Consider the following 94,541-nt stretch of genomic DNA (forward strand, 5'->3'; position numbering starts at 1 on the left):
TGTGCCGTCCTGTGCCGTCCTGTGCCGTCCTGTGCCGTCCTGTGCCGTCCTGTGCCGTCCTGTTCTTCTCTCAGCGCTCTAGAAACGGCACAAAAAAGGGTGGGGCCCCTATCCGAGAGGATAGGGGCCCCACCCTTTGAGTCAGGTAAGACTCTTAGTGGGCGTGGTCGCCGCGGTTGTATTCGTAAACCCAACCCAGAACAGCTGCTGCTGCGAAGGGGATGGCAACGAGTACGATCCACCAGTCGATAGCCAGACCTACAACAACGATGGTGCAAGCAACACCGATGAAGAGGGGCCACCATGACCAGGGTGAGTAGAAGCCGTAGTCGCCAGCTCCATCAGCGATTTCACCTTCGAGGTTCTCGTAAGGCATGTCGGGGTGCTTCTTGTCGGTGAAGTTCAGGAAGTACCAGAGGAAGAGACACATCACGGCGGTAGCCAGAATCGCGGGGAAACCGGCCCACTCGGTGAAGTCAGTCATCAGACCGTAGACGATGCCAACGGGAATCAGGAAGACGCCGATGAAACCGAAAATCTTAGCAAGAATTTTCACAGTGGCCTCCTAGCCTGCAGTTGCCTGGCGGGCTGCTGCAGCGACGTCGTTGTTGGTGGACAGTTCAGGGTGGTGCAGGTCAAGTGCAGGACGCTCTGAACGGATACGGGGCAGGGCGGTGAAGTTGTGGCGCGGGGGCGGGCAAGAAGTTGCCCATTCCAGTGAGCCACCGAAGCCCCAGGGGTCATCAACCTCAACACGCTTGCCGTTGCGGGCGGTGGTGTAGACGTTCCAGAACCAGGGAATCATGGAGATTGCCAGAATCATGGAGCCTACGGTTGAGAGCTGGTTCATCCAGGTGAAGCCATCTTCAGGCATGTAGTCTGCGTAGCGGCGGGGCATGCCGTCGACACCGAGCCAGTGCTGGATGAGGAAGGTCATGTGGAAGCCGATGAACAGCAGCCAGAAGTGAATCTTGCCCAGGCGCTCGTTCAGCATCTTGCCGGTGAACTTGGGCCACCAGAAGTAGAGTGCTGCGAACATACCGAAGACGAGGGTACCGAAGATGACGTAGTGGAAGTGAGCGACCACGAAGTAGGAGTCAGATAGGTGGAAGTCCAGCGGCGGGGTTGCCAGGATAATACCGGTGATACCACCGAAGAGGAAGGTAATCAGGAAGCCGATAACCCAGAGCATGGGGGTCTCAAAGGTGATGGAGCCCTGCCACATGGTGCCGATCCAGTTGAAGAACTTCACACCGGTAGGAATACCGATCAACATGGTCATGAAGGAGAAGAAGGGCAGCATGACCGCGCCGGTGACGTACATGTGGTGTGCCCATACGGTAACTGACAGAGCCGCAATAGCGATGGTTGCAAAAATCAGACCCTTGTAACCGAAAATCGGCTTACGTGAGAAGACGGGGATGATTTCTGAAACGATGCCGAAGAAGGGCAGAGCCAGAACGTAAACCTCGGGGTGACCGAAGAACCAGAAGAGGTGCTGCCAGAGGACGGCGCCACCGTTTTCGGGGTCGAAGATGTGGCCACCGAGACGGCGATCCATACCGAGGGCGAACAGGGCGGACGCCAGCGGCGGGAAGATCATGATGATCAGGATTGCGGTGATCAGGGTGGTCCAGGTGAAGACCGACATACGCCACATGGTCATGCCGGGGGCACGCATGCAGAGGATAGTGGTCAGGAAGTTGACGCCACCCATGATGGTGCCGAAGCCCTGAAGAGCCAGACCGAAGATCCAGAGGTCACCACCGACAGAGGGGCTGTAGGTGGTGCTGTTCAGCGGAGCGTAAGCGAACCAGCCGAAGGAAGCTGCACCCTGGGGGGTAAGGAAGCCAGCGATGGCTACCAGTGAGCCGAACAGGAAGAACCAGAAGGCCAGGGAGTTCAGACGGGGGAAGGCAACGTCGGGTGCACCAATCTGCAGGGGTACCAGGACGTTAGCGAAACCGGTGAACAGCGGGGTACCAAACATGAGCAGCATCAGGGTGCCGTGCATGGTGAAGAGCTGGTTGAACTGTTCCTTGGTTTCGAGGAACTGCATACCGGGGGTGAAGAGCTCCAGGCGCATAAGCAGAGCCATGACACCGGCAAAGCAGAAGAAAATAAACGCGGCGATCAGGTACATGTACCCGATGGTCTTGTGGTCGGTGGAAGTCAGCCAGTTGACGATGATTCGTCCCTTGGACTTAGGAACCACCCGCGGGACAACGCTACCGGTTGTCTCAGCTGAATACTCAAGAGTAGTCACGGGTTACCTCTTAGTTGTTGGTGTTCATGTTGGGGTTACGGTTGTACTCGTCACCCAGACGGCCAATGTTGCCTTCATCTTCCAGTGACTGGATGTAGGCATCGTAGTCTTCCTGGCTGACAACTTCAACGTTGAAGAGCATCTCTGAGTGGTACTCACCGCAGAGCTCGGCGCACTTACCCTGGTAGCGAGCGGGCTCGGAACCGGTGGTGAAGTACATGTGGTTGGTCATGCCGGGAATGGTGTCGCGCTTCTCGAGGAAGGCGGGAACCCAGAAGGAGTGGATGACGTCACGGGATTTGAGCTGCAGGTCTACGGTTGAGTTGACCGGCAGGTAAAGGGTGGGGAGGGTTTCCTCAACGCCTTCCTTGCCTTCCTTGTCGAGGCGAGCCTGGACGCCGGCGAAGTAGACGTTTTCGTCGAGGTAGTTGAAGTCCCATGCCCACTGCTTACCGTAAACCTCGATGGTGACATCGGCGGTTTCAGACTTGGGAGCGGTGATTTCGCGCTCGGCACGGTCTGAGAAGGTGAAGAAGCTGACGATCAGGATGATCGGGATAGCGGTGTAGAAAATTTCCAGCGGAGCGTGGTAGCTCACCTGGCGGGGGTAGCCGGTTTCGTACTTGCGACGGCGGTAGGCGATGATGCACCAAAGCATGAGGCCCCAGGTCACAAGACCTACAGCCAACGCAGCGATCCATGTACCAATCCAGAGGTCCATGATGGTATCGGCGTTATCGGTTACACCACGCTGAGTGGGCAGCCAGCCCACTGATGCCTGTTCTGAACAACCGGTCAAGAGCAGCGCTGAAACGGCTGTGGCAGCGGCTACTGCCTTGCCCTTAAGCCCCTTGCTGCTGGTTCGATGCTGCGAACTCACAGACGGCCCTTCCTGTAGCGATGTGCGTGTCACCTGGTGCTGTGTGTGGACAGCATTAACCCAGGTGTTAATTCTTTCAATACGAGCTTACCCTCAAACGGGCGTTTCTGGTGACAACCTGTCAATGAACTGACGTGTCATTACATAAGTATTTCATGTTTGGGCGGGCTGAAACAGAAAAGTGGGGGTATGCCGGAGCATACCCCCACCTGTGAAGCGGGCTGGGCGAACGCTTAGTGGAAGGAATCTCCACAGGCGCAGGAGCCCTGGGCGTTGGGGTTATCGATGGAGAACCCCTGCTTCTGAATGGTGTCTTCGAAGTCGATGGTTGAACCTTCGAGATAAGGAACACTCATACGATCAACGATGACTTCTACACCGTCGAAGTCGCGGACGGCGTCACCGTCGAGCACGCGCTCGTCGAAGTAGAGCTGGTAAATCAGGCCTGAACAACCGCCGGGCTGCACGGCGATGCGCAGGCGCAGGTCGGTGCGTCCTTCCTGCTCAAGCAGGGAACGAACCTTACCGGCTGCAACCTCGGTGAGGTTAACGCCGTGGGTGGGGAGATCTTCGAGTACTGCCTCAGACATAAGCAATCCTTTCGTGGGGTGTTTTGATGTCAATCTTACGCCTCTTGGGTACGGGGCGCGAGATGTTCGCAGTCAAGTGAATTCCTAGTTGGCGGTGTGAGCTGCCGCCAGCATGAGGGCTTCAGCAAGGATTGCCTTCTGGAAGTCGGGGATGAAGAGGGACTCGTTGGCGCTGTGGGCGCGGGTATCGGGGTCTTCGATGCCGGTAATCAGAATGTGGGCCTCGGGGTAGACCTCGGTGAGGGTCGCAATGAAGGGGATGGACCCGCCCATGCCGGTGGTGACAGGCTCAACTCCCCAGGCCTCCCCCAGCGCTGCCAGGGCTAGCTGGGCGCCACTGCCAGAAAGGTCGGCCTGGTAGGGCTGACCGGAGTCTTCGGCATGGTAGGTCACCTCTGCCCCGTGATGGTTGTGGCGGGCGAAGTGCTCGGCAAGTGCCTGGTGGGCTGCGGCGGGATTCTGGCCGGGAGCCAGGCGGAGGCTGATGCGCGCCTTGGCTGTGGCAGCAATGGTGTTTGAGGACTCGGCAACCGAGGTGATGTCCATGCCGATGACGGAGATAGCGGGCTGGGACCAGAGGCGGGAGGAGATAGAACCCTGACCTGCCAGCTTCATGCTGTCGAGAATGCCAGAATCGGTGCGGAAATCGACCTCAGGGTATTCAACGTCAGGTTCAGGTGCAGTAACCAAACCTTCAACTGCAACTGAACCTTGAGTATCGTGCAGGGTGGCGAGTAGCTGGATAAGGACGGTGTTGGCGTCCAGCAGGGGGCCGCCAAACATGCCGGAGTGAACTGAGTGGCTGCTCACGCGTACAGAAATATCACCGCTTGCTACACCACGCAGGCCCGCGGTAAGAGCAGGTACGCCGGTTTTCCAGTTAGCTGAGTCTGCTACAACGATGTAGTCGCCAGCAAGCTTGTCGCGGTAGGTATGCAGGAAGCTATCAAAGCTGGGTGAACCAGCCTCTTCCTCGCCCTCGATAAAGATGGTGACGCCAACCTTAAAGTCGTCGCCCAATACTTCACGCGCAGCCTTAAAAGCGGCCAGATGGGCAATGACACCAGCTTTGTCGTCCGCAGCTCCGCGGCCATAGAGGCGATCACCCTTGCGAGTGGCGACAAAAGGCTCGGTCTCCCAGAGGGAGCGGTCGCCAGCTGGCTGCACATCGTGGTGGGCATAGAGCAAGAAGGTGGGGAAGCCAGGTGCTGCCGGTGAGTGAGCTACGACCGCAGGCATACCCTGCTGGCCTTCCCCGTAGGACGCTGAGAGAATCTCAACGCTTTCAAAACCGGCTTCCTCAGCCAGGCTCTTCACCTTTTCAGCGCTACGCTGCACTTCGGTGAGGTCAAAAGACTCCCAGGCAACAGAAGGGATAGCCATGAGCTCAGCTAGATGTTCAAGCTGAGTCTCAAAGTTCTCTTCGATGTAGGTTGCTAGAGCCGGGCGGGTAGAAAAATCAAAATCGTGTGTTGTCATACATCTCAGAATACGCTCTGACTGTATATCTACGCACGAACTTGGTTATTCTTAAGGGGTGTTTGGTCGTAATAAGAAATCATCAGAAAATGCTGGTTCTGTGGTTGCCGACGCTACCCCGGTAGCAAACGAAACCCCTGAAACCACTCAGCCGGGGTACACCGCGCCCAAGGGGCGTCCTACCCCTTCCCGTAAAGAACGTGAAGCTGCCCGCCGTACTCCCCTGGTTCCCGCAGACCGCAAGGCTGCAAAGGACGCCCAGCGTGAAGCTGACCGCGAGTTCCGGGCAAAGCAACAGCAGGCCCTGCAAACCGGCGATGAGCGCTACCTGCCCGCCAACGATCGTGGCCCCCAGCGCCGCTACATCCGTGACTACGTTGATGCTCGTTTCAACGTAGGCGACATCATGCTTATCGTTATTCTGGCTGTCTTCATTGTCGGCCTTTTCACCCCCAGCATGCGGGAGTACACCACCTTGTTGATGTGGGGCATGATTCTACTCTGGGTTATCGACTACATGATTATGTGGCGCGGGCTCAAGAAGAAGTTGACCGAAAAGTTTGGCTCCATTGAGCCCCGCTCCGGCTTCTACGCCTTCAACCGCGTCATGATGATTCGCCGTTTCCGCTTGCCCAAGCCTCAGGTTAAGCGCGGCGAATACCCCAAGTAAGGCCACGACGGAGTAAATCCGCTAGCTTTCAACCTTAAATTCAAAGGGGCGCTACCTCTTTAGAGAGGTAGCGCCCCTTTGTGTCATGATCTCACGTGCCTAGTCTAGCGGGTTTTCCGCAATTTCAACAGTCCCCGATTGATATGAGTTGCCCAGAGTGGGCCTTCGTAGATAAATGCAGAATAACCCTGCACTAGATTGGCGCCCGCATCCAGACGGTCGGCGACGTCCTGAGCAGTGGTAACGCCACCTACCGAGATAAGAGCCAGTTGGTCGCCCACCTCAGCTTTCAGCAGACGGAGAACCTCAAGTGAACGCTTCTTGAGGGGCTCGCCTGAGAGTCCACCTGCGCCAATTTCCTCAACCTTAGCTCGAGGGCTAACCAGGCCCAGCCCTTCACGAGCAATCGTGGTGTTCGTGGCAATAATGCCATCTAACCCCAGACGCAGAGCCATCGCGGCAACGTCCTTAATATCTTCATCGGCCAGATCAGGAGCAATCTTCACGACCAGGGGCACGCGGCGCCCCTGCACGACGCGGTCGGCTTCAGCACGTACAGCCTCAAGTAGAGGTTCAAGAGTTTCAATCGCCTGAAGGTCACGCAGACCCGGAGTATTCGGCGAGCTGACATTCACAGCGAGATAGTCAGCCTGGGGTGCAAGAACCCGAGTGCTCACCAGGTAGTCCTCGATGGCGTCCTCAAGGGCTACCACCTTGGTTTTACCGATATTGACACCAATAACGGGGCGTACCTTACCCCGATATTCGGCTTCAAGGTCCGCGCGGGCGGCAGCGACACGGGGCCCAGCTGCTGCCGCCCCATCGTTATTGAAGCCCATGCGGTTAATAATGGCCTTATCATCTACCAGGCGGAAAAGGCGGGGCTGGGGGTTGCCCGGCTGAGCCTGACCGGTAATAGTGCCGATTTCAATGTGTCCAAAACCCAGGTTACCCAGCGCCGGAATTGCCTTACCGCCCTTATCAAAACCAGCAGCAACGCCGAAAGGCGAGGGGAAAGTAAGGCCCATGACCTCGGTAGCCAGTGACGGGTGTGGCGCAAAGTAGCGGCCCCCCAGGCGAGAAATACCGGTGCGGCGAAGGGTCTGCACCCCCCACATGCCCACATGGTGCGCTTTCTCGGCGTCCATGGGTTTGAAGAAGAGTTTGAACAGGGTTGGGTAGATCCGCATATCGGACCCCTTTCAGCCGCGGCTTTCGCCTAGTATGGGAGGAAACTTAGGGTTGGGTCACCTTATCAACGGCCCCTCCGTAGCGGCGGTCGCGGAGGGCATATTCTTCTACCGCCTGCCACAGTACCGTACGGTCAACATCGGGCCAGAGCACGTTCATAAAGACCATCTCGGCATAGGCACTCTGCCAGAGAAGGAAGTTAGAGAAACGCTGTTCACCCGAGGTTCGGAGGAAAAGATCAACGTCGGGCAGGTCAGGCTCGTCGAGATAGTTCTGAAAGATTTTTTCGTTGATGTGCTTGGGCTTGAGGCGCCCGGCTGCGACGTCCTCGGCAATCAGGGCGGCGGCGTCCGCAATTTCTGCCCTACCCCCGTAGTTGACGCACATGGTCAGGGTACACAGGGTGTTGTACTTGGTTTCTTCTTCGCACTTTTCGAGCAGCTTGATAACCGACTTCCAGAGCTTGGGCCGACGGCCGGCCCAGCGGATGCGCACCCCCCAGCTCTTGAGGGTCTCTAGCTGACGTTCTAGAACCTCAGAGGAGAACCGCATGAGGAAGGCGACCTCGTCGGGACTGCGACGCCAGTTCTCGGTTGAAAACGCGTAGGCAGAAACATAGGGAATACCCATTTCGATAGCACCAGCCACCACATCGAGCAGGGCTGCTTCACCGGCTCGGTGGCCCTCATTGCGGGGTAGGCCGCGTTCATTCGCCCAGCGCCCATTGCCGTCCATCACCACGGCCACATGCTGGGGCACGAACTTGCTCGGAATCGCAGGAGCTACGGCGCCGCTGGGGTGGCTGTAGGGCTTCACCGGTGTCATCTACTAGATTTCCTTCTCTAGGGTGGTTAGAGTTTTGAGCGGCCGCTCAAGCTGCCACTGCACATAGTCCATGATATGCCGTTCTGCCCTCTGCCGGAGCGCGGGCGGGTGCTCGCTCAAAATGCCGGGCCAGTCGCCAGTAGCGAGGGCCGCTAAATAGGCAGGTTCTTCAGGAGCCAGTGGGCTGAGCTGAGGGAAATCACCGGTGCGCGCACACCCGGTGCACAGCACCCCCAGGGAGGGGGAAAAATAGGTGAGGTCATCCAGGCTATCGCAGGCGGCACAGGCACCAATGGCCATGCTCCAGCCCGCCCTGTGCAGGGCTCGCAGCAGGTAGGAGTCAAGGACGCGGTGGGGCGGGTAGGTACCCCGCGCTAGGGCTGAGAGGGCCCCGGCCAACAGCGTGAACTGCTCCTCTAAGCGCTCTTGTTCGTGGTTGAGAAGTTGCTCTGCCACTTCGGCTAAGACAGCCGCGACCGTGTAACGGGTGTAGTCGTTGATAATCGGCCCCAAATAGGCGCGGCGGGTAACCACCTGCGAAATCGTAGCGAGTTTTTTACCGGGGGCAGCCGAAATATCGACCAGCATGAAGGGCTCGAGCCGGGCACCAATCTTTGAGCTACTCTTGCGCACTCCCCTGGCTACTGCATGCACAATCCCCCGCTGCCGGGTAGCAAGGATGATAATGCGATCGTGCTCCCCCAAATCTTGGGTGCGTAAAACAATAGCGCTATCACGAATGGTCTTAGTCGTAGATAGCGCTGAAGTCACGTCTTTATTCTCCCACATCCAGTGTGCCAGGTCTCTACCCTGACCTGTTATACGGGGCACTGTCAGAAGATGGGCCGTACCGGAAGTCCCGGTACGGCCCACGCTTATGCTCTACTCAGCAGAGTCACGCAGTGCGCGGTTCACCGCTGAAATCATAGCCTTGAGTGAGGCACGAGTGGTCGAGCTGTCGATACCGACACCCCACAGCACCCGGCTCCCCACCGCTGCCTCAATGTATGAGGCCGCCTGGGCGCTCGCCGCAGAAGCCAGGGTGTGCTCCGAGTAGTCGAGCACGCGGACGTCCACGCCCTCCTTGGCCAAAATCGACTGTAGCGCCTCGATAGGGCCGCTACCCTGACCCACTCGGTTGTAGGTATGACCAGCAATATTCAGGCCAACCCGCATAGTGGTCTCGCCGTGCTCCTCAGAGTCAATAGAGAGCGATTCAATGCGGTACTTACCCCAGCGGGCTTCCGCCTCCCTGCTCGGCAGGTACTCATCGGCAAAAATATCCCACAGGGCCTTGCTCTCAACCTCGCCACCCTGGGCATCGGTCTGAGCCTGCACAATAGCAGAGAACTCCTGCTGAGCGCGCTTGGGTAAATCGAGCCCAAAGTCCTTCTTGAGCAGGTAAGCCACCCCGCCCTTGCCCGACTGGGAGTTCACACGAATCACAGCCTCGTAGGTACGGCCCAGATCCTTGGGATCAATGGGCAGGTAAGGAACAGCCCATACTAAATCATCGACGCTCTTACCCTGCTCAGCAGCGTCCTTCTCCATACGCTCGAAGCCCTTCTTGATGGCGTCCTGGTGTGAGCCTGAGAAGGCGGTGAAGACCAGGTCGCCACCGTAGGGGTAACGCTCATGAACGGATAGCTGGTTGCAGTACTCAACGGTTCTGCGAATCTCGTCGATGTCGGAGAAATCAATTTCGGGGTCGATACCCTGGGTGTACATGTTCAGGCCCAGGGTAATCAGGTCAACGTTACCGGTGCGCTCGCCATTGCCAAAGAGACAGCCCTCGATACGGTCTGCACCGGCCAGGTAGCCCAGCTCAGCTGCAGCCACACCGGTGCCCCGGTCGTTGTGGGGATGCAGGGAGAGGATGACGTGCTCCCGGTTGGTCAGGTTGCGGCTGACCCACTCTACAGAGTCGGCATACACGTTCGGGGTAGCCATTTCGACAGTGGCCGGGAGGTTGATAATAACCTCGTTGCCCTCGCCAATACCCAGCTCATCGGTCACAGCATTGCAGACCCGCACCGCGTATTCCAGCTCGGTACCGGTGAAGGACTCCGGTGAGTACTCGTAGGTAATCTTGGTGTCGCCAGCCAGCTGTTCTTCGTACTTCTTACAGAGACGGGCTCCGGTGAGGGCGATATCCAAGATACCGTCCTGGTCCTGGTTGAAAACCACACGACGCTGCAGCACAGAGGTGGAGTTGTAGAAGTGGACGATAGCCTTGGGAGCCCCGTCGATAGCCTCAAAAGTCTTCTGAATCAGGTGCTCACGGCACTGCACCAGCACCTGAATGGTGACGTCATTGGGAATATGACCCTCTTCGATGAGGGTGCGCACGAAGTTAAAATCGGTGGCTGAAGCTGAGGGGAAGCCGACCTCAATTTCCTTGTAGCCCATCTTGACCAAGAGCTTGAACATGGCGAGCTTGCGCTCGGTATCCATGGGGTCAATCAGGGCCTGATTGCCGTCACGCAGGTCAACAGCGCACCAGCGGGGGGCCTTTGTCATGGTCTTGTTAGGCCAGGTGCGGTCGGGCAAAGAAACCTGAATCTGCTGGTCAAATGGCACGTACTTGTGCACGGGCATGGGTGAGGGCTTCTGAAAGTTTTTCATCGTAATGACCTTAGATGTTGAGATCGGTGAGGAAGGGGTATCGTCCCGGGTAGCACTGACCCGTATCGAAGCTACACCCGGGGCGCTTCGATACGGCAGATAAGGAGTACCAGTGTCATCTCACTCATACTGTCACGGTACCACGCAGAGACGGGCGGCGGCAGAACCTGCCACCGCCCGTCCACTATTTGGAACCGCTGTGGGTGCTTAGTAGCTGAAAGACTGCTGGCAGGTCACCTGATCGGCGGTCTGGCCGGTAGCACCCGCTGCAATCTCAGATTGGGGGGCTTCAATGGTGTCGCTCTCAGCCAGGTCTGATCCCAGAACAACGGCAATTCCCACGTACTGGTCCGAGGGAGTCAGGGAGGTTATACCGAAGAGATCGGCAATAGCCTGAGCTTCGGCCTCATAACCGTAGGGGTAGTAAATTGCCGACTCGGTGTAGACCGCATCGGTGGTGGTGGTTGTCACCGAGGTGAAGCCAGCCTGCTCAATCTTGGGAGTCAGTTCTTCAGCACGGTCCTCAACACCGGTGGCATCGGTAACGCTCACACCCAGCGAATAGGTCAGTTCAGCAGCCGGGGCGGACGATTCACTCGCGCTAGCAGAGGCAGTGGCAGCAGGCTCGACGAGGGATTCATCATTTTGAAGCTTCGTAAAGAAAGCTTCTGAATCGGCGGATAGCTGGAGCTTGTTTGCATCGTAGGTGTAGGGCTCGTTGGGGACAGTCGCAAAGACCACCTTGCTCAGATCGACCTTGGCAAAGATAGTTCCGATGCTCACCAGGTTACCCAGGTTAGTCAATTCCTTATCGATGGTGACGTTCTGGGTAATAGCCTCAGCGATGTTGAGCAGCATAGCGGGATTGGTCAGAGTGCCCTCAGCCTGGACCTTCCGCAGCAGGGAGGCGAGGAAGCTCTGCTGGGCCTGGATACGGGCGGTGTCGCTACCGTCGCCAAAGCCGTGACGAGAACGTAGGAAGGCCAGGGCCTGTTCGCCCTCAACGCTTGAGGTACCGGCAGGAAGCTTGAGCCCGCTGTAGGTGTCGTCAATCGGCTCGGTTACACAGACCTCAACGCCACCCACGACACTCGATAGAGCCTTAACGGCGTTGAAATCTACCAGCATAAAGTGGTCAATAGCTATGCCGGTGAGGTTGCTAATCGTGGCTACGGTACAGCCGGGGCCACCGCGTTCGAGGGATTCATTAATCTGGGTTTCTGTGGTGGCCGGGTAGACCTCACCGGTTTCGGCGTCCGTACACTTGGGGATATCCACCATCAGGTCGCGGGGGAAGGATATGACGTTGACGTTTGAACGGTCTTCGCTCACCTGAACCAGCATCATCACATCGGAGCGTGCCCCGGATGCGGCGTCCTCAGCAGTACCGTAGGCCCCGTTGTTACCGGCACGGGTATCGGAACCAATCACGAGAATATCGAGAGGGCCACTGGCAAGGTTCGACGAGAGCTCACCAATGTTCATCTCGGCGGTCTGCACGTTGCTGCGCAAACGCACCAGGGCAAAGCCGCTAAAAGCAACCACCATAGCGAGAAGGGCAACGCACGAGAGCGCTATCCACTTAATCCGCTGAGACTTAAGAGGCTGGTTGCTCATATGACGCCCCAGGGGCGTAACAACTCGCTGCGGGGGCTGACCCTGTGGCGTCATAAAAGGTATCTCCGATTCGTCTACGGTACGGGGGTGACCGATTTTCTTCAGCCCAGCTTAGGGGGTAAGACTGGGAGGAAACTCCTGATAAGTGGGGAAAATTTAGAAGCCCAGCTTGCCCAGGGCACGGGGGTCACGCTGCCAGTCCTTGGCTACCTTCACGTGAATGGAGAGGAAGACCTTGGTGCCGAGCAGGGCCTCGATGTTCTTACGGGCAGTTTGCCCGATTTCTTTCAGGCGTGCTCCCCGTTTGCCAATGATAATTCCTTTTTGGGAGTCTCGCTCCACAAAGAGGTTTACGTGAATATCGAGCAGGGGGTTATCCTCGCTGCGGCCCTCGCGCAGTTCCATTTCTTCAACGGTGACGGCTACTGAGTGGGGCAGTTCGTCCTGCACGCCTTCCAGAGCCGCTTCCCGCACCAGCTCAGCTACCAGGGTGGCCTCAGGCTCGTCGGTCAGCTCGCCGGTGGGGTACAGCGGGGGTGAGTCAGGCAGGTAGGAGGAAAGGAGCTTCGCAACCTCTTCTACCTGGTAGTCCTTGACCGCAGAAACCGGGATGATATCTGCCCAGCCGCCACGGCCGTCATTAACAGGAGCAGGCACAGCCTGGCCCTTATCGCGGGTAGCTGCCGGGCCGCTGCCCTTACGGAAGGGAAGCTCCTCCCCCTTCTTCTTGCGCTCCTGACGTTCGCGGCGCTGCTGGCGGGCTGCCCGCTCAGCGCTCATAATCTCATCGCCCAGCGCCGAAACGGCAAGGAGCTGCTCGGTCAGCTGCTCGTGCCCCACCTTATCGGCCTTGGTGACGATAGCGACGATGGGCTTGTTGCCCGAGGCAGCCAGCTGCTGCGCAATATAGCGGTCACCGGGGCCGATTTTTTCGTCAGCAGGAATGCAGAAACCAATGACGTCGACCTCAGAGAGAGTCTGCGCCACCATGTCGTTCAGACGCTCACCCAGCAGGGTACGGGGACGGTGCAGACCGGGAGTATCAACCAGCACCAGCTGGAAGTCCTCACGGTGCACAATACCGCGGATGGTGTGGCGGGTAGTCTGCGGGCGGTTGGAGGTAATAGCGACCTTCTGCCCGACCAGCGCATTGGTGAGGGTTGACTTACCGGCGTTGGGGCGGCCTACCAGAACGGCAAAGCCCGCAGTGTAGTCGTCGGGGAAGGAAGCAAACTCCATGCAGATACTCCAATGATGGGATTAAGTAATGTCTTGGCTTTACTTTACAGGGTGTTGCGACGCAGGGTCCGCCCAAACAGAGAGCGTGCCAATCTTATTGCGGCGCCCACGAGAACCAATAGCCTTAATGTGAATACCCTCAACAACAACTTCGCTGCCGATAATCGGTACCCGACCCAGGTGTTTAGCTAGCAGACCGCCGACCGTATCGACGTCCTCATCATCAAGTTCTAGGCCGAAGAGCTCGCCCAGCTCCCAGATGCTCAGGCGGGAACTAATCTTGAAGGTGCCGTCCTCTTGCAGAGTAATTTCAGGCTTCTCGTTGTCGTACTCGTCAGAGATATCGCCGACCAGTTCTTCAATGAGATCTTCTAGGGTTACAAGACCGGCGGTTCCGCCGTACTCATCAACGACCACAGCGACGTGGGTAGATTCACGCTGCATTTCTTTGAGCAGATCCATCACGCGCTTGGATTCTGGCTCATAGCGGACCGGGCGCATCAAAGAGGTAATACCCAGGCTTGTAAGGTCTGCCCCTGCCTCGCGTGAGGCGGCCAGGGCGTCCTTGAGGTAGAGCATGCCACGCACATCGTCAAAGGACTCCCCCAGTACCGGCACGCGGGAGTAGCCCGACCGCAGGAAGAGGGAGATAGCGTCGTCCAGGCTTTCGGTCACGTCAACCGTCACCATATCGGCACGCGGCACCATAATTGAGCGGATGCGGGTCTCATCGAGTTCAAAGATGGACTGAACCATCTCTGCCTCGTCGTCTTCGATAGCCTCAGAAGAACTTGCGCGGTCAACGAACTCAAGAATCTCATCTTCAGTGAAAATGCCGGTCACCTGCTCGGAGTCCTTAGGGCTGACCTTGCGGGACAGGGCGGTGAGAGCGGACGAGAAGGGACGGGTGAGCACGCCCAGCCCGTAGACTACCCCGGCCATCGCCGAGAAGACCTGAGTATGCTTGGTGCGCCCCACCAGGCGGGGGGCAACCCCGAAGAAGGCAAAGACCACAACGGTCATGACAAGTAGGGTGACCAGGACGCTCACCCAGGTGCGGCTAAAAAGATCGTGGACGAGCAGGAAGAAACAGACGACCGAAGACACCTCAGCCAGAACCCGCCAGATTCGCAGGGAGCGGAAGTAGGGCTCGGGGTCAGCGAGAATAGCCCGAATACTCTTGTTCTCGGGCTCCTCCCCCAGGCGCTGGGCCTCAGAACGGGGCAGATAGGTGTAGGACGACTCAACGGCGGTGAGCAGGTAGCCCACTAGAACTAAGAGCAGGACGGCACAGGCCAGCAAAGCAGAATAAAGCACCGGTTAGTGCCTCGTCTCTACAGGTGCCGGGCGCCCCAGAAATTCTTCAAGAATGGTGCGCTGAATACCGAACATTTCAGCCTCTTCTTCCGCCGTGGCATGGTCAAAGCCCAGGCAGTGCAGGATGCCGTGGGTGGTGAGCAGGCAGAGCTCATCGAGGGTGCTGTGGCCTGCGTCCACCCCCTGACGGGCAGCAACGGGCGGGCACAAGACAATATCACCGAGGACGCCGGTGGCAGGCTGATCGTCGGTGCCGGGGGTGAGCTCGTCCATGGGGAAGCTCATCACGTCGGTGGAGCCGGGCAAATCCATCCAATCGATGTGGATGCGCTCCATTTCGCTTTCGCCCACAATAGCGATAGACAGCTCGGTCTCAGGTGAGACCTTCATATGGGCAAAGGCGTGGGCTACCAGCTTCTCCAACACACCGGTATCGACAGCCTCAAAAGACTCACGCACAAAGTCGCTCGCCTCTGCGCCGGGCTCTTCAATATCAAACTCAATATTCACGGGGCTAGGCCTTCTCTTCGGGGGTTACATCGATACCTGACTGCTGCAGCAGCTTTTCGGCCGCAGCTTCAATGGTCTGGCGCTTGACCTTGCGGTTACGGCGGCGCTCCATCGAGGTCTTGGCATCGTCCCACTTATCGTAGGCACTCACAATATCCGAAACCAGGGAGTGGCGCACCACGTCCTCGGCCTGCAGAACCGCGAAATAGATATCGTCAATGCCCTCAAGAATCTGGCGAATCTGCTTCAGACCTGAGGCCTGACCACCGGGCAGGTCCACCTGGGTGACGTCACCGGTAATCACCATCTTGGAGCCAAAGCCCAAACGGGTCAGGAACATCTTCATCTGCTCCACCGTAGTGTTCTGCGCCTCGTCCAAAATAATGAAAGCGTCGTTCAGGGTACGACCGCGCATATAGGCCAGGGGCGCCACTTCAATGGTCCCGGCCTCCATCAGGCGGGGAATGGTCTCGGGATCCATCATGTCGTGCAGCGCGTCGTAGAGCGGGCGCAGATAGGGGTCAATCTTCTCGTTCAGCGACCCAGGCAGGAAGCCCAGGCGCTCGCCAGCTTCGACAGCTGGGCGGGTCAGAATGATGCGGTTGACTTCCTTTGACTGGAGGGCCTGTACCGCCTTGGCCATGGCCAGGTAGGTCTTACCGGTACCTGCCGGGCCGATGCCAAAGACCACGGTGTTGGCATCGATAGCATCGACATAGGACTTCTGGTTAATGGTCTTCGGGCGAATATTCTTGCCCCGGGAGCTCAGAATATTCTGGCTGATCGCGGTTGCTGGGTGTGAAAGGCTGGCAGTCATCATGCCCATGATGCGCTTGACCACCTCGCCGGTGACCTGGGTGTCGTTCTCTACCAAAATGGTGAGTTCAGCCAGCAGACGGACGGTGGTGGCTACGGTTTCTGAGGGGCCGGTAACGATGACGTCTAGCCCCTTGGGGCGGATAGTGAGACCGGGGAAAGCCTGCTCAATCAGGGTGATATTTCCGTCGTGGGGGCCAAGTACCGCGACCATCTCTTCGGTTGACCGGAAGGAGAAGGTGCGGGCAACAGAGAGGGGGCGGCTGCTAGCCGTAGATGAGGTAGTCATAGATGCCCGTGCGGGCTGTCAGAGCTCCTTGAAATACAAAGCGTACGCGGTAGTTCTTACTTTACCTGTAGCAGAACGGGGTTTACCAGCGTCCTAACGCAACGTTGAGGGCAGAAATAGCGGCTGCACCGGCGGTAGAACTGCGGAGGATTTCTGGGCCAAGCAGCACCGTGTGGGCCCCGGCTTCTGCGAGCAGGTCGAGTTCTCGGGGGCTGATACCACCTTCGGGGCCAACGATGAAGTAGACCTCTTTTACCCGATCGGTCAGGTGCCGCTCAAGAGCTTGGGTGAGACGGTAGTCTGCCTGTTCGTGGAGAACCAGGAAGAGGCCGTCCTCCCCCAGCTCGTGGGCAAGGTCGGCTAAATCTGCGGTTGAGTGCTGCTCGTAGACCGGGGGCAGCAGGGCCCGGCGGGACTGCTTAGCTGCTGCCCGCACCGTATTCTGCCACTTAGCCCGTGCTTTGACGGCCCGCTCCATCTTCCAGCGCACAATCGACCGGTCGGCGCTCCAAGGCACAATACCGTGGGCACCCAGCTCGGTGGCCATCTCAATGGCCTGGATATCCCTATCCCCCTTAGCCAGGGCCTGCACAAGGTATATCTCTACCCCCACCGTATCTTCGGTGAGTTCGAGGACCTCAAGCACGGGTCCGTCCTGACCCAGCTCAGTAACCCGGGTGATAGCGCGGTTACCCTCACCGTCTACTACGTCGAGCCCTTCCCCAAGCTCCGGACGTTTGACGAGGGCATGGTGCCCCTCGTCGCCGGTCAGGTGCAGGGTGGCACCTGGCGTCAGGGCAGCTAGCTCGTCAGGTTCGATGTAGTAGACAGCGTTGCTCATGGAATCGTCCTATTTGAGGTGGTCTTTGAGGCGGGAGAAGAAGCCGCCCTGCTTATGGGTGACGGTTTCGCTGACCTGCAGGTCCTCGCCGCGAAGCTCGGAGAACTGCTTGAGCAGGTTCTTCTGTTCCTCGGTGAGGTCGGTGGGGGTGCGCACCTCAATCTGTACACGGATGTCGCCGCGGCCGCCGCCGCGCAGGTGGGTGACGCCCAGGTCCTTGAGGGTGACCACGTCACCTGACTGGGTTCCGGTGGGAATCTGTACCTGCTGGGGGCCGTCGAAGGTGTCGAGGGTGATGGTGGTGCCCAGGGCCGCTGCGGTCATGGACACACCGACGGTAGCTACCAGGTCATCGCCGTCCCGGCTGAAGGTGGGGTCGGGGTTGACGCGCAGCTCAACGTAGAGGTCGCCGTTGGGGCCGCCTGCGGTACCGGCTTCACCCTGGCCTGCCAGGCGGATGCGGGCGCCATTGGTGACGCCGGCGGGAATTTTGATGGTGAGGGGCTTGCGTTCCCGCACGCGGCCTTCGCCGTAGCATTCAGCGCAGGGGTGCTTGATGACGGTGCCGAACCCGCGGCAGGTGGGGCACTCAACGGGCTGCACGACGGTGCCCAGAATTGACTGGACCTGGCGCTGCATGTAGCCCTGGCCGTGGCAGGTGTCGCAGGTTTCGGGGTGGGTGCCCTCGGCGGTTCCTTCGCCCTTGCAGAGGTCACAGGTAACGGCGGTATCAACGGTGATGGGCTTGTTGGTGCCGAAGACGGCATCTTTGAGGTCGATCTTGACGTTGATGAGGGCGTCCTGGCCCTGGCGGACGCGGCTCTGGGGGCCGCGCGGGGCAGAGTTGAAGAAGGTATCGAAGATATCTTGGAAGCCGCCAAAGCCCCCGCCGAAGCCGCCTGCTCCTGCACCGAAGCCACCGGCGGTGCCGTTTTCGTTGCCGGTCTGGTCGTAGATGCGGCGCTTTTCGGGGTCAGAGAGCACATCGTGGGCGAGGGAGACGCGCTTGAACTCCTCGGCAGCTTCTTCCGAAGGGTTGATGTCGGGGTGCAACTGGCGGGCCTTCTTACGGTAGGCCTTCTTGATTTCTTCGGGGCTGGCATCGCGTGAGACGCCGAGGGTTTCGTAGTGACTGCTCACTGGTTCTCTCTTTCGATGGGCTGGTTTAAAGGGGGTAGGCGCAGGGCTAGGCCTGGCCCAAAATCTTGGATAGGTAGCGGGCTACGGCGTTGACCTTGGAGACGGTGCTGGTGTAGTCCATGCGGGTGGGGCCAACGACTCCCACGTGGGCAGCTCCCCCGGGCCCGTAGCTACTGGCGACGACCGAGGTTTCGGCTAGGGATTCGCTGCGGTTCTCAGAGCCGATACTCACGGCAAATCCGCGTTCATCGTGGTCTAGGTCGGTGAGTAATTTGAGTAGCACAACCTGCTCTTCTAGGGCATCGAGCACCGGGGCGATGCTGCCTCTAAAATCTACGGTCGAGGCGGCAAGGTAGGAGGTACCCGCAATCAGCACCTGAGAAGAGGCACCCTGGGCGGCGAGCAGGTGCAGGGCCTCGGTGAGGGTGCCGAGCAGGTTATTGCCGGGGGCGGACGCCGGTGCTGCGGCTATGCTGTCGAGCGTACGGTTGGCGTAGAGGTCAAGGAGCTGTTGGCGGGCTACTGCAAGCTCTTCGGGGCTGTGGGCAAGGGTGAGGGTGCGCTGGTTGACCTGGCCGGAGTCGGTAATAAGAATCAGCAGCACCGTGGTGCTGGAGAGGGAGACCAGCTCGATATGGCGCACGCTGGTAGCCGGGCCGGTGGGGTACTGCACCATAGCTACCTGGTGGGTGAGCGATGAGAGCAGACGCACGCTGGTCTTCATCATCTCATCAACGCTTTCGGCGCTATCGAGCAGGGTGTGAATTGCCCGTTTTTCAGCGTCAGAGAGGGGCTGTAGGGACGATATCTGGTCAACGAAAAGTCGGTAGCCCCGGTCGGTGGGCACTCGCCCGGCACTGGCATGAGGAGCCTGGATCAGGCCCTGCTCTTCGAGGGCTGCCATGTCGTTGCGCACGGTGGCGCTTGAGACCCCCAGCTGGTGCCGCTCGAGCAGGGTTTTAGACCCTACGGGCTCACGGGTGTGCACGTATTCTTCGACGATGGCTTGCAGAACTTGCAAGCGTCTCGGGTGGTTCACGGCACCTCCTGGGCTCATAGGTCTTCGCCTGGTGGGCGAAGAGGTCTGCGGGGCTAGATTAGCACTTGATGACCTTGAGTGCTAAGTTACCCGTTAACTCTAATACCACTGAACTAGAATCAGAACTCGGTACGCTGATGGCTAATGCGCTGGATGAGAGAGTGAGAGACACACCGATGGACTACCGCGATACCTGGGGTCAGGCTGACCTTACCTCCCACCATTCTGCCCTGCCCAAGGTACCTCTTGTCCCCGGCATGGTGCTAGAGGACGCCGCCACCGGCTTTGTGGGGGCGGCAGTGACCCTGCGGGCTACGGCGTCCGGCCCCCAGGTGGGCCTCGAAGACCGGCGGGGCCGTATCAAGTTCTTCCCCCTGGGCCCGGGGTTTTTGCTTGAGGGCCGCAGCATTGATCTGACCAAGCCTCAGCAGAAGCCTAAGACCGCTACACGGCAGGTTTCTCGGTCGGGGTCGGTTGCGGTGGAGAACGCTCCGGCACGGACGGCCAGGGCCAGCCGTATCTGGGTGGAGGGCGTGCACGATGCTGAGCTTATTGAGAAGGTCTGGGGCCACGACCTACGGGTTGAGGGTATCGTGGTGGAACCCCTGCACGGGGTCGACGATCTCGCCGCAGCCGTTGCAGGTTTTGGCCCGGCCTCCCACCGCAAACTCGGAATTCTGGTAGACCACCTGGTGGCAGGAAGTAAGGAAGAGCGAATCGCTCAAGAGGCCATGGCCGTGGCAGGTGCCCGCGATAACGTGCTGATTGTGGGCCACCCCTTTGTGGATATTTGGCAGGCCGTCAAGCCCCAGGTGCTGGGCGTGCAGGCCTGGCCCGAGGTCCCCCGCGGGGAAGACTGGAAGACCGGCATACTGCGGCGTTTCGGCCGGGCGGCAGAGACCCCCGAGGACGTCCGCGCCGGCTGGGATTCCATTCTCAAGAGGGTCAACTCCTACACCGACCTTGAACCAAGTCTCTTGGGGCCGGTAGAACACCTCATTGACTTCGTCACCCTTGACGGGCCAGCAGGCTAGAGCGGTTACAGCCGGTGTGACAAATATCGTCCTGCTCCCCCATAAATTCGTAGGCTTCACATATACCGCCCTCCCCTAGCTTTGACTAAAATTGTGTTTGATGGGATCACAGCCCGCACATCACTCATTCGCCCTTTCAACCTCAAAGAGAAGAATTCTTGAAGACCGCAACTGCACCTTCCTCGACCGCCTACAAGGGGTCATCTGCAACCGCTGCACACCTGTCTGTTAGCGCAGACCGAAATATCGCAACCGCTGCACACTTTGGGGGCGTGCTAGGTTGTATTCCCGCGGCCGTCATCTACTACCTCTACCGAGGCCGCGGCCCCTTCACCGAGCAGGAATCCCGTGAAGCTCTCGACTTCACCCTGCTGCCCACCCTGGTTCTGGCCGTCTCTATTATGCTCAGCAACATTCCGGCTATCGGCTGGCTCTTTGGCCTGATTGCTGCCCTGGCCTGGACCTACCTGGCTATCTCAGCTCTGATCGCCGGTGTAAAGGTAACCCGCGGCAACCCCTACCAGTACAAGGGCAATACCCGTCTTTTTAGCAAGCTCACTCGCCGCGGTAAGTAGGCACCCGGGTTGCTAAAACATGAAGGGGGCGGTCTGACTCAGCTGAGTCAGACCGCCCCCTTTCGTTTCCCCTGGTGGGGAAAAGCAGTTAGCTGTCAATATCGGGGAGGAGCTCCCTGGTCACCGCATCGCCCAGTAGGCGCCCCTGGAGGGTGAGCTGCACGCGTCCGCCCGCTCTTGCCTCGGGGTCAATCAAACCCTGCCCCTCAAGCCAGTTCAGGGACGCCTCAATTCGGGCAGCATCGCCACCCTCCAACAGGCGGGAAATGTCTAAGCCGTCAATAACCCTGACCTGTAGCATGATGTCCTCAAACCTGCGGGTCTGCTCCCCCAAAACCTCGCGGGCAGCAGCCGGGCTCTGGCCAGCCCGGACTCGGTTGGCATAGGGTACCGGGTGTTTGAGATTCCACCAGCGGGTGCCGTTCACATGAGAGTGGGCGCCGGGACCAATTCCCCACCAATCCTGGTTACGCCAGTAGGCATAGTTATGACGGGAACGATACTCCGGTGACTTGGCGTAGTTCGACACCTCATACCAGTGGTAGCCGGCCTCATTGAAAATCTGCTCAGCCAGCAGGTACATATCCGCCATGAGGTCCTCGTCGGGCATGGTGTAATCGCCCCGCCGAATCTGGGCAGCCAGCTTGGTACCCTCTTCAACGATGAGCGAATAGGCAGAAATATGGTCAGGGGCATACGATACCGCAGCCCGCACTGACTGCTCCCACTGGGCCAGGCTCTCCCCCGGCGACCCGTAAATCAGATCAACCGACACCTGAAGCCCAACCTCTTTAGCCCAGGCGAGCACCTTGGGAACATTCGCCGGAGTGTGGGTACGATCAAGCACCTCAAGCACCTCAGGTACCACCGACTGCATACCGAAGGACACCCGGGTAAAGCCACCGGCCTTCAGCGTCTCAAGATCCTCGCGGGTCACCGAGTCGGGGTTGGCCTCGGTCGTTACCTCAGCACCCTCTTCTACACCAAACAGCTCAACCGCTTCGCGCAGAATCTTCACAAGGTCAGTTGCAGGCAGCTTGGTGGGGGTGCCCCCGCCAAAAAAGACAGAGTAGAGCGGACGGTCAGCGACACCCGACTCGCGCAAAACCTGCCGGGCAAAGCGCAACTCGGCGATGGCGTCCTCGGCATAGGTACCCAAACCCACCCCGTTGCCGAAATCCTCGGTGGCGTAGGTATTGAAGTCGCAGTAGCCGCACCGTACCGAGCAAAAGGGCACGTGCACGTAGAGAGAAAAATCGCGCTCAACGCCGTGGACGGCAGAATCAACGGGGATTCTGCCGTCCAAAGGGGCTGGAGCGCCCAGGGGCTGGGCTGGCATTACTTCTTGCCCTTGTCCTTACCTTCTTCACCGGAAGACAGGGCAGCGATGAAGGCTTCCTGGGGAACCTCAACACGGCCCACCATCTTCATACGCTTCTTACCTTCCTTCTGCTTCTCCAGCAGCTTACGCTTACGCGAAATATCGCCACCGTAGCACTTAGAGAGAACGTCCTTACGCATAGCGCGAATATTCTCACGGGCAATAATGCGAGAGCCAATAGCAGCCTGAATCGGCACCTCGAACTGCTGACGAGGAATCAGTTCACGCAGCTTGCCGGTCATCATCACGCCGTAAGAGTAGGCCTTATCGCGGTGGGTAATAGCTGAGAAAGCGTCAACCTTCTCACCCTGCAGCAGAATATCGACCTTGACCAGATCGGCTTCTTCCTCACCGTCAAACTTCCAGTCCAGAGAAGCATAACCGCGGGTCTTGGACTTGAGCTGGTCGAAGAAGTCAAAGACAATTTCGGCCAGGGGCAGGCGGTAGCGCAGTTCCACGCGATCCTGGGAAAGGTAGTCCATGCCGCCCATGGTGCCGCGGCGGGACTGGCACAGCTCCATAATCGCGCCCACAAACTCGTTCGGGGCAATGATGGTGCAAGCTACCATCGGTTCGCGAATGGTAGCGACCTTACCCTCGGGGAACTCGGAGGGGTTAGTCACGCGCTGGGCGGTGCCGTCCTCAGCCACCACATCGTAGATAACGTTGGGGGCAGTAGAAATCAGGTCGAGGTTGAACTCGCGTTCCAGACGCTCACGCACAATTTCAAGGTGAAGCAGGCCCAGGAAGCCACAGCGGAAACCAAAGCCTAGAGCCGCAGAGGTCTCAGGCTCGAAAATCAGGGCGGCGTCGTTGAGCTGCAGCTTATCGAGGGCGTCACGCAGGGCCGGGTAGTCAGAGCCGTCAATCGGGAAGAGACCAGAGAAAACCATGGGCTTGGGGTCCTCGTAGCCACCCAGCTCTTCTGCGGCAGGCTTGTGGGCACCGGTAACGGTATCACCCACGCGGGACAGGCGGACGTCCTTCACACCGGTAATCAGGTAGCCCACCTCGCCCACGCCCAGGCCGTCGGTCGGCTTGGGCTCGGGAGAAATCACACCGATTTCCAGCAGGTCATGCTCGGCGCCGGTAGACATCATCTTAATCTTCTGGCGGGGTTCCAGCTTGCCGTCCACCACACGAACGTAGGTAACCACACCGCGGTAGGAGTCGTAGACAGAGTCAAAAATCATGGCGCGAGCGGGGGCATCAGCCTGGCCCTCGGGCGCGGGCAGCAGCTCAACGATGCGGTCCAGCAGCTCGGGTACGCCCTCACCGGTCTTACCCGAAACCCGCAGCACATCCTCAGGCTCAACGCCAATCAGGTTAGCCAGCTCCTCGGCATACTTATCGGGCTGGGCAGCCGGCAGGTCAATCTTGTTGAGCACCGGAATAATGGTCAGGTCATTTTCCATAGCCAGGTAGAGGTTAGCCAGGGTCTGAGCCTCAATACCCTGAGCAGCATCCACCAGCAGCAGGGCACCCTCACACGCAGCCAGAGAACGGGAGACCTCGTAGGTGAAGTCCACGTGACCGGGGGTATCAATCATGTTCAGGGCATAGTTGACGCCGTCCACCTCCCAGGGCATACGAACAGCCTGGGACTTAATAGTGATACCGCGCTCACGCTCGATATCCATGCGGTCAAGGTACTGGGCCTTCATCTCGCGCGGAGTAACCACACCGGTGGCCTGCAGCATGCGGTCAGCCAGGGTGGACTTACCGTGGTCAATATGCGCAATGATGCAGAAGTTACGGATAACGGAAGGGTCAGTGGCCGCCGGTTTGGGCGGGTTGGTCGCCAAGGGTGACACGTGTGTTGGGTCCTTTCACGACTCTCAGAAAGCTCATGGGAGCCTACCGGGTCTCTGACGGTAGAAATCAGTTAACCAGTTTCTCACATTTAGCCGGTGCGTGTCTGCTCGCGCGCCGATGAGCAGCGATTATTGTAGTGACCATGAAGATCAACATGCGAACCATCCAGCAGGCACTGAACATCGGCCAGCGCATCTACCGGGAATGGAACAAATACCAGAACCAGAAGAATAAGCAGCAGGGCACCGGTACCCGCCCCTCTGATGGCAGGAGCCAGGCAGGCACGCGCACCCGGCAGCATCCGGACGCCGGCAACGGCAATTTTGGTACTTTCGGCTCCGGCAGTAACCAGCAGGCCCCTGCCGGTCAGCCCACCGGAAGCTGGGAACAGGGCGGCTACCCCGGCGACTACTTCGGCTCGGTAGCCTTTGACTACTCCCCCGCTCTCGACGGCGACGCCGACCCCGGCGAGGTCGTCTGGGCCTGGGTCCCCTTCGAAGAGGACTACAGCCAGGGCAAGGACCGCCCTGTCCTGGTCATCGGACGTTCCGGTTCCTACCTTCTGGGACTGATGCTCACCAGCAAGGACCATTCCAACTCCCGCACCGCCGACCCCAACTACCTGGACATTGGTACAGGCGTATGGGACAAGGAAGGGCGCGACTCCGAAGTCAAACTCAACCGTGTCATCCAGCTCAACCCGAACGGTATCCGCCGTGAAGGAGCCATCATGGACCGGGCAACCTTCGACTTCATCGCCGAGGCCTACCGCCGTCGCTAAGAAACTTGCTCACAAGGGGTTACACAGGCTCGCGCTCGCTGCCGACCCTCTCGCTGGTTCGCTAGCTGGCTCGCAAGCTCGCCAGATTCGCGCCGAGATTTGTTTTCCTCGCGCGCTCGGAATCTCGGTGCTCATCACCAGCGATTCACGCCAGCCCCGAAGCCAGCAGCTTCGCTGCGAGCCTGCTCCACTCAACCTGACGTAGACTAAGAAAAATTGTTGCTTATATCTCTGCCCTAAGCTGGGGCGGAGCTGATAAAGTTAACCCTTGTGTGTCCGATGGTCATCGGGCACTGCTGACTGGTTGCCATAGGCATCCCCACGCCGCTCAGTCGATGACCGGTCAGCGCAGCCCTCACCGACCAATTAGACAAAAACAGAAAGTTTTTAATCGTGGCTAACATCAAGTCCCAGAAGAAGCGCATCCTCACCAACGAGAAGGCTCGTCTGCGCAACAACGCAATCAAGTCAGATCTCAAGACCTCCATCCGTAAGGTCAACGAGGCAGTTGAAGCTCAGAACGTTGAAGCAGCAACTGAAGCTCTTCGTGTTGCGAACCGCAAGCTGGACAAGGCTGTTTCTAAGGGTGTTCTGCACAAGAAGAACGCAGCTAACAAGAAGTCCGGTCTGACCGTTCTCGTCAACAAGCTTTCCTAAGTTCTATATTCCGGCCCCTCTAGCCGGCGTCTAAGAGCGAAGTGACACAAGGCCCCGCTCCCTTTCCTGGGAGCGGGGCCTTGTGCTTTCTTGCCCTGTCGCTAGTGGGTACGGGAGGCCTGGGAAATAGCCAGAACGGCTTTTTCTAGGGGGTAGAAAGAGTCAAGATTCTCGCCCTTGAGCTGGGCATCGGTATCGGCCAGCAGGGCCAGGACGCGGGCCAGGTCGGCAGGCGCATACCTGCGGGAATCCCGCTGGGCAGCTTCTACCTGCCAGGGAGCCATCTTAAGGTCGCCCGCCAGCTGGTTTGAGTTGCCACGCACCCCGTGCACTTTGGCAATGTTACGCATACGGGCGGCCAGAGCACCCAGGATGGGGATGGGGTCGCTTCCGGTATCGATTGTCTGGCGGAGCAGTTTAATGGCTTCCCTGCTGTTGCCCGCTACCGCAGCATCGCCTACTTTAAAGGCGGTGACCTCGGTGCGGCCGCCAAAGTAACGGTCGATGGTATCTACAGTGATGGTACCCGGCTCATCTGCAATAAGCTGGCGGGCAGCCGAGGCTAGTTCTGAGATATCACTGGTTGCTGCCGTGAGGGCTGCCGCTGCGGGCGGGTCAATAGAGCGCTGGGCTGAGCGGAACTCGTAAATGACGAAGTCCAGCCGGTCGCGTTCATTCTTAAGAGCCTTACACTCGACCACCGGGTAGGACTTATTAGCTTTGATGGTATCAATGAGCTTTTTACCCCTGTTACCGCCTGCGTGGTGCAGTATCATCAGGGTGGAGTCGTGGGGCGCAGCGGCATAGGCAAGGGCGTCCTGCAGGAAGGCATCGCTCATTGAGGCCACCTGGGTGACCTCAATAATTTTGGGTTCATCAAAAAGGGAGGGGCTGGCAAGGACGTCTAGCTGCCCGGCCCGGCAATCTTTGGCCGAAAGGCTGGTGAGTTCGTAGCTGCCGTGGGCCTCTTCAAAGAGCTGGCGGAGCCGCTGGGTGGCCCGGGAAGCAAAGTATTCTTCGGGGCCGTAGAGCAAAACGAGCGGAGCAAGCGGAACCGATCGCCAGCCGTTATCTGGACCAGCTGAGCGGGTGCGGGGTGTGCGTGCCATGTATCCTCCTTGGGTGCCTTTCTATCTTGTCAGATAAAGCGCTTTTGTGCAGGTTTAGCCCGAGGCGGTCACCTCAATCCCCCGGTCACTGGTGGTCAGCGCCAGATGCCCCGAAAGGTCAGTGCGGGCAGCGGGGATAGAACGTCGGTTCAGGAAGCTGAGAATACTCTCATGCGGGTGCCCATAACTGTTGCCTGCTCCCACAGGGATGAGGGCTAGGGAGGGGCTGGCTGCGATGATCAGGTCGGTTCCGCTGCCCGCCGAGCCGTGGTGGGCTATTTTAAGGACGTCGGCAGGCACCTGCCCCGCCGATTCGGCAAGAAGTCGGTGGGCGGCGTCCGCTTCAAGATCCCCCGTGGTGAGCACGGTCAGCGGCCTCTGGCCGGTCTCCCTGGCAGGCAGGGACCAGTGGATGACGAGGGAGGTGTTGTTAATCCAGCTAGAGGAGCCGGTTGCGCCGGGGATCCTCTGGGCCTGGGCCGGGGGCCAGAGCACCCGGCCCAGGGGTTGACCGGCTGCCTCGTGCTGCCCTGCGGTAACAGACTCTGAGGGGAAAGCCGAGCCCGTAGAAAGCCGATAGGCAGCTGTTCCTTGCGTGACCGGGGTCTGCTGCCCCTGTCTGCTGTAATGGGGTGACGTCACCAGCGTCGGCTGGGCGAAGTCATTTTGAACCTGTTGTAGTGCCCCATCGTGGTCGCTATGGGCGTGGGTTATGAGCACAGCTTCCAGCTGGTCTACCCCGGCCCAGTCGAGGCAGGACTTGAGGGCCGAGTAATCGTCGCCGGTATCAAGAAGGTAGGCCGATCGCTGGCCGGTACGGATCAGATGAGCATCTCCTTGGCCTACATCGCAGGTAATCCACTGCCAGTGGGCAGGGGCCTGGTGTGCAGCCGGCCAACGGTCGTGCAGCAGGAATACCGCTAGACCTATCACGAGCACTATGAGGGCAAGATCGACCAGGCTTTTGTTTCTCCTGCGGTTCACGGTCTGCCCCCTAGCAGTCGAGGCAAGCGAGCTGCGGGCAGGGTGTTGAGTGACCTGTCCGCTAAGAGAACCATCCAGCTGATACCTACAACGGCCAGCAGGGTCAACCCTAGAGTAAGAGGTGAAAGCGCAAGAGGTAGCTGGCTTGCAGGTAGCTTGTAGCACCAGGCAGCAACCGCTAGCAGCCCCTGGGTAAGAAAGCCACCGAGGTTCATGAGGGCATCGAGCAGGGGTTGGGCTAGCCCCAGGGCGTAGCCGATGAGGGCAAGTAACCCCAGCACGGTAATGGGCGCTACCAAAGGGGCGGCCAGAAGGTTAGCTAGGACCGTATAGGGGTAGATGGACTCAGAAAGTATCAGGATAACCGGCGCGCACCAGAGGCTAGCTGCACAGGGTAGGGCTACCAGATCAGCAAACAGAAGGGGCAGCGCTCTACTGATGAGACGCGAGATAGCCGGTGCCAGTATCAGGAGGGAAGCTGTAGCCACGACCGAGAGAATAAAGCCATAGTGGGTGGCAAGGGGTGGCGCTGCCAGAAGAAGAGCCATCACGCAGGTCGAGAGGAAAGCCAGACGATAGGCTCCGTGGCCAAGAATCAGACCTAGAGCTCCCAGCAGCCCCATTACCCAGGCTCTGAGTACAGAACCGTCAAGCCCTACCAGCACGACGTAGGTCGATGACGCGGCTACTCCGACTGCTATAAGGGCAGGACGATGGGGCCACAGCGGGTAGAGCAGACGGTAGGCGACGACAAAAATCAGAGTAATGTTGGCCCCCGAAACAGCTGTCAGGTGCGTTAGACCGGCCACCCGCAAAGATGAAAGAGCCGGTGCAGGCAGTGAAGAATCATCGCCGTAGGCCATACCCAGGAGCAGGCCAGCCCGTTCGGCGCCCAGGTGGTCCACTACCCTATCGCGCAACCCGCTCTTAAGTTCGAAGAGAGGGGCTACAGAAGCCGGTTGCTCCAGCAGGCTCACAGCTCCCTGCAACCGGTAGTAGGTTCCGCTGACCTTCAACTCCCCCACCGCGCTGACAGTGCTCCCCGGAATAAAAAGTTTATCTGTATAGACGCTGAGCGGTACCCGCTGGGCCCAGGCCCTTGAAGCCTGCCTTATCTCCACGGTTTCTACCTGCAACCTATACCCACCCGTTGGAGCAGGCCGGGCCTCAGTTACTTCAGCCGTCACTCGTATTCCCTGCCCGTTCAGAGCCTGCATCAGCTCCCACTGCTGAGGGTAGCCTCGGGCCTGAAGGGCAACAGTCTGTAAGGCAGCGAGTAGGCAGATGAGAGCCAGGGTATGCGACACAAAGACCGGTGCATGGGCCAGTGAACCTTTCACTTTCGCAATACTTTTCCGAACTAAAAGCTGGGCGCCGCACCAGGAGCCCAGAGCAAGGCAAGCGAGCAGGGCCCCAGCCCAGAGCGCCCACCGGGATCCGGCAAGAATCCACAGGGCGGTAAAACACCAGAGCCCCACAGCAGGTGCCACAAGACGGGCATCGGTCAGACGCGGTTGCACCCGCCGATGTTCGGCCCGTTCAGCCTGTGCCTGCTGCCAGCTCCGACCAACAGCCAGAACCCTTTTCATACCGTCACCAGCGGGCGGAGAGCTTCAAGAGTGGCTGGCCCAATGCCCGAAACCTGGTCCAGCTCATCCACCGAGCTGAAACCCCCGTACTGCTCCCGCCAGCTAATAATCGATGCAGCCAGCACCGGGCCGACCTTCGGCAGGGTCTGAAGTTCCTCAGCGCTTGCCGTATTGATATTCACTAGCCCGGCGGCGTCCGCACCCCGGTCTGTACCGAGACCCGTACCCGCTAAACTATGAGCGGCCTCAGCGCCACCCACCGAACTAGGTGGTGCCTCGCCCTGCACCGGAATATAGACCTGGCTCCCGTCACTAGCAGGGGCTGCCAGGTTAATCGCCGATGTATCAGCATCGCCCCTGAGCCCACCGGCAGCTGTAACCGCATCGTTCACCCGGCTTCCAGAATCCAGCTCGTAGACTCCCGGAGTCTGCACCGCGCCGGCAACATGAACCACCACAGGCGCACCTCCCCCATGAGCGGCAACTGAAGTAGCGGCCGCCCCGGTGCTCAGCCCCTGACCAGCCTCATCACCTGGCACCGGGCTACCCCCATCAGCAGGTACCACAGCACCCCCAGAAGGAGCCACAGGAACCGCCGACACAGACGAGCCGCCACCAGAAAACACCACAGGCCACAGAGCAACAAGACCCAAGACAAGAGCAAGAATCACCAAAGCACCCGTAGGCACCCGCCATCGGGTCACCGAAGCCTGCGGACCAAGACCGGGAGCCTCCGAACCGGAAGACGCCAAAGCACGCTCAAGAAGCGCCCGATGGCGGGGGCTCCGGGAGGCGCTCGCAGGAGCAGGGCCGTGGCGCCTGCTGCGCAGGAGATAATCAGTCTGACCCGGCTGACCTGCATGGGCATCGGCAGGTTCAACCGAAACAGACGGTAGGGTATCAGCGGGGTACCTAGAGTTCTGAGACATGGCCCCAGGCTAAGAGCTTCCGAGCGGCTAGGCCAAGGCCGACGGCACCTGTGGATAAACCCCCTCCCACCAGTCTGCGGAAATTAGCCCCAGAAACCTCGCAGGTGGTGCACCCGAGTCACAAGATGACGCGAGCCAGGCCCCTATCCACAGGGTCTCTGCACCGTCTTGAACATAACTCTAGAAAATAACGGCTGCCAGAGCCCCTAAGCCCGCATGGGCAGAGAGCACCGGGGGCAGGGGCGTCAGCACCGCCCCCGAAGCGATAGGCCCCAGGGCCTTCTGAAACTCCCGTGCCTGCTCCTCATTACCGCTGTAATGGATGGCAACTACCTGCCCCTGGCGCCTGAGCAGGTTGGCTGCTTCCCTATCCTTCAGCGGCACATCTAGTGGTAATTCACCGGCCCGCTCGGAGCTGGCCTGTTCGGTCAAAGCTGCAAGCCGTTCAATCGCCTTAGCTGTAGTGCGGGGGCGCTCAACGTAGTGCAGTTTGCCATCGAGCACGGTAGCTACAGGCCGAATCTGAAACATCTGGCCCACCATAGCTAAAGCGGGGCTGACGCGTCCGCCCCGTTTAAGAGCGTCCAGGGTAGGAATAAAGAAAAAGAGCTCGGTAGAAGCACAGAGCTCCTCGGCTACAGCGGTGGCCTGCTCTAAGTCCTGCTCTCGGGCAAGGAGGCGGTGCAGGCGGAGTACCGGCTCCCCCAGTCCCATCGCTAGATTGAGCGAGTCAACCACCGCCACCGGCACATCGACCAGCTGCGCCGCTAAACGGGCCGCATCGCAGGTACCCGACAGCTCCCCCGATAAATGAACCGAAATAATCGCAGAGTAGCCCTGGGCAGCCAGATGCTCATAGGCGTCCGCCAGGGCCCCCGGAGCCACCCCGGACGTAAGCACCTGCTCCCCCTGAACATGGGCTAAAGCGATAGCGGCATCAACCTGATCGGCCGGTAGGTCATTTAAAGCACGGTCGCCCACAGTTACAGGCAACTCAACCAGACTAAACCCGCCCTCGGCCTTGAGCAGTTCAAGGGTGTGGGCGGGCAGAGCGGACGATGAATCGGTGACCAGGGCTATAGAACGCACCTAACCACTCTACCGCCTTGCCTGCTACTCGGGGTGATACAGCCCATAACGAGTCTTCAGAACATAGAAAAATCGGGTGCCCCTTCCCTCGAAGGAGCACCCGATTTTACCGTGAGCCTACTAGATAACGATGTTGACCAGCTTGGGAGCTCGTACAATCACCTTGCGTACCTCAGCATCGCCCAGGGCTCGCTGGACGGCTTCAGAGCCCAGAGCTAGGGCTTCCAGGTCGGCTTCAGAAATATCCTTAGAGACCTCTAGGCGGTCCTTGACCTTACCCTTGACCTGTACAATCGCGGTGACGGTATCGTCTACCAGCTGGGCCGGATCAACCTCGGGCCAGCCCGCAGTCAGAACAGGGGAATCGTGGCCCAGCAGGTGCCAGGCGTCCTCGGCGGTGTAGGGAGCGTAGAGGGAGAGCAAGATAGCGATAGCTTCGGCAGCCTCGCGGACGGCGGGGTCGGCAGCTCCTGCACCTGAGTCAATGACCTTACGGGTAGCGTTGACCAGCTCCATGGTCTTGGCCACGGCAACGTTAAACTTGCCGTTTTCGACCAGGGAGTCGACGTCGTGAATGGTGCGGTGGACCAGCTTGTGCAGGGTAGCGTCGCCAGTTGAGCCGTCCGCCCCCACCTCGCTGGTGACGTCCTGGGCAACGCGCCAGGCACGGGCCAGGAACTTCTGCATACCGGCCGGGGAAACGTCGGCCCAGTCGACATCGTCCTCGGGCGGGGAGGCAAAGACCATGACGGTGCGGACGGCATCGACGCCGAACTTATCGAGCTGCTGGCCCAGGTCAACACCGTTGCCCAGTGACTTGGACATAGCCTTACCCTGGTTGAGCACCTGTCCCTGGTTCATCAGAGCCTTGAAGGGCTCAGAGTGTTCAATCAGGCCCAGGTCGCGGATGACCTTGGTGAAGAAGCGGGCGTAGAGCAGGTGCAGAATCGCGTGCTCAACACCGCCGACGTACATGTCGACCTGGTTCCACTTCTTCATCTGCTCGGGGTCGAAGATAGCCTGGTCGTAATTCGGTGAGACGTAGCGCAGGAAGTACCAGGAGGAATCCACGAAGGTGTCCATGGTGTCTGAGTCGCGCTTGGCGTCCTTACCGCAGACGGGGCAGGGAACGGTGTTCCAGTCGGTGGCAGCTGCCAGGGGCGACTGACCCTTGGGTGCCAGGTCTTCCCCGGCCAGGTTGTCGGGGAGCAGGACGGGCAGCTGCTCTTCCGGAACCAGCTGTTCACCGTGCTCTTCACAGTGGATGACGGGGATGGGGCAGCCCCAGAAGCGCTGGCGGGAGAGCAGCCAGTCGCGCAGGCGGAAGTTGACCTTGCCGGTGCCTACACCCTTCTCTTCAAGAATCTCAATAGCCTTTGAGATGCCGTCAGCCTTGTTCAGGCCATCCAGCGGGCCGGAATTGATGTGCACGCCATCGCCGGTGGTAGCGACGCCGGTTTCTGCCGGGTCGTCCTCACCGGTATCGAGAACGGTGATGACGGGGATGTCGAACTTGCGGGCGAAGTCCAGGTCGCGCTGGTCGTGGGCGGGAACAGCCATCAGTGCGCCGGTTCCGTAGTCGGCCAGGGCGTAGTCAGAGGCCCACAGGGGCAGCTTATCGCCGGTCAGGGGGTTGATGGCGTAACGGCCCAGGAAGACACCGGTCTTCTCGCGGTCGGTGGACTGGCGGTCGATATCCGACAGAACCTTGATCTCTTCGCGGTAGGCTTCCAGGGCTTCCCGCTGGTCGTCGGTTACCAGATCGAGGGCCAGGTCGGCGTCGGCTGCCACGATGAAGAAGGTTGCGCCGTAGAGGGTATCGGGGCGGGTGGTGAAGACGTCTACGGTGGTGGCGGGCTTGTTGCCGGCAGCCTCAACCTCAAAAGTAAACTCGGCACCCTCGGAGCGGCCGATCCAGTTGCGCTGCATAGCCAGCACGCGGTCGGGCCAGTGACCTTCCAGCTCCTTCATATCGTCCAGCAGTTCCTGGGCGTAGTCGGTGATCTTAAAGTACCACTGGTTCAGAGACTTCTTGGTCACGGGGGTGTGGCAGCGTTCGCACTCGCCGTTGACAACCTGCTCGTTGGCCAGCACGGTCTGGTCCTTGGGGCACCAGTTGACCTGGGAGTACTTACGGTAGGCCAGGCCCTTCTTGTAGAACTGCTGGAAGAGCCACTGGGTCCACTTGTAGTATTCGGGGTCAGAGGTGTGCAGGCGGCGGGACCAGTCGGTCATAATGCCGTAGCGCTTGAAAGAGCCGGCCTGGGTCTCGATGTTCTTGTAGGTCCACTCTTTGGGGTGGGTGTTGTTCTTGATGGCTGCGTTTTCTGCGGGCAGGCCGAAGGAGTCCCAGCCGATGGGGTGCAGCACATCGTAGCCCTTTTGCTTCCAGAAGCGGGCGGTGACGTCGCCAATGGCGAAGGCTTCGGCGTGGCCCATGTGGAGGTCGCCGGAGGGGTAGGGGAACATGTCCGCTACGTAGCGGGTTTCCTTGCCTTCTTCGTTGGTAGGTTCAAAAACCTTGGTTTCTTCCCAGTAGGGCTGCCACTTGGCTTCCATGGAGCGGAAGTCCCAGGTGGTTTCGTTCTGTTCGGTAGGTTCTACCTCAGCAGTCACCGTGTTTCCTGTCTGTCGAGTGGTGCTTGCGCTTTTTGGGCGCGCACGAATCTGAGCTGTCAATAGTTTGCTTCCTAGTGTACCGCGCTTGGGCTTGCTTTGCCCGGTGGCAGTTTGCCCACTGAGAAGTGGGGGTGAGGCGGTACAGTGGTGGGGGTAGAGAGAAGGAGTCACTATGTCTGCAAGCCCCCACTCGGCCGGTGTTTTTGAGCCGGTACCTCAGCAGGTTCCTGCCGGGACGCGCTACGAGGGCTGGGTTGGCGGCACCTACAGCCGCTGGTGGGTGTATGGAAATGCGGACGCCACTCCCCTGGTTTTGGTGCACGGCTTTAGGGGCGATCACCACGGCCTCGAAATCATTGCCACCGGCCTGAAGGATTTTTGTGTTTATATCCCTGATCTGCCGGGCTTTGGTAAAACTGCCCCGATTGAGGGGGCTGAGCATGCGGTGAGCACCTATGCTGCCTGGTTGGTTGATTTCATTGAGACTGCTGTGGGCAGCCCGGTGCACCTGGTGGGTCACTCTTTTGGGTCGATCGTGAGCTCTTATACTGCCCTGGTGCGCCCCCATCTGGTAGAGCGTTTGACCCTGATTAACCCCATCTGTCAGCCTGCCCTTGAGGGGGACCAAAAGGTGATGAGCCGCCTGGCTGAGCTCTATTATGGTGCGGGAGCTGCCCTACCTGCTTCCCTGGGTTTTGCTCTGCTGCGCTCCCGCCTGGTCACCAGATTGAGCAGTGAGTTCATGATGAAAAATCACGACCCCGCCCTGCGCCGGTTCATCAACGGCCAGCACGATGCCTACTTCGGTGCCTTTGCCTCCCGCGAGGCGGTTCTACAGGCCTACCGGGCATCTATCAGTTCCACCGCAGCTGATTTCACCCCGGCTCTGCCGATGCCGGTCCAGCTCATTGTGGCAGAAAAGGACGATCTGGGTACCCTAGAACTTCAGCAGGCCATGGCCCGTAAGCTCCAGCGGGGGCGGCTCGATATCATTCCCGAGGTCGGCCACCTGATTCACTACGAGACTCCCCTGCGGGCGGCCTCCCTGATTGCCGGCTTTCATTCCCAAGACCTAGAGGAGGGGCAGGTAGCATGAAACTCTTTATTGATGCCCGCTATACCCGCATCGGTTTTCACGACGGTATTAGCCGCTACACCGCGTCCTTACTCTTTGCCCTCAAGGAGCTAGCGGACGCCGGTGACCGGCGTCTGCCCGAAGGCCTGGAGCTCACCATGGTGGTGAGCGATGAACGTCAGCTCGAGATGCTCCCCGACCTGCCGTCCGTGCAGATCTGTGCACCGACGTCCGCCCTGGAACCCACCGCCGCCCTGCAGCTCAACCGCTACTTACCCGACGTGGTCTTCTCGCCCATGCAAACCATCGGGCTGGGAGGGCTGGGCAGGCAGTTCAAGCTAATCCTGACCCTGCACGATTTGATTTACTACTCCCACCCCACGCCGCCGGGCTTCCTCCCTCTGCCGGTTCGGCTGGGCTGGCGGGCCTTCCACACCACCTACGCGCCCCAGCGCTACCTGCTGAACCGGGCGGACGCCGTCGCTACGGTCTCGCAGACCACGGCGGCTTTGATGCGGGAGCACGAGCTGACGACCAACCCCATCACAGTGATACCGAATGCCCCCCAGGCCAAGGGTTTTGTGGCCCAGGAGCAGGCGCTCGAATTGGCCCCGGCGCGCACTAAAGACCTGATCTACATGGGCTCCTTCATGCCCTACAAGAACATTGAAACCCTGCTGCAGGCCATGAAGTTCCTACCGGACTACCGCCTGCACCTACTCTCCAAGGCATCCCCGGCGCGCCTGGAGGAACTTGCACCTCTTGCGGGAAAAAACGTGGTATTCCACGGGGGGACCAGCGATGAAGACTACCGCCAGCTGCTCCGCACCGCCGCCGCCCTGCTGACCGCCTCGCGGGAAGAAGGCTACGGGCTGCCAGTGGTGGAGGCCCAGTCGGCGGGTTGCCCCGTGGTGCTGTCGGATATCCCGATTTTCCGGGAGATAGCACCCTCAGCCCGCTTTGCCGAGACCAGCTCCCCCTTTGCCTTTGCGCAGGCGGTACGCGACCTAGAAGACCGGCAAGTCCAGCAGAGAAGCATTGTGAACGGTCTTGCGGACGCCGCCCGCTACACCTGGGAACAGAGCGCCCTCACCCTGCTGGAGCTGGCCTCTTCCCTGCTTCGTCAGTAGAAGTCTAGCCGCCTCAGGCGCTCGCCCAGCTACCCAGTCACCGAACAAACTTAGAGAATATCGAGCCCGTCGCAGCGTATCTGCACGGGCTCGCTCTTTTTCAGGGCAGCTAGGGATGCCTTGGTGGAGCGCAGGTGGTGGGTGAGTTTGGTACCCACGGCGTAGGGGAAGAAGATAATGGCGCGGTAGAGGTCGCTGTCGGCCTCTCCTTCGTAGTAGCCGGTTGAATCGGCCAGGGGCATGGGGCCGTTGACGCGGGCCTCATCGGGCAGGGTAATAGCCTCCAAAAAGACCTGCACGGCACGCTCACTACCGGTAATGGCGGCGGTGCGGACGGCCGGGGGCAGGCCAATCTCGGCACGCTCGTCCATTTCCCAGAGGGCAAAGCCCATGGGGTCCCAGCGCACCAGGGCTTCAAGAGCTGCCGAGGGACTGGCCGTGGTGACGACGCGGCCGCCCACGGCAAAGGAGCGCACCAGGGCTGCCGCGTTGAGCCAGCGCCGAAGGGCGGTTTCAGGGGCGCGAAGGGAGTCGAACTGCAGCATCCGGTCGGCATCGAGCAGCAGGGCAGCTGCATAACCGCCCTCAGCTACCGGTTCGCCGCCGGGGGTGGCGATGACCAGGGCCGGTTCTGGGCCGATGCTGGTTTTGATGTTCTCGCCGCTGGAGGTGATCACCGGGACGCCTGGGAATGCCCGACCCAGTTCTTCTGCGGTTCGCAGGGCACCGGCGATACCGGTACGCCAGCGGTTATACCCGCAGTCAAGACAGTGCCAGTGGTGGGCCAGGTGGCCGCACCAGCCGCACTGGGGGGCACTTCCCCCGGTGGGCTGGGTCAGGGGGCCGCGACAGTTATCGCAGCGGGCGGGCATGCGGCAGCGCTGGCAGGCCAGGGCGGGGATGTAGCCGGCACGGGCCACCTGGATCAGCACGGGCCCCGTAGCGAGGGCGTCCTTGGCTACGGCGAAAGCCTGGTGGGGTATGCGGGCAATCGCAGCCAGGGGGTCACGGGCAAGCTGATAGTCGTCGCCGGTGGGCATGACCCGGGGAGTAAAAGACCTGACCAGGGCTCTGTCCGCCCCCAGGAAGCTAGCCCAGCGGGTGCGAACCAGGCGGGCAGCCTCACTAGAGACCGCATACCCCATGAAGAGAGCCGCCGTTTTTTCGAGGGTGGCTCGTAGCAGAAGAACATCACGGGCCTGGCAGTAGGGGGCCCGCTGCTCAACCAGGGAAGAGTCCCCGTCATCCCAGCAGGCAACCAGACCCAGGTTTGCTACGGGAGCGTAGGCAGCTGAACGAGTACCGATCACGATACGCACCTGGCCGCTTTGCGCTTTCAGATAACTGCGGTAGCGGGGGGTGGGCTTGTCGTTGGCAGTCAACCGCACAAAGGCGCTCTCGTCTACCAGCTCTTCGAGGGCGGCTGTGAGCCGGTCAAGGCTCTTATGATCTGGCACCACGGCTAGGGCTCCCCTGCCGGTGGAGGCGGTAGCTACCAGGGCGGACGCCAGCAGCTGCTCCCAGCTCCTTTCAGGGTGGGAGGGCAGCACGGCCATCACCGCCCGGGCCTGATGGCCGGCAAGCAGGTCCTCACAGAACTCTGCCCCCTGGGCGTAGTCGGAGAAGCCGGTGAGGTCGGGGCAGTCTGGTGTGGGCGCTTCAGCCGGGTCCTCGGATTCTATAAAAGCTTTCTCAACGCTAGCGACCCGCGGGGGTACAGCCAGGCGGAGCACATCGGGCACTAGCCCCGCGTAGCGCTCCGCTAGGGCGTCAGCTAATTCAAAGACTTCAGGGGTAACAACAGGCAGGGGTGAAATCACCTTGTGCAGGGGTACCAGGCGGGCGGGGGCGTCCGAATGTTCTACCCGCTCCCGCAGCCAGCCAGTGACCTCTCTCCCCCCGAACTTAACCCGCACCCGCACCCCGGGCTGGGCCTCTTCATCAAGAGCCGCTGGCACCCGGTAGTCGAAGAGCCTATCGAGGTGGGGCACGTGGGTGTCGATGTGCACGCGGGCAATCGGCAGCTGCACCGCGGCGTCCTCGACTGCCGTGGAGCCGACCAGGTGCGCATCGGGTATGTCGAATCCCTGCAACAAATCTGGTTGCAGGGATTCGGGGGTGGGTGCCGTTGTCATACAGACATTTTAGCTTAGAGGCCTACAGCCGCCTTGAGTTCGTTGACGCGGTTGGTGCGTTCCCAGGTGAACTCGCGCTCTTCCCGGCCGAAGTGGCCGTTGGCTGCGGTCTTGGCGTAGATAGGACGGCGCAGCTCCAGGTCGCGAATGATAGCCAGCGGGCGCAGGTCGAAGACCTCGCGGATAGCCTGTTCAATCTTGAAGATTTCTACCTTTTCGGTGCCGAAGGTTTCAACGTAGATACCGACGGGGGCAGCCTGGCCAATAGCGTAGGCAACCTGCACCTCGGCACGGTCGGCGAGGCCGGCAGCAACGATGTTCTTGGCAACCCAGCGCATGGCGTAGGCGGCAGAACGGTCAACCTTAGAGGGGTCCTTACCTGAGAAGGCACCGCCGCCGTGGCGGGCCATGCCACCGTAGGTATCCACAATAATCTTGCGGCCGGTCAGACCGGCATCGCCCACGGGGCCGCCCTGAACGAAGCGACCTGCGGGGTTGATGATGAACTTGGCCTGAGAGGAGTCAAAGTCGAAGCTGGCCAGAACCGGCTCAATCACGTGCTGCTGAATATCGGCTGCAAGCTGGTCAAGGTCGTAGTCTGCGGTGTGCTGGGTCGATACCACAACGGTGTCAATCATGACGGGCTTGAAGTTCTCGTCGTAGCCCAGGGTGACCTGGGTCTTACCGTCGGGGCGCAGGTTGGGCAGGGTGCCGTCTTTGCGTACCTTGGTCAGCTGCTCGGCCAGGCGGTGGGCAACGTAAATGGGGGCGGGCATGAGCACTTCGGTCTCGTTGGTGGCGTAACCGAACATGATGCCCTGGTCGCCTGCGCCCTGACGGTCCAGGTCGTCGGCTGCGGTGCCCTGACGGGCTTCGAGGGAGTTGTAAACACCCGAGTTAATGTCGGGTGACTGCTCGCCAATCGATACAGATACGCCGCAGAATTCGCCGTCGAAGCCGTGGGTGGATGAGTTATAGCCGATGTTGAGGATAGTCTTGCGCACAATGCTGGGGATGTCGACGTAACCGTTGGTGGTTACCTCACCCGCTACGTGCACCTGGCCGGTGGTGACCAGGGTTTCAACCGCTACGTTTGAGAGCGGATCAACGGTCAGTAGGGCGTCCAGGATTGAGTCAGAGATCTGGTCACAAATCTTGTCGGGGTGGCCCTCGGTCACGGACTCACTGGTGAATAAACGAAGATGATTATTTTCAGTCACGGTTTTTACTGTACTTCTCTCGGCCCGGTGGGGCTACTTGGTGAATGATTGTTGAATTCTTGCGCTATATGACGAAGTATTACGCGGGAGACGTCGAGCTTGCTGCCTTGGAGGGTTACCTCGCGGTCATTCTGGCCTGAGAGCAGGGTAATAGTGTTGCTATCGGCCCCAAACCCCCGGGTTTCGCTCACGGTATTCACCGCCAGGTAGTCACAGCCCTTGCGCGCCAGCTTGGCGCGGCCGTAGTCGAGCGGGCTGGTGGTAGCATCCCCGGTCTCGGCGGCAAAACCAACGATGGTGTGGGGTGCTCGCTGCGGGTTTTCCTCACGGTAGAGCACGGCTTCTTTGAGGACGTCGGGATTGCGCACCAGCCTAATCACGGGGTCTTGGCCGGGGTCGTCCGTCTTTTTAATCTTGGCATCCGCGTACTCTGCCGGTCTGAAGTCGGCCACCGCTGCGGTCATTATCAGGACGTCGGTGGCTGCCAGGTGCTCAAACACGGCTTCGCGCAGCTGCAGGGCACTTGATACCCGGGTGACCCGGTGCAGGTTACCCGGTATCTCGACCTCCACATGGGCTGCAATGAGGTGTACCTGGGCGCCGAGTTCGGTAGCTGCAGTAGCAAGGGCGATGCCCTGCTTGCCCGAGGACCGGTTGCCCAAGAAGCGTACCGGGTCAAGGGCTTCACGGGTACCGCCGGCTGTAATGAGCAGGCGCTGCCCAGCTAGGGGGAGCTCACCTGACTCAACCGGTTGGCCCTCCCCCGCGGCGTCCTGATCCCAGCCCAAAAGGGCTAGAGCCTGGGCATATATATCCTCGGGTTCAGGTAGGCGCCCCACACCGGAGTCGGGGCCGGTCAGACGGCCCACGGCAGGCTCGATGACGTAGTAGCCGTAGGATTTCAGGGTCGCTACGTTGGCCTGGGTAGCCGGGTGCTCCCACATCTGGGTGTGCATCGCCGGCGCTAAAATGACCGGAGCGTGAGTGGTCAGCACGGTAGCGGTCAGCAGATCATTAGCCCGCCCAGCCGCTAAACGGGCCATGAGGTCAGCCGTTGCCGGGGCAACAATAACAGCATCAGCCTCTTCAGCTTGGCGTACGTGGTTGACCTCGGGAACCCGCTCAAAAACATCCACCGATACGGGGCTGCCGCTCAGAGCTTCAAGGGTGGGCTGACCTACAAATTTGAGGGCAGCTTCGGTGGGCACGGCTATAACCTCGTGCCCGGCTTTTCCAAAAAGACGAAGGAGCATTGCCGCCTTATAGGCAGCAATGCCCCCTCCAATGCCAATAACAACTCGCATGAGCTACTGCAGATTAGGCCTGATCTGCGTCTTCAGCGTCAACGTACTCAACGAAGGGCTCGTCGATGTAGAAATCGCCACCGGCCAGGAAGGCGCTGGGCTCTTCGTCGTGCAGCAGGGTGCCGTTTTCATCGAACTGGCCATCGGTAATATGGCGGGCCTCAATCAGGCCTTCATTGATTTCACGCATAGCCACAGAGAGCGACTTCTCGTTGGGCTCAGAATCTACCAGGGGGCCAACGTGATCGTACAGGTTCTCGTGAAGCTGTGAGTAGTAGGCGTTAATCTGGCGAGCACGGCGAGCACCAAAAATCACCAGACCGTACTTCGACTCAGCTTTTTGGATCAGAGCGTCTGCGCTGGGATTGATGATACCTTCATCGTTGTGTGCGTTTGCCACGTAAGACTCCATCTTAACTATGCTTGCTCACCACCGGCGCTACCGGTGGCATAAAACTCTACCTATACTATCGGTCAACCGATTTTTTGTCACGCAAAAGGGCGACGGTGCAGGGGTGATATTCCCCTAAACCGCCGCCCTAGCAGGCGCAGAGGCTATGAGCGGTCTGCACCCATGAGGCGCACGATTTCCTCAGCCGCTTCTGCCACGGTTTCGTTGATGACGGTGTAATCAAACTCGGGCTCAGCAGCCAGCTCAATCTTGGCTGTATCCAGACGGGCTTCCTGCTCCTGCGGGGACTCAGTTCCTCGACCAATGAGGCGGGATACCAGTTCATCCCAGCTGGGAGGAGCCAAGAAAATGAGCTGCGCTTCGGGCATAGCGTTACGGACCTGACGTGCACCCTGCAGGTCAATTTCAAGCAGGACCTGCTTACCGGCGTCCAGCTGCTTCTGCACCATAGAGCGAATCGTGCCGTACTTGTAGGAGTTGTGCACGGTCGCCCATTCGAGCATCTGGCGGTTCTCTACCATCGACTCAAACTCTTCGTCTGAGACGAAGTAGTAGTGCACGCCGTCCTCTTCGCCCGGACGGGGACCACGGGTGGTGGCGGAGACAGAGAACCACACCTCGGGGTAGTGCTCACGAATGTAAGCAGACACGGTTCCCTTGCCAACGGCGGTGGGGCCAGCTAGCACGGTCAGTTTAGGTGCGGCGGTCTGTTCAGCCATGGTTACCCTTATCGGTCGAGAAGATTGATGAGTGCCTTACGCTGGTGGATACCAAGACCACGCAGACGGCGGGACGCAGCAATGTTCAGTTCGTTCAAAATATTCTCGGTCCGTACCTCACCCACACCCGGCAGGGAGGTGAGCAGGTCGGTTACCTTCAGTCTAGCGACTGCTTCGTCAGTTTCGGCGCGCTTGAGAACTTCTGCGATAGTAATCTGCTTGTTCTTAACGGCGTCCTTGATTTCGGCGCGGGTGACCCGGGCCTTCTTGGCCTTGTTGCGGGCTGCTGCTCGCTGTTCTTCGGTGAGAGGCTGGAGTGGCATATTCTAATCCTTCTGTGCGAGATGCCGTGTGAGGCAAAAGGGGTGGGGTGTGCTGGAATAAACAGGCAACCGAGCAGCTTCGCTCGCTCTTGGGGGGGGGATGTTGCTTATCTATTTGCGAACCAACAATTACAAAATAGCATGTCAGAAACGGTTACGGAAGATAGTTACCCGGCAGTAACCTTTTTTAAAGAAAAATGGTGGGAATTGTTTCAAATTCCCACCATTTTTTGTTGGTAAAGACGCTACCGGGCGTTTACAAGCTCGTCACGGGCCTGTTCGGCGGCTAGTCGCAACCCAGGAGCGGACGGACCAGCAGCCAGCACACCGCGGCTTGAATTGACCAGAACCTGGCTCTCAATACCGGAAAATACGGTGTAGAGATCACGGGCCGTAGCTCCCTGAGCACCGAAACCCGGTGCCAGAATAGGGCCGTTGAAGGTTGAGAGGTCAATCTCTAGCTTCTTCAAGGCGTCTGCTACGGTCGCTCCTACCACCAGACCGCAGGGACCCATCGCTTCCCACTGGCGCTGATCGTTCTCAGAACGAGCTGCCTCAATAATGAGGGATGCCACCGATGAGCTTCCACCCACATGCTGAACTGTCTGACCCTCGGGGTTAGACGTGAGTGCCAGAACGAAGGTACCCCGGTTATTGCGGTCAGCGAGGTCCAGAGCAGGGCGCAGAGACTCAAAACCCAGGTAGGGGCTCAGGGTCACGGAGTCGGTACCCAGCGGTGAAGTCTCCCCTAGCCAAGCGTCCGCATAGGCTGCCATGGTCGAGCCGATATCGCCGCGCTTGGCATCCGCAACCACCAGCACACCGGCGTCCGCAGCATCGCGCTGAAGTTGCTCTAGAGCGGCAAGACCCGCAGAGCCGTGGCGCTCAAAAAGCGCCACCTGGGGCTTGAGGGCTGCGGCCACCGGGCCACAGGCCTCAAGCACGGCAGTAGCGAAAGTGCTCAAGGACGCCGCCGCATCGGGTAGCCCCCAGGCCTCAAGGAGGGAGGGGTGGGGATCAATCCCCACACAGAGGGGGCCATTCTCCCCCATGGCCGCAGCCAGGCGATCACCAAAACCGCGTGACATTAGGCCTCCCGCGCTTTCAGGGCAGCCTCAATGGAGGCGCCGTGTTCCTGCAGGCTCATCACATCCCAGCTGTATTCGCGCAGGGCGTTAATACCCTGAACTGCTGCGCCGAATTCAGAGACGGTGGTCATCACGGGGCAGCCTACCGAGGTGGCCGCAGCGCGAATCTCGTAGCCATCGCCGCGGGCCTGACCGCCGGAAGGTGTGTTGAAAATCAGGTCAATATCGCCATCGCGCACCATATCGACGATGGAACGCTCCCCGTCCTTGGTCTCTGCGATCTTGGGAACCACCAGGGACTCAACACCGTTGCGGCGCAGAACGTCTGCGGTACCGCCGGTGGAGACAATCTCGAAGCCCAGCTGTTGCAGCATCTTGACGTAGATGATGGAGTTGCGCTTATCACGGTTGGCAACCGAAACGAATACCTTGCCCTCGGTCGGCAGCTTAGAACCGGCAGACGCCTCAGCCTTAGCGAAGGCGGTATCGAAGTGGCGATCCAGACCCATGACCTCACCGGTTGAGCGCATTTCGGGGCCGAGCAGGGAGTCAACTACGATGCCCTCGGGGGTGCGGAAGCGGCTGAAGGGCAGCACAGCTTCCTTGACTGCGATGGCGGTTTCGGCGGGCAGGGTGGCCCCGTCCATGTTTGCGGGCAGGTGGCCTTCGGCCTTGAGATTTGCAATGGTCTTGCCGGTACCAATCAGGGCCGCAGCCTTAGCCATCTGCACGCCGGTTGCCTTCGAAACGAAGGGAACGGTTCGAGAGGCACGGGGATTAGCTTCAATCACGTAGAGAATTTCAGAAGCTACAGCGAACTGAATGTTGATTAGACCGCGTACGCCCACGCCAGCGGCAATCTTGTAGGTTGCCTCCTTGACCTGCTCGATGACGTCCGGGCCCAGGGTGATCGGGGGCAGGGTGCAGGCGGAGTCGCCCGAGTGAATACCGGCCTCTTCGATGTGCTCCATGACGCCGCCCAGGTAAAGCTCTTCACCGTCAAAGAGGGCGTCGACGTCGATTTCGACGGCGTCCTCAAGGAACTTATCGATCAGAGCGGGCTGGGAGGGGGAAACCTCGGTAGCGTTCTCCAGGTAGCGGGCCAGCTGAGCTTCGGAGTAAACGATCTCCATGCCGCGTCCGCCCAGAACGTAGGAGGGGCGCACCAGTACGGGGTAGCCAATTTCGTCCGCAATCTTCTTGGCGTTCTCGAAGGTGTAGGCGGTGCCATTCTTGGGGGAAATCAGGCCGGCTTCTTCCAGCACGCGGGAGAATTCGCCGCGGTCTTCAGCCAGGTCGATAGCCTCGGGTGAGGTGCCCAGAATCGGGATACCGGCTGCCTTAAGTTCCTGAGCAAGCTTGAGCGGGGTCTGACCGCCGAGCTGAACGAAGACGCCCAGCAGGCCACCGGTACGGCGCTCGGCCTCAACAATTTCAAGCACATCTTCTAGGGTCAGGGGCTCAAAATAGAGGCGAGTTGAGATGTCGTAGTCGGTAGATACGGTCTCGGGGTTGCAGTTGACCATCACGGTCTCGTAGCCAGCTTCACGCAGCACCATGGAGGCGTGAACACAGGAGTAGTCAAATTCGATACCCTGGCCGATTCGGTTGGGGCCGGAACCCAGAATCATGATGGAGGGCTTCTCGTGGTGGGCTACCTCGTCCTCCTGGTCGTAGGAGGAGTAGTGGTAGGGGGTGAAGGCCTCAAACTCGGCGGCGCAGGTATCAACGGTCTTGAAGACGGGGCGGATGTTCAGGGCGTGGCGGATACCGCGCACTACTGCCTCGTTCATGCCCAGAATCTCACCAATCTGGGCATCTGAGAAACCGTGACGCTTGGCCAGGCGCAGGGTGCGCTCGTCCAGGGTCTTAGAGGCGGCAATTTCTGCGGCAACCTCGTTGAGGAGCACCAGCTGGTCGAGGAACCAGGGGTCAATGGCGGTTGCATCGTACATCTGCTCGACGGTAGCACCAGCCAGCAGGGCTCGCTGGACCTGGAAAATACGGTCGGTGGTAGCGGTCTTGCTCTGCTCAATCAGGGCGGCCAGTTCGTCCGCACCGAGTTCGGGGTTGTCGAAGCGGAAGGTTGAGCCCTTCTGCTCCATGGAGCGCATGGCCTTCTGCAGGGCTTCGGTGAAGTTGCGGCCCAGGGCCATGGCCTCGCCCACCGACTTCATGGTGGTTGTCAGGGTGGGGTCTGCTGCCGGGAACTTCTCGAAGGCAAAGCGGGGAACCTTGACCACGACGTAGTCGAGGGTGGGTTCGAAGGATGCAGGGGTCTTCTGGGTGATGTCGTTGGGGATCTCGTCCAGGGTGTAGCCCAGGGAGAGCTTGGTGGCGATCTTTGCAATCGGGAAGCCGGTTGCCTTAGACGCCAGGGCGGACGAGCGAGACACGCGGGGGTTCATTTCGATGACGATGACGCGGCCGGTTGCCGGGTCGATGGCGAACTGGATGTTACAGCCGCCGGTGTCAACGCCGACCTCGCGAATCACGTTGATGGCGATATCGCGGAGCTTCTGGTACTCCCGGTCTGTCAGAGTCAGAGCGGGAGCCACGGTGATGGAGTCACCGGTGTGCACGCCTACGGGGTCGAAGTTTTCGATGGAGCAGACGACAACCACGTTGTCGTTCTTATCTCGCATCATCTCCAGTTCGTATTCCTTCCAGCCCAGGATGGATTCTTCGAGAAGAACCTCGCTGGTGGGGCTGTACTGGATACCGGCACCTGCGATGCGGTGCAGGTCTTCTTCGTTGTAGGCCATGCCCGAGCCCAGGCCGCCCATGGTGAAGGAGGGGCGCACGACCATGGGGTAGCCCAGTTCCTTGGCAGCTTCGAGGGCTTCGTCCATGGTGTGCACGATGACGGAGCGGGCAGACTCACCGCCCGCACGTTCGACAACACCCTTGAAGGCCTCACGGTCTTCGCCCAGGTTGATGGCTTCGATGTTAGCGCCAATGAGCTCAACACCGTACTTATCGAGAATGCCCTGCTCATCGAGGGCGATAGCGGCGTTGAGGGCGGTCTGGCCACCGAGGGTGGGCAGAATGGCGTCAGGCTTTTCCTTGGCAATAATCTTTTCGATGACCTCGGGGGTAATCGGTTCGATGTAGGTGGCGTCGGCGAACTCGGGGTCGGTCATGATGGTGGCCGGGTTGGAGTTGACTAGAATGACGCGCACGCCTTCTTCTTTGAGAACGCGCAGGGCCTGGGTGCCCGAGTAGTCGAATTCGGCGGCCTGACCAATGACGATCGGGCCAGAACCGATGACGAGGATTGAGTTGAGATCGTTACGCTTCGGCATGGTTCGGTGTCCTTAGTTCTTCTTCTCGAGCATGAGATCGATGAAACGGTCAAAGAGGTAGGCAGCGTCGTGGGGGCCAGCGGCTGCTTCGGGGTGGTACTGCACCGAGAAGGCGGGGATGTCGAGGCAGCGGAGGCCTTCGACCACCTGGTCGTTGAGGCCCACGTGGGAGACCTCGACTCGGCCGAATTCTTCGTTAGGGGCAGTGACGGCGCCGTCCAGCGGGGCGTCTACGGCGAAGCCGTGGTTCTGGGCGGTGATTTCTACCTTGCCGGTGGTGCGGTCCATGACGGGCTGGTTGATACCGCGGTGGCCGAAGGGCAGCTTGTAGGTGCCAAAGCCCAGCGCGCGGCCCAGCAGCTGGTTGCCGAAGCAGATACCGAAGAAGGGGGTTCCGGTGCGCAGGACGGACTGCAGGAGCTGAACCTGGTCGTCCGCTGTTGCGGGGTCGCCGGGGCCGTTGGAGAAGAAGACACCGTCGGGGTTGAGGGCGGTAATGTCTTCGAGGGTGGCGGCGGCGGGCAGCACGTGCACGCGGACGCCGCGCTCGGCAAAGCGCTTCGGGGTCATTGCCTTGATACCCAGGTCGACGGCAACCAGGGTAGCCTTGACGTCGCCGTCCCAGCCCTGGTCAGCGGGTTCTACGATGTAGGTCTCTTCGATAGAAACGGAGTCAGCCAATTTCTGGCCCTTCATCTCAGCTGCTGCCTGCACCTGGGCAACCAAATCGGCCAGGGGAAGTTCGGCGTCTGCACCGGTGAAGATACCGGCGCGCATGGAACCGGCACTACGCAGGTGGCGAGTCAGGGCGCGGGTGTCGATGCCCTGGATGCCGACGATTCCCTGCTCTACCAGCTCCTCGTCGAGGGAACGCTCTGAGCGCCAGTTAGAGGGGCGGCGGGCGGCGTCGCGCACGGCGTAGCCCGCAACCCAGATTTTGCGGGATTCGGCGTCCTCGGTGTTAACGCCGGTGTTGCCGATATGGGGTGCGGTCTGAACCACGATCTGCCCCGCGTAGGAGGGGTCGGTCAGGGTTTCCTGGTAGCCGGTCATGCCGGTTGAGAAGACCGCTTCGCCAAGGGTCTTGCCGGTGGCGCCGTAGCTTTCGCCGCGGTAGAAGGTACCGTCTTCAAGGACGAGTACTGCTGCACGTGGGGTGGGTGCTGGGTGGGACATTCACACACTTCCTGTTGGTTGGTGTAGTCACCTGCAATGAGCAGGTGGAAACTTAGGGGCGGGCCAGGGTGTCGTGGCCGACGGTTGCCTGGGGTGCGATAGCTGCAACAGCATCGAGGATTGATTTTTTATCAGCCGCATAGCGGGTGCGGAAGCCGGTATCGACGGGATTGCCGTTGAGTGACCAGGAGAGGACGGCCAGGCCGTCCTTCTCGACGAACTTACCGTTCATACCGGCTTCGGTGCGCACACCGATAATGTCGCTGGCGGGAATCCAGATATCTTGGGAGCCGTTGCGCATGATGATGACGGCGTCCTCGTAGACGAAGAAGACACCGGTTGATTTCACGCCCAGGGTGTTGGTGGCGATACGGTCGAGCCAGTCCCCCATGACGGTAGTGGCAACGTAGGTGCCGGGTACCGCAAGTAGGGATTCGGCGTCGTCGTAGCGCTCAGGCACATCGAGCAGGGTGCCGGTGTGAACCTGACGCTGCTTCCTACTCTTCCAGCCCTGCCACATAGCCCAGAAGATGAGGGCGGCAACAAGGGCCAGGATCAGGGTGGGAATTAGCTTGTCAGACACGGGCACTCTCCTAGCGGGTTACTTAGCGGACGGGGTGTTCAGTGCACCGTCGAGAACGGTGGGGTGACCGCCGAAGAAGGTGGCTACGACCGCGCCGGGCACTTCCAGGTCCCGGTAGGGGTTGTTTTTGCCCTTGGTGGCCTGGGCGGCGGGGTCGATGACGCGGGTTGCGGCGGGGTCGACCAGCACCAGGTGGGCGGGCTCCCCCGCTTCGAGCGGACGCCCCTGGTCGGCTGCGAGGCCGATTTCGGCGGGCTTGGTGCTCATGATACGGGCAACATCGGCCCAGGTAATGTAGCCGGTATCAACTAGGGTCTTCTGGATGATAGATAGGGCCTGTTCCAGGCCGGTCATACCGTTGGCGGCGCAAGCCCACTCGCAGTCCTTGGACTCGGCGGGGTGGGGTGCGTGGTCGGTGCCAATGATATCGATGATGCCATCGGCAACTGCCTGACGCAGAGCCAGTACGTCCTCTTCGGTGCGCAGGGGCGGGTTGACCTTGTAGACGGGGTCGTAGGTGCGCACCAGCTCGTCGGTCAGTAGCAGGTGGTGGGGGGTGACCTCGGCGGTTACCTTGATGCCGCGTTCCTTAGCCCAGCGCACGATTTCAACGGAACCCTTGGTTGACAGGTGGCAGATGTGCAGGCGGGAGCCAACATGTTCAGCCAGCAGCACGTCACGGGCGATGATGGATTCTTCAGCAACAGCGGGCCAGCCAGCCAGACCCAGTTCTGCTGACACCTTGCCCTCATTCATCTGGGCACCTTCGGTCAGGCGGGGTTCCTGGGCGTGCTGGGCGATGACGCCGTTGAAGGTCTTGACGTATTCCAGGGCTCGACGCATCAGGGCCGGGTCCCAGACGCACATGCCGTCGTCTGAGAAGACGCGCACCTGGGCGCGGGATTCAGCCATGGCCCCGATATCTGAGAGGCGCTCCCCTGCCAGGCCCACGGTAACAGCACCAATGGGCTGAACCTTGACCCAGCCGGAATTCTTACCCAGCTCGTAGACCTGCTCCACCACACCGGCAGTATCGGCAACAGGGTTGGAGTTAGCCATGGCGAAGACGGCGGTGTAGCCGCCCAGGGCTGCGGCACGGGTGCCGGTTTCGACGGTTTCGGCGTCTTCCTGGCCCGGTTCACGCAGGTGGGTGTGCAGGTCGACCAGGCCGGGCAGGGCGATAAGCCCCTGGGCCTCGACGACCTGGGCGTCGGCGTCTGCAAGGTTTTCACCAATTTCAGCGATGAGGCCGTCCTTGATCAAAATATCGGCGGTTTTCTCACCTAGCAGTGAGGCGCCCTTGATGAGGTAAACAGATTCAGTCATTGTTTCTCTTTCGTCCAGGGCTTAGGAGCCGGGGTAGAAGTCGTTGGCGGAGCCGCCGGTCATAAGCAGGTAGAGTACCGCCATGCGTACAGACACACCATTGGTGACCTGGCGCAGCACCCAGGAGCGGGGTGAGTCTGCTGCTTCGGCGCAGATTTCGAGGCCGCGGTTCATGGGGCCGGGGTGCAGGATAGCGGTTTCGTGGGCGGACGCGTCAAGGCGGGCAAAGCGCTCGGGGGTGAGACCCCACAGGCGGGAGTATTCTTCGGATGAGGGGAAGAAGGCCGCGTTCATGCGTTCTTTCTGGATACGCAGCATCATCACCGCGTCAACTCCCGACTCGATAGCATCGTCGAGGTTGTAGTAAATCTCTGCCGGCCAGCTTTCGATATCTACCGGGAGCAGGGTGGGCGGGGCAACGAACTTGACGGTTGCTCCCAGAGTGTGAAGCAGCCAGAGGTTGGAGCGGGCCACACGGGAGTGCAGGATATCGCCCACAATCGCTACTCGCAGACCCTCTAGGGTAAGGCCGCGGGTTGTTACCCCCTCAACCTGGGCCTTGAACTGGCGCAGGGTCATGGCGTCCAGCAGGGCCTGGGTGGGGTGGGCATGGGTGCCGTCACCGGCGTTGAGCACCGGCACGTCAATCCAGCCGGCTTCAGCCAGACGCTGGGGGGCACCCGATGCGCTGTGGCGAATCACCACGGCGTCGGCGTTGATAGCTGCCAGGGTCTGGGCGGTGTCTTTGAGCGACTCCCCCTTAGAGACAGATGAGCCCTTGGCCGAGAAGTTGATGATGTCGGCAGATAGGCGCTTTTCGGCAGCTTCGAAGGACAGGCGGGTGCGGGTCGAGTCTTCAAAGAAGAGGTTGACCACGGTGCGCCCCTGGAGCACGGGGAGTTTCTTGACTTCGCGCTGGCCGACCTCGCCCATGTAGTCGGCGGTATCGAGAATGTTGAGGGCGTCGTCAAGGGAGAGATCCTTGGTATCGAGCAGGTGACGCACGGCTACTCCCCTCCTTCCTGGGCTGAGGTGGTGGAGTGGGCGGGCTGGGAAATAATTACCTTGTCGTCCTCACCGTCGATGGATGAGAGCAGCACCTTAACCGATTCATGGGTGCTGGTGGGAAGGTTCTTTCCCACGTGATCTGCGCGGATGGGGAGCTGGCGGTGGCCGCGGTCAACCAGCACAGCGAGGCGGACGGCGTCGGGGCGGCCGTAGTCCTTGAGGGCATCGAGGGCGGCGCGGATAGTGCGCCCTGAAAAAAGTACATCGTCAACGAGGACGACGGTGCGCCCCTCAATCCCCGCTGCGGGCAGGTGGGTGGGCTCAGGCGTCCGCCCCGGTTTTGAAAGCAGGTCATCACGGTACATGGTGATGTCGAGCTGCCCTAAAGAAAAAGCGGGGTTGAAGTCAGAATCGGTCTGGGCAATTTTATCGGCCAGACGCTGGGCTAGGGGGAAGCCTCGGCGCGGAATACCCAGGAGAACCAGGTTCTCGCTACCCTTGTTGGCTTCAAGAATTTCGTGGGCGATGCGAGTAAGAGCTCGCTCAATGTCGGCTGACTCCAGGATGACCCGGTGGGCTCCTGCAGATACGTCGGTGGGTACACCGGTGGTATCGGTCATGTGCCGGCCTCCTTCCCCGCCTCACAGGACGGACTTAAAGGTTGCTGTCACACCTCAATGTATCACGTCCGCCCTCACGGCGGCTAAATTTGAGACAGATTTCAGTAGGTACCGTTTAAATCAGAAAAACCCACCAATGAGGTGGGTTTTTCTGATTTAAACGGTACCTATAGGCCTAGGCCAGCAGGGTGGGCTTCACCTGGCGCAGGCGGTCGAGCAGGCCATTCACAAACTTGGGTGAATCGTCAGTCGACAGCAGGCGAACCAGGCCGGTAGCCTCCGAGATAGCTACGGCATCGGGAATCTCATCGTTGAAGAGGAGCTCCCAAGCGCCGAGCCGCAGGGCCACGCGATCCACGCTGGGCATGCGGTCCATAGTCCAGTCCTGGGCGTAGGTTTCGATGTACTCGCGAATCTCTTCGTCGTGGTCACGCACGCCACGAACAATCTGCTCGGAGTAGAGAGAAATCTGCGCTGAGGTGTAGGTGCGGCGACGAATCAAAACGTCAATGACGTCATCGCCACGCTGATCGGCCTCAAACAGGACTTCGAGGGCGCGAAGTCTAGCTTTGGTTCTTGAATTCACGGTACTTAGTCGTTGACGCGGCCGAGGTAGTCACCGGTGCGGGTGTCGACCTTGACCTTGGTGCCGGTTTCGAGGAAGAGGGGCACCTGAATCTCGGCGCCGGTCTCAACGGTTGCGGGCTTGGTGCCGCCGGTGGAGCGGTCACCCTGCAGGCCGGGCTCGGTGTAGGTGATTTCGAGGACGACTGAGGCGGGAAGCTCGATGTAGAGGGGTGAACCTTCGTGCATGGCGATGGTTGCGGTCTGGTTTTCGAGCATGAACTTGGCGGCGTCGCCAACGGTGACCTCTGATACGTTGATCTGGTCGTAGGTCTTCATATCCATGAAGACGTAGTCGGTGCCGTCCTGGTAGAGGTACTGGTAGTCGGAGCGGTCGACGGTTGCGGTCTCAACCTTGGCGCCGGCGTTGAAGGTCTTATCAACTACCTTGCCTGAGGTGACGTTGCGCAGCTTGGTACGGACGAAAGCGCCACCCTTGCCGGGCTTGACGTGCTGGAATTCGATGACGGACCAGAGGTTGCCGTCAATCTTGAGAACGACACCGTTCTTGATATCTGCGGTAGTAGCCAACAGACTCTCCTCTAAACTGAAATTTTCAATAAGCGTTGCGGGGTAAACCGTAGACCAGTCTACCGTGTGCTCTGCGGGTTTGAGGAGTTTCTTGGTGAGACTCACACGAGATATTAGGGACCAGCTTTATACAGAGGGACCAGATTACTCTCAATGGTATGTCACGGGGTGAAGTACTTTGGGAGTAATCTGGTCCCTACTGGTTAGGCGGCGATTTCCTGGTAGGTCATAAACAGGATCGAGTCGTCAGGCACCTCATAGATACGGGGCTTGCCCAGGCTCTCCAGAACGACGAAGCGCAGCATGTTGCCGCGGGCCTTCTTGTCGCGGCGCATGGTTTCAAGCAGCTTGGGCCAGCGGTCTGCCGGGTAGGTGGTGGGTAGGTCGAGGGCGGTGCAGATGGCGCGGGTTCGCTCAACGGTTGCCTCATCAAGGTAGCCAGCGGCGAGGGACAGTTCTGCGGCGAAGACCATACCTACTGCTACGGCAGCACCGTGGCGCCACTGGTAGCGTTCTGCGTGTTCGATGGCGTGGCCCAGGGTATGACCGTAGTTCAGGAATTCGCGGCGGCCCGACTCCTTCAGGTCTTCAGACACCACCTCAGCCTTAACCCGAATGGAGCGCTCGATGAGCTCTCGCACTACCTCAGACTGGGAGTCCCGAATCTTGCCGGGGTTCGCTTCAATCAGGTCGAGAATCGTCGGGTCTGCGATGAAGCCGCACTTAATCACTTCGGCCATACCGGTGAGCAGCTCGTGCTGCGGCAGGGTGCGCAGCACTCCCAGTTCGCAGAGGACGGCTGCGGGCGGGTGGAAGGCCCCCACCAGGTTCTTGCCCTCTGCGGTGTTGATGCCGGTCTTGCCGCCGACTGCGGCGTCCACCATGCCCAGCAGGGTGGTGGGGATGTGGATGACGCGGACGCCGCGCAGCCAGGTCGCTGCCACAAAGCCAGCAAGATCGGTGACGGCGCCGCCACCTACGGAAATAATTGCGTCGGTGCGAGTGAAGTCGTTTTGGCCCAGTACCTGCCAGCAGAAAGCGGCGACCTGGATGTGCTTGCCCTCTTCGGCGTCCGGAATTTCAGCCGAGTAGGCCTCAAAACCCGCTGTACGCATCTGCTCCATCACCAGCTCACCGGTGGAGCGCAAGGCTCGGGGGTGGATGACGAGAATGCGCTGAGTACGGTTGCCCAGGATCTCGGGGATTGTACCGAGCAGGTTGTGGCCTACGTAAACGTCGTAGTTTTCTGAAGGCTGGGTGCCGGTGACGGGTATGACGGTGGTGGCCTGGTCGCTCACGCTTGACCCTTTCGGTTCTTAATGATGAAGTTCTGAATTTCTGCTGCCATGTCGGCTATTCCCCGGCCTCCGCAGGCGTCCAGGGTGTAGCTGGCGAGCTCTTCGTAGCGGTCCCGCCGGGCCTCAAATATTTCGGTCCATTTTTGCACCGGGTTGGGCTGGAGCAGGGGCCGGGTTTTGCTGTTTTGGATGCGCGGGGCTACGGTTTCGGCGTCAACCTTGATGTAGATAACGGTTTCATCTTTGAGGACGTCGGCTACCTCCGGCGTCATGGGCGCTCCCCCACCCAGGGAGAAGATGGTGTTGCGCCGGGCTGGTGAGGCTAGTACTTCGCGAATAACATCGGCCTCGATACGGCGGAACTCAGCTTCGCCGTAGTCGGCAAAGATTTGTGACACCTCACCGTATTTTTCGACGATGAGGTGGTCAGAGTCGAGGAACTCGTAGCCGTAGAAGCGCGCGAGGTGCGTGCCTATATACGACTTGCCCGCAGCCATAGGGCCGATGATCACGACCGGGCGGGATTTTTCGATATAGGTTTCTTGCACCTCGCGCACCTGGTTGGGTGCGAGCACCTCGGTCATGTCGATCGCGTGGTCACGTGATCGGGGGGTCATGGTTAGGCGTCCCACCCTGCTACATTGGATTCCCAGGCCAGGGATTCGGGGATAGCTGCCAGGTAGGAGTCCATGTTGCGGCGGGTTTCGGTGATGGAGTCGCCGCCGAACTTTTCGAGGGCTGCTTCTGCCAGCACCAGGGCGACCATGGCTTCTGCTACGACGCCGGCTGCGGGCACAGCACAGACGTCTGAGCGCTGGTGGTGAGCGCGGGCAACTTCACCGGTGGAGGTGTCGATGGTGGCCAGTGCCTTGGGCACGGTGGCGATGGGCTTCATGGCAGCGCGTACACGAAGCAGGTCACCGATGGTCATGCCACCTTCGATACCGCCTGCGCGGTTTGAGACGCGCTGGACGCCGTGCTCACCGGGTACGATTTCGTCGTGGGCGCGGGTGCCGGGGCGCTTTGCGGTTTCGAAGCCGTCGCCTACTTCTACGCCCTTAATGGCCTGAATGCCCATGAGGGCTGCAGCCAGGCGGGCATCGAGGCGGCGATCCCAGTGCACGTAGGAGCCGAGTCCCGGGGGAAGACCGTAGGCCAGAACTTCTACCACGCCGCCCAGGGTTTCGCCGTCCTTATGAGCCTTATCGACAGTTGCAACCATGGCTTCAGAGGTCGTGGCGTCAAAGCAGCGCAGGGGGTCGACATCGAGGGCTGCCACATCGCGGGGGGTAGGACGCGGGGCGTCGGCAGGGGCTGCCACCTCGGCGATAGCGGTGGTGTGGCTGACCAGCTCCACGCCGAGAGCCTTGAGAATCTGGGCAGCCACAACACCGAGGGCCACCCGGGTTGCGGTTTCGCGGGCGCTGGCGCGTTCAAGAACGGGGCGAGACTCGTCGAAGCCGTACTTCTGCATACCGGCGAAGTCTGCGTGGCCGGGGCGCGGACGGGTGAGAGCCGCGTTGCGGGCGCGCCCTTCAATCAGTGCGGGGTCAACGGGGTCTGAAGACATAACGTCAACCCACTTGGGCCATTCGGTATTGGCAATTTCGATGGCTACGGGGCCGCCCTGGGTTTTACCGTGGCGCACACCGCCGAGGATGCGGACGCGGTCTTCTTCGAACTTCATGCGGGCACCGCGGCCGTAGCCCAGGCGGCGACGGGCTAGAGCGTCGCGAACCATTTCGCTGGTAAGTTCAACATCTGCCGGTACGCCTTCAATAATTCCTACCAGGGCTTCGCCGTGGGATTCACCGGCTGTCAGCCAACGCAGCATCTCTAACCTTCTTTACCTGTAGCTGTGGGTCTTGTGTTCTAAGATTTCCAAAAATAGCGGTCGATAGCAAACCGCTACTTCACGATGCGGTATGAGTAGTCTCAGCGTGTGAGCCAGGTTAACTCGTTCACTGATTCGGGTTCAAAACCTGTGATTGGTAGCCCTACGGCCTGACGCATAGCGGCCAGTACTTCTTTCTGCCGGGGCAGGGGGTGGCTCCTATCGTGACCGGTAAACAGCTTGACCTGGTCTACCGCCTGGTACATCAGCATCTCAAGTCCGCTGGTCACTGTGCCACCTCGGGACTCCCACTCCCCTGCGAGCACCGAGGGCCAGGGGTCGTAGGAGACATCGAGCAGATAGCCAGCTGACCTACCTCGGTTAGCGGTAGCCAATAGCTGGTCTGCGGCTCCAGCAGGCAGGGTACAGATCGTCACATCAAACTCTGCGTAGCTTCGAGCAAAGCTGTCGATGGGAGAAAAATCAAGGTTCAGGCCCAACCGGGTGGCGGCGTCCGCAACCCCCTGAGCCCGGCTAGCATCTCGCACAAAAACGCGGACGCCCTCCGCCCCCATCGCGCTCAGGGCAGCGAGGGCGGCGGTTGCGGTACCACCGCCACCGATGATGGCAGCCCGCTGGGGGTTCCCGACCAAGCCCGCCTGGCGCAGAGCATTGACGATGCCAGACACATCGGTGTTATCGCCCCAGGAGGCCAACCGGCCATCAACATCGTGCCGCCAGTAGACGGTGTTAACCACACCGACCGCTTGGGCAAACGGGGTCAGGTAATCCAGGTGCTCTTTGACCGCTGATTTCAGCGGCATGGTGACAGAAAAGCCGCGGGTGCCATGCTCGGGGGTATGGAGGGCAAATACGTCGGCCAGCTGGTCCTCACGGGTATCCAGCCGCTCATAGTCCATATCGACGCCGAGAGCCCGGTAGGCTGCCCGGTGCAGCAGAGGCGACTTGCTGTGCTTAATGGGGTGCCCCAAGACAAAAGCCTTGGGGCAGCCGGTTTCGTGTCTACTCATTAGGAGCAAACGCCTTCATGAGCTTCACAGAATTCATCGTAGACTTCCACGTTCTTCAGGTGCTCTTCATAGGTCTCTGCAAAGAGGGTTTCACCGGTAAAGAGGTCAACAGTGACCCAGAAGTAATAATCATTCTTTTCGGGGTTAGCGGCAGCCTCGATAGCAGCCTGCCCCGGTGACCCGATGGGGCCCACAGGCAGACCCTTGTAGTAGAAGGTGTTGTACTTGTTGCTGGCGTCCTGCTTCTGCTCGGTAGAGATATGGTAGCTCTGAATACCTAAGCCGTAGGCTACGGTTGCATCGGACTGCAGGAAGCCGCTGGTCTCACCGTCGGGGTTGTTCAGACGGTTTTCAATGGCACCGGCAATCGGGTAGTAGTCAGCCTCTCGGCCTTCGAATTCAAGAATCGAGCCAACGGTAATCACATGGAAAATCTCGTCGTCGCCTGAAACACCGGCCTCTTCGAGGGCCTTGAAGGTGTTATCAACCATCATTTGCAGGATTTCCTCGGCACCGGCGTCCTTGGGGAAGCGGTATTCGCCGGGGAAGAGGAAGCCCTCAATGGTGGGGAACGTAGACGGGATGCCGAAGCGGGTGGGGTCGGTGGAAAGAGCCTTGAATTCCTGGGCGCTGATACCGGTACCGGTAGCCAGAGCTTCAAAAGTTTTATCCATACGCCAGGTACGGGCTACCGCCACATAGTTGGTGTTGGCCTCGTCAAAACGTAGCAGCTCGCTCAAGGCTGAGGCACTGCTCATTTCTTCCTGCAACGTGTACTCACCGGGCTGGAAGAACTGGTCCTGGCCGTTTTCAGCGTATTCCTGCAAGAAACGGTCGGCGTTAGCAATAATGCCCTGCTCTTCCAGAGAGTTAGCAATACCTATAGCCGATGCACCCTCGGGGATTGTGAAGGTAACTTCGGTGCCGTTCCCTTCACCGGCAAAGTCTTTTCGCTCGAACCAGCCAAACTTGGGGGCAAGAATGGAGACAACCAGAACGAGTGCAACAGCAAAAACTAGAGCAGCTGAGATAACAAAGTTGCGGGAGCGACGGCGGGTGCGGTCTCGATCGTCCTTAGTGTATTCTTCTTCAACGGCGGTGAAGAACCCACCGTTAGCTCCGTCTTCGGTGGAGGCCAGCAGGCCGTCCAGGTCGGTCTGCTGGTTCTTGGTGTGGCGGCGCGGCGGGCGGCTAGAACTCGAGTTCTCAGACATTCGGGTTCTCCGTTTCGTCGTTGGAGGTGCTGGAATCAAGCTCACCGTGAGGGGCAGTGAGCTCAAGGCGGTAGCCGGCCAGGTGCTGGCCGGCCTTGAGGGTGTCGACAGCATGCTGCAGGATATTGACGGCAGCTACCTGATCGACCATGTTTTTAAAGTCTCTGCTCGACACACCTGCCTCGTGCAGGGACCGGTGGGCGCTCACGGTAGTGAGTCGCTCATCGACCAGCCACACGGGCACGGAAGCATCGTCAGCGGCTAGTTCCTGCACCAGGGCCTCGGCATACTCGCGGGCCATGAGGGTTGAGGGGCTCTCTCCCCCGCGCATGGTCTTCGGTAGCCCCACAAATACTTCGGTCACTTCGTTAACTTCAATGAGTTTACGAAGGACCCGCCGGTCAGAGTTCTTTTTCAAATCGCGGCGTAGGGTTTTGAGGGGAGTTGCGAGTATGCCGTCGGGGTCGCACAGGGCTAGGCCGACGCGGGCATTACCCACGTCGACTCCCATACGGCGGCCTCTGGTGAAGGTCACTGGGTTAGGCCCCCAGCTCTGAAATGGTGGATCGGATAGCGGTGAAAGCTTCGTCGATCTTGGTGGCGTCCTGGCCACCGCCCTGGGCGACGTCGTCCTTACCGCCACCGCCACCGCCGAGCACACCGGCAGCGACGCGGACGAGGGCCCCCGCTTTGATACCAGCATCGCGGGCAGCCTGGTTGGTGGCAACCAGAATAACGGGACGACCATTGTTCACACCTGCTACGGCTACGGTAGCGGCCTCTTCACCCAGGCGAGAGCGCAGGTCAAGGGCCAGTTCGCGCACGCCGTTGGCGTCCAGTTCCCCTGCGTTGTGCAGAAGGGTGCGGACGGAGCCCACCATCTGGGCAGTTTCGGTCAGCTTACCGGCCTCAGCCTGCAGCTTTTCCTTGCGAAGCTTTGCCAGTTCCTTCTCGGCTTCCTTGAGCTTGGTCAGGGTCTGGTTAATCTTCTCGGGCAGTTCGGTGGAGGACTGCACCTTCATCAAACCGGTCAGCTGATTGACCAGGGTGCGCTCGGCAGCCAGGTGGTTGAAGGAGTCCAGACCGACAAGAGCTTCGACGCGACGGTTACCTGAACCGACAGACTGCTCGGTGAGCAAGGTTAGGGAGCCGATCTGAGCGGTTGAACCAACGTGGGTACCGCCGCAGAGTTCGCGGGAGAAGTCGCCGCCCATCTCAACCACACGTACGGTGTCGCCGTACTTTTCGCCGAAGAGGCTCATTGCGCCGAGCTTCTTAGCTTCCTCCAGGGGCATCTCGCGGGTAATGGTCTGGAAGTTGTCACGGATAGCGGTGTTAGCTACCTCTTCGACTTCCTGCTTAGCAGCGTCAGAGAGACCCTCACTCCAGGCGAAGTCGAAACGCAGGTAGCCTTCCTTGTTGAAGGAACCGCGCTGGGTTGCTTCGTTACCGAGCACCTGGTGCAGGGCTGCGTGGATGATGTGGGTGCCCGAGTGAGCCTTTTCGCCGTCCTGGCGGCGCTGTACATCAACCTGGGCAATAACGGGGGTGCCTGCAGCAACCTCGCCCTCGCGCACAACTGCGCGGTGTACAGAGAGACCCTTGACGGGCTGCTGCACATCTGAAACGTCAATGGTGAAACCGTTACCGGTGATCACGCCGGTATCAGCTGCCTGGCCACCTGCTTCTGCGTAGAAGGGGGTTTCGTCGAGTACGATTTCAACCTTCTGACCTGCGGACGCCGCGGGTACAGAAACACCGTCGACCAGGATGGCGCGCAGGGTGGTTTCGGTCCGCAGTTCGTTGTAACCGGTGAAAATAGAGCCGCGTTCATCAGCCAGCTCACGGAAGACAGAGAGGTCGGCCATGCCGCCCTTCTTGGCCTTAGCGTCGGCCTGGGCACGGTGGCGCTGCTCTTCCATGAGGGCACGGAACTGGGCTTCGTCGACCTTCACACCGGCTTCTTCAGCCATTTCGAGGGTCAGGTCGATGGGGAAACCGTAGGTATCGTGCAGGGCAAAGGCATCTGTGCCTGAGACTTCTCCCTTACCGGCAGCCTTGGCGGAGGCAACAGCCTCTTCCAGGCGGGTGGTGCCTGACTCGATGGTCTTAAGGAAGGCCTTTTCTTCGGCGTAGGCGATACGGGAGATGCGCTCGAAGTCGTCGGCTACGTAGGGGTAGGCGCCGGCCATGGCGTCCTTAGAGGCGGGGAAAAGGACAGGCAGGCAGGGATCGGTCACGCCCAGCAGACGCATGGCGCGGATAGCGCGGCGCATGAGGCGGCGCAGGATGTAGCCGCGGCCCTCATTTGAGGGGGTGACGCCGTCAGCAATGAGCATGAGGGATGAGCGGATGTGGTCGGCCACCACGCGCATGCGGACGTCGTCCTCGTAGCCCTCGTCATTAGCGTTTTCAGAGCCGTGGTACTTCTTACCGGAGAGCTTAGCTGCGGCGTCGAGGACGGGGCGTACCTGGTCGGTCTCGTAGAAGTTCTCAACACCCTGCAGGAGCATGGCCAGGCGTTCTACGCCCAGGCCGGTATCGATGTTCTTCTTGGGCAGGTCGCCAAGAATCTCGAAGCTGTCCTTGCCGGTGCCCTCACCACGCTGGTACTGCATGAAGACCAGGTTCCAGATTTCGATGTAGCGGTCGTCGTCGGCTGCGGGGCCGCCTTCCTTACCGTACTCGGGGCCACGATCGTAGAAGATTTCAGAGTCGGGGCCTGCGGGGCCGGGCTGACCGGTGGACCAGTAGTTCTCGGCAATGCCCATCTTCTGGATACGCTCGGCGGGGAACTTCACGTCATTGACCCAGATGTCGTAGGCTTCGTCGTCGCCCTCGTACACGGTGACCCACAGGCGGTCGGGGTCCAGGCCGTAGCCGCCGTCTTCGATGGATGAGGTGAGCAGCTCGTAGGCCCAGGGGATAACTTCCTTTTTGAAGTAGTCGCCGAAGGAGAAGTTACCGGCCATCTGGAAGAAGGTGCCGTGGCGGGCGGTCTTGCCAACCTCGTCGATGTCCAGGGTACGGATGCACTTCTGCACGCTCACTGCGCGGGAGAACTTGGGGGTCTCGCGGCCCAGGAAGTAAGGGATGAAGGGGACCATACCCGCGATGGTGAACATGGCGCCGGGCTCGTGTGAGACCAGTGACGCAGAGGGTACTACAGTGTGCCCGCGCTTTTCGAAGAATTCGATCCAGCGCTTTGAGATTTCCTGTGAGAGCATCGAGGCTTTCTTCCTTCGGTTGGTAGTAAATCTTGGGGTGGTTCGCTTATGCGAAAAAGTCTTTGCCGAGATCGGCATCGCGCTCTAGGCGCCGTCTAATGTCAGCTTCTCGCTCTGCCAGGCTACCGGCCGGTGGCAGGGCTTCAGATTCGATGACCTGGTCGTTTGCAAGCTGGTGACGACCACTCCCCTGCTGCCAGGTGTCGAGGGAGCCGGGGCGGGCGTCCTTGGTCTGGGTGTCGAAGCGGTCTTTAAGCTCTGCTTCTTTTTCGTCCATGCCGGCTTTGACCGTTGCCGCGAAGCTCATCGCTTTGAGGGCGGCACCTTTAAAGGGGGCGCCGTATTTAGAGTCAAAGAATTGAGCCATGGTGCTACCTTGTGCGGTGATCTTTTGCAGGGGGCGGTTCGTTGAAACCTCTAAATCAGTGGACGCCGGTGCTGCGCTAGTGGATCGAGTGGCTAGATAGCCTGCGGCAGCTCCACCTGCGATAAGGAGTAGATTTTTAAGCAGTCCCATTTAGTGACCTTCGGGTGAGGTGCCGGTGTAGCCCTGGCTTTCGGTTCGGGGTGCTGCCTGGTGTGAACCTGCTGGCGTACCGCCGTCCCCCTTTACAGCCTTGCGGATGCCGTGGGAGAAGGCTGCCACCTTGATCAGGGGCTGACCTACTGTGGAAGTAACCAGAGAAGAGAGGGCAGATACGTTAGCTGAGGCGTCCGAAACGTTGCTGGTGATGCTATCGACTTTTTCAATCTGGGCGTTAGTGCTGGCCACAGTCTTGGTGACTTCGCCGATCAGCGGGGTGGTCTCATTATTGAGGGACCGAATGGTTGCGGTAAGTTCGTCGAAGACCTTGCCGAGTTTGATGATGGGTAGGGCTAGCAGGGCTACCAGGATGGCGAATACGCCTGCGGCGATGAGGCCCGCGATATCTGCTCCGCTCACGGCTTTCCTGCTTTCTGCCGAGTCACCCGGCTGTTAAAGGACACGATTTGATAACAATCTTACTTTACACGGCATTAAGGAGCCAGCCCGCTCCCCTGCTCCGTGTGGGTGCAGGTGGGCGGGCTGGTTAAGCTTGGCGTGATTAGGCCAGGCGTGAGTAGTATTCAACCACGAGCTGCTCTTCGCAGGTCACGGGGATTTCTTCACGCTTGGGTGCGCGCTCGAGCTTTGCATGGAGCTTCTCGATCTCTACGTTCAGGTAGGCAGGGGTGTCGGGCAGAACGTCCTGGTGTGCACCGGTGGCTGCAACCTGGAAGGGTGCCATCTTCTCTGACTTGGGGTGAACGTGGATGAGCTGGCCGGGCTTGACGCGGAAGGAGGGGCGGTCAACGCGGATGCCGTCTACCATGATGTGGCGGTGGACGACGAGCTGACGTGCCTGTGCGATGGTGCGAGCGAAACCTGAGCGCAGGACGAGAGCGTCGAGGCGGGTTTCGAGGATCTCGACCAGGTTCTTACCGGTCTGACCTTCGATGCGCTTAGCTTCGAGGTAGGCGCGGCGCATCTGAGCTTCACGGATGTTGTACTGTGCGCGCAGACGCTGCTTCTCGCGCAGCTGTACGGCGTAGTTTGAGTCAGCCTTCTTGCGGCTGCGGCCGTGCTGGCCAGGGCCGTAAGGACGACGCTCGAGGTACTTTTCTGCCTTGGGGGTCAGTGCGATGCCGAGGGCACGTGACTGACGCACGGTACGGCGGGTACGGTTGTGGTTTGCCACAGTTCGTATTCCTTTTCTTTAGCGGTTGGCACGGCTCGTAACGCATATACGGTGGTGTGCTGAGCGGTTCCCACGGGTGTGGGTGTGCCATTGTTCTGGTGGTCTGGCCTCCGGCGGGCCGCCCACGGTTTGGGCGGTGGAGAGTAGAGAGCAGCCGCACTCTCGGTACTACGAGCTACCCGGTGATCAGTTTCTGCCCCGACTCCGGGGCGGACGCTGCGTTTTGGGTAGTCTGCCAGCTACTTCCCTAGTGTAGCCACTCAGAGTAGGTTAGGGAGGAGGAAGTGACTATGATATCAAACATAGCGTCTCCTGTATGCTCAACAAGCTTTTTCTGGGTTTACAAACATAAGAAGTCGGCTCCAGGGGAGAAAAATCTCCTAGAGCCGACTTACTCTCATATAGGTGGAACCTTTAATTTCTTAGATGCCGTGGCCGTAGTTATCGTAGACGCTGGTATTGTTGGCAGTGTTGGTGTCTACAGCATTTTTAGGGATGTAGTCGGTGGTAACCACAATCTTGTTACGCTTGGAGTGGTTAAAGTAGTGCCCATGAGCCCAGTCAAGACGAATCTGCTTGCCGGGGCCCAGCTCATCGCGGAGGGTCACCATAAAGGTGTGGGAGTTAACACGAGCAATCTTGATTTTGGTTGACATCGAGGTAGTGAGGGTTAAAGAGGTGTTCCGGACGGGGCAGGTTACCTGAGGCGGAGCCTGCATTCCCTAGATAGAGCTGGCCGATGGTGGCCAGGCCGGGAACCGGAGCGAAAGAACTTACGTTGGTGTAGACATCAACAGAGGTAGGTGTGGTAGCTGCCTCCGCAGGAGTCAGGGCTGCACCGCCCAGGGCTAGAGCGCCTACAGCGGTTGCAGTCAGGGTCTTTTCCATCATAGGTACATCATCCGATCTCTAAAGATACGGAAGCGTGAGAAATATGCCGAGGGGGGCCAACTATTAAATCTTAACCAATCAGCGGCATACCTAAGATTTTAGCAAGCTAAAGACTGACTATGCATTCGTTTTTACCCCCCCTTTTATGGGGGCAAAAACTCTCTATTTGCGCCTTATCAGCCCCACACGGGACTCTCAGAGGACATACCAGAGCGGGGGGAGGGATATGTAAACCCTCCCCCCGCTTATCCCTTTCCCTATGAGTCTAACTATAGACACAAAGAGTTGGATTTATATCCTTTAATCTTACCAGATACCATCTGCATACATGAGCTGGTAGCCAAGCTGGGTGTTCTGGCCACGAGGGAGTCCAACCAGCTGGTTATTGAAGAAAGTAATAGCGTTGCTGGTAGAGCCGTTGAAGCCGGTACCAGCGTTACCTGCAGGGGTAGTACGCTGGAAAGCACCAATCTCATTGGAATAAACATAATCGCTACCGGAGTAGGTAACGGCTTTAGTATCACCACTGGTGTCATGGGACCAGCCAGAGAACTGGATAGTAGCACCTGCGAAACGCTCGTTACTATTGTTCCAGATAACTGCACGCTTAGTGTATGCCTCTAGCAGGCAGGCCTCATCAACCGAGGACCCGATGGAAGCGCGAACCTCATCGAAGCTAGGGGGCAAGAAGCCAACGGGGCGAATACCGATAGCAGTATAAATTGCACCGGACCCAAGAACGGTGGCATCACGCCAGTGGGAGTTAATGAAGTCAACAGCAGAACCCTTAGTGGCGCCAGTGTTGGGCTTGACGGAGAATAGCCACTTAAGGTGATTACCTTCAGCAACACCAGTCTCTTCACCAAATTCACCGGCACCCAGGTTGTTGTAGCGGCCATCGGCAGAGTAGACGTTAATGAAGGAAGAGCCGTGGGAAACGTCGCGCTGCTTAGGAGCGTTGGGGTTGTCCACGTTGATAGCTGCGGGTGAAGCATCAGCTACACCGGTGCGAGTGTTCCACTTGGCGTTGGCGGGCCATTCAGCAGGCATCCGGGCACGGCGGATGGTGCCGCCACCAAAGAGCTTGTTGATAGCGGGAGAAGTGGCAACGTTACGCTGAGCGAACTCGAAGCCAAAAGGTAAACCAGAGACGTTCAGAGACCCGCCGTTGGTGACCTGCATACGCAGGTTAGAGGTGTGCAAAGCACCGTTGGTACCAGCGTTGTTTGTGAACCAGAAACGGAAGGTGGTGTTCCGCAGGCTAGGCAAAGAAGCCAAGCGTACCTGGAAGACAGCATCGACCTGAATATCAATATCGTCAGGGCAGCTCATTGAAGCTGCATACGCAGGAATAGCAGCAGTTGCCACAACGGCAGGTGCCGCCCAAGCGGCACCCTTAGCCAGGGTGCGGCGAGAAACATTGTGAGTCATGTATGTTTTCCTCATATAGGGGGATGAAAAAGACGTGTTACCACTGCAGCAGCCTAGTGCGAACCGCCGTTCGCAATGGAAACTAAATCAATTATAGGAAAGAAAAATAGAAGATACAGCCCTTTGACGTAGCTGAGATATGAAATTGCGTGAGAAGAAACCACTTTTATATGACTATTTTTACCAGATAGGTTAACACATTCACAGCTATTGTTGCTATATGAGCTTGTCAGGGCGGAGCTTACCCCCAGTTTTCACAACCCTTTACAATTCTTGGGATTGATAATCTTCTCCCACAAATCCCACATTATGTGCGGCAATTCACTATGATATTCGGTAGGTTCAAGTAATTTTTCACCACTTGACCCACTCATGTCTACCAATAACCATCAGGCTTTCTCAATAATTCCACCCTTTTCAGTCTTTCTCCCAGCTCCTTTTCCGCTCCGAAGACCGTAGGGGCGTAGTAGACCTTCCCTGCGAGGGCATCGGGGGTATACTGTTGGCGGGCCACCCCGTTCTTTTGGTCGTGGGGGTAGATATAGCCCCTGCCGTGCCCCAGCGCAACGGCCCCCGGGTAATGACCATCGCGCAGATGCAGCGGAACCGGCCCTGCCAAGCCGGCGCGGACGTCCGCCAAGGCACCGTCGATTGCCCGATAGACAGCATTGGATTTAGGGGCAGATGCCAGGTGAATGGTTGCCTGGGCCAAATTCAGCCGAGCCTCGGGCATCCCCACCAGCTGAACAGCCTGGGCAGCGTTCACCGCTGCGGTCAGGGCTGTAGGGTCGGCCATACCAATATCTTCACTGGCAAGAACGATGAGTCGCCGGGCAATGAAGCGGGGATCCTCCCCCGCCTCAATCATGCGAGCTAGATAGTGTAGGGCGGCATCAACATCTGAGCCCCGAATCGACTTAATAAAGGCACTAGTGACGTCGTAGTGCTGGTCCCCCTGCCTGTCGTAGCGTACAACCGACCTGTTAACAGCTAAAGCCGCGTGCTCAGCCGTCACCGGCAATGGCTGGTTCACCGAATACTTAACCCCGGCGTCCTCAGCCTCACCAAAAGCCACCGCGGCAGCCGCCTCTAAAGAAGTTAAGGCCTTACGGGCATCCCCATTTGCCATCTTGACCAGGTGCTTGGATGCCTCATCCTCGAGGTTGATCACACCAGCAAAACCCCGGGCGTCGGCGACCGACCGTTGGAGCAGTTCAGCGATGTCAGTGTCGGTCAAGCCCTGCAGGGTCAACAAAATAGAACGCGACAGCAGGGGTGAAATCACCGAAAACGAGGGATTCTCGGTGGTTGCCGCCACCAGCACCACCCAGCGATTCTCGACACCCGGCAAGAGGGCGTCCTGCTGGGCTTTAGTGAAACGGTGAATCTCATCAAGAAAAAGTACGGTAGTAAGTCCGCGAAAATCGCGGTCCTCAAGGGCCTGCTCCATCACGGCGCGGACGTCCTTCACCCCGGCAGTAATAGCAGAAAGCTCAACGAACTTGCGCCCAGCTCCCCCGGCAATCACGTTGGCCAGCGTAGTCTTGCCTGTACCGGGTGGGCCCCACAAAATAACCGAGCTCGGCCCCGCAGGCCCGCCCCCCTCACCCGCCAGAACCCGCAGGGGCGAGCCCGGACCCAGCAGGTGCTTTTGCCCCACCACCTCATCGAGAGTGCGGGGGCGCATACGCACCGCCAGCGGAGCCCGCTCCCGCCGACGCGTCACCTGCTCGCTATCGGTATCTGGCTGAGAATCATCAAAATAGAAGAGGGAAGGTTCCACGGTCAACTTACCTTAGAGGGAGTCGGTATCGAGAATCAGGGTCACAGGGCCGTCGTTCGTTAGACTGACCTGCATATCGGCACCGAAAAGGCCGGTTTCAACCGTCAGCCCCAGGTCACGCAGGGCCTGCACATAGGCTTCAAAAAAGGGTTCGCTGACCGGGCCGGGAGCAGCTGCCGACCAGGACGGACGCCGCCCCTTCTTCGCGTCCCCGTAGAGGGTAAATTGGCTGACCGCCAACACCGGGGCACCCTCATCGAGCACAGACCGCTCCCCCTCTAAAAGCCGCAGGTGAGCGGTTTTTTCTGCCAGTTTGGCTACCTGGGCGGGGCCGTCCGTATGTGTAACACCTACCAGAATCAGTAGGCCGGGCTGGTCGATTGCGCCAACCGTTTCGCCGGCAACGGTGACAGAAGCTGAGGTTACCCGTTGAAGAACTGCGCGCATGGGTGCTCCTTTGTCTGGAGGGTGGCTGACGGTTCTAGCCTATCAACTGCCCTAGAAAAGACCAGAAAAACCAGAAATACCCACCTAGTTCGTGGGTATTTCTGGTTTAAATGGTACCTACCGGGTGAAGGTCAGACTCATCGGATGAGGAACCCCCTCCACTACCTGCAGGTTACCTTGCCTGTTCCTTCCGGCGAAGATTCTTAAAGTATGAACGCGGCTTTGCTAAATTAGCCTCAATCTCTGCAATAATTTTCAGTTGTTCTGCCACTTCTTGCTGTCGGCGGCCTTGAGACACATGTTGGACCTTACGGCCAACCCTATCAGTCGACTTTGGTGAATGGGTAACTACTATCGAAGTCATCAGGTGTACCCCTTTCTCAGTTAACTCAATTATCGTCGGTTGCGGCTGAATCTCCAAGACTTTCTAGATGATTCTTGTCTGGTTTCCTGCTCGAGCTCTTCCTTATAGGTCTTAACTATAGACTGAGCCAGCCTACTATCAGCAGGGTCCAATTCAGGGTCACGGGAAAGTTCTTCAAGCAGCTTTAGGGCGTAAACCTGCTCTACATGGCTTGTGCTCGAAAGGTGCTCAACCGTCCACTGCATTCTATCTTTGAAGTTTGACCTATTTGCTTCCTTGCGCCGATTCTCATTAGTCCTATAAGCAATCCATGCCGCAGTACCTGCAACAAAGACCGCGGCTACTCCACCCAAGTTCCGTAGTGAATCCCCTAAAACCGAGAACTCATACTCAGAAATAGAGAAATCCGGAACCAGACTCCACGCTAGAAACCAGCAAACCATCCCACATACACACAATGCGCAGATTATTGCAACCACTTTTCTGCTCATACTTCCATGGTAAGAGGAAGGCAAGTATTTTTCACTCCCGGCTAGAAAAGACCAGAAAAACCAGAAATACCCACCTAGTTCGTGGGTATTTCTGGTTTAAATGGTACCTACCGGGAAGGGTTGGTTACTTCTCGCCGTCCTTCTTGGGTTTGAAGTCCACACCGGCTTCCTTCCGCTGCTGGGCGGTAATCGGCGCAGGGGCTGCGGTCAGCGGGTCATAGCCGCCACCGGTCTTGGGGAAGGCAATGACGTCGCGGATAGAGTCGGTACCACCGATCAGCTGCAGCACGCGGTCCCAACCGAAAGCAATGCCTCCCATGGGGGGCGCACCGAAGCTGAAGGCCTCCAGCAGGAAGCCGAACTTCTCGGCGGCCTCTTCCTCAGTAATGCCCATGACCTTGAAAACACGTTCCTGCACGTCGCGCTGGTGGATACGGATTGAACCGCCACCGATTTCGTTACCGTTGCAGACGATGTCGTAGGCGTAAGCCAGAGCCTCACCGGGGTTCTCGTCGAAGGAATCCAGGTACTCGGGCTTGGGTGAGGTGAAGGCGTGGTGTACTGCGGTCCAGGCAGAGTGGCCCAGGGCAACGTCGCCGGAGGCGGTCGCGTCAGCAGCGGACTCGAACATGGGGGCATCAACGACCCAAACGAAGGACCAGTCGCCCTCCTTAATCAGGCCGGTTCGGTGGCCAATCTCAACGCGGGCTGCACCCAGCAGGGCGCGGGAGGCCTTGGCCTCACCGGCTGCGAAGAAGATGCAGTCGCCGGGCTTAGCGCCGGTAGCCTCAGCCAGGCCCTCACGCTCAGCGTCGGTGATGTTCTTGGCAACGGGGCCGGTCAGCTCTCCGTCCTCCTGAATCAGCACGTAGGCAAGGCCCTTAGCACCGCGCTGCTTAGCCCATTCCTGCCAGGCGTCCAGGGTGCGGCGGGCCTGGGAAGCACCACCGGGCATCACTACGGCACCGACGTAGGGTGCCTTGAAGACGCGGAAGGTGGTGTCCTTGAAGTAGTCGGTCAGCTCGGTGAGTTCCAGGCCGAAGCGAAGGTCGGGCTTGTCAGAGCCGTACTTCTCCATGGCGTCCTTGTAGGTAATACGCTCGATGGGGCGGGGCACCTTGACGTCAATCAGGTTCCAGACGGCCTCAACGATACGCTCGCCCAGGTCGATGATGTCTTCCTGGTCAACGAAGGAAGCCTCGATATCCAGCTGGGTGAATTCGGGCTGACGGTCGGCGCGGAAGTCCTCGTCACGGTAGCAGCGGGCGATCTGGTAGTACTTCTCGATACCGCCCACCTGCAACAGCTGCTTGAAGAGCTGGGGTGACTGGGGCAGGGCGTACCAGGAGCCGGGTGCCAGGCGTGCGGGCACCAGGAAGTCGCGGGCGCCTTCGGGGGTGGAGCGGGTCAGGGTGGGGGTCTCGACCTCGGTGAAGTTCTGGCCGTGCAGCACCTCGCGGGCGGCGCGGTTTGCTTCTGAGCGCAGGCGCATCAGGCGGGCAGGCTCGGGGCGGCGCAGGTCGAGGTAGCGGTACTTGAGGCGGGCTTCTTCGCCCACTTCAACGTGCTCATCAATCTGGAAGGGCAGGGGGGCTGAGGTGTTGAGCACCTCGGTCTCCTTGACCATAACCTCGATTTCACCGGTGGTGAGGTTGGGGTTTTCGTTGCCCTCGGGGCGGCGGGTTACTTCACCCACGACCTTGAGGACGTACTCGTTGCGTAAGTGCTCGAAGTCGGCTTCGTTGTGGAAGACAACCTGGGTGACGCCTTCGCGGTCACGCAGGTCAACGAAGGCCACGCCACCGTGGTCGCGACGGCGGGCTACCCAGCCAGAGAGGGTAACGGTTTCTCCGATGTTCTCGGCGGTTAGCTCGCCGAGGGTGTGAGTGCGTAGCACTGAGTTCCTTTCGATGGGGCACGGTACCGGGTGGCACTGTCTAAAGTTCAGTTTGCTCCCGATTTTACCGTGTTGTGGTGCGCCTGGCACCGGTTGGACGGGTGTGAATTAGGCGGTAGGGAGCACGCGCACGTGCAGGTCGTCGGCGGGCGGGGCCCAGATGCCGGGGTCAGCAGCTACCTGCTCGCCGGTGCGGATGTCTTTCACCTCGTGGGTGAGTTCGCCGTTCTCCCCCGCTGAGATAAACCAGACGAAGGGGATGCCCCGCTTCTCGGCGTATTTAATCTGCTTACCGAACTTGGCGGCGGTGGCTGAGACCTCGCAGGCGATACCGCGGGCGCGCAGGGCGTCGGCGACGTCCTGGGCACCTGACCACATATCGTCGTTGGTGAGGGCGATGAGGACGGCGGTGGGCACCTTGCGGGTTGCTTCGGCAAAGCCCTGGGACAGGATGCGGGCCACCAGGCGGGTCACACCGATGGACAGGCCCACACCGGGGTAGGTCTTCTTGCCGTTTGAGGCCAGGGACTCGTAGCGGCCACCGGAGCAGATAGAGCCCAGCTGTTCGTGGCCTACCAGCACGGTTTCGTAGACGGTGCCGGTGTAGTAGTCCAGACCGCGGGCGATAGAAAGGTCAGCTACTACCTTGCCGGGGGCGCGCTTAGCTGCCTCACCGATTACCTCGGTCAGTTCAGCTAGGCCCTCTTCGAGCAGGTCGTGGGTGACGCCCAGAGCGCGCACCTGATCAGCAAAAGAGGTATCTTCAGCGCGGATGCTGGCAAGCTTCAGGGCGGCAGCGGCCTGCTCGTCGGTAGCGCCGACCTCGTCCTTAAGAAGCTGGGCGACGGCGTCCGCACCGATCTTTTCGAGCTTATCGATATTGCGCAGTACCCCGGCGGTGTCGGTCAGGCCCAGGCCCAGGTAGAAGCCCTCGGAGAGCTTGCGGTTGTTGACGCGCAGCTTGAAGTCGGGAATCGGCAGCTTGGAGAGCGCATCGACGATGACCAGGGCCAGTTCCACGTCGTAGCGGAAGGGCAGGGCACCGTCGCCAACGACGTCCACGTCGGCCTGGGTGAACTCGCGGGCGCGACCCTCCTGGGGGCGCTCACCGCGCCAGACCTTCTGAATCTGGTAGCGCATAAAGGGGAAGGAAAGGTAGCCGGCGTTCTCTACCACGTAGCGGGCAAAGGGAACGGTCAGGTCAAAGTGCAGGGCCAGCTTTTCCTTCTTGCCGCCCCGGGCTTCGTCCGCATCATCAAGCAGGCGGGAGACCGCGTAGACCTCTTTATCAATATCGCCCTTGCGCAGCAGCTGCTCAATGGTCTCTACCGAACGGGTCTCAATCGACGAAAAACCGTGAAGCTCAAAGGTCTCTCGCAAAGTATCGAGAACAAAATTCTCTACCAGGCGTTCCTCGGGCAGGTGCTCCGGAAAACCAGAAAGCGATTGTTTGCGAGCCATGTGCTCCCCTTTTATCGGTTGAAAACGGTCGAAGTAGGTAACGTGCCCTCGCGAAACAAGCGGTCTCACAGCAGAGCACAGTCCCTTTAATACTAGACCGAAGGCGCACCTGCCGGGTAATTGCACCCGCTTTCGCCCTAAACACGCTATGCTGGTAACTGCGCCACCTGCGCCCGATAGATTATTGCCGCCTCTTCGCGAAGCAGCAACCAGCCCTATCGACACGGCCCGGTCTGGTGCACTTTTCATTACTTAAACGGGGGTTCGCCCCCACTACTGATGCGAAAAGAGTTATAGCGGTGACTACCCAATCCGACGACACCACCCTCAACGTAGACCTCGACAAGGCCCGCAAGTTCGGCCGCGTGGACGAGGACGGCCACGTTTTCGTTATCGTTGACGGTGAAGAATACGCAGTAGGCCAGGTACCCGGCGCATCTGCCGACGAAGCCCTCGGCTACTTTGCTCGCAAGTTTGAGAACTTTGAAGCCCAGGTTGCCCTGCTCGAAGAGCGCGTAGAGCGCAAGGCCAAAGCCGCTGACCTGCAGAAGGCAGCTGCCCACCTGGGCCAGCAGGTTGCTGTGCGCAACATGGTGGGCGACTACGCCGCCCTGCAGGAACGCCTGGTTGCCCTGGTTGGCAAGATCAATGAGCGTGAGGAAGCAGAGAAGACCGAGAGCGCCGAAGCTCGCCAGGCAGCCCTCGAAGCCCGCGAAGCTATCGTTTCTGAGGCTGAGGCTATCGTGGCTAAGGACGACTCCGCTATTCACTGGAAGAACTCCCACGCCCGCATGAACGAGCTCTTCGAAGAGTGGAAGAAGACCCAGAAGGAACACCACCTGGCCAAGAGCATCGAGGACGAGCTGTGGAAGCGTTTCCGCGCTGCCCGCACCAGCTTTGACCGCCGCCGCCGCGCCCACTTCTCCCAGCTCGATGAGGCTAATGCCAAGGCTAAGCGCGTGAAGGAAGCCCTCATCGCTGAGGCTGAGGCTCTGCAGAACTCCACCGACTGGGCAGCTACCGCCGCTAAGTACCGCGATCTGATGGACCAGTGGAAGGCAGCCCCCCGCGGCACCCGCAAGGAAGATGATGCCCTGTGGGCCCGCTTCCGTGCAGCCCAGGACGTCTTCTTCGACGCCCGCACCGCGGTGAACGCTGAGCTGGATAAGGAATTTGAGGCGAACCTGAAGGCTAAGGAAGCCCTGCTGGAAGAGGCCCGCGGCATTCTGCCCGTTACCGATATCGCTGCAGCTAAGAAGGCCCTTGAGGGTATTCTGGACCGCTGGGAAGCTATCGGACGCGTACCCCGCAACTCGGTGCGCCGCGTTGAGCAGGAACTGCGTAAGGTTCAGGACGAAATCCACCGCGCCGAGAACGCCAAGTGGCAGAAGACCGACCCCGCTAAGCAGGCTCGCGCTAACTCCATGCTGACCCAGCTGGAGGACGCCATCGCCGGTCTTGAAGCCGACCTGGCTAAGGCTGAGGCCAGCGGCAACGCCCAGAAGATCAAGAAGGCCCAGGAAGCCCTGGACGCCCGCAAGCAGTGGCTAGAGACCCTCAAGGCTTCTTCTGCTGAGTTTGGCGCCTAAACCCCAGCCTTATCTGTGACGTCTTTGTGACGCAGAATCCCCCGTCTACCGGCCGGTAGACGGGGGATTTTTGTGGATAAGGTGTCTCGGGTGAGAAAGTTATCCACAGCCTGGCAACTTTTTATCGTGCACCCTGCGTTGATGTGCTAAAACGTAGGCATGGAACATCTCAACTCACTCGGTGCTCTCTCAGAGCTTCCCTTCCCCCTAGCCCCGGGAAGGCCCAGCCCCCACAACTCTCTGCAGGTGATCGCCCACGACAGCAGTTCTTTTCAGCCTGCCCGGGCAGAGCACAAACAGGCCGATTCGCGGGAATTACCGGCGCTCGTCCGCCTGTATAGCCAGCAGACCACGGGGCTCCCCGCAGCTCAGTGGCGGGCCTTCCTCAAGGAGCGCGGGCTAGTGCACTTTCATCACGGCATCTACCGGGAGCCGCAGGACGAGCCCACCCCGCTTATGCGGGCAGCCAGCCTGGGTTTACTTACCCCGGCAGGCTACCACCATCGGATTCGCTACTGCCGAACCACCGCAGCCTGGGTGTTGGGCTACCTGCCCGAGTTACCCGAAGGGCGACTGCATGTAGACTACGACCGCGATAACCGGTGCAATCTCCCCCGCTCCTACCGGGCAGACTTTGCCACCCATCAGGCCCAGCTTCGCCCCTACGACACCATGACTATCGGGCCGATCCGTCTCACCACGCCGCTGAAAACCGCACTGGACATCATTACCCACTCGGTCGATGAGGGCGACCTGGCTATCGTCAAAGCAATCCTGCTCGATAGCCAAAACAGTGTTACTCCTGAGCTTCTGCTCCAGAGTGCCCGGGAGCAGATGAGCCTTAAAGCTACAGCCCTGCTTAGAGCACAACACCTGGCCCACCAGCTTGAGGCGGCAGAAATAGCCGGGGTCTAGCCCTGCTGGTTCATGAGCGGACGCGAGCCGGTCAGGCGGTAGGCATTATAGATGCCGGGGACGTTGCGAATCTGGTTCAGCAGGTGCTCCATCATGAAGCGGTCAGAGAGCTCTACGGTGTAGCGGTTGACCACAAACCGTTCGTCGCTGGTGTGAACCTTGGCGTCCACGATATTGCAACCGGCCTCAGAAATAACCCGGATGGTGTCTGAGAGCAGAGCTTTACGGTCGATGCCCTCCACCTGGATTGAAACCCGGTAGACGGAGTTACCGTGCGATGCCCACTCCACCGCGGTCTGGCGGGGGTCGTCAGCCTGGCTCAGTACGTTGGGGCAGTCGGTACGGTGCACCGAGATACCCTGCAAGCGGGTGACGATACCAACGATATCGTCGGGCGGTACAGGGGTGCAGCAGCGGGCAATCTTAGTCAGAATACCCTCAGCACCGGGTACCACCACACCGTTGTCATCGCCCACCGAGCGGCGGTTAGATACCAGGGAAGCGTCGAAGCTATCGAGTTCAACGGTCTGGTCGACGTCGTCCTCGCCGTAGTAGAGGTTGACCAGGGAGGTAATGACGGCCTGGGTCTCCACCTCGTTCTCGCCCACAGCGTGGTAGAGGGTGGCCACATCGTGCTTGTGCAGGTCCTGGGCCACCTGCAACATAAGCTCGGGCGTCATCATCTTGGTTAGGGGCAGCTCGTGCTGACGCATAGCCTTGACCACGCGCTCCTTGCCCCGGTTCATGGCCTCGATGCGGCGGCCCTTGGCGTAGTGCTGGCGAATCTTGGTGCGGGCCTTGCTGGTGCGCACGAACTTGAGCCAGTCCTCGCTCGGGGCGTGGTTCTCGTCCTTGGTTGTCTGAATCTCAACCGTTGAGGCGGTTTCGAGCTCGGTGTGCAGGGGAACCAGCTTGCCGTTGACCTTAGCACCGATAGTGCGATCCCCCACCTCGGTGTGGATAGCGTAGGCAAAGTCAACGGGGGTTGAGCCCACCGGCAGGCTAATGGGCTTACCCTGCGGAGTCAGCACCACAATCTCATCGGTCTCAAGCCGCTCAGACAGCTGCTGGTAGAACTGCTCAGACTCGGGGTTGGAGTTCGAAATCTCAGAAATCGACTGCAAAATGCCGATGTTGAAGGCAGCGGTCTGGGTGCTAGGTTCCTTGGGTGAAAGGTCTACCTTTTCACCGCGGGAGGCAGCCTTATACCGCCAGTGGGCAGCCACACCGTACTCTGCCTCTTCGTGCATCTTGTAGGTACGGATCTGGATTTCCAGGGGCAGACCGCCGGGCCCGTGCACCGTCATGTGCAGCGACTGGTAGTGGTTGTGCTTAGGCTGCTTGATGTAGTCCTTGAAGCGCCCAGGAACCGCCATCCACAACGACATCACGTGCCCCAGGGCGGTGTAGCAATCGTTCTCATCCTCGACCATGATGCGCACGGCCAGAATATCGTTGATGTCGTCGAAGCTCTTACCCTTGGTCTTCATCTTCTGATGAATCGAGTAGTAGTGCTTAGGGCGGCCCGTTACAGTGGCCTCAATACCTACCTGGGCCAGGCGATCCTCAATCGTCACACGGGCCTCGGCCAGATACTTTTCGAGCTTAGGGGTACGCTCACCCACCATCCGCACAATCTCGGCGTAGATATCGGGGCTCATAGCGGCAAAGGAGAGGTCTTCCAGCTCCCACTTGATGGTGTTCAGGCCCAGGCGGTGGGCCAGCGGGGCATAGATCTGCAGGGTCTCTTCGGCCTTACGCGCCGCGGAGGCACCGGAGACAAACCTCCAGGTACGGGCGTTGTGCAGACGGTCAGCCAGTTTGATGAGCAGCACGCGCACATCCTGCGACATTGAGATAACCAGCTTGCGAATTGTCTCGATGGGGGCGTTATCGCCGTAGCTAACCTTATCAAGCTTGGTCACACCGTCTACCAGGTAAGCGACCTCGGTACCGAAATCAGCGGTGAGCTGCTCCTGAGTGTACTCGGTATCTTCGACCGTATCGTGCAGCAGACCAGCGACCAGCACGGGGCCGGTAGCACCTATCTCAGCCAGGATGGTCGTTACAGCTACCGGGTGGGTGATGTAGGGGTCGCCGCTCTTGCGCTTCTGCCCCCGGTGGTAGTGGTTCGCGACCTGGAAGGCCCGCTGCAGCACCTCAAGGTCTTCATCGGGGTGGTACTTCTTGACGGTGCGAATTACCGGCGCCAGCACCGGAGAAAAACGGGGGGCAGGGCCCTCTTGCTGCTCCCGCCCAAATACCAGGCGGGTTGGCACACGCCCCGAAGCAGACATGACCCGGTGCGACCCGCGAACCGGCCGCTTACCCTCTGCGCGAGAATCCTTCTGGCTGCTCTCTTCTGACCGGCTCATGCCCAATTCCCCCTCAAACTGAAATACTCGTGTGGGACTATCTTAGATTAATTCCACACGGCGCGTAACAAAAACGGGAGCGGACTGTATTCCGCTCCCGTTTCTAGGGTAAAAGGCCTAGCTCTTGGCCCTACTTGCTATCGAGGTTAACCGAATGCACGGTGACCATCACCGGGGCATCCTGCTGCGCACCGGCGTCCTCGCGCTCTTCGGCCTCTTCTACCTGCCCCTGGCGGGCACGGCGGACGAGCTTGGTATGCTCACGCACGCCCTTCTCACCCAGGCGCAGGGCAGCATAGGCGGGAGCCGCAACAAAAAGCGTTCCCAGGGTGCCGATGATGATACCGACAAAGAGGGCTAGGGAGAGGTCCTTGAGGGTACCCGCCCCCAAGAGCAGGGCGCCGATAAAGAGAATCGAGCCCACCGGCAAAATACCCACAATCGAGGTGTTGATAGAACGCACCAGGGTCTGGTTAACCGCCAAATTCACTTGCTCAGCGAAAGTGGTATCACGGCGCTTCTCAAGCCCCTCGGTATTCTCACGAATCTTATCGAAAACCACCACGGTGTCGTAGAGAGAGTAGCTCAACACGGTCAGGAAGCCGATAATCGCACTGGGAGTAATCTCAAAACCGATGAGAGCGTACAGACCCACGGTAGTCACGATGGTAAAGATCAGGCCAGCAATTGCCGAGACCGACATCTTCCAGGTACGGAAGTACAGGGCCATACCAATCATCACCAGCAGAATAAACCAGACCAGACCCACCAGAGCCTGCTGGGTCACCCCAGCGCCCCAGGTGGGGCCTACGAAGGACGAGGTCACCTGATCAGCGCTTACGCCGTAGGCCGACTGCAGGGCCTGGCCCACAGCCAGAGTCTCATCGTCCGTCAGCTCACTCATCTGGGCCCGCACGGTACCCGCAGCGATATTAGTGACGCGCACGTCGGTCGCCTCGGGGGCGGCGTCCGCAATCGCCTGCTGACCGATAGAAATATCGGTATCAGCCACCTGCGACACGGTGAACTCAGAGCCACCGCGGAACTCAATACCCAGATTGAAGCCACCGCGCACCACCGGCACCAGGGCCGCCAGCACAACCAGGGCCAGGGCAATCGTCAGCCACAAACGACGCTTAGGCACAAACCCAAACGACCGCTGACCAGAATGCAGTTCATTACCGAACTGAGCAAGTTTATTAGCCACGGCGGGTCTCCTCGGTAGTGGTGGAATATGCGGCAGGCAGGGGCTCCGCATCAGCACTCCCCTGCGCCGCTTCGGCTTCAGCCGCCTCAGCAGCTAGGCGCTCGCGGCGCTTCCGTTCAGCTAGGGATAGGGTGCCTTCAGCTTCTTCGGGTGTGCGGACGCGCCCCGCACCCCGGTAGAGCGGGGTTGAGCCAAGTGCTACCGGGTCCATACCCGAAAAACGTCCACCGTTTCGGAAGTAGTCCTTGCGGCCCAGCAGAACCATGAGCGGGTGGATGAAGAGGAAGGTGATAATCAAGTCAGACACCGCGGTCAGGCCCAGGGTGAAGGCAAAGCCGCGCACGTTACCAACTGAAGCGAAGTAGAGCACTACAGCGGCCAGCAGGTTCACGGCCTTAGAGGCCATGATGGTGCGCTTGGCGCGCAGCCAACCGTGGTCGATAGCGGCAGGAATGGTGCGGCCGGCACGAATCTCATCGCGAATACGTTCAAAGTAGACGATAAAGGAGTCTGCCATCAGACCAATGGACACAATCAGACCGGCCACGCCCGCCAGAGACAGGCGGTAGTTCATCAAGTGGCCCAGCAGCACAATCACCCCGTAGGAGAGCAGACCAGCCACAATAATCGAGGTGATATTGACCAGGCCCACCAGACGGTACTGGAAGAGGGAGTAGACAAACACCAGTAGCAGACCGATTAGACCGGCAATCAGACCCATCTTTAGCTGGTCAGCACCCAGGGTTGCAGAAATCTGCTGTTCTGACTGGATAGTGAAACTAATGGGCAGGGCACCGTACTTGAGCTGCTCAGCCAGGTTGGCTGCCTCTTCTTCGGTAAAGTTACCGGTGATCTGGGGCTGGCCGTTGGTAATCACTGCCTGGGTAACGGGGGAAGAGAGCACCTGGCCGTCCAGCATGATGGCGAAACGGGCGCGGGGGTCGGACGCGTTGGTGCCGCGAATAGCGTTCAGGCGGGTGGTGACGTCCTTAAAGGTCTGGGTAGCAGCCTCGTTGAAGACGATGTTCACACCCCACTGGCCGGTCGCGTAACCGGTTGAGCTAGCCACCTGGGAGTAGGAGGCTGTATCGATATCGGTACCCTCAATTTCGATGGGGCCCAGGATGTACTTTTCACTTCCGTCTGAGGCGCAGGCGACAATGGCGGAGTTGGGGTCCTGGTTAGAGGTATCGACGTTGGCGGGTACGGTGCAGTCCAGCTGCTCGTACTGGCGCCAGAGATCGCCTGTCACCCAGTTATAGTCGGACCCGTCGGTGGGTTCAGCCGTCGGTGAGGGTAGGGCGTCCTCGGCAGCGGCAGCGTCCGCCGCAACCGCCTGCGGGGTGCCAGCGTTAATAACCGCGCGGAAGCTCATTTGCGCCGAGGTCTGAATCAGATCGCGGGTTTCTGAGCTCAAGGTACCGGGCACAGAAACAACGACGTTCTGGCCCGACTGGGTGGTCACTTCAGCTTCTGCCACGCCCGCGCCGTCGACGCGCTGGCGGATAATTTCAACAGCCTGGTCGAGCTGCTCAGCGGTAATGGCCTCGCCCGAGGAGTCGTTGACCTCGGGCGACAGGATGAGCTGGGTACCGCCAGAGAGGTCTAGGGCCAGCTTGGGCAGCCAGCTGCCCCCGGAAAAGGTGGTGCCGAAGATTCCTCCGGCGAGTAAGAGCAGCACCAGGGCCATCGAGGCAAGTGCCCCTCTGGCTTTGGTGACGTTGGATGGTTGAGCCATCTGTGCCCCTTCAGGTGAGTGGGTTCGTGAAACGTGAAAAAGCGCGCCACCTCTGAATCTAGAGGTAGCGCACCCTAAGCTGTGGTTTAGTTTTTGGGATCGTCTGCGACTTCACCCTGGATAACAGGACGCTCGGCGTCGGCTACCGGCGCGGCAGCGGTGTCTTCCTCGATGCTGGTGACGGTCATGAGATGAACCTTAGCCACGGTGCCCGGAGCGATTTCCAGGTGGGCGGTGTTGGCTTCCTTGTCGATGGAGACAACAGAGCCGTAGAGACCAAAGTTAGTCATGACCTGGGTGCCGGGCACCATGGCGTCCTGACGTTCCTTAATCTGCTGCTGGGCTTTCTTGGCGCGGCGGGCCGGTAGCACGATGAGCACCAGCATCATGATGCCCAGAAGTAGGAGCATAAACAGGGGTGAGCCTGACTGCACGAGAATCCCTCTTAACGTAGTTGGTGGGGGTGAACAAACTAAGTCCCCATTCTATGCCAAGTTCCTTGCAGTTGGCTGGTTACCCTCTGATATTACAGGGGCGGACGGCTAGGGCAGCTCGGGTGCCTCTAGCCCCAGGTGCTCCCAGGCAGCGGGTAGGGCAACTCGCCCACGGGGGGTTCGCCCGATCAGGCCCTCGCGTACCAGGTAGGGCTCGGCGACGGTCTCAACGGTTTCGGTCTCTTCGCCCACCGCAATAGCCAGGGTGGAGAGGCCCACCGGTCCCCCGCCGAACTTGGTAATCAGAGCTTCAAGCACCGCACGGTCTAGGCGGTCCAGGCCGCGCTCATCGACCTCGTACATGTTGAGGGCTGTTGCTGCCGCTGAGGCCTCGATACGGTCGATGCCGTTGACCAGAGCCCAGTCGCGCACGCGACGCAGCAGGCGGTTGGCGATTCGGGGTGTACCCCGGGACCGACCCGCAATCTCTGCAAAGCCCTCGGGGCTAATGTTGAGTTCCATCAGGCCAGCAGACCGGCGGATTACACTCTCTAGCTCGGTAACCGAGTAGAACTCCAGGTGGCCGGTAAAGCCGAAGCGGTCACGCAGGGGCCCGGGCAGCAGACCCGCGCGGGTGGTTGCCCCCACCAGGGTGAAGGGCGGCAGCTCCAGGGGAATAGAGGTTGCCCCGGCACCCTTGCCCACCACGATATCCACACGGAAGTCTTCCATGGCCATATAGAGCATCTCTTCAGCCGGGCGGCTCATACGGTGAATTTCATCAAGAAAGAGCACTTCGCCGGGGGTGAGCGACGAAAGAATCGCAGCCAGGTCACCCGAGTGCTGAATAGCCGGGCCAGAGGTAATACGCAGGGGGGCGTCCATCTCGGCAGCAATAATCATCGCCAGGGTAGTCTTACCCAGACCGGGAGGACCCGACAGGAGCACATGGTCGGCCGAGCGTCCGCGCATCTTCGATGCCTCAAGCACCAGCGACAGCTGCTGACGCACGCGCTGCTGCCCCACAAAGTCATCAAGAGACTTGGGACGCAGGGCCGCCTCAATCATTTTTTCTTCTGGCTCTTCATCCATCGAAACCAGGCGCTGGCCGGGAATCTGGCCATCGGCGTGAGGGAACTGGCTCATACTCTACCTATCGCCCCACCGTATTCTGGTTACCCAGCGAAGCCAGTACGGCCCGCAGAGCTTCGGCAACACCCATGGTTTCAGCCTTCGGGTTGTGCTCGATGAAGGACTCAATAGCACTCACAGCGTCCCGCTCGTTCCAGCCTAGGCTGGTCAGGGCGTCCTGCACCTGGGGCTTCCAGCTCACACCCTGGTCGATAGGTAGCTGGTCGGTAGCGCCGTCCGCCAAAATCAGCTTGCCAGCAAGCTCAAGGACGATGCGGCGCGCCCCCTTAGGGCCAATACCGGGAACCTTGGTGAAAGCCTTGTCATCACCTGTTGCTACAGCACGCTCAACCTCAGCCGGAGTATGCACACCCAACACGGCCAGGGCAATGCGCGGGCCGATACCCGACACCGACAGCATCATGTCAAAGACCTCACGCTCGGCAGGCTCAGCAAAGCCGTAGAGGGTCATGGAATCCTCACGCACAATCATGGTGGTCAGAACCGTAGCCTTCTCCCCCAGGCGCAGCTGCGAAGCTGTACGGGCATTGAGATGCACCAGCATGCCAAAACCGTTAACGTCGATAACAGCGGTCTCCAACCCCAGATGGGTCACGGTACCGGTCAGTGAGCTAATCATGAAACCAATTCTATTCGAATATATGTACTAATACAAGAAGCGTGTGTCTCGTATCTTACGGGCAAGCGGCGGACTCACGCTCGCTGCCGACCCTCTCGCGCGACTCGCTGCGCTCGTTACGCGATTCACGCCAGCCCCGAGCCAGCAGCTTCGCTGTGAGTCCACCGCTTACCCAAACAGCCCTGCCCTATCTTCGTGCCCTTGCCTCCGCCTCCATCCAGGCGCGCTGGGCGGGGGTGAGCTGCGCGTTGCGGCGCGCTGCCGCCGGGTTGGAGCCCTGGTGGGTCTGGGTGGTGGCTGCCATGTTGATGCCGGAGCCAATGCCACCGCCGCGCCAGCCGTGGCAGATAGCTAGGGCGAGGGCGTCCGCTGCGTCCGCTGGTTTGGGCATGGCGTCAAGCCCCAGAATGCGGGTGACCATGCGCCCCACCGATGCTTTGTCGGCGCGTCCGGAGCCCGTCACTGCGGCCTTCACCTCTGAGGGCGTGTGGAAGTGCACCGGCACGCCACGCGCAGCGGCAGCCGCAATCACCACGCCGGAGGCATGGGCAGTTCCGATAACGGTATTGACCTGTTCCTGGGCAAAAACTCGCTCAATGGCCAGGGCATCGGGTTGGTAGGTATCGAGCCAGGCTTCTGCGGCGCGCAGAATCTTGAGGATGCGGGCGTCCAGGCTCTCTGATGCGGCGGTACCAGCCACCCCCACATTCACGAAATGGGCCTTGCGGTTGGCCGTCATATCGACCAAACCGAAACCGCACCTGGTCAGGCCGGGGTCGACCCCCAGAATGCGGGCAGCGCCCGGAACTCGCGGGGCGGGTTCCGGGCGCTGGTGTGAGGTGCCGTGAGCCGGGGCCACGCGCTCCTCCTTTCCCTGCAGGTTATTCAGCTTCGAGCTCGGCCATGACGGCTTCGCTGATGTCTGCGTTGGAGTAAACGTTCTGCACGTCGTCCAGTTCTTCGATGGCGTCGGCAAGCTTGAGGAACTTCTTAGCACCCTCAGCGTCCAGGTCTACCTGCATGGTGGGTCGGAAGACCGGGTCGTCGTTGTTGTACTCGAGTTCAGCATCTTCCAGAGCCTTGCGGATAGCGGGCAGGTCGGTTGCCTCTGAGACAACGGTGAAAATCTCGCCATCGTCGATGACTTCTTCAGCACCGGCGTCGAGCACGGCCATGAGGACGTCGTCCTCGGTCAGTCCCTCGGTCTTAGCAACTTCGGCAACGCCCTTGCGCTCGAAGAGGAAGGCTACGGAACCGGAGTCGGCCATGGTGCCACCGTTGCGGGTAACGGCGGTACGAACCTCAGCGGCTGCGCGGTTGCGGTTGTCGGTCAGACATTCAATGTAGAGGGCGGTACCCTGGGGGCCGCGAGCCTCGTACATGATTTCGGTGTAGTCAATGGCTTCACCGGTCAGACCGGCACCGCGCTTGATAGCGCGCTCAACGTTGTCGTTGGGAACAGAGTTCTTCTTGGCCTTTGATACTGCGAGGTCGAGGGCGGGGTTACCTGCCGGGTCGGGGCCACCCATGCGAGCTGCAACTTCAATTGCCTTGATGTACTTAGCGAAGGCCTTGGCGCGCTTGGCGTCAATTGCTGCCTTCTTGTGCTTGGTTGTGGCCCATTTGGAGTGACCTGACATGATTCTCCTTATTCGTCTGGTGCGCCTGCACGCGGGCAGGCGCGATATACCTCGTACTATTCTAGCGCGGACGGGCGGACGCTGAAGCCCGTGCCTTTTCCACAAGGGTGTCGTCGATGACGACGGGGGTGAACTCACCGTACTTCTTGATAGCAGCCTGCTTGATGAGGAAGTCCGAGATGGCCGGGTTCTTGGGCAGCAGGGAGCCGTGCAGGTAGGTTCCAATGACGTTGTGGACGCGGGCGCCCTCGCCAGAATCTTCCTTATTGTTGCCCTCCCCCTTGGTCACGGTTGCCAGGGGCTTGGTGTCACCGGAGAGATAGGTGAGACCTGAGTGGTTTTCGAAACCAATGATGGTGCCAAACTCTTCGGATTCTTCAACGATATTGCCAATCAGGCGTTCTTCGCCGCCCACGGTCTTGGCGTCAAAAACACGGATACCGTTGAGGGTTACACCGCCTACGGTCTTGAACTCTTTTCCGAAGAGCTGGTAGAGGCCACAGATGACCAGCATGGGGGTACCATCTTCAGCTAGCATGCGAAGGGTTTCGGCGTTAGCCAGCAGGTCATCCTGGATGACGGACTGGCCGGAGTCCTGGCCGCCACCGCCCACGAAAATATCGCCGTCCAGGGGGAACTCGTCACCGGGGTTGTAGTCAACGATCTCTGTGGTGAAGCCATGGGCCTGGGCGCGGCGGGAGAGCGACAGGGTGTTACCCCAGTCCCCGTAGATGTTCATGTCCCTGGGGTAGAGCTGCACAATTTTCAGGCTCTTGTTGTTGCCTGTTTGGGTGATGATTTGTTCGCCCGCTTCAACCGGTGCGTTCTCAAAATCGCTCATTAGATTTCCTCCACATCGGTGATCTTTGCCAGTTCCTTACGGATAGCCAGCATGGCGGTGTAGGTGCAGAAGATCCGCATGGGGCGTCCGTCTGACTTGGCAATAAAGGTGGCCAGGGCTTCTTCTAGGTTCTCGTCGATATTCTCAACATAGACGTCGTCATGTTGCAGGCGTAGTGCCATGTCGTAGGCGCGCACGCCCGATACCATGGTGACACCCCCCTGGGTTAGCGAGTGGAAGTCTACGTCCCAGAGCCAGGAGACGTCGCGGCCGTCGGCGTAGGCGTCGTTGATGGTGATCATGGTGGCGTAATCCTTGGCATCGGCAGAGGCCAGCGACAGGCGGAAACCGCTGGGATTTTTGACCAGCAACAGCTGGAGGGTTTGGCCGTTAACGGTGAGGGTTTCACCGCGACCGAAAGCCGGCGCAATATGCTCAAGTTCAGCCAGAAGTTTAGTCTCGTTGAGAGCGTCTCCCATGACCTCGCGAGCCAGGGCTATTGCCGCAGCGGCGTTGAAGATGTTGTAGACGCCGTAGAGGTTAATAGTGCCCGCCAGTTCCTGACCGGCAAGATCAAAGGTAGCGTCGGTTCCTTTGAAGTCCTTGAGCAGGACGGACGCCGCCGGCAGCTCGGGTGCCAAAAGACCGGCGTCCGCGTGCTCAGTGCCCTCGGGGCTGGTGCGCAAATCGTCATCGGAGGGGAAGAGAGAGCGTAGCTTCTCTGATAAACCAAAGTAGCTAACCTGAGTGCCAGGCTGAATATTTTCTGCCAAAGAGCGAATGCGCGGGTCCTCGCGGTTGAGCACGACCGTGCCCGTGGTTGCACCGGCGACAGTAGCCAGCATACGGCGGGTTGTGTCAATCTCACCAAAGCGATCCAGCTGATCACGCAAGACGTTGAGCAGCAGCGCGTAGTTGGGCTTGACCTTACGCACAAAATGAACGGCGTGGGCTTCGTCCAGCTCAAGCACCGCGATGTCTGCATCCAGCTTGCCAGCCAGGTTCATCTCACCCAGAAGGGCGGCAGCTACACCGCGCACAAAGTTCGACCCGGTGCGGTTGGTAAAGACCTTCAGACCCTGGGCTTCCAACAGCTGCACCACCATCTTGGTTGTGGTCGTCTTACCGTTGGTACCGGACACCACCACAACGCCGCGGGGTAGCTTTGCCAGCTCCTCCGCCACAAAATCAGGGTGCAACTTCTCCATGACCAAGCCCGGGAAGGCAGAGCCGCCCCCGCGCAACTTGGTCGCATAACGAATGCCTTGGCCAACAAGGCGAACAACAGGTCGTGACATGGTGACTATCTTACCGGGTTTGTGTATGCTTCGAATCTGTATGACTACTTTCATGAACCAGCTCGTGACCTACCCCGAATTTATCTGGCGTGACATCACCTGGCGCGACAGGGCCCCCTACCTTAAAGTTGAGCCTCTGCTTGATGGTCAACCTAGCGGTGAGATTGAAACAATTGCCATAACCCCGGGGAGCTTCCTCGGCCTCACCACATTACCGGCCGGCGTGCTCGGTGCTGGCACCTACTGCAGCGGTTACTCGCGGGCAGCTGTCGACACCATTGGTTTTCACCAGGTTCCCTGCCCAGCTGGGAACACCATCACCAAGGGCAAGCAGTGCGACTCCTGCTTTGCCCGCGACGAGTTCGCACCCATTCACCGCATTCACCTGGGCTCCCGCATGAACGAGGCAGCTCTGGCATATGTCAACCTTGAACACTACCTCTACATTGCCACTTTTCCCGATGGCACATCTAAGGTCGGCACCGCTTCCCTGCACTCCAACCCCCGCCGTCTGGACGACCAGGCTGTTGCCGCAGCCACCTTCGTAGCCCGAGCAGACACCGGCATCATCGTGCGCCAGCTGGAAGACCTGGTCTCGCACGAGGCCAACCTCACCCAGTTCAAACGGGCCTCCACCAAATACAAGGCCTGGATTGACCCAGCCAGCACCGAGCGCCTCAAGTCTGAGCACTACATGGCCGTGGAAAACGCCACCTGGGCGCTCGAAGATGCCCAAGACACCATTGAGGGGTTTGATATCACCGCAGACCGCTGGGTGCCTTCCCTGGCAATGAGCCGGGCCTACGCGTCCTTACGGGCGGAGAACCCCGAGCCCCTTACGGCCTACCCCACCCTCACCGAGGGGGCTCACGGCTTCTATATCACCGGCGGAACCGGCAAATTCCTGACAGCCCACTTCGGCGACCCCGACCAGACCTTCCTGATCAACACCGCAGAACTCTCCAACAGAGCCTGCCGCCAGCACGGGGAGCTCACTCCCCCGGCATCCGTGCAGGAATCCCTGTTCTAGGAATATAGTCGCCATAAGGCAGCAGGCAGCAGGCAGCCAAACGCCCGCCGACCCTCTGATATCTCGCGCTGGGGCGCTCGATATCATTCACGCCAGCCCCGAGCCAGCGGGCTTACTTGGCTTTCCTGCTGCCTTCGCTTAGCAATCCCAGGCAGTACTGAGCAGTTCTCGGATCTCGTCCAGGGTCTGTGTGACCGTCTTGGTGCCTGCCACGATGGGCAGGAAGTTCGTGTCGCCGCTCCAGCGGGGCACAATGTGCTGATGCAGGTGGGCGGCGACCCCTGCCCCGCCGACCTTGCCCTGGTTCATGCCGATGTTGAAGCCGGCTGCGCGGCTCACCTCTCGCAGGATTCCCATTGCTTTCTGGGTCAGGGCTGCAATTTCGGCGGTTTCCTCCAGTGTTGCATCGTCATAGTTGGGGATGTGCCGATAGGGGCAAACCAGCAGATGCCCGGGGTTATAGGGGTAGAGGTTGAGGATAACGTAGGCATGCTCACCGCGGTGCACAATCAGCGACTCAGCGTCGTCATGGTCAGGGGCGTCGCAGAAGGGGCAGGTATTCTCGGTGTAGTCTTTCTGCCCACCTTTCACATAGGCGCGGCGGTGGGGCGTCCAGAGCCGCTGGAAGGCATCGGGCACACCGGGTAGCTCGAAATCATCGGTGGTGTAGTCGGGAATCTGCATCGCTAATCGCTCTCGGTGAAAGTAGCAAATGTATAAAGGTCTCGGGACTGTGTCGCGTAAAGCTCCAAGCCAAGACTAGTTGCGGCGTCAGCCAGGGTACTCTCAAATCTACTTGGCAATTGGGCCGCACCGGCGTCACCAAAGAGAGCTAAAGCTAAAGAGTCTCCCGGCGAAAATCGGGGCCGGTAGGTTATCGCGCCAAACCTTGCCTTATACAAGGCTTGAGCCCAGGCCTGCGGCACCTCGTAACTAGGCATGGTTGTGAGTTCTCCGGTAATCCCCAGGATAAAGGCATCATCGTGGGAAATATGCGCAGAACGCACTGAACACGGCAGAGGCAACCGCGAAATCACTCTTCCCTCGGCGAGGCTTTGGGGCAGGCGCCCGGACTGGCTGAGTCTGTTACCTAGAACCTCGCGGACGGCAGCACCCGGGTTGGTTGCGAGATAGCAGGTTCCCTGGGGTTCAGGCAGGTCAAAACGGCCCTGCATCGATGAAGAAAAATACCAGGGGTCGTACTGCTGACTGTGGGCGCGGAAAAATTCGCTACCCTTTTCGTACTCTATAGAGGGAGTCAGCGAGAGATTGGACCCAGGCATAGGACCATGCTGAGCTATTTTTTGCCGGGTCATGCTGCCTGCCACCCTGCTGCAAGAGCATGGGCTTCGGTCAAAACTGTATCGAGTCGGCCTTGATCAAGTAAATCTAAGGGAGTTACCCCGTCGAGCGGCGTGTTGAACCACTGGGCAATAGCGAATGAGTCTGCATTGCCAAAGGCTCGCAGCACCTGTTGTATATCTGCCCGTACAGTTCTGCCCTCGAACTGAAATACAGGGAAAATCGACTCACTATTTTCGATGGTCAGCCTCAGTAACTTGTGGTGTTTGACCTGCTTGCTAATGGCTGCCCGGCTGGTAACTTTGAGCAGTTTCATGGTGCTATCGAGGTCGTAGACTGGCCCGATGAGGTCGCCGTAGCCCTTGACACTGGCGCGGGCCACTAGCGACCTCATGCGGCTTTTAACATCTTCTAGATCGTCAATAGACGCCAAAAAATCAGCGGGTAGACTTTCTAGGTCACGAGTGAACTCAGCAACGAGCTGGTCGATAACAGCTTGGGCATGAGCGTCTTTGCGGTCGATGGTGTAGGACATGAGAACCTCCCTGGTTGGCTCTATGATTCTTAATCTTAAAAGCCACCGTCAACCGCGTCAACCATATGGAGGCTATCTAGCGCCGGGTGCCCCAGGCCCGGCGGTACTGGGCGGGCACGTAGTCGATATCGACCTTGAGTTCGTTCGCCCAGTGCAGGGCAAAGGCTGGGTTGCGTAGGGCTTCCCGGCCAACCAGCACCACATCGGCCTGGCCTGACCCCACAATGAACTCAGCCAGCCGCGGCGAGTTAATCATGCCAACAGCACCTACCGGAAGACCGCTCTCGTGCTTGACCTGAGCAGCCATGGGTACCTGGTAGCCCGCATAGACGTTAATTTTTGCCGGGTAGTTTCCACTGGTGGAAATATCGGCGAAGTCCACGCCGTCCTCAGCCAGCCAGCGCACCACCTGCGAGGTCTCTTCAACGGTAATGCCGCCCTCCACGAACTCTGTGGCTGACAGGCGGACGATAAGCGGCATCTCGGCGGGCATGACGTCGCGCACGGCCTGGGCAACCCTGCGGGCAAAGCGGGCCCGGTTTTCCAGGGATCCGCCGTAAGAGTCTTCTCGCTGATTCGACAGCGGTGAGAGGAACTGGGTGATGAGGTAGCCGTGGGCCCCGTGAATCTCAATGAAGTCAAAGCCGGCAGCCACCGCGCGGGTGGCAGCCGCAGCGAAGGCCTGCACGAGGTCGTCAATTTTCTCTTCGGTCAGGGCCTGCGGTTCTTTCAAGCCGGGGTAGGCAAGAGCGGACGGGGCCAGAGTGACCCAACCACCCTCGTCCTCCCCCAGAGAACCGCCCTCGTGCGGAACCAGCTCACCGGGCGTCGATGCCTTCCGCCCGGCGTGAGCAATCTGGATGCCTGCCTTAGCTCCCCCGGCGTGAATGGCGTCGACGACCGGCTTGAAGGCTTCGGTGTGGTCATCGCTCCACAGGCCTAGGCAGTAGGGGCTAATGCGGGCGGCGGGTTCAACTCCGGTCATTTCGACGATGACGGCACCGGCTCCACCCCGGGCTAGAGCCCCGTAGTGGGAAATGTGGTAGGCGGTAGGTTTGCCGTCCTTCTCTTCAACCGAGTACTGGCACATGGGCGGAACCCAGAGACGGTTACGGGTGGTCATAGAACGCAGGGTAAAGGGTTCAAAGAGGGGCGAAGTCATGTTCATTCGGCCTTTCAGGTGGTGTTGTGCACCTGTTTCAACCGGGTGCGGGGCCGAGATATTCCCGGGGTGCAGGAGCGGTGGGGGGGTAGACTTACAGGCAGCAAGGACTGACGTGAGGAGCCCCGTGTTTTCTTTCTCTGACCTCGAAATACCGCTGGTTGCCGCACCCATGGCTGGCGGGCCTTCTACGCCTGAGCTCGCTGCGGCAGTCTCAGAAGCCGGTGGACTTGGCTTTTTAGCCGGTGGCTATCTTTCTGCTGAAGCTCTTACACGTCAGATCCAGCAGATCCGGGCGCTGACCAGCCGCACTTTTGGTGTGAATCTCTTTATGCCCATCACCGATGAGCAAATACCCGAGGACGCCGGGGAGCAACTTGCGCGGTTTACCTCCGCGCTACAGCCGGTAGCGAAATACCTGGGAAGTGAGCCGGGTGAGGCACAAGCTACGGGTGAGAGCGAGTCTCAGGTTTTCACCGAGCTCATGGAGGTTGTTATCTCTCACCGTATTGCTGTGGTGACTTTTACCTTTGGCTGCCCCAGCGCCGATATGATGCAGTTGCTGCAGGAGTCCGGTTCCCTGGTAGGCGTAACCGTTACCCGCCCTCAGGACGCCCTTACCGCTGAAGAAGCTGGCGCTGATTTCCTCTGTGTGCAGGGCCCTGCCGCAGGTGGGCACCAGTCCACTTTTTCTGTGACTGATGAGCTGAATGAGTTGCCGCTACCGCGGTTACTCGAGGAGGTGCGGAGAATTTGCACTGTGCCCCTGGTAGCTGCGGGCGGAGTCCGCAACGCTGAGCAGGTGCAAAGCCTTCTCGCGTCTGGTGCGATAGCTGTTCAGCTAGGCACCATGCTCTTACTGGCAGATGAGGCTGGAACGTCAAAGCCCCATCGAAACCTGTTACAAGCCCCTGCGCGAGAAACTCAGATGACAAGGGCTTTTACTGGCCGCTATGCCCGTGCCATCCAGAATAGCTGGGTTGAGCGCTATCACGATACTGCTCCCGCTCTTTACCCGGGCGTGCATGAGGTGACGGGTCCGTTGAGGCAGGCAGCTGCCCTACGCGGTGATATTGAGTGGATTCATGCCTGGGCGGGAGAACCCTATGCGGGTGTGAGGGGCGGGCCAGCCGCAGAGATTCTACGTAACCTTGTGCCAGCGCGGTAGCCACCATCACGGGGTAAACTTGCAGGTATGCAAGAACTTACCGAAGCTGCCGTCCGCTCATCTTTTATTAACTGCTCTAAGGGCGAGGCTAAACGCCTCAACCTACCCAACCTCAAGGAGCAGAATTGGGGACGACCTGATTTTCCTCTCCTGGCTCGACCCGAAAAGCCCGCTCAAGGGCTGCCTGGTCGTAGAAAATGAGGGGCAGGTGCAGGGCGTGCTGCTGCAGAAGTCTAAGGCGCAGAGTAAGGCCGCTCAGATGTGCCAGTTCTGCCTGACTCTGCACCCGGGGTCGGGGATTTCGCTGTATACGGCGGCCCGGCCGGGCGAGTCGGGGCGACGCGGCAACACCATCGGAACCTACCTATGCTCCAATCTGGCCTGCACCGACTATGTGCGGGGCAAGAAAAAGCCGGCGGGTATTCGCCAGATGGACGAGACCCTGTCCCTCGAAGAGCGTATAGCTCGCACCCGCGATAATGCGGTCAGGTTTATTGAGCGACTGGTGGAGGGGGCCGCATAATTGGGCAGGCGCGAGGACGCGGGGTGGGCCGGGCCTTGCACGACGCCTACTTGGGAGCGGTTCGGCAGCACCTAGAAATCAGCACCTTACGGTTGGGAATTGTGGCAACTAATGCAGAGGTCGCCGAACCTTTCTGGCGGGCCATAGGCTACACCCCTAGTGGCGAGGTCAAGGACTTTTCCCAAGGTGATGTGGTTTCAACCGTTGAGGTTTTTACTCGGCCGGTCAGATAGAATAGCCTCATAAAAAGCTTGTAGGAATACTGCTACTCAAGCCATCACTGCACCGCAGGGTTTTTCGTGGCTGGCACCTTGCGAATCTCATTGACAAGGTTGGTGTCTAGTACATACATCAGAACCCAGCAGGGCGAGGCTCGAAGTTAAGACGCTCGAAGCCGAAGTCGATATCTTCTTGCATAGATATCTTTTGCAGAAACTGAGCCCCATCTGGTTGGTCTTGTTTTCCAAGCTTTCTGTAGTCCTCATAGGTCATCTGCACAAATGAGGGAGTACCCCTATCGGTGATAATGACAGGGTCTACTGAAGCTGCGCGTTTTGCCGCGCTGACATCTTGAACCAGTTGCCTTGAGGTAAGAATTGTTGAGGGTTTGATACCAGTCATAACATCCACCTTTCATGTAGGTACTTAACAACAATCATGACTTGAAGCTGAGCCGTGTCAAGGGATTCTTTCTGCTGCAGCCACTGCCCCCCTGGTTCTCTTACACCACCTCTTGCAGCCTAGCTACCTCAAACCACTCCCGGGCATACTCCCCCGTGCGGGCGAAGCCAGCCCAGATAGACCGAAGAGCCGCGCCCTGCTTCTCCTGGTTCTGCCTACTAGCCCCCGCCCACAGCCGACTACCTTCCCAAATAGGGTTATCAAAGAGCAGGGCAAGATCAGTGCAGTGGACAGACTCGAAAGGGTCCCCCGCCGCCCCCGTTGCTAGCCGGTAGGCAAGTACCTGTCCACCGGCGTCCTGATGGCGCTGGGCAAAGACCCGCGCCGGATCTGCGTACAGCCGCTGGGAAAATGAACGAATCTGCTTTTCCAGCAGAGCCCGTTGCGCTCGCCCGGCCCTACCGGTCAGCGGCGGGGTGAAGTAGCCCGATTCCCGCTCCAGGGACCCCACGAGAACCTTGAAATGGGCTGCAACAGCCCGGTAGGCGACGTCCTCGTTCTCCTCGGCAGGCAGGGGGTAGTGCCCGTAGTGGCAGCCGAAGGGCATCATGGCGCGGTCAAGCCCGAACCGGAAAGGGTTAGCCATCACATGCCGGTGGGACGCCCGCGCCCACACTTCGGCAGGTGCGTCCAGGGGTATCTGGGAGGTGACGGTCAGCAGGTGGCGGGTCATTGCGTCCTTGCCGTGAATCAGATGCAAGGGGGCGCTTTGAATGATGACCTGTTGGAAGAGATTTTCCTCCGCCACACCGTCTGCGACCATGAGGCGGGCAACCAGGTCGCCACCCGCTGACTGCCCAAAGGCGGTGACATGATCAGGGTCTCCCCCGAAACCCGCGATATGTCGGCGGACCCAGCGCAGGGCCTGGCGGGCATCGAGCAGCCCGAGATTAGCAGGACGTCCGGACGCCCCACCCATAAAGCCCAGGTAGCCCAGCCGATGCGTCACCTTGACCACGATGAGGCGGTGCTCGGTGACCAGCAGGTAGGGGTCGTAGCGTTGCCCGTCCCCGGAACCGTAGACGTAGGAGCCGCCGTGGAAGTAAACCATGACCGGCAGGCGCTCGCTGGTACGGACGTCCGCCGGGGTGACGATGGTGAGGTTTTGGCAGTCTTCGCTCATGAGTGGGGCCTGCCGCATTCCTTTTTTGCCGGGGCGGACGTGCTGGGGTGCAGCGGGGGCAGGGTCGGTGGCGGTGAAGCTGGCGGGTAGGTCGTCGAGGCTGAGCGGACGCGGCGCAGCAAACCTGGTCGCCCGCGCATAGGGAATACCGCGATAGTAGTGGGCTGCGCCGACTCTTTCACCAAGACTAGCGATGTTCATGGGAGTCCTTGTTTGTAGGAAGGTGGTTATTCCCAACCTAGCACTAAGGACAGCTCTCTTGATTTTAAGAATCTTCTACCGTGGGTTGGTTCAAAACTCTATCGCGGTAGCCTCTCATGACTGTTGCCAGGTCTTCTATGTTCATCCCCTCGGGTAGCTTCATGGCCATCGTTGAGATAGTGATAGTTGAGTTTGCTGCGCCTTCGTGGGTCACTCGGGTTAACGCGAATACCGGTTAAGGTCCAGTTATAGGCGTGTGTATCAGCGATGACTGCCCTGATTTCCTTGCCCTGTCTATCAGCAGCGATGTCTCCGATGACGCTCCACAGAATCAGGTGGTTGCCGAGGTCAAGAACCGTTGAGTGGTTGTAGAAACCCTCGGGAGTGAGAATCAGGGCGTACCTGCGGCGGCAGTAGTAGATAAAGGTGAAGATGCCGGCCACAATGCACCCCACGCCGGATGCCAGGACGCGGTGGTACCTCCAGTCCGGTGGGTTGTGGATAAACCACGCGCCCACCGCTATCCATCCCACGCCAATCAGGAAGCTCATGCCGAGCTTCTTGGGGATGCGGAGGGTGTCTTCCGCGCTCAGCATATCGACGTTTTTTGACATGTTCAGTTTAGAGGTTTTATTGCAGACCTATCGGCTGGTATTTATGGCTGCAACTTTGGCTTCACCATGCGCGAAATCTCGATAGTCCTCGATAGCTTGTATGAGATCGCGCTTTTTCATTCCAGAAGGTAGCGTGAGGTGCTGGGTCATAATGGCCTGGTTCCGCGGGTTTATGTGACGTTCTGCGTCTGCATGGGAGCTGGGGTGAATCTTGATTCCGCCTAGATCGTTGGAGACTCCACCAACAGCTTCCCAGGGAATGAGAGCCGATGATCTTGCTGAGATAGTCGTTCTGTTCAGGATTCCTTCTGCTGTGATGGCGAGGGCCTTACGACCCATGGCTAGGTAGATAGCTAGTCCAATCGCAGCGGTGGCAAAGAAGAGAGCGCCTACCCATAGCAGCACTCCAAAGAACCCCGAGCGCTCCATCGCAGATGAAGCAGAAAGAAGCGCAATGACTAGGCAGAGCACCGCATTCAGGCCAACCTTGGCTGGACTTTTCTTGGCGTAAATATCCTTCATGGTTCCTCCTCATTGAGAGCAACTTGCACCCACAATTTTACCAAGTAGCCTTACTTATCTCAAGGTGGGTAGGACTGTTCGCCAAAGAGGCTTATTCATAAGGGGTCCACACTCCAACCCCCACTAACTAGACACCCACCCGGCAGGCAATCTTGAGAATAAATCGCCAGAAATATTCTCAAACCACACCAGGAAAGACCGTTGCCCCACCAGCGCACAACCGGGCTAACAGCTACGCAAAACACCCACGCTACTACAAGCCCTGAACAACCACCTCACCTGGGGAAAACCAGGAGGCAGACCTCCAGCC

88 protein-coding genes are annotated in these 94,541 nt (G+C 59.5%); 13 read left to right on the forward strand and 75 right to left on the reverse strand.

The window, feature by feature from the left end:
• Nucleotides 1-154: 154 nt before the first annotated feature.
• From ACRCJM_RS09490 to ACRCJM_RS09510, 5 genes are all read right to left on the reverse strand, one after another.
• Nucleotides 155-556 (reverse strand): cytochrome c oxidase subunit 4, encoded by a 402-nt coding sequence (locus ACRCJM_RS09490; RefSeq protein WP_237193735.1) that lies wholly within the window; start codon nt 554-556, stop codon nt 155-157.
• Between the two features lie 9 nt (nt 557-565).
• The gene (gene ctaD / locus ACRCJM_RS09495) at nt 566-2,266 is read right to left on the reverse strand and encodes an aa3-type cytochrome oxidase subunit I (protein ID WP_431464723.1); all 1,701 of its coding nucleotides are present in this window, start codon (nt 2,264-2,266) and stop codon (nt 566-568) included.
• 10 nt (nt 2,267-2,276) lie between these two features.
• The gene (gene ctaC, locus ACRCJM_RS09500) at nt 2,277-3,146 is read right to left on the reverse strand and encodes an aa3-type cytochrome oxidase subunit II (protein WP_185172909.1); all 870 of its coding nucleotides are present in this window, start codon (nt 3,144-3,146) and stop codon (nt 2,277-2,279) included.
• Nucleotides 3,147-3,379: 233 nt separating this feature from the next.
• Nucleotides 3,380-3,736, reverse strand: coding sequence for a HesB/IscA family protein (locus ACRCJM_RS09505; RefSeq protein WP_237185683.1), 357 nt, complete (start codon nt 3,734-3,736; stop codon nt 3,380-3,382).
• 84 nt (nt 3,737-3,820) lie between these two features.
• Nucleotides 3,821-5,215 (reverse strand): M20/M25/M40 family metallo-hydrolase, encoded by a 1,395-nt coding sequence (locus ACRCJM_RS09510; protein ID WP_431464724.1) that lies wholly within the window; start codon nt 5,213-5,215, stop codon nt 3,821-3,823.
• Nucleotides 5,216-5,315: 100 nt separating this feature from the next.
• Here ACRCJM_RS09510 and ACRCJM_RS09515 point away from each other — a divergent pair, with 100 nt between their 5' ends.
• Nucleotides 5,316-5,885, forward strand: coding sequence for a DUF3043 domain-containing protein (locus ACRCJM_RS09515; protein ID WP_431464725.1), 570 nt, complete (start codon nt 5,316-5,318; stop codon nt 5,883-5,885).
• A gap of 104 nt (nt 5,886-5,989) precedes the next feature.
• On the opposite strand, the gene ACRCJM_RS09520 is transcribed toward ACRCJM_RS09515, so the two are convergent.
• The 12 genes from ACRCJM_RS09520 to hrcA all read right to left on the reverse strand — a co-directional run bounded on the left by ACRCJM_RS09520 (nt 5,990) and on the right by hrcA (nt 19,334).
• Entirely contained in the window at nt 5,990-7,075 is a 1,086-nt protein-coding gene (locus ACRCJM_RS09520; RefSeq protein ID WP_431464726.1) for a quinone-dependent dihydroorotate dehydrogenase, read from the reverse strand.
• Nucleotides 7,076-7,121: 46 nt separating this feature from the next.
• Complete coding sequence (locus ACRCJM_RS09525; protein WP_237205236.1) at nt 7,122-7,901, reverse strand: isoprenyl transferase; 780 nt, start codon at nt 7,899-7,901, stop codon at nt 7,122-7,124.
• Between the two features lie 3 nt (nt 7,902-7,904).
• Nucleotides 7,905-8,672 carry a DNA repair protein RecO gene (gene recO, locus ACRCJM_RS09530; protein WP_431464727.1) on the reverse strand — a complete coding sequence of 256 codons (768 nt, stop codon included), beginning with the start codon at nt 8,670-8,672 and terminating at the stop codon, nt 7,905-7,907.
• Between the two features lie 111 nt (nt 8,673-8,783).
• A complete protein-coding gene (leuA, locus tag ACRCJM_RS09535; RefSeq protein WP_431464728.1) occupies nt 8,784-10,526 on the reverse strand; it encodes a 2-isopropylmalate synthase in 1,743 nt (580 codons plus the stop codon).
• 207 nt (nt 10,527-10,733) lie between these two features.
• Nucleotides 10,734-12,143 (reverse strand): LCP family protein, encoded by a 1,410-nt coding sequence (locus ACRCJM_RS09540; protein ID WP_431464729.1) that lies wholly within the window; start codon nt 12,141-12,143, stop codon nt 10,734-10,736.
• A 156-nt stretch (nt 12,144-12,299) separates the two neighbouring features.
• Entirely contained in the window at nt 12,300-13,382 is a 1,083-nt protein-coding gene (locus ACRCJM_RS09545) for a GTPase Era (protein ID WP_237193753.1), read from the reverse strand.
• 39 nt (nt 13,383-13,421) lie between these two features.
• The gene (locus tag ACRCJM_RS09550; protein ID WP_431464730.1) at nt 13,422-14,699 is read right to left on the reverse strand and encodes a hemolysin family protein; all 1,278 of its coding nucleotides are present in this window, start codon (nt 14,697-14,699) and stop codon (nt 13,422-13,424) included.
• Between the two features lie 3 nt (nt 14,700-14,702).
• Nucleotides 14,703-15,209, reverse strand: a complete 507-nt coding sequence (gene ybeY, locus ACRCJM_RS09555; RefSeq protein WP_237205240.1) for an rRNA maturation RNase YbeY — start codon at nt 15,207-15,209, stop codon at nt 14,703-14,705.
• Between the two features lie 4 nt (nt 15,210-15,213).
• The gene (locus ACRCJM_RS09560; RefSeq protein WP_431464731.1) at nt 15,214-16,314 is read right to left on the reverse strand and encodes a PhoH family protein; all 1,101 of its coding nucleotides are present in this window, start codon (nt 16,312-16,314) and stop codon (nt 15,214-15,216) included.
• 82 nt (nt 16,315-16,396) lie between these two features.
• On the reverse strand, nt 16,397-17,155 hold the full coding sequence (locus ACRCJM_RS09565; RefSeq protein WP_377129379.1) for a 16S rRNA (uracil(1498)-N(3))-methyltransferase: 759 nt from the start codon (nt 17,153-17,155) through the stop codon (nt 16,397-16,399).
• 9 nt (nt 17,156-17,164) lie between these two features.
• A complete protein-coding gene (gene dnaJ, locus ACRCJM_RS09570; RefSeq protein ID WP_431464732.1) occupies nt 17,165-18,295 on the reverse strand; it encodes a molecular chaperone DnaJ in 1,131 nt (376 codons plus the stop codon).
• A gap of 46 nt (nt 18,296-18,341) precedes the next feature.
• Nucleotides 18,342-19,334 carry a heat-inducible transcriptional repressor HrcA gene (gene hrcA, locus ACRCJM_RS09575; protein WP_431464733.1) on the reverse strand — a complete coding sequence of 331 codons (993 nt, stop codon included), beginning with the start codon at nt 19,332-19,334 and terminating at the stop codon, nt 18,342-18,344.
• Nucleotides 19,335-19,510: 176 nt separating this feature from the next.
• Here hrcA and ACRCJM_RS09580 point away from each other — a divergent pair, with 176 nt between their 5' ends.
• Both ACRCJM_RS09580 and ACRCJM_RS09585 read left to right on the forward strand, forming a co-directional pair.
• Nucleotides 19,511-20,368 carry a DUF3097 family protein gene (locus tag ACRCJM_RS09580; RefSeq protein WP_431464776.1) on the forward strand — a complete coding sequence of 286 codons (858 nt, stop codon included), beginning with the start codon at nt 19,511-19,513 and terminating at the stop codon, nt 20,366-20,368.
• A gap of 158 nt (nt 20,369-20,526) precedes the next feature.
• Nucleotides 20,527-20,943 carry a DUF4870 domain-containing protein gene (locus tag ACRCJM_RS09585; RefSeq protein WP_431464734.1) on the forward strand — a complete coding sequence of 139 codons (417 nt, stop codon included), beginning with the start codon at nt 20,527-20,529 and terminating at the stop codon, nt 20,941-20,943.
• Nucleotides 20,944-21,031: 88 nt separating this feature from the next.
• On the opposite strand, the gene hemW is transcribed toward ACRCJM_RS09585, so the two are convergent.
• Together hemW and lepA are read right to left on the reverse strand one after the other, a co-directional pair.
• Complete coding sequence (hemW, locus tag ACRCJM_RS09590) at nt 21,032-22,282, reverse strand: radical SAM family heme chaperone HemW (RefSeq protein ID WP_431464735.1); 1,251 nt, start codon at nt 22,280-22,282, stop codon at nt 21,032-21,034.
• Nucleotides 22,282-24,138: a translation elongation factor 4 gene (gene lepA / locus ACRCJM_RS09595; protein WP_377129370.1), complete on the reverse strand. Its 1,857-nt coding sequence runs from the start codon at nt 24,136-24,138 to the stop codon at nt 22,282-22,284. The genes hemW and lepA overlap by 1 nt, the downstream gene beginning before the upstream one ends.
• 143 nt (nt 24,139-24,281) lie before the next feature.
• Between lepA and ACRCJM_RS09600 the strand changes: the two genes are divergently transcribed.
• Together ACRCJM_RS09600 and rpsT are read left to right on the forward strand one after the other, a co-directional pair.
• On the forward strand, nt 24,282-24,920 hold the full coding sequence (locus ACRCJM_RS09600; RefSeq protein WP_431464736.1) for a type II toxin-antitoxin system PemK/MazF family toxin: 639 nt from the start codon (nt 24,282-24,284) through the stop codon (nt 24,918-24,920).
• 393 nt (nt 24,921-25,313) lie between these two features.
• Nucleotides 25,314-25,577 (forward strand): 30S ribosomal protein S20, encoded by a 264-nt coding sequence (gene rpsT / locus ACRCJM_RS09605; RefSeq protein ID WP_185172890.1) that lies wholly within the window; start codon nt 25,314-25,316, stop codon nt 25,575-25,577.
• A 101-nt stretch (nt 25,578-25,678) separates the two neighbouring features.
• On the opposite strand, the gene holA is transcribed toward rpsT, so the two are convergent.
• The 6 genes from holA to leuS all read right to left on the reverse strand — a co-directional run bounded on the left by holA (nt 25,679) and on the right by leuS (nt 33,836).
• On the reverse strand, nt 25,679-26,686 hold the full coding sequence (gene holA, locus ACRCJM_RS09610; protein ID WP_431464737.1) for a DNA polymerase III subunit delta: 1,008 nt from the start codon (nt 26,684-26,686) through the stop codon (nt 25,679-25,681).
• Between the two features lie 54 nt (nt 26,687-26,740).
• A complete protein-coding gene (locus ACRCJM_RS09615) occupies nt 26,741-27,670 on the reverse strand; it encodes a ComEC/Rec2 family competence protein (protein ID WP_431464738.1) in 930 nt (309 codons plus the stop codon).
• Nucleotides 27,667-29,259 carry a ComEC/Rec2 family competence protein gene (locus ACRCJM_RS09620; RefSeq protein ID WP_431464739.1) on the reverse strand — a complete coding sequence of 531 codons (1,593 nt, stop codon included), beginning with the start codon at nt 29,257-29,259 and terminating at the stop codon, nt 27,667-27,669. Before ACRCJM_RS09620 ends, ACRCJM_RS09615 begins: the two co-directional genes overlap by 4 nt.
• Nucleotides 29,256-29,798, reverse strand: a complete 543-nt coding sequence (locus tag ACRCJM_RS09625) for a helix-hairpin-helix domain-containing protein (protein WP_431464740.1) — start codon at nt 29,796-29,798, stop codon at nt 29,256-29,258. The genes ACRCJM_RS09620 and ACRCJM_RS09625 overlap by 4 nt, the downstream gene beginning before the upstream one ends.
• 570 nt (nt 29,799-30,368) lie before the next feature.
• A complete protein-coding gene (locus tag ACRCJM_RS09630; protein WP_431464741.1) occupies nt 30,369-31,277 on the reverse strand; it encodes a DegV family protein in 909 nt (302 codons plus the stop codon).
• Nucleotides 31,278-31,397: 120 nt separating this feature from the next.
• Nucleotides 31,398-33,836: a leucine--tRNA ligase gene (gene leuS / locus ACRCJM_RS09635; RefSeq protein WP_431464777.1), complete on the reverse strand. Its 2,439-nt coding sequence runs from the start codon at nt 33,834-33,836 to the stop codon at nt 31,398-31,400.
• A gap of 232 nt (nt 33,837-34,068) precedes the next feature.
• On the opposite strand from leuS, the gene ACRCJM_RS09640 reads away from it, so the two are divergent.
• Nucleotides 34,069-34,992 (forward strand): alpha/beta fold hydrolase, encoded by a 924-nt coding sequence (locus tag ACRCJM_RS09640; protein WP_237193806.1) that lies wholly within the window; start codon nt 34,069-34,071, stop codon nt 34,990-34,992.
• Complete coding sequence (locus ACRCJM_RS09645) at nt 34,989-36,101, forward strand: glycosyltransferase family 4 protein (protein WP_431464742.1); 1,113 nt, start codon at nt 34,989-34,991, stop codon at nt 36,099-36,101. The genes ACRCJM_RS09640 and ACRCJM_RS09645 overlap by 4 nt, the downstream gene beginning before the upstream one ends.
• Before the next feature lie 50 nt (nt 36,102-36,151).
• Here the strand turns inward: ACRCJM_RS09645 and ACRCJM_RS09650 are convergent, their stop codons facing one another.
• From ACRCJM_RS09650 to hisS, 32 genes are all read right to left on the reverse strand, one after another.
• Complete coding sequence (locus tag ACRCJM_RS09650; RefSeq protein WP_431464743.1) at nt 36,152-38,236, reverse strand: primosomal protein N'; 2,085 nt, start codon at nt 38,234-38,236, stop codon at nt 36,152-36,154.
• A gap of 14 nt (nt 38,237-38,250) precedes the next feature.
• Complete coding sequence (gene metK, locus ACRCJM_RS09655) at nt 38,251-39,456, reverse strand: methionine adenosyltransferase (protein WP_431464744.1); 1,206 nt, start codon at nt 39,454-39,456, stop codon at nt 38,251-38,253.
• Between the two features lie 5 nt (nt 39,457-39,461).
• Nucleotides 39,462-40,760, reverse strand: coding sequence for a bifunctional phosphopantothenoylcysteine decarboxylase/phosphopantothenate--cysteine ligase CoaBC (gene coaBC, locus ACRCJM_RS09660; RefSeq protein WP_431464745.1), 1,299 nt, complete (start codon nt 40,758-40,760; stop codon nt 39,462-39,464).
• Between the two features lie 13 nt (nt 40,761-40,773).
• Complete coding sequence (gene rpoZ, locus ACRCJM_RS09665) at nt 40,774-41,160, reverse strand: DNA-directed RNA polymerase subunit omega (protein ID WP_423817080.1); 387 nt, start codon at nt 41,158-41,160, stop codon at nt 40,774-40,776.
• 155 nt (nt 41,161-41,315) lie between these two features.
• Complete coding sequence (gmk, locus tag ACRCJM_RS09670) at nt 41,316-41,891, reverse strand: guanylate kinase (RefSeq protein WP_431464746.1); 576 nt, start codon at nt 41,889-41,891, stop codon at nt 41,316-41,318.
• An 8-nt stretch (nt 41,892-41,899) separates the two neighbouring features.
• On the reverse strand, nt 41,900-42,214 hold the full coding sequence (gene mihF / locus ACRCJM_RS09675; RefSeq protein WP_237185715.1) for an integration host factor, actinobacterial type: 315 nt from the start codon (nt 42,212-42,214) through the stop codon (nt 41,900-41,902).
• 245 nt (nt 42,215-42,459) lie between these two features.
• Nucleotides 42,460-43,302, reverse strand: coding sequence for an orotidine-5'-phosphate decarboxylase (gene pyrF, locus ACRCJM_RS09680; RefSeq protein ID WP_431464747.1), 843 nt, complete (start codon nt 43,300-43,302; stop codon nt 42,460-42,462).
• Nucleotides 43,302-46,607 (reverse strand): carbamoyl-phosphate synthase large subunit, encoded by a 3,306-nt coding sequence (gene carB / locus ACRCJM_RS09685; RefSeq protein WP_431464748.1) that lies wholly within the window; start codon nt 46,605-46,607, stop codon nt 43,302-43,304. The genes pyrF and carB overlap by 1 nt, the downstream gene beginning before the upstream one ends.
• Nucleotides 46,608-46,619: 12 nt before the next feature.
• Nucleotides 46,620-47,783, reverse strand: a complete 1,164-nt coding sequence (gene carA, locus ACRCJM_RS09690) for a glutamine-hydrolyzing carbamoyl-phosphate synthase small subunit (protein WP_431464749.1) — start codon at nt 47,781-47,783, stop codon at nt 46,620-46,622.
• 52 nt (nt 47,784-47,835) lie between these two features.
• Nucleotides 47,836-48,366 carry a hypothetical protein gene (locus ACRCJM_RS09695; protein WP_237185719.1) on the reverse strand — a complete coding sequence of 177 codons (531 nt, stop codon included), beginning with the start codon at nt 48,364-48,366 and terminating at the stop codon, nt 47,836-47,838.
• An 18-nt stretch (nt 48,367-48,384) separates the two neighbouring features.
• On the reverse strand, nt 48,385-49,692 hold the full coding sequence (locus ACRCJM_RS09700; protein ID WP_431464750.1) for a dihydroorotase: 1,308 nt from the start codon (nt 49,690-49,692) through the stop codon (nt 48,385-48,387).
• 21 nt (nt 49,693-49,713) lie between these two features.
• Complete coding sequence (locus ACRCJM_RS09705) at nt 49,714-50,697, reverse strand: aspartate carbamoyltransferase catalytic subunit (protein WP_431464751.1); 984 nt, start codon at nt 50,695-50,697, stop codon at nt 49,714-49,716.
• 2 nt (nt 50,698-50,699) lie between these two features.
• Nucleotides 50,700-51,320, reverse strand: a complete 621-nt coding sequence (gene pyrR / locus ACRCJM_RS09710) for a bifunctional pyr operon transcriptional regulator/uracil phosphoribosyltransferase PyrR (RefSeq protein ID WP_431464752.1) — start codon at nt 51,318-51,320, stop codon at nt 50,700-50,702.
• 175 nt (nt 51,321-51,495) lie between these two features.
• Complete coding sequence (nusB, locus tag ACRCJM_RS09715) at nt 51,496-51,906, reverse strand: transcription antitermination factor NusB (RefSeq protein ID WP_135012288.1); 411 nt, start codon at nt 51,904-51,906, stop codon at nt 51,496-51,498.
• A 5-nt stretch (nt 51,907-51,911) separates the two neighbouring features.
• Nucleotides 51,912-52,475, reverse strand: coding sequence for an elongation factor P (efp, locus tag ACRCJM_RS09720; RefSeq protein WP_237205265.1), 564 nt, complete (start codon nt 52,473-52,475; stop codon nt 51,912-51,914).
• Between the two features lie 203 nt (nt 52,476-52,678).
• Nucleotides 52,679-53,773: a 3-dehydroquinate synthase gene (gene aroB / locus ACRCJM_RS09725; RefSeq protein WP_237235906.1), complete on the reverse strand. Its 1,095-nt coding sequence runs from the start codon at nt 53,771-53,773 to the stop codon at nt 52,679-52,681.
• Entirely contained in the window at nt 53,770-54,390 is a 621-nt protein-coding gene (locus tag ACRCJM_RS09730) for a shikimate kinase (protein ID WP_431464753.1), read from the reverse strand. Before ACRCJM_RS09730 ends, aroB begins: the two co-directional genes overlap by 4 nt.
• Nucleotides 54,391-54,392: 2 nt before the next feature.
• Nucleotides 54,393-55,607 carry a chorismate synthase gene (gene aroC / locus ACRCJM_RS09735; protein WP_431464754.1) on the reverse strand — a complete coding sequence of 405 codons (1,215 nt, stop codon included), beginning with the start codon at nt 55,605-55,607 and terminating at the stop codon, nt 54,393-54,395.
• Nucleotides 55,608-55,708: 101 nt separating this feature from the next.
• The gene (locus ACRCJM_RS09740; protein WP_431464755.1) at nt 55,709-56,638 is read right to left on the reverse strand and encodes a shikimate dehydrogenase; all 930 of its coding nucleotides are present in this window, start codon (nt 56,636-56,638) and stop codon (nt 55,709-55,711) included.
• A complete protein-coding gene (gene mltG / locus ACRCJM_RS09745) occupies nt 56,638-57,852 on the reverse strand; it encodes an endolytic transglycosylase MltG (protein WP_431464756.1) in 1,215 nt (404 codons plus the stop codon). The genes ACRCJM_RS09740 and mltG overlap by 1 nt, the downstream gene beginning before the upstream one ends.
• Nucleotides 57,845-58,363 (reverse strand): Holliday junction resolvase RuvX, encoded by a 519-nt coding sequence (gene ruvX, locus ACRCJM_RS09750; RefSeq protein WP_237185767.1) that lies wholly within the window; start codon nt 58,361-58,363, stop codon nt 57,845-57,847. The genes mltG and ruvX overlap by 8 nt, the downstream gene beginning before the upstream one ends.
• A gap of 28 nt (nt 58,364-58,391) precedes the next feature.
• Entirely contained in the window at nt 58,392-61,079 is a 2,688-nt protein-coding gene (gene alaS, locus ACRCJM_RS09755; protein ID WP_431464757.1) for an alanine--tRNA ligase, read from the reverse strand.
• Between the two features lie 46 nt (nt 61,080-61,125).
• On the reverse strand, nt 61,126-61,596 hold the full coding sequence (locus ACRCJM_RS09760) for a peptide chain release factor 4 (RefSeq protein ID WP_431464758.1): 471 nt from the start codon (nt 61,594-61,596) through the stop codon (nt 61,126-61,128).
• The gene (locus ACRCJM_RS09765; RefSeq protein ID WP_237185731.1) at nt 61,597-62,022 is read right to left on the reverse strand and encodes a DUF948 domain-containing protein; all 426 of its coding nucleotides are present in this window, start codon (nt 62,020-62,022) and stop codon (nt 61,597-61,599) included.
• Between the two features lie 142 nt (nt 62,023-62,164).
• Entirely contained in the window at nt 62,165-62,797 is a 633-nt protein-coding gene (gene rpsD, locus ACRCJM_RS09770; protein WP_083091092.1) for a 30S ribosomal protein S4, read from the reverse strand.
• A gap of 422 nt (nt 62,798-63,219) precedes the next feature.
• Complete coding sequence (locus ACRCJM_RS09775) at nt 63,220-63,453, reverse strand: hypothetical protein (RefSeq protein ID WP_237185733.1); 234 nt, start codon at nt 63,451-63,453, stop codon at nt 63,220-63,222.
• A complete protein-coding gene (locus ACRCJM_RS09780) occupies nt 63,422-63,688 on the reverse strand; it encodes a hypothetical protein (protein ID WP_237185734.1) in 267 nt (88 codons plus the stop codon). The genes ACRCJM_RS09775 and ACRCJM_RS09780 overlap by 32 nt, the downstream gene beginning before the upstream one ends.
• Nucleotides 63,689-63,994: 306 nt before the next feature.
• Entirely contained in the window at nt 63,995-65,119 is a 1,125-nt protein-coding gene (locus ACRCJM_RS09785; RefSeq protein WP_431464759.1) for a hypothetical protein, read from the reverse strand.
• 376 nt (nt 65,120-65,495) lie between these two features.
• The gene (locus tag ACRCJM_RS09790; RefSeq protein ID WP_431464778.1) at nt 65,496-66,845 is read right to left on the reverse strand and encodes a replication-associated recombination protein A; all 1,350 of its coding nucleotides are present in this window, start codon (nt 66,843-66,845) and stop codon (nt 65,496-65,498) included.
• A 69-nt stretch (nt 66,846-66,914) separates the two neighbouring features.
• Nucleotides 66,915-67,349 carry a D-aminoacyl-tRNA deacylase gene (gene dtd, locus ACRCJM_RS09795; protein ID WP_431464760.1) on the reverse strand — a complete coding sequence of 145 codons (435 nt, stop codon included), beginning with the start codon at nt 67,347-67,349 and terminating at the stop codon, nt 66,915-66,917.
• A 979-nt stretch (nt 67,350-68,328) separates the two neighbouring features.
• Complete coding sequence (aspS, locus tag ACRCJM_RS09800; RefSeq protein ID WP_237199408.1) at nt 68,329-70,101, reverse strand: aspartate--tRNA ligase; 1,773 nt, start codon at nt 70,099-70,101, stop codon at nt 68,329-68,331.
• A 108-nt stretch (nt 70,102-70,209) separates the two neighbouring features.
• Nucleotides 70,210-71,562: a histidine--tRNA ligase gene (hisS, locus tag ACRCJM_RS09805; RefSeq protein WP_431464761.1), complete on the reverse strand. Its 1,353-nt coding sequence runs from the start codon at nt 71,560-71,562 to the stop codon at nt 70,210-70,212.
• Between the two features lie 299 nt (nt 71,563-71,861).
• Between hisS and ACRCJM_RS09810 the strand changes: the two genes are divergently transcribed.
• Nucleotides 71,862-73,151: a DUF349 domain-containing protein gene (locus ACRCJM_RS09810; protein ID WP_237242207.1), complete on the forward strand. Its 1,290-nt coding sequence runs from the start codon at nt 71,862-71,864 to the stop codon at nt 73,149-73,151.
• Nucleotides 73,152-73,310: 159 nt separating this feature from the next.
• Nucleotides 73,311-74,066: a hypothetical protein gene (locus tag ACRCJM_RS09815; RefSeq protein WP_431464762.1), complete on the forward strand. Its 756-nt coding sequence runs from the start codon at nt 73,311-73,313 to the stop codon at nt 74,064-74,066.
• Here ACRCJM_RS09815 and ACRCJM_RS09820 read toward each other — a convergent pair.
• The 10 genes from ACRCJM_RS09820 to ACRCJM_RS09865 all read right to left on the reverse strand — a co-directional run bounded on the left by ACRCJM_RS09820 (nt 74,063) and on the right by ACRCJM_RS09865 (nt 85,379).
• On the reverse strand, nt 74,063-76,441 hold the full coding sequence (locus ACRCJM_RS09820; RefSeq protein ID WP_431464763.1) for a RelA/SpoT family protein: 2,379 nt from the start codon (nt 76,439-76,441) through the stop codon (nt 74,063-74,065). The two genes, ACRCJM_RS09815 and ACRCJM_RS09820, sit on opposite strands and share 4 nt — an antisense overlap.
• A gap of 130 nt (nt 76,442-76,571) precedes the next feature.
• Nucleotides 76,572-77,648: a protein translocase subunit SecF gene (secF, locus tag ACRCJM_RS09825; protein WP_431464764.1), complete on the reverse strand. Its 1,077-nt coding sequence runs from the start codon at nt 77,646-77,648 to the stop codon at nt 76,572-76,574.
• Entirely contained in the window at nt 77,641-79,386 is a 1,746-nt protein-coding gene (secD, locus tag ACRCJM_RS09830) for a protein translocase subunit SecD (protein WP_431464765.1), read from the reverse strand. Before secD ends, secF begins: the two co-directional genes overlap by 8 nt.
• Before the next feature lie 86 nt (nt 79,387-79,472).
• Nucleotides 79,473-79,820: a preprotein translocase subunit YajC gene (locus ACRCJM_RS09835; protein ID WP_237185745.1), complete on the reverse strand. Its 348-nt coding sequence runs from the start codon at nt 79,818-79,820 to the stop codon at nt 79,473-79,475.
• 108 nt (nt 79,821-79,928) lie between these two features.
• Entirely contained in the window at nt 79,929-80,966 is a 1,038-nt protein-coding gene (gene ruvB / locus ACRCJM_RS09840) for a Holliday junction branch migration DNA helicase RuvB (protein WP_185174666.1), read from the reverse strand.
• 7 nt (nt 80,967-80,973) lie between these two features.
• Entirely contained in the window at nt 80,974-81,591 is a 618-nt protein-coding gene (gene ruvA / locus ACRCJM_RS09845) for a Holliday junction branch migration protein RuvA (protein ID WP_237193875.1), read from the reverse strand.
• Between the two features lie 187 nt (nt 81,592-81,778).
• A complete protein-coding gene (gene ruvC / locus ACRCJM_RS09850) occupies nt 81,779-82,450 on the reverse strand; it encodes a crossover junction endodeoxyribonuclease RuvC (protein WP_237207759.1) in 672 nt (223 codons plus the stop codon).
• Between the two features lie 22 nt (nt 82,451-82,472).
• Entirely contained in the window at nt 82,473-83,231 is a 759-nt protein-coding gene (locus tag ACRCJM_RS09855; RefSeq protein ID WP_431464766.1) for a YebC/PmpR family DNA-binding transcriptional regulator, read from the reverse strand.
• A gap of 61 nt (nt 83,232-83,292) precedes the next feature.
• Nucleotides 83,293-84,072 carry a type 1 glutamine amidotransferase gene (locus ACRCJM_RS09860; protein ID WP_346874623.1) on the reverse strand — a complete coding sequence of 260 codons (780 nt, stop codon included), beginning with the start codon at nt 84,070-84,072 and terminating at the stop codon, nt 83,293-83,295.
• Nucleotides 84,072-85,379: a MurT ligase domain-containing protein gene (locus ACRCJM_RS09865; protein WP_431464779.1), complete on the reverse strand. Its 1,308-nt coding sequence runs from the start codon at nt 85,377-85,379 to the stop codon at nt 84,072-84,074. The genes ACRCJM_RS09860 and ACRCJM_RS09865 overlap by 1 nt, the downstream gene beginning before the upstream one ends.
• A gap of 31 nt (nt 85,380-85,410) precedes the next feature.
• On the opposite strand from ACRCJM_RS09865, the gene ACRCJM_RS09870 reads away from it, so the two are divergent.
• Nucleotides 85,411-86,400, forward strand: coding sequence for a hypothetical protein (locus tag ACRCJM_RS09870; RefSeq protein WP_431464767.1), 990 nt, complete (start codon nt 85,411-85,413; stop codon nt 86,398-86,400).
• Between the two features lie 138 nt (nt 86,401-86,538).
• Here the strand turns inward: ACRCJM_RS09870 and ACRCJM_RS09875 are convergent, their stop codons facing one another.
• The 4 genes from ACRCJM_RS09875 to ACRCJM_RS09890 form a co-directional block, all read right to left on the reverse strand.
• Nucleotides 86,539-87,084 carry an HIT family protein gene (locus ACRCJM_RS09875; RefSeq protein ID WP_431464768.1) on the reverse strand — a complete coding sequence of 182 codons (546 nt, stop codon included), beginning with the start codon at nt 87,082-87,084 and terminating at the stop codon, nt 86,539-86,541.
• A 2-nt stretch (nt 87,085-87,086) separates the two neighbouring features.
• Nucleotides 87,087-87,716, reverse strand: coding sequence for an RES family NAD+ phosphorylase (locus ACRCJM_RS09880; protein WP_237185751.1), 630 nt, complete (start codon nt 87,714-87,716; stop codon nt 87,087-87,089).
• A complete protein-coding gene (locus ACRCJM_RS09885) occupies nt 87,713-88,237 on the reverse strand; it encodes a hypothetical protein (protein ID WP_431464769.1) in 525 nt (174 codons plus the stop codon). The genes ACRCJM_RS09880 and ACRCJM_RS09885 overlap by 4 nt, the downstream gene beginning before the upstream one ends.
• A 76-nt stretch (nt 88,238-88,313) precedes the next feature.
• Complete coding sequence (locus ACRCJM_RS09890) at nt 88,314-89,399, reverse strand: NADH:flavin oxidoreductase/NADH oxidase (protein WP_431464770.1); 1,086 nt, start codon at nt 89,397-89,399, stop codon at nt 88,314-88,316.
• A gap of 127 nt (nt 89,400-89,526) precedes the next feature.
• On the opposite strand from ACRCJM_RS09890, the gene ACRCJM_RS09895 reads away from it, so the two are divergent.
• The 3 genes from ACRCJM_RS09895 to ACRCJM_RS09905 are packed head-to-tail and all read left to right on the forward strand — an operon-like array spanning nt 89,527 to nt 91,090.
• Complete coding sequence (locus ACRCJM_RS09895; RefSeq protein WP_431464771.1) at nt 89,527-90,567, forward strand: NAD(P)H-dependent flavin oxidoreductase; 1,041 nt, start codon at nt 89,527-89,529, stop codon at nt 90,565-90,567.
• Between the two features lie 27 nt (nt 90,568-90,594).
• Complete coding sequence (locus ACRCJM_RS09900; RefSeq protein WP_431464780.1) at nt 90,595-90,768, forward strand: FBP domain-containing protein; 174 nt, start codon at nt 90,595-90,597, stop codon at nt 90,766-90,768.
• Nucleotides 90,752-91,090 (forward strand): FBP domain-containing protein, encoded by a 339-nt coding sequence (locus ACRCJM_RS09905; protein ID WP_431464781.1) that lies wholly within the window; start codon nt 90,752-90,754, stop codon nt 91,088-91,090. Before ACRCJM_RS09900 ends, ACRCJM_RS09905 begins: the two co-directional genes overlap by 17 nt.
• A 351-nt stretch (nt 91,091-91,441) precedes the next feature.
• On the opposite strand, the gene ACRCJM_RS09910 is transcribed toward ACRCJM_RS09905, so the two are convergent.
• From ACRCJM_RS09910 to ACRCJM_RS09925, 4 genes are all read right to left on the reverse strand, one after another.
• Nucleotides 91,442-91,711, reverse strand: a complete 270-nt coding sequence (locus ACRCJM_RS09910) for a type II toxin-antitoxin system prevent-host-death family antitoxin (RefSeq protein WP_431464772.1) — start codon at nt 91,709-91,711, stop codon at nt 91,442-91,444.
• A gap of 100 nt (nt 91,712-91,811) precedes the next feature.
• Entirely contained in the window at nt 91,812-93,095 is a 1,284-nt protein-coding gene (locus tag ACRCJM_RS09915) for a carboxylesterase family protein (protein ID WP_431464773.1), read from the reverse strand.
• Between the two features lie 98 nt (nt 93,096-93,193).
• Nucleotides 93,194-93,709, reverse strand: coding sequence for a hypothetical protein (locus ACRCJM_RS09920; RefSeq protein WP_431464774.1), 516 nt, complete (start codon nt 93,707-93,709; stop codon nt 93,194-93,196).
• Between the two features lie 27 nt (nt 93,710-93,736).
• A complete protein-coding gene (locus ACRCJM_RS09925; protein WP_431464775.1) occupies nt 93,737-94,231 on the reverse strand; it encodes a hypothetical protein in 495 nt (164 codons plus the stop codon).
• Nucleotides 94,232-94,541: the final 310 nt, after the last annotated feature.

This window comes from Rothia sp. L_38 (assembly GCF_050689125.1).
In the GTDB taxonomy this organism is placed as follows: domain Bacteria; phylum Actinomycetota; class Actinomycetes; order Actinomycetales; family Micrococcaceae; genus Rothia.

What these genes read in the sequence shown, in the direction of transcription:
- hemW (WP_431464735.1), bottom strand. Translation starts at nt 22,282, where the DNA reads ATGCCAGCCCAGCCCCTGGGCGCTCCAGCCCCTTTGGACGGCAGAATC.
- ACRCJM_RS09910 (WP_431464772.1), bottom strand. Translation starts at nt 91,711, where the DNA reads ATGACTGGTATCAAACCCTCAACAATTCTTACCTCAAGGCAACTGGTT.
- ACRCJM_RS09885 (WP_431464769.1), bottom strand. Translation starts at nt 88,237, where the DNA reads ATGTCCTACACCATCGACCGCAAAGACGCTCATGCCCAAGCTGTTATC.
- alaS (WP_431464757.1), bottom strand. Translation starts at nt 61,079, where the DNA reads ATGCTCTCACAGGAAATCTCAAAGCGCTGGATCGAATTCTTCGAAAAG.
- hisS (WP_431464761.1), bottom strand. Translation starts at nt 71,562, where the DNA reads ATGGCTCGCAAACAATCGCTTTCTGGTTTTCCGGAGCACCTGCCCGAG.
- ACRCJM_RS09730 (WP_431464753.1), bottom strand. Translation starts at nt 54,390, where the DNA reads ATGACCCCCCGATCACGTGACCACGCGATCGACATGACCGAGGTGCTC.
- ACRCJM_RS09915 (WP_431464773.1), bottom strand. Translation starts at nt 93,095, where the DNA reads ATGAACATCGCTAGTCTTGGTGAAAGAGTCGGCGCAGCCCACTACTAT.
- ACRCJM_RS09875 (WP_431464768.1), bottom strand. Translation starts at nt 87,084, where the DNA reads ATGCAGATTCCCGACTACACCACCGATGATTTCGAGCTACCCGGTGTG.
- coaBC (WP_431464745.1), bottom strand. Translation starts at nt 40,760, where the DNA reads ATGCGAGTTGTTATTGGCATTGGAGGGGGCATTGCTGCCTATAAGGCG.
- ruvB (WP_185174666.1), bottom strand. Translation starts at nt 80,966, where the DNA reads ATGAGCCAGTTCCCTCACGCCGATGGCCAGATTCCCGGCCAGCGCCTG.
- ACRCJM_RS09505 (WP_237185683.1), bottom strand. Translation starts at nt 3,736, where the DNA reads ATGTCTGAGGCAGTACTCGAAGATCTCCCCACCCACGGCGTTAACCTC.
- ACRCJM_RS09580 (WP_431464776.1), top strand. Translation starts at nt 19,511, where the DNA reads ATGGACTACCGCGATACCTGGGGTCAGGCTGACCTTACCTCCCACCAT.
- holA (WP_431464737.1), bottom strand. Translation starts at nt 26,686, where the DNA reads ATGGCACGCACACCCCGCACCCGCTCAGCTGGTCCAGATAACGGCTGG.
- ACRCJM_RS09510 (WP_431464724.1), bottom strand. Translation starts at nt 5,215, where the DNA reads ATGACAACACACGATTTTGATTTTTCTACCCGCCCGGCTCTAGCAACC.
- ACRCJM_RS09525 (WP_237205236.1), bottom strand. Translation starts at nt 7,901, where the DNA reads ATGACACCGGTGAAGCCCTACAGCCACCCCAGCGGCGCCGTAGCTCCT.
- ACRCJM_RS09565 (WP_377129379.1), bottom strand. Translation starts at nt 17,155, where the DNA reads ATGAGCAACGCTGTCTACTACATCGAACCTGACGAGCTAGCTGCCCTG.
- ACRCJM_RS09880 (WP_237185751.1), bottom strand. Translation starts at nt 87,716, where the DNA reads ATGACCCGGCAAAAAATAGCTCAGCATGGTCCTATGCCTGGGTCCAAT.
- ACRCJM_RS09640 (WP_237193806.1), top strand. Translation starts at nt 34,069, where the DNA reads ATGTCTGCAAGCCCCCACTCGGCCGGTGTTTTTGAGCCGGTACCTCAG.
- ACRCJM_RS09775 (WP_237185733.1), bottom strand. Translation starts at nt 63,453, where the DNA reads ATGTCAACCAAAATCAAGATTGCTCGTGTTAACTCCCACACCTTTATG.
- carB (WP_431464748.1), bottom strand. Translation starts at nt 46,607, where the DNA reads ATGCCGAAGCGTAACGATCTCAACTCAATCCTCGTCATCGGTTCTGGC.
- ACRCJM_RS09700 (WP_431464750.1), bottom strand. Translation starts at nt 49,692, where the DNA reads ATGACTGAATCTGTTTACCTCATCAAGGGCGCCTCACTGCTAGGTGAG.
- ACRCJM_RS09760 (WP_431464758.1), bottom strand. Translation starts at nt 61,596, where the DNA reads ATGGGACTGCTTAAAAATCTACTCCTTATCGCAGGTGGAGCTGCCGCA.
- pyrF (WP_431464747.1), bottom strand. Translation starts at nt 43,302, where the DNA reads ATGTCACGCGGTTTTGGTGATCGCCTGGCTGCGGCCATGGGGGAGAAT.
- ACRCJM_RS09620 (WP_431464739.1), bottom strand. Translation starts at nt 29,259, where the DNA reads ATGAAAAGGGTTCTGGCTGTTGGTCGGAGCTGGCAGCAGGCACAGGCT.
- ACRCJM_RS09900 (WP_431464780.1), top strand. Translation starts at nt 90,595, where the DNA reads ATGCAAGAACTTACCGAAGCTGCCGTCCGCTCATCTTTTATTAACTGC.
- aroC (WP_431464754.1), bottom strand. Translation starts at nt 55,607, where the DNA reads ATGCTGCGTTGGCTGACAGCCGGTGAATCCCACGGCGAAGCCCTGGTA.
- secD (WP_431464765.1), bottom strand. Translation starts at nt 79,386, where the DNA reads ATGGCTCAACCATCCAACGTCACCAAAGCCAGAGGGGCACTTGCCTCG.
- dtd (WP_431464760.1), bottom strand. Translation starts at nt 67,349, where the DNA reads ATGCGCGCAGTTCTTCAACGGGTAACCTCAGCTTCTGTCACCGTTGCC.
- carA (WP_431464749.1), bottom strand. Translation starts at nt 47,783, where the DNA reads ATGTCCCACCCAGCACCCACCCCACGTGCAGCAGTACTCGTCCTTGAA.
- ACRCJM_RS09920 (WP_431464774.1), bottom strand. Translation starts at nt 93,709, where the DNA reads ATGTCAAAAAACGTCGATATGCTGAGCGCGGAAGACACCCTCCGCATC.
- leuA (WP_431464728.1), bottom strand. Translation starts at nt 10,526, where the DNA reads ATGAAAAACTTTCAGAAGCCCTCACCCATGCCCGTGCACAAGTACGTG.
- ACRCJM_RS09645 (WP_431464742.1), top strand. Translation starts at nt 34,989, where the DNA reads ATGAAACTCTTTATTGATGCCCGCTATACCCGCATCGGTTTTCACGAC.
- ACRCJM_RS09600 (WP_431464736.1), top strand. Translation starts at nt 24,282, where the DNA reads ATGAAGATCAACATGCGAACCATCCAGCAGGCACTGAACATCGGCCAG.
- ACRCJM_RS09520 (WP_431464726.1), bottom strand. Translation starts at nt 7,075, where the DNA reads ATGCGGATCTACCCAACCCTGTTCAAACTCTTCTTCAAACCCATGGAC.
- mihF (WP_237185715.1), bottom strand. Translation starts at nt 42,214, where the DNA reads ATGCCACTCCAGCCTCTCACCGAAGAACAGCGAGCAGCAGCCCGCAAC.
- ACRCJM_RS09855 (WP_431464766.1), bottom strand. Translation starts at nt 83,231, where the DNA reads ATGTCAGGTCACTCCAAATGGGCCACAACCAAGCACAAGAAGGCAGCA.
- ACRCJM_RS09780 (WP_237185734.1), bottom strand. Translation starts at nt 63,688, where the DNA reads ATGATGGAAAAGACCCTGACTGCAACCGCTGTAGGCGCTCTAGCCCTG.
- gmk (WP_431464746.1), bottom strand. Translation starts at nt 41,891, where the DNA reads ATGGCTGAACAGACCGCCGCACCTAAACTGACCGTGCTAGCTGGCCCC.
- ACRCJM_RS09890 (WP_431464770.1), bottom strand. Translation starts at nt 89,399, where the DNA reads ATGACTTCGCCCCTCTTTGAACCCTTTACCCTGCGTTCTATGACCACC.
- leuS (WP_431464777.1), bottom strand. Translation starts at nt 33,836, where the DNA reads ATGGAAGCCAAGTGGCAGCCCTACTGGGAAGAAACCAAGGTTTTTGAA.
- ACRCJM_RS09815 (WP_431464762.1), top strand. Translation starts at nt 73,311, where the DNA reads ATGGAACATCTCAACTCACTCGGTGCTCTCTCAGAGCTTCCCTTCCCC.
- ACRCJM_RS09650 (WP_431464743.1), bottom strand. Translation starts at nt 38,236, where the DNA reads ATGACAACGGCACCCACCCCCGAATCCCTGCAACCAGATTTGTTGCAG.
- pyrR (WP_431464752.1), bottom strand. Translation starts at nt 51,320, where the DNA reads ATGACCGATACCACCGGTGTACCCACCGACGTATCTGCAGGAGCCCAC.
- ACRCJM_RS09545 (WP_237193753.1), bottom strand. Translation starts at nt 13,382, where the DNA reads ATGGAGTTTGCTTCCTTCCCCGACGACTACACTGCGGGCTTTGCCGTT.
- mltG (WP_431464756.1), bottom strand. Translation starts at nt 57,852, where the DNA reads ATGTCTGAGAACTCGAGTTCTAGCCGCCCGCCGCGCCGCCACACCAAG.
- ACRCJM_RS09925 (WP_431464775.1), bottom strand. Translation starts at nt 94,231, where the DNA reads ATGAAGGATATTTACGCCAAGAAAAGTCCAGCCAAGGTTGGCCTGAAT.
- ACRCJM_RS09740 (WP_431464755.1), bottom strand. Translation starts at nt 56,638, where the DNA reads ATGAGTAGACACGAAACCGGCTGCCCCAAGGCTTTTGTCTTGGGGCAC.
- ACRCJM_RS09540 (WP_431464729.1), bottom strand. Translation starts at nt 12,143, where the DNA reads ATGAGCAACCAGCCTCTTAAGTCTCAGCGGATTAAGTGGATAGCGCTC.
- ACRCJM_RS09870 (WP_431464767.1), top strand. Translation starts at nt 85,411, where the DNA reads ATGACTACTTTCATGAACCAGCTCGTGACCTACCCCGAATTTATCTGG.
- ACRCJM_RS09560 (WP_431464731.1), bottom strand. Translation starts at nt 16,314, where the DNA reads ATGACTACCTCATCTACGGCTAGCAGCCGCCCCCTCTCTGTTGCCCGC.
- ACRCJM_RS09785 (WP_431464759.1), bottom strand. Translation starts at nt 65,119, where the DNA reads ATGACTCACAATGTTTCTCGCCGCACCCTGGCTAAGGGTGCCGCTTGG.
- ACRCJM_RS09860 (WP_346874623.1), bottom strand. Translation starts at nt 84,072, where the DNA reads ATGAGCGATTTTGAGAACGCACCGGTTGAAGCGGGCGAACAAATCATC.
- ruvA (WP_237193875.1), bottom strand. Translation starts at nt 81,591, where the DNA reads ATGATTAGCTCACTGACCGGTACCGTGACCCATCTGGGGTTGGAGACC.
- ACRCJM_RS09820 (WP_431464763.1), bottom strand. Translation starts at nt 76,441, where the DNA reads ATGAGCCGGTCAGAAGAGAGCAGCCAGAAGGATTCTCGCGCAGAGGGT.
- ruvX (WP_237185767.1), bottom strand. Translation starts at nt 58,363, where the DNA reads ATGGGAGTCGACGTGGGTAATGCCCGCGTCGGCCTAGCCCTGTGCGAC.